The 111254-nt window shown below is 62.3% G+C and carries 116 protein-coding genes and 1 pseudogene (2 of these 117 only partly in view); 59 read left to right on the forward strand and 58 right to left on the reverse strand.

The genetic code is table 11. The features are described from left to right. Window positions 1–541, reverse strand: partial view of a PAS domain-containing sensor histidine kinase gene (locus YH62_RS01410; protein ID WP_046792360.1) — the start only. The gene continues 2078 nt to the left of window position 1, outside the view; the window shows 541 of its 2619 coding nt (coding positions 1–541); it begins with the start codon at window positions 539–541; its stop codon lies beyond the left edge, outside the window. A gap of 232 nt (window positions 542–773) precedes the next feature. Between YH62_RS01410 and YH62_RS01415 the strand changes: the two genes are divergently transcribed. After that, window positions 774–1661: a flagellar biosynthetic protein FliO gene (locus YH62_RS01415; RefSeq protein ID WP_046792361.1), complete on the forward strand. Its 888-nt coding sequence runs from the start codon at window positions 774–776 to the stop codon at window positions 1659–1661. A gap of 94 nt (window positions 1662–1755) precedes the next feature. Here YH62_RS01415 and dksA read toward each other — a convergent pair whose 3' ends face one another. Next, window positions 1756–2175, reverse strand: coding sequence for an RNA polymerase-binding protein DksA (gene dksA, locus YH62_RS01420; protein ID WP_046792362.1), 420 nt, complete (start codon window positions 2173–2175; stop codon window positions 1756–1758). Between the two features lie 268 nt (window positions 2176–2443). Between dksA and YH62_RS01425 the strand changes: the two genes are divergently transcribed. The 4 genes from YH62_RS01425 to YH62_RS01440 all read left to right on the forward strand — a co-directional run bounded on the left by YH62_RS01425 (window position 2444) and on the right by YH62_RS01440 (window position 6243). Then, the gene (locus YH62_RS01425; protein ID WP_046792363.1) at window positions 2444–2953 is read left to right on the forward strand and encodes a histidine phosphatase family protein; all 510 of its coding nucleotides are present in this window, start codon (window positions 2444–2446) and stop codon (window positions 2951–2953) included. Between the two features lie 85 nt (window positions 2954–3038). Continuing rightward, window positions 3039–4508 (forward strand): YcjX family protein, encoded by a 1470-nt coding sequence (locus YH62_RS01430; protein ID WP_046792364.1) that lies wholly within the window; start codon window positions 3039–3041, stop codon window positions 4506–4508. Continuing rightward, entirely contained in the window at window positions 4505–5575 is a 1071-nt protein-coding gene (locus YH62_RS01435) for a TIGR01620 family protein (protein ID WP_046792365.1), read from the forward strand. Before YH62_RS01430 ends, YH62_RS01435 begins: the two co-directional genes overlap by 4 nt. Window positions 5576–5691: 116 nt before the next feature. Beyond that, the gene (locus YH62_RS01440; RefSeq protein WP_046792366.1) at window positions 5692–6243 is read left to right on the forward strand and encodes a hypothetical protein; all 552 of its coding nucleotides are present in this window, start codon (window positions 5692–5694) and stop codon (window positions 6241–6243) included. 16 nt (window positions 6244–6259) lie between these two features. Here YH62_RS01440 and folK read toward each other — a convergent pair whose 3' ends face one another. Genes folK through folP form a run of 3 tightly spaced genes read right to left on the reverse strand, consistent with a single transcriptional unit; the run spans window position 6260 to window position 7999 of the window. Further along, a complete protein-coding gene (gene folK, locus YH62_RS01445) occupies window positions 6260–6787 on the reverse strand; it encodes a 2-amino-4-hydroxy-6-hydroxymethyldihydropteridine diphosphokinase (RefSeq protein ID WP_280950034.1) in 528 nt (175 codons plus the stop codon). Then, window positions 6771–7133, reverse strand: coding sequence for a dihydroneopterin aldolase (folB, locus tag YH62_RS01450; protein ID WP_046792368.1), 363 nt, complete (start codon window positions 7131–7133; stop codon window positions 6771–6773). Before folB ends, folK begins: the two co-directional genes overlap by 17 nt. Beyond that, complete coding sequence (gene folP / locus YH62_RS01455; RefSeq protein WP_046792369.1) at window positions 7130–7999, reverse strand: dihydropteroate synthase; 870 nt, start codon at window positions 7997–7999, stop codon at window positions 7130–7132. Before folP ends, folB begins: the two co-directional genes overlap by 4 nt. A gap of 160 nt (window positions 8000–8159) precedes the next feature. Here folP and YH62_RS01460 point away from each other — a divergent pair, with 160 nt between their 5' ends. After that, window positions 8160–8726, forward strand: a complete 567-nt coding sequence (locus YH62_RS01460) for a DUF922 domain-containing protein (protein ID WP_245282041.1) — start codon at window positions 8160–8162, stop codon at window positions 8724–8726. A gap of 374 nt (window positions 8727–9100) precedes the next feature. On the opposite strand, the gene YH62_RS01465 is transcribed toward YH62_RS01460, so the two are convergent. Together YH62_RS01465 and YH62_RS01470 are read right to left on the reverse strand one after the other, a co-directional pair. Then, a complete protein-coding gene (locus tag YH62_RS01465) occupies window positions 9101–9421 on the reverse strand; it encodes a 2Fe-2S iron-sulfur cluster-binding protein (protein ID WP_046792371.1) in 321 nt (106 codons plus the stop codon). Window positions 9422–9559: 138 nt separating this feature from the next. Then, window positions 9560–9928 (reverse strand): Hpt domain-containing protein, encoded by a 369-nt coding sequence (locus tag YH62_RS01470; RefSeq protein ID WP_046792372.1) that lies wholly within the window; start codon window positions 9926–9928, stop codon window positions 9560–9562. Between the two features lie 471 nt (window positions 9929–10399). Here YH62_RS01470 and YH62_RS01475 point away from each other — a divergent pair, with 471 nt between their 5' ends. Then, window positions 10400–16375 (forward strand): hypothetical protein, encoded by a 5976-nt coding sequence (locus YH62_RS01475; protein WP_046792373.1) that lies wholly within the window; start codon window positions 10400–10402, stop codon window positions 16373–16375. A gap of 123 nt (window positions 16376–16498) precedes the next feature. On the opposite strand, the gene YH62_RS01480 is transcribed toward YH62_RS01475, so the two are convergent. From YH62_RS01480 to YH62_RS01495, 4 genes are read right to left on the reverse strand one after another with little or no spacing between them, the layout of a single operon-like run. After that, window positions 16499–17104, reverse strand: a complete 606-nt coding sequence (locus YH62_RS01480) for an ABC-type transport auxiliary lipoprotein family protein (RefSeq protein ID WP_046792374.1) — start codon at window positions 17102–17104, stop codon at window positions 16499–16501. 24 nt (window positions 17105–17128) lie between these two features. Continuing rightward, a complete protein-coding gene (locus YH62_RS01485) occupies window positions 17129–18499 on the reverse strand; it encodes an MlaD family protein (RefSeq protein ID WP_046792375.1) in 1371 nt (456 codons plus the stop codon). A 9-nt stretch (window positions 18500–18508) separates the two neighbouring features. Next, on the reverse strand, window positions 18509–19330 hold the full coding sequence (locus YH62_RS01490; RefSeq protein WP_046792988.1) for an ABC transporter ATP-binding protein: 822 nt from the start codon (window positions 19328–19330) through the stop codon (window positions 18509–18511). 20 nt (window positions 19331–19350) lie between these two features. Then, window positions 19351–20496, reverse strand: a complete 1146-nt coding sequence (locus YH62_RS01495; RefSeq protein ID WP_046792376.1) for an MlaE family lipid ABC transporter permease subunit — start codon at window positions 20494–20496, stop codon at window positions 19351–19353. A 124-nt stretch (window positions 20497–20620) separates the two neighbouring features. On the opposite strand from YH62_RS01495, the gene dgcA reads away from it, so the two are divergent. Then, window positions 20621–21604 (forward strand): N-acetyl-D-Glu racemase DgcA, encoded by a 984-nt coding sequence (gene dgcA / locus YH62_RS01500; RefSeq protein WP_046792377.1) that lies wholly within the window; start codon window positions 20621–20623, stop codon window positions 21602–21604. Here the strand turns inward: dgcA and YH62_RS01505 are convergent. Together YH62_RS01505 and YH62_RS01510 are read right to left on the reverse strand one after the other, a co-directional pair. Then, window positions 21556–22764, reverse strand: a complete 1209-nt coding sequence (locus YH62_RS01505) for an MFS transporter (protein WP_245282024.1) — start codon at window positions 22762–22764, stop codon at window positions 21556–21558. The genes dgcA and YH62_RS01505 overlap by 49 nt on opposite strands. 82 nt (window positions 22765–22846) lie before the next feature. Beyond that, complete coding sequence (locus YH62_RS01510) at window positions 22847–23659, reverse strand: UDP-2,3-diacylglucosamine diphosphatase (RefSeq protein ID WP_046792379.1); 813 nt, start codon at window positions 23657–23659, stop codon at window positions 22847–22849. A 194-nt stretch (window positions 23660–23853) separates the two neighbouring features. On the opposite strand from YH62_RS01510, the gene YH62_RS01515 reads away from it, so the two are divergent. Together YH62_RS01515 and YH62_RS29040 are read left to right on the forward strand one after the other, a co-directional pair. Next, window positions 23854–26157: an NADP-dependent malic enzyme gene (locus tag YH62_RS01515; RefSeq protein ID WP_046792989.1), complete on the forward strand. Its 2304-nt coding sequence runs from the start codon at window positions 23854–23856 to the stop codon at window positions 26155–26157. 137 nt (window positions 26158–26294) lie between these two features. Next, on the forward strand, window positions 26295–26981 hold the full coding sequence (locus YH62_RS29040; protein WP_052760320.1) for a hypothetical protein: 687 nt from the start codon (window positions 26295–26297) through the stop codon (window positions 26979–26981). Window position 26982: 1 nt separating this feature from the next. On the opposite strand, the gene bluB is transcribed toward YH62_RS29040, so the two are convergent. Genes bluB through YH62_RS01535 form a run of 3 tightly spaced genes read right to left on the reverse strand, consistent with a single transcriptional unit; the run spans window position 26983 to window position 30187 of the window. Next, the gene (gene bluB, locus YH62_RS01525; RefSeq protein ID WP_046792380.1) at window positions 26983–27672 is read right to left on the reverse strand and encodes a 5,6-dimethylbenzimidazole synthase; all 690 of its coding nucleotides are present in this window, start codon (window positions 27670–27672) and stop codon (window positions 26983–26985) included. After that, complete coding sequence (locus YH62_RS01530; protein ID WP_046792381.1) at window positions 27669–28505, reverse strand: TolB family protein; 837 nt, start codon at window positions 28503–28505, stop codon at window positions 27669–27671. The genes bluB and YH62_RS01530 overlap by 4 nt, the downstream gene beginning before the upstream one ends. 8 nt (window positions 28506–28513) lie before the next feature. After that, window positions 28514–30187 carry an NAD+ synthase gene (locus YH62_RS01535; protein ID WP_046792382.1) on the reverse strand — a complete coding sequence of 558 codons (1674 nt, stop codon included), beginning with the start codon at window positions 30185–30187 and terminating at the stop codon, window positions 28514–28516. 239 nt (window positions 30188–30426) lie between these two features. On the opposite strand from YH62_RS01535, the gene YH62_RS01540 reads away from it, so the two are divergent. Together YH62_RS01540 and YH62_RS01545 are read left to right on the forward strand one after the other, a co-directional pair. Next, window positions 30427–30852: a TadE/TadG family type IV pilus assembly protein gene (locus tag YH62_RS01540; protein WP_046792383.1), complete on the forward strand. Its 426-nt coding sequence runs from the start codon at window positions 30427–30429 to the stop codon at window positions 30850–30852. A 1-nt stretch (window position 30853) separates the two neighbouring features. Beyond that, the gene (locus tag YH62_RS01545; protein WP_046792384.1) at window positions 30854–32587 is read left to right on the forward strand and encodes a pilus assembly protein TadG-related protein; all 1734 of its coding nucleotides are present in this window, start codon (window positions 30854–30856) and stop codon (window positions 32585–32587) included. Between the two features lie 78 nt (window positions 32588–32665). Here YH62_RS01545 and YH62_RS01550 read toward each other — a convergent pair whose 3' ends face one another. From YH62_RS01550 to rpiA, 4 genes are all read right to left on the reverse strand, one after another. Then, the gene (locus YH62_RS01550; RefSeq protein ID WP_046792385.1) at window positions 32666–34039 is read right to left on the reverse strand and encodes a 3-deoxy-7-phosphoheptulonate synthase class II; all 1374 of its coding nucleotides are present in this window, start codon (window positions 34037–34039) and stop codon (window positions 32666–32668) included. A gap of 182 nt (window positions 34040–34221) precedes the next feature. After that, window positions 34222–35616, reverse strand: coding sequence for a glutathione-disulfide reductase (gene gor / locus YH62_RS01555; protein ID WP_046792386.1), 1395 nt, complete (start codon window positions 35614–35616; stop codon window positions 34222–34224). Window positions 35617–35729: 113 nt separating this feature from the next. Further along, a complete protein-coding gene (locus tag YH62_RS01560; RefSeq protein WP_046792387.1) occupies window positions 35730–36296 on the reverse strand; it encodes a DUF2059 domain-containing protein in 567 nt (188 codons plus the stop codon). Window positions 36297–36316: 20 nt separating this feature from the next. Beyond that, window positions 36317–37012 (reverse strand): ribose-5-phosphate isomerase RpiA, encoded by a 696-nt coding sequence (rpiA, locus tag YH62_RS01565; protein WP_046792388.1) that lies wholly within the window; start codon window positions 37010–37012, stop codon window positions 36317–36319. Window positions 37013–37163: 151 nt separating this feature from the next. Between rpiA and gph the strand changes: the two genes are divergently transcribed. Together gph and YH62_RS01575 are read left to right on the forward strand one after the other, a co-directional pair. Next, window positions 37164–37913: a phosphoglycolate phosphatase gene (gph, locus tag YH62_RS01570; protein ID WP_046792389.1), complete on the forward strand. Its 750-nt coding sequence runs from the start codon at window positions 37164–37166 to the stop codon at window positions 37911–37913. A gap of 17 nt (window positions 37914–37930) precedes the next feature. Beyond that, on the forward strand, window positions 37931–38446 hold the full coding sequence (locus tag YH62_RS01575) for a GNAT family N-acetyltransferase (protein ID WP_046792390.1): 516 nt from the start codon (window positions 37931–37933) through the stop codon (window positions 38444–38446). 50 nt (window positions 38447–38496) lie between these two features. On the opposite strand, the gene YH62_RS01580 is transcribed toward YH62_RS01575, so the two are convergent. Continuing rightward, on the reverse strand, window positions 38497–40410 hold the full coding sequence (locus YH62_RS01580) for a L,D-transpeptidase family protein (protein WP_046792391.1): 1914 nt from the start codon (window positions 40408–40410) through the stop codon (window positions 38497–38499). A 415-nt stretch (window positions 40411–40825) separates the two neighbouring features. On the opposite strand from YH62_RS01580, the gene fumC reads away from it, so the two are divergent. Next, on the forward strand, window positions 40826–42217 hold the full coding sequence (fumC, locus tag YH62_RS01585) for a class II fumarate hydratase (protein ID WP_046792392.1): 1392 nt from the start codon (window positions 40826–40828) through the stop codon (window positions 42215–42217). Between the two features lie 268 nt (window positions 42218–42485). Further along, the gene (locus YH62_RS01590) at window positions 42486–43556 is read left to right on the forward strand and encodes a GGDEF domain-containing protein (RefSeq protein WP_046792393.1); all 1071 of its coding nucleotides are present in this window, start codon (window positions 42486–42488) and stop codon (window positions 43554–43556) included. Between the two features lie 180 nt (window positions 43557–43736). Here the strand turns inward: YH62_RS01590 and YH62_RS01595 are convergent, their stop codons facing one another. Beyond that, window positions 43737–44093, reverse strand: coding sequence for a DUF1801 domain-containing protein (locus YH62_RS01595; protein WP_046792394.1), 357 nt, complete (start codon window positions 44091–44093; stop codon window positions 43737–43739). Window positions 44094–44339: 246 nt separating this feature from the next. Then, window positions 44340–45263 (reverse strand): LysR family transcriptional regulator, encoded by a 924-nt coding sequence (locus YH62_RS01600; protein ID WP_245282042.1) that lies wholly within the window; start codon window positions 45261–45263, stop codon window positions 44340–44342. 93 nt (window positions 45264–45356) lie between these two features. Here YH62_RS01600 and YH62_RS01605 point away from each other — a divergent pair, with 93 nt between their 5' ends. After that, on the forward strand, window positions 45357–46235 hold the full coding sequence (locus YH62_RS01605; protein WP_046792396.1) for an NmrA family NAD(P)-binding protein: 879 nt from the start codon (window positions 45357–45359) through the stop codon (window positions 46233–46235). Window positions 46236–46244: 9 nt separating this feature from the next. On the opposite strand, the gene YH62_RS01610 is transcribed toward YH62_RS01605, so the two are convergent. Both YH62_RS01610 and YH62_RS01615 read right to left on the reverse strand, forming a co-directional pair. Further along, window positions 46245–46853: a pyridoxamine 5'-phosphate oxidase family protein gene (locus YH62_RS01610; protein ID WP_046792397.1), complete on the reverse strand. Its 609-nt coding sequence runs from the start codon at window positions 46851–46853 to the stop codon at window positions 46245–46247. Between the two features lie 53 nt (window positions 46854–46906). Beyond that, the gene (locus YH62_RS01615; protein WP_046792398.1) at window positions 46907–47830 is read right to left on the reverse strand and encodes an alpha/beta hydrolase; all 924 of its coding nucleotides are present in this window, start codon (window positions 47828–47830) and stop codon (window positions 46907–46909) included. A 48-nt stretch (window positions 47831–47878) separates the two neighbouring features. Between YH62_RS01615 and YH62_RS01620 the strand changes: the two genes are divergently transcribed. Beyond that, the gene (locus YH62_RS01620; protein WP_046792399.1) at window positions 47879–48358 is read left to right on the forward strand and encodes a MarR family transcriptional regulator; all 480 of its coding nucleotides are present in this window, start codon (window positions 47879–47881) and stop codon (window positions 48356–48358) included. A 5-nt stretch (window positions 48359–48363) separates the two neighbouring features. On the opposite strand, the gene YH62_RS01625 is transcribed toward YH62_RS01620, so the two are convergent. Continuing rightward, window positions 48364–48735: a DUF971 domain-containing protein gene (locus tag YH62_RS01625; RefSeq protein ID WP_046792400.1), complete on the reverse strand. Its 372-nt coding sequence runs from the start codon at window positions 48733–48735 to the stop codon at window positions 48364–48366. Window positions 48736–48878: 143 nt separating this feature from the next. On the opposite strand from YH62_RS01625, the gene moaA reads away from it, so the two are divergent. After that, window positions 48879–49928: a GTP 3',8-cyclase MoaA gene (gene moaA, locus YH62_RS01630; protein ID WP_046792401.1), complete on the forward strand. Its 1050-nt coding sequence runs from the start codon at window positions 48879–48881 to the stop codon at window positions 49926–49928. Window positions 49929–49931: 3 nt separating this feature from the next. Here moaA and YH62_RS01635 read toward each other — a convergent pair whose 3' ends face one another. Together YH62_RS01635 and YH62_RS01640 are read right to left on the reverse strand one after the other, a co-directional pair. Next, window positions 49932–50702 carry an SDR family oxidoreductase gene (locus YH62_RS01635; RefSeq protein ID WP_046792402.1) on the reverse strand — a complete coding sequence of 257 codons (771 nt, stop codon included), beginning with the start codon at window positions 50700–50702 and terminating at the stop codon, window positions 49932–49934. 131 nt (window positions 50703–50833) lie between these two features. Beyond that, entirely contained in the window at window positions 50834–53377 is a 2544-nt protein-coding gene (locus YH62_RS01640) for a HAMP domain-containing methyl-accepting chemotaxis protein (RefSeq protein WP_046792403.1), read from the reverse strand. Window positions 53378–53633: 256 nt separating this feature from the next. Between YH62_RS01640 and YH62_RS30695 the strand changes: the two genes are divergently transcribed. Genes YH62_RS30695 through mobB form a run of 4 tightly spaced genes read left to right on the forward strand, consistent with a single transcriptional unit; the run spans window position 53634 to window position 56912 of the window. Then, window positions 53634–54542 carry a DMT family transporter gene (locus YH62_RS30695; protein WP_046792404.1) on the forward strand — a complete coding sequence of 303 codons (909 nt, stop codon included), beginning with the start codon at window positions 53634–53636 and terminating at the stop codon, window positions 54540–54542. Between the two features lie 20 nt (window positions 54543–54562). Continuing rightward, window positions 54563–55789 carry a multidrug effflux MFS transporter gene (locus YH62_RS30700; RefSeq protein ID WP_046792405.1) on the forward strand — a complete coding sequence of 409 codons (1227 nt, stop codon included), beginning with the start codon at window positions 54563–54565 and terminating at the stop codon, window positions 55787–55789. Then, on the forward strand, window positions 55786–56406 hold the full coding sequence (gene mobA, locus YH62_RS01655; protein ID WP_046792406.1) for a molybdenum cofactor guanylyltransferase MobA: 621 nt from the start codon (window positions 55786–55788) through the stop codon (window positions 56404–56406). The genes YH62_RS30700 and mobA overlap by 4 nt, the downstream gene beginning before the upstream one ends. Next, window positions 56403–56912: a molybdopterin-guanine dinucleotide biosynthesis protein B gene (mobB, locus tag YH62_RS01660; RefSeq protein ID WP_046792407.1), complete on the forward strand. Its 510-nt coding sequence runs from the start codon at window positions 56403–56405 to the stop codon at window positions 56910–56912. The genes mobA and mobB overlap by 4 nt, the downstream gene beginning before the upstream one ends. On the opposite strand, the gene YH62_RS29295 is transcribed toward mobB, so the two are convergent. Beyond that, window positions 56884–57057 carry a hypothetical protein gene (locus tag YH62_RS29295; protein ID WP_197082513.1) on the reverse strand — a complete coding sequence of 58 codons (174 nt, stop codon included), beginning with the start codon at window positions 57055–57057 and terminating at the stop codon, window positions 56884–56886. The two genes, mobB and YH62_RS29295, sit on opposite strands and share 29 nt — an antisense overlap. Before the next feature lie 320 nt (window positions 57058–57377). Between YH62_RS29295 and YH62_RS01665 the strand changes: the two genes are divergently transcribed. Further along, window positions 57378–57866, forward strand: coding sequence for a hypothetical protein (locus tag YH62_RS01665; protein WP_046792408.1), 489 nt, complete (start codon window positions 57378–57380; stop codon window positions 57864–57866). Window positions 57867–57979: 113 nt separating this feature from the next. Here the strand turns inward: YH62_RS01665 and YH62_RS01670 are convergent, their stop codons facing one another. After that, window positions 57980–60208 (reverse strand): OmpA family protein, encoded by a 2229-nt coding sequence (locus YH62_RS01670; protein ID WP_046792409.1) that lies wholly within the window; start codon window positions 60206–60208, stop codon window positions 57980–57982. A 316-nt stretch (window positions 60209–60524) separates the two neighbouring features. On the opposite strand from YH62_RS01670, the gene YH62_RS01675 reads away from it, so the two are divergent. From YH62_RS01675 to YH62_RS01690, 4 genes are all read left to right on the forward strand, one after another. Then, a complete protein-coding gene (locus YH62_RS01675) occupies window positions 60525–61310 on the forward strand; it encodes an ABC transporter substrate-binding protein (protein ID WP_046792410.1) in 786 nt (261 codons plus the stop codon). Window positions 61311–61423: 113 nt separating this feature from the next. Next, window positions 61424–62206 (forward strand): ABC transporter permease, encoded by a 783-nt coding sequence (locus YH62_RS01680; protein ID WP_046792411.1) that lies wholly within the window; start codon window positions 61424–61426, stop codon window positions 62204–62206. Then, complete coding sequence (locus YH62_RS01685) at window positions 62203–63033, forward strand: ABC transporter permease (RefSeq protein ID WP_046792412.1); 831 nt, start codon at window positions 62203–62205, stop codon at window positions 63031–63033. Before YH62_RS01680 ends, YH62_RS01685 begins: the two co-directional genes overlap by 4 nt. A gap of 166 nt (window positions 63034–63199) precedes the next feature. Continuing rightward, window positions 63200–63466, forward strand: a complete 267-nt coding sequence (locus YH62_RS01690) for an usg protein (RefSeq protein WP_046792991.1) — start codon at window positions 63200–63202, stop codon at window positions 63464–63466. Window positions 63467–63476: 10 nt separating this feature from the next. On the opposite strand, the gene YH62_RS01695 is transcribed toward YH62_RS01690, so the two are convergent. Next, window positions 63477–64199 carry a DUF2270 domain-containing protein gene (locus tag YH62_RS01695; protein WP_046792413.1) on the reverse strand — a complete coding sequence of 241 codons (723 nt, stop codon included), beginning with the start codon at window positions 64197–64199 and terminating at the stop codon, window positions 63477–63479. 130 nt (window positions 64200–64329) lie between these two features. Here YH62_RS01695 and YH62_RS01700 point away from each other — a divergent pair, with 130 nt between their 5' ends. The 5 genes from YH62_RS01700 (at window position 64330) to YH62_RS01720 (ending at window position 67844) form a co-directional block, all read left to right on the forward strand. Continuing rightward, the gene (locus YH62_RS01700; RefSeq protein ID WP_170986368.1) at window positions 64330–65145 is read left to right on the forward strand and encodes a class I SAM-dependent methyltransferase; all 816 of its coding nucleotides are present in this window, start codon (window positions 64330–64332) and stop codon (window positions 65143–65145) included. A 27-nt stretch (window positions 65146–65172) separates the two neighbouring features. Next, a complete protein-coding gene (locus YH62_RS01705; RefSeq protein WP_046792415.1) occupies window positions 65173–65733 on the forward strand; it encodes a DinB family protein in 561 nt (186 codons plus the stop codon). A 2-nt stretch (window positions 65734–65735) separates the two neighbouring features. After that, on the forward strand, window positions 65736–66146 hold the full coding sequence (locus YH62_RS01710) for a CopD family protein (RefSeq protein WP_046792416.1): 411 nt from the start codon (window positions 65736–65738) through the stop codon (window positions 66144–66146). Between the two features lie 115 nt (window positions 66147–66261). Further along, on the forward strand, window positions 66262–67134 hold the full coding sequence (locus YH62_RS01715) for an NAD(P)-dependent oxidoreductase (protein WP_046792417.1): 873 nt from the start codon (window positions 66262–66264) through the stop codon (window positions 67132–67134). After that, window positions 67131–67844: a DNA alkylation repair protein gene (locus tag YH62_RS01720; protein WP_046792418.1), complete on the forward strand. Its 714-nt coding sequence runs from the start codon at window positions 67131–67133 to the stop codon at window positions 67842–67844. Before YH62_RS01715 ends, YH62_RS01720 begins: the two co-directional genes overlap by 4 nt. A gap of 370 nt (window positions 67845–68214) precedes the next feature. Here YH62_RS01720 and YH62_RS01725 read toward each other — a convergent pair whose 3' ends face one another. The 4 genes from YH62_RS01725 to YH62_RS01740 are packed head-to-tail and all read right to left on the reverse strand — an operon-like array spanning window position 68215 to window position 70275. Further along, window positions 68215–68424, reverse strand: a complete 210-nt coding sequence (locus tag YH62_RS01725; RefSeq protein WP_046792419.1) for a hypothetical protein — start codon at window positions 68422–68424, stop codon at window positions 68215–68217. Between the two features lie 55 nt (window positions 68425–68479). Beyond that, window positions 68480–68968 carry an Lrp/AsnC family transcriptional regulator gene (locus tag YH62_RS01730; RefSeq protein ID WP_046792420.1) on the reverse strand — a complete coding sequence of 163 codons (489 nt, stop codon included), beginning with the start codon at window positions 68966–68968 and terminating at the stop codon, window positions 68480–68482. 36 nt (window positions 68969–69004) lie between these two features. Beyond that, window positions 69005–69682: a uracil-DNA glycosylase family protein gene (locus YH62_RS01735; RefSeq protein ID WP_046792992.1), complete on the reverse strand. Its 678-nt coding sequence runs from the start codon at window positions 69680–69682 to the stop codon at window positions 69005–69007. An 8-nt stretch (window positions 69683–69690) separates the two neighbouring features. Further along, entirely contained in the window at window positions 69691–70275 is a 585-nt protein-coding gene (locus YH62_RS01740) for a thermonuclease family protein (RefSeq protein WP_046792421.1), read from the reverse strand. A gap of 121 nt (window positions 70276–70396) precedes the next feature. On the opposite strand from YH62_RS01740, the gene YH62_RS01745 reads away from it, so the two are divergent. From YH62_RS01745 to YH62_RS01755, 3 genes are read left to right on the forward strand one after another with little or no spacing between them, the layout of a single operon-like run. Next, window positions 70397–71932 carry a HAMP domain-containing sensor histidine kinase gene (locus YH62_RS01745; RefSeq protein WP_046792422.1) on the forward strand — a complete coding sequence of 512 codons (1536 nt, stop codon included), beginning with the start codon at window positions 70397–70399 and terminating at the stop codon, window positions 71930–71932. A gap of 46 nt (window positions 71933–71978) precedes the next feature. Then, a complete protein-coding gene (locus tag YH62_RS01750; protein WP_046792423.1) occupies window positions 71979–72206 on the forward strand; it encodes a hypothetical protein in 228 nt (75 codons plus the stop codon). Beyond that, window positions 72203–72508 carry a type II toxin-antitoxin system RelE/ParE family toxin gene (locus YH62_RS01755; RefSeq protein WP_046792424.1) on the forward strand — a complete coding sequence of 102 codons (306 nt, stop codon included), beginning with the start codon at window positions 72203–72205 and terminating at the stop codon, window positions 72506–72508. The genes YH62_RS01750 and YH62_RS01755 overlap by 4 nt, the downstream gene beginning before the upstream one ends. Window positions 72509–72526: 18 nt before the next feature. Here the strand turns inward: YH62_RS01755 and cobT are convergent, their stop codons facing one another. Next, the gene (gene cobT, locus YH62_RS01760; RefSeq protein ID WP_046792425.1) at window positions 72527–73543 is read right to left on the reverse strand and encodes a nicotinate-nucleotide--dimethylbenzimidazole phosphoribosyltransferase; all 1017 of its coding nucleotides are present in this window, start codon (window positions 73541–73543) and stop codon (window positions 72527–72529) included. 96 nt (window positions 73544–73639) lie between these two features. On the opposite strand from cobT, the gene YH62_RS01765 reads away from it, so the two are divergent. The 4 genes from YH62_RS01765 to YH62_RS01780 all read left to right on the forward strand — a co-directional run bounded on the left by YH62_RS01765 (window position 73640) and on the right by YH62_RS01780 (window position 77143). Then, on the forward strand, window positions 73640–74425 hold the full coding sequence (locus YH62_RS01765) for an adenosylcobinamide-GDP ribazoletransferase (RefSeq protein WP_046792993.1): 786 nt from the start codon (window positions 73640–73642) through the stop codon (window positions 74423–74425). A gap of 19 nt (window positions 74426–74444) precedes the next feature. Continuing rightward, window positions 74445–74678: a DUF1289 domain-containing protein gene (locus tag YH62_RS01770; RefSeq protein WP_046792994.1), complete on the forward strand. Its 234-nt coding sequence runs from the start codon at window positions 74445–74447 to the stop codon at window positions 74676–74678. Further along, on the forward strand, window positions 74675–75376 hold the full coding sequence (locus YH62_RS01775; protein ID WP_046792426.1) for a TIGR02281 family clan AA aspartic protease: 702 nt from the start codon (window positions 74675–74677) through the stop codon (window positions 75374–75376). Before YH62_RS01770 ends, YH62_RS01775 begins: the two co-directional genes overlap by 4 nt. A gap of 156 nt (window positions 75377–75532) precedes the next feature. Continuing rightward, window positions 75533–77143: a lytic polysaccharide monooxygenase gene (locus tag YH62_RS01780; protein WP_046792427.1), complete on the forward strand. Its 1611-nt coding sequence runs from the start codon at window positions 75533–75535 to the stop codon at window positions 77141–77143. Window positions 77144–77211: 68 nt separating this feature from the next. On the opposite strand, the gene YH62_RS01785 is transcribed toward YH62_RS01780, so the two are convergent. The 7 genes from YH62_RS01785 to YH62_RS01815 all read right to left on the reverse strand — a co-directional run bounded on the left by YH62_RS01785 (window position 77212) and on the right by YH62_RS01815 (window position 84629). Next, entirely contained in the window at window positions 77212–77973 is a 762-nt protein-coding gene (locus YH62_RS01785; RefSeq protein ID WP_046792428.1) for an ABC transporter permease, read from the reverse strand. Beyond that, entirely contained in the window at window positions 77970–78896 is a 927-nt protein-coding gene (locus YH62_RS01790; RefSeq protein WP_046792429.1) for an ABC transporter ATP-binding protein, read from the reverse strand. Before YH62_RS01790 ends, YH62_RS01785 begins: the two co-directional genes overlap by 4 nt. 115 nt (window positions 78897–79011) lie before the next feature. Then, a complete protein-coding gene (locus YH62_RS01795) occupies window positions 79012–79833 on the reverse strand; it encodes a sulfite exporter TauE/SafE family protein (RefSeq protein WP_046792430.1) in 822 nt (273 codons plus the stop codon). Between the two features lie 418 nt (window positions 79834–80251). Next, window positions 80252–80590, reverse strand: coding sequence for an MmcQ/YjbR family DNA-binding protein (locus YH62_RS01800; RefSeq protein ID WP_046792431.1), 339 nt, complete (start codon window positions 80588–80590; stop codon window positions 80252–80254). Between the two features lie 9 nt (window positions 80591–80599). Further along, a complete protein-coding gene (locus tag YH62_RS01805) occupies window positions 80600–81967 on the reverse strand; it encodes an extensin family protein (RefSeq protein ID WP_046792432.1) in 1368 nt (455 codons plus the stop codon). Window positions 81968–82164: 197 nt separating this feature from the next. Continuing rightward, entirely contained in the window at window positions 82165–83997 is a 1833-nt protein-coding gene (locus YH62_RS01810; protein WP_046792433.1) for a methyl-accepting chemotaxis protein, read from the reverse strand. 224 nt (window positions 83998–84221) lie between these two features. After that, window positions 84222–84629: a lysozyme inhibitor LprI family protein gene (locus YH62_RS01815; protein WP_046792434.1), complete on the reverse strand. Its 408-nt coding sequence runs from the start codon at window positions 84627–84629 to the stop codon at window positions 84222–84224. Between the two features lie 260 nt (window positions 84630–84889). On the opposite strand from YH62_RS01815, the gene YH62_RS01820 reads away from it, so the two are divergent. The 3 genes from YH62_RS01820 to YH62_RS01830 all read left to right on the forward strand — a co-directional run bounded on the left by YH62_RS01820 (window position 84890) and on the right by YH62_RS01830 (window position 86397). Beyond that, window positions 84890–85276, forward strand: a complete 387-nt coding sequence (locus tag YH62_RS01820; protein ID WP_046792435.1) for an acyl-CoA thioesterase — start codon at window positions 84890–84892, stop codon at window positions 85274–85276. 2 nt (window positions 85277–85278) lie between these two features. After that, window positions 85279–85866 carry a hypothetical protein gene (locus YH62_RS01825; protein ID WP_046792436.1) on the forward strand — a complete coding sequence of 196 codons (588 nt, stop codon included), beginning with the start codon at window positions 85279–85281 and terminating at the stop codon, window positions 85864–85866. A 66-nt stretch (window positions 85867–85932) separates the two neighbouring features. Beyond that, entirely contained in the window at window positions 85933–86397 is a 465-nt protein-coding gene (locus YH62_RS01830; protein WP_046792437.1) for a cupin domain-containing protein, read from the forward strand. Between the two features lie 27 nt (window positions 86398–86424). Here the strand turns inward: YH62_RS01830 and YH62_RS01835 are convergent, their stop codons facing one another. Together YH62_RS01835 and YH62_RS01840 are read right to left on the reverse strand one after the other, a co-directional pair. Then, window positions 86425–86787, reverse strand: coding sequence for a hypothetical protein (locus YH62_RS01835; protein WP_046792438.1), 363 nt, complete (start codon window positions 86785–86787; stop codon window positions 86425–86427). Between the two features lie 175 nt (window positions 86788–86962). Then, window positions 86963–87751, reverse strand: coding sequence for an enoyl-CoA hydratase/isomerase family protein (locus YH62_RS01840; protein WP_046792439.1), 789 nt, complete (start codon window positions 87749–87751; stop codon window positions 86963–86965). 136 nt (window positions 87752–87887) lie between these two features. Between YH62_RS01840 and YH62_RS29300 the strand changes: the two genes are divergently transcribed. Beyond that, window positions 87888–89120 carry a TetR/AcrR family transcriptional regulator gene (locus YH62_RS29300; protein ID WP_082118206.1) on the forward strand — a complete coding sequence of 411 codons (1233 nt, stop codon included), beginning with the start codon at window positions 87888–87890 and terminating at the stop codon, window positions 89118–89120. Window positions 89121–89307: 187 nt separating this feature from the next. Here the strand turns inward: YH62_RS29300 and YH62_RS01850 are convergent, their stop codons facing one another. Then, window positions 89308–90486, reverse strand: a complete 1179-nt coding sequence (locus YH62_RS01850; RefSeq protein ID WP_046792440.1) for a DUF1501 domain-containing protein — start codon at window positions 90484–90486, stop codon at window positions 89308–89310. Between the two features lie 3 nt (window positions 90487–90489). Continuing rightward, window positions 90490–91950, reverse strand: coding sequence for a DUF1800 domain-containing protein (locus YH62_RS01855; protein WP_046792441.1), 1461 nt, complete (start codon window positions 91948–91950; stop codon window positions 90490–90492). A gap of 319 nt (window positions 91951–92269) precedes the next feature. Here YH62_RS01855 and uvrB point away from each other — a divergent pair, with 319 nt between their 5' ends. After that, complete coding sequence (gene uvrB / locus YH62_RS01860) at window positions 92270–95401, forward strand: excinuclease ABC subunit UvrB (protein ID WP_046792442.1); 3132 nt, start codon at window positions 92270–92272, stop codon at window positions 95399–95401. A gap of 396 nt (window positions 95402–95797) precedes the next feature. On the opposite strand, the pseudogene YH62_RS01865 reads toward uvrB, so the two are convergent. Further along, window positions 95798–96850, reverse strand: a pseudogene (locus YH62_RS01865) (type I restriction enzyme HsdR N-terminal domain-containing protein). Window positions 96851–97037: 187 nt separating this feature from the next. Here YH62_RS01865 and YH62_RS01870 point away from each other — a divergent pair. Together YH62_RS01870 and YH62_RS01875 are read left to right on the forward strand one after the other, a co-directional pair. Then, complete coding sequence (locus YH62_RS01870) at window positions 97038–97238, forward strand: hypothetical protein (protein WP_046792443.1); 201 nt, start codon at window positions 97038–97040, stop codon at window positions 97236–97238. 905 nt (window positions 97239–98143) lie between these two features. Next, window positions 98144–98527, forward strand: a complete 384-nt coding sequence (locus tag YH62_RS01875) for a hypothetical protein (protein ID WP_156176914.1) — start codon at window positions 98144–98146, stop codon at window positions 98525–98527. A 91-nt stretch (window positions 98528–98618) separates the two neighbouring features. Here the strand turns inward: YH62_RS01875 and dusA are convergent, their stop codons facing one another. Then, window positions 98619–99680, reverse strand: coding sequence for a tRNA dihydrouridine(20/20a) synthase DusA (gene dusA, locus YH62_RS01880; protein ID WP_082118207.1), 1062 nt, complete (start codon window positions 99678–99680; stop codon window positions 98619–98621). A gap of 118 nt (window positions 99681–99798) precedes the next feature. On the opposite strand from dusA, the gene YH62_RS01885 reads away from it, so the two are divergent. The 5 genes from YH62_RS01885 (at window position 99799) to YH62_RS01900 (ending at window position 102480) form a co-directional block, all read left to right on the forward strand. Next, a complete protein-coding gene (locus YH62_RS01885) occupies window positions 99799–100902 on the forward strand; it encodes a site-specific integrase (RefSeq protein WP_046792445.1) in 1104 nt (367 codons plus the stop codon). Window positions 100903–100975: 73 nt separating this feature from the next. Then, window positions 100976–101197: a helix-turn-helix domain-containing protein gene (locus YH62_RS01890; protein ID WP_052760321.1), complete on the forward strand. Its 222-nt coding sequence runs from the start codon at window positions 100976–100978 to the stop codon at window positions 101195–101197. A gap of 2 nt (window positions 101198–101199) precedes the next feature. Beyond that, window positions 101200–101358, forward strand: a complete 159-nt coding sequence (locus tag YH62_RS29950) for a hypothetical protein (RefSeq protein ID WP_156176915.1) — start codon at window positions 101200–101202, stop codon at window positions 101356–101358. Window positions 101359–101485: 127 nt separating this feature from the next. Next, a complete protein-coding gene (locus YH62_RS01895) occupies window positions 101486–101938 on the forward strand; it encodes a helix-turn-helix domain-containing protein (RefSeq protein ID WP_046792447.1) in 453 nt (150 codons plus the stop codon). Continuing rightward, window positions 101935–102480, forward strand: a complete 546-nt coding sequence (locus YH62_RS01900) for a helix-turn-helix domain-containing protein (protein ID WP_046792448.1) — start codon at window positions 101935–101937, stop codon at window positions 102478–102480. Before YH62_RS01895 ends, YH62_RS01900 begins: the two co-directional genes overlap by 4 nt. Before the next feature lie 51 nt (window positions 102481–102531). Here the strand turns inward: YH62_RS01900 and YH62_RS01905 are convergent, their stop codons facing one another. After that, window positions 102532–103419 carry a hypothetical protein gene (locus YH62_RS01905; RefSeq protein WP_046792449.1) on the reverse strand — a complete coding sequence of 296 codons (888 nt, stop codon included), beginning with the start codon at window positions 103417–103419 and terminating at the stop codon, window positions 102532–102534. A 97-nt stretch (window positions 103420–103516) separates the two neighbouring features. On the opposite strand from YH62_RS01905, the gene YH62_RS29955 reads away from it, so the two are divergent. Then, the gene (locus YH62_RS29955; RefSeq protein WP_156176917.1) at window positions 103517–103690 is read left to right on the forward strand and encodes a hypothetical protein; all 174 of its coding nucleotides are present in this window, start codon (window positions 103517–103519) and stop codon (window positions 103688–103690) included. A gap of 163 nt (window positions 103691–103853) precedes the next feature. On the opposite strand, the gene YH62_RS01910 is transcribed toward YH62_RS29955, so the two are convergent. After that, the gene (locus YH62_RS01910) at window positions 103854–104555 is read right to left on the reverse strand and encodes a hypothetical protein (RefSeq protein ID WP_046792450.1); all 702 of its coding nucleotides are present in this window, start codon (window positions 104553–104555) and stop codon (window positions 103854–103856) included. After that, entirely contained in the window at window positions 104552–105160 is a 609-nt protein-coding gene (locus YH62_RS01915; RefSeq protein ID WP_245282025.1) for an ATP-binding protein, read from the reverse strand. Before YH62_RS01915 ends, YH62_RS01910 begins: the two co-directional genes overlap by 4 nt. Window positions 105161–105438: 278 nt before the next feature. Here YH62_RS01915 and YH62_RS29045 point away from each other — a divergent pair, with 278 nt between their 5' ends. Genes YH62_RS29045 through YH62_RS01935 form a run of 4 tightly spaced genes read left to right on the forward strand, consistent with a single transcriptional unit; the run spans window position 105439 to window position 107560 of the window. After that, window positions 105439–106119 (forward strand): hypothetical protein, encoded by a 681-nt coding sequence (locus YH62_RS29045; protein ID WP_052760322.1) that lies wholly within the window; start codon window positions 105439–105441, stop codon window positions 106117–106119. Beyond that, complete coding sequence (locus tag YH62_RS01925) at window positions 106112–106450, forward strand: hypothetical protein (RefSeq protein ID WP_052760323.1); 339 nt, start codon at window positions 106112–106114, stop codon at window positions 106448–106450. The genes YH62_RS29045 and YH62_RS01925 overlap by 8 nt, the downstream gene beginning before the upstream one ends. 15 nt (window positions 106451–106465) lie before the next feature. Further along, a complete protein-coding gene (locus YH62_RS01930) occupies window positions 106466–107212 on the forward strand; it encodes an SOS response-associated peptidase (RefSeq protein ID WP_046792452.1) in 747 nt (248 codons plus the stop codon). Between the two features lie 21 nt (window positions 107213–107233). After that, the gene (locus YH62_RS01935) at window positions 107234–107560 is read left to right on the forward strand and encodes a hypothetical protein (protein ID WP_046792453.1); all 327 of its coding nucleotides are present in this window, start codon (window positions 107234–107236) and stop codon (window positions 107558–107560) included. Window positions 107561–107874: 314 nt separating this feature from the next. On the opposite strand, the gene YH62_RS30410 is transcribed toward YH62_RS01935, so the two are convergent. Further along, a complete protein-coding gene (locus tag YH62_RS30410; RefSeq protein ID WP_046792454.1) occupies window positions 107875–108111 on the reverse strand; it encodes a hypothetical protein in 237 nt (78 codons plus the stop codon). 171 nt (window positions 108112–108282) lie between these two features. Between YH62_RS30410 and YH62_RS01945 the strand changes: the two genes are divergently transcribed. Continuing rightward, complete coding sequence (locus YH62_RS01945; protein WP_046792455.1) at window positions 108283–108462, forward strand: hypothetical protein; 180 nt, start codon at window positions 108283–108285, stop codon at window positions 108460–108462. Between the two features lie 158 nt (window positions 108463–108620). On the opposite strand, the gene YH62_RS01950 is transcribed toward YH62_RS01945, so the two are convergent. The 5 genes from YH62_RS01950 to YH62_RS01970 all read right to left on the reverse strand — a co-directional run bounded on the left by YH62_RS01950 (window position 108621) and on the right by YH62_RS01970 (window position 110239). Beyond that, the gene (locus YH62_RS01950; RefSeq protein ID WP_046792456.1) at window positions 108621–108926 is read right to left on the reverse strand and encodes a hypothetical protein; all 306 of its coding nucleotides are present in this window, start codon (window positions 108924–108926) and stop codon (window positions 108621–108623) included. Between the two features lie 64 nt (window positions 108927–108990). Next, complete coding sequence (locus tag YH62_RS01955; protein WP_245282026.1) at window positions 108991–109206, reverse strand: anaerobic dehydrogenase; 216 nt, start codon at window positions 109204–109206, stop codon at window positions 108991–108993. 4 nt (window positions 109207–109210) lie between these two features. Further along, entirely contained in the window at window positions 109211–109570 is a 360-nt protein-coding gene (locus tag YH62_RS29965; protein WP_046792458.1) for a hypothetical protein, read from the reverse strand. Next, entirely contained in the window at window positions 109570–110049 is a 480-nt protein-coding gene (locus YH62_RS01965; protein ID WP_046792459.1) for a lysozyme, read from the reverse strand. The genes YH62_RS29965 and YH62_RS01965 overlap by 1 nt, the downstream gene beginning before the upstream one ends. After that, complete coding sequence (locus tag YH62_RS01970) at window positions 110036–110239, reverse strand: hypothetical protein (protein WP_046792460.1); 204 nt, start codon at window positions 110237–110239, stop codon at window positions 110036–110038. The genes YH62_RS01965 and YH62_RS01970 overlap by 14 nt, the downstream gene beginning before the upstream one ends. A gap of 560 nt (window positions 110240–110799) precedes the next feature. Here YH62_RS01970 and YH62_RS01975 point away from each other — a divergent pair. Next, window positions 110800–111254, forward strand: partial view of an acyltransferase gene (locus tag YH62_RS01975; protein ID WP_046792461.1) — the start only. 649 nt of this gene lie beyond the right edge of the window; only the first 455 of its 1104 coding nucleotides appear in the window; it begins with the start codon at window positions 110800–110802; the stop codon falls past the right edge of the window.

Below are 111254 nucleotides of genomic sequence, written 5' to 3' on the forward strand. Positions count from 1 at the left end.
GATACCAATGCGCGCCGGAACCGTTTTCAGTGGCGCGGCCGAGCGGCTTCATCAGCCGGAATTCCTCGTGCCCCTCCCGGCCCTCGCGCAGCGCCGTCGTCAGGCGGTAGAGCGCCTCGGTCGAATCACGCGTCCTGGAAAGCAAGGTCTCCAGCGACTGCACGTTGCTCGCCTTCGTCGCGCCGGTCATCCGGCCATAGGCGGCATTGGCGTAGAGAATGTGACCTTTCGGATCGGTGATCAGGATTCCGTCGGGATGATTGGCCAGAAAGCCGCGCGCCAACTCCTCCGATCGGGATTGCGGCATCACCTCCACCAGGCCGATGAGGGAAGACACCACGAAAAAGATGCCGACCATGGCGAGGATTCCGAGGATGCCGAGCATCACCTCGTTATCCAGCGCATGCTGGAAGAAGACGAAGGCCACCGCCACCCCGATCAGCACGAGAGCGAGCAGCAGGATACGGATGATCGTGCCGCCCCGCGCTCCGCGCTCCACCAGCGGCGCCTCGTAGTTGCCGCCCTGCTGCAACCTCGTCATCTACCCCTCACATTTCGACCGATCGACGAGCGCGGCCATAGAAAACTGCGGAATTCCTCCACGATTCTCTCTTAGCAAGTTGAAGCTGAAGCAAAAAGCTCCGAAGCACAGAAAAGCCGGGATAGTGGTCCACATTGCTCTCGCGCGGCCCGTCCGTGCTTGCCACGAGGTGAAAAAAATCGTCATCTGCCGCGGTAGTAGTCCCCCGGGGCAGTTCGAAGGAGAACCGAAAATGGTCGAAGAACTGATGGGCGCCTATGGCAGCCGCTTCGTGATCGCCATCCTGGGGGTGGCCGTCGGCCTTATCTGCCTGATCGGCGTCCTCTGGTTGCTCAGGGGCCGCAGCGGCCCCTCGCCTTTCGTGCGCGGCGGCAAGAACAGGCAACCCCGCCTGCAGGTGCTCGACGCCGCCGCCGTCGATACGCGCCGCCGGCTGGTGCTCGTGCGCCGCGACGACGTCGAACATCTGATCATGATCGGCGGTCCCACGGATATCGTCATCGAAAGCAGAATCGCACCGGCAGGCCTGCCTCGGACCACGCCCGTCCAGACGGTGCCCGTCCCGGCGGAGGCGCCCGTTGCCGTCAAACCCCGCCCCGTGCCGGAGCCGCGACCCGCGGCATCCGAGCCCCAGCTGACCGCCACGCCTGAGCAACGCCTCGCGGCTGCCGGCCCAACCTCGATGGTCGCCGCACGCGCCGTTGCTCCCGAGCCTGAAACAACCCCTGCCCGGCCGCGACAGGAACCCGTCCTGCAGGCTCCGGACGAAGCGCCGCACCCGGTTTCCCGGCCCGCGCCCGGCGTCAATCAGGCGGAAGATATGCTGGAGGCGGCGCGCGGTCGTGTATTCGGCGGCGCGACCGAGCCTGTTCGCGCCGCACCGCTGCAGGCCATCCAGCCCGAAGCGGGAAAAGTGCTGGGCAGCGACTTCGAACGCATCCTGGAAGAAGAGATGGCCAGCAATCTCGCGGCCCGACAGGCCGCGGCTTCCGGAGAAAATCGAGCGACGCCTCAGCGCAACCCGGCCGTGCCGCCGGTCACCGGCGCGACGCCCGAACCCACGCTCCAGGCCGAAGTCGCGCGCATTTTCGGTGAAATGTCGGTCACGCGCGACAAATGAGCGTGCGGCGCGGCTCCGATGCCGCCCCTATTCCGCGAATGAAAAAGGCACGGTTTCCCGTGCCTTTTTAGTTTGTTTCCGGTCGAGGCGGCGATTACTCGTCGCGATAGACCTTCTCGCGGCGCTCGTGGCGCTCCTGGGCCTCTATCGAAAGCGTGGCGATCGGACGGGCGTCCAGCCGCTTCAACCCGATAGGCTCGCCGGTTTCCTCGCAGTAACCGTAGGTGCCATCATCGATGCGCTGGAGGGCGGCATCGATCTTGGAGATCAGCTTGCGCTGACGATCGCGAGCGCGAAGTTCGATGGCTCTGTCGGTTTCGGAGGAAGCCCTGTCGGCGAGGTCAGGATGATTTGCGCTTTCTTCCGCCAGATGACCCAGCGTTTCGCGCGCTTCTCTCAGGATGTCATTCTTCCAAGCGATCAGCTTCGCCCGGAAATAGGCTCTCTGTTTTGCATTCATGAACTCATCGTCTTCCGAGAGCACATAATTGCTAAGATCGATCTTCTCACTCAACGCGATTCTCCCGAAGAACATCTCTTGGCGCGCTCTATATCCTATTCGGCTATCCACGTTCAAGCCTTACAACTCGAAACAAGAGATAATTTAAAACTGTCACAAAAATGAGCTAAACGATTATTATTTAAGCTTTTATTCCGCACAGACCGAACAGCGGGACCGCACCTCACGCGCTTGTGCTATCGCCGCGGACAGCCTGGATGGCGGTTGACGAACATCCCCTTGCGGGGCTACGCAGTCGTTCAAACGGAGTTGCGGCCCCGGCATGGTCACCATCGATCCTCCACCTTTTCGTATCTATCTTCTGAGGCATGCCAAGTCCGGCTGGGCCAAGCCCGGCGAGCGGGATTTCGACCGCACGCTCGACGATCAGGGCTATGCCGAGGCGGAAATCGTCGCGGATATGGCGGCCGACAGGAATTATCGCCCCGATATCGTCATCTGCTCCACGGCGGTGCGCTGCCGGCAGACGGCCGATGCCATACGGCGGGCGATGGACGAGACATTGGAGATGGTCTTCGTCGACGAACTCTACAACGCGCCGCTCGCCACCTATCTCGCCCTGCTTGGGGCGCAGGAGGAAAAACAGTCCGTCATGCTCATCGGCCACAACCCGACGATCGAGGAAGCGCTGGAAGCGCTGGTGGGGGCCGATCGCATGGTAGCCGCGATCCCGGGCGGCTTCCCGACTGCCGGCCTTGCGGTGATCGATCATAGAGGTGTTACGTCCGGCGCGGAGACCGGCTGGGTCATCGCGGATTTCATCACCGCCTGAAGGTTGCAGCCGCGGCAGCGACGCACTCCTTTGCACGCGCGGCATCGCAGACTATATAAGATCGAAATTCATCCGGGATGACGCCTTGCCGCCTTCTCTCACCAGCTTCACCGACGACGCGCGGATTGCCCTCGACAATCTCGCGGACCGAGCCACCGGCCTTGTAAACCCGACGGTGAGGCTCGGCGTTACCGGCCTTTCCCGCGCCGGAAAGACCGTCTTCATCTCTTCGCTGGTCCACAACCTCCTCAACGGCGGGCGCTTGCCGCTGTTCGAGGCCATGCGCTCCGGGCGCGTTTCGGCGGTCAGGCTGGAGCCCCAGCCCGACGACGCCATTCCCCGCTTCCAATATGAGGACCATATCCAGGCGCTGGTACGCGATCGGGTATGGCCGGATTCGACCCGCGCCATCTCGGAATTGCGCATAACCCTGGATTACGAGAGCGCCAGCGGCTGGAGCCGGATGTTCTCGCGCGGCCGGCTTTCCATCGATATCGTCGATTATCCCGGCGAATGGCTGCTCGACCTGCCCCTCCTCGGGCAGGATTACTCCACCTTCAGCGAGAACACCGTAAATCTCGCTAAAACCGGCATACGCGAGGAATTGTCGCGTGAATGGCTGGCGCTCACGGCCGGCATCGATATGGATACGCCGGTCGACGAAATGACCGCGAGACGCCTGGCCGAGGCGTTCACCGCCTATCTTCGGGCCTGCAAGGCGGACGAGCGCTCGCTCTCCACATTGCCGCCCGGCCGTTTCCTGATGCCCGGCGATCTCGAAGGATCTCCGGCGCTCACCTTCGCCCCTTTGCCGAACATTCCGCAGAGCCGCGCGCCGAAGGGATCGCTGCGCGCCATGATGGAACGGCGTTACGACGCCTATAAGTCGGTCGTGGTGAAGCCCTTCTTCCGTGAGCACTTCGCGCGGCTCGACCGGCAGATCGTACTGGTGGATGCCCTGCAGGCGATCAATCGCGGTACGGAAGCCGTGCAGGATCTGGAGCGTGCGCTCACCGATGTGCTCGCCTGCTTCCGTTCCGGCCACAACAGTTTCATCTCCTCCCTGCTCGGCCGGCGTATCGACAAGGTGCTCGTTGCCGCCACAAAGGCCGATCACCTCCATCACGAGAGCCACGACCGCCTGGAACGGATCGCGGCGCGGATGGTGGATCGGGCGGTCGAGCGCATCGGCATGTCGGGCGCGGATATCGACGTGATGGCGATCGCCTCGGTCCGCGCCACGCGCGAGGCCACCGTGAAGGAAAACGGGCAGCTTCTGCCGGTCATCGTCGGCACACCGATGGCGGGAGAAACGATCAATGGCGAGCGCTTCGACGGCGACAAGAAAACTGCCATATTTCCCGGTGACTTGCCGGAAAATCCTGAAGCATTCTTTCAGCAGATGGAATCCTCGTTGCCCACCCTGCCGGATATCAACGTGATACGGTTCCGCCCGCCCGCGCTGGAAGAGACCGGCGGCGGGCTCAAACTCTCCATTCCACATATCCGGCTCGATCGCGCCATGCAGTTCCTGTTCGGAGACCGCCTCGCATGAGACCGCCCGAAACCGAGAAAGAGCGGCAGAATCGCCGGCCAGCCTCCTTCGCGATCAAGGAAGAGGAGTTCCGTGAACCCGCGCCGCCGCTTCGCCGCGCTCCACGCAGCTTTGCGGGTGACATCATCGTCACGCCCGACGAGGAAGATCCCTTCCTCTCGCCCGCGGAGCTTTCGCCCGAGGCGATCCCGATGGCCGAGCCGCGGCGTCGGAAGTTCTCCTTCGCCAATCTCGCGCTTGCGGCCTTCGGCACCTTCCTGTCGCTCGCGTTCGGGCTTTGGGCGGACCGGGTCGTCCGCGATCTCTTTACGCGGGCCGACTGGCTCGGCTATGCGGCGCTTACCGCGCTCGGGCTTGGGCTGATCGGCCTCCTCGTCGTCGTCGGCAGGGAGATTCTCGGGATCATGCGGCTTTCCGCCGTGCAGACGTTGAAGGCCGAAGCGGAGGAGGCCATTGCGGCTCCGCGGCCGGCGCCGGCCCGTGCCGTCACCGCCAAGCTTGTCAGGGTTCTTTCCCATCGCGCCGAGACCGCCAAGGGCCGCGCAACTCTCGACGCCACCAGCGACGAGATCATCGACGGGCCGCAGCTCATCGAACTGGCGGAACGCGAATTGCTTTCGCCGCTCGACCGAAAAGCCCGCGCCCTCATTCTCGGCTCTTCCAAACGCGTTTCGATCGTGACCGCGGTCAGCCCGCGCGCCATCGTCGATCTCGCCTTCGTGCTTTTCGAGGTGAGCCGGCTCGTCCGGGCCATGGCCGAACTCTATGGCGGCAGGCCCGGCACGCTCGGCCTCCTGCGGCTGATGCGGGATGTGATCGCCCATCTCGCGGTCACCGGCTCGATCGCCGTGGGCGACGGTCTCGCCCAGCAGGTTCTCGGCCAAGGGCTGGCCTCGAAACTTTCGACCCGGCTCGGCGAAGGCGTGATCAACGGGCTGCTGACGGCCAGGATCGGGATCGCCGCCATGGACCTCTGCCGGCCGTTGCCCTTCCGGGCGCTCAAGCGGCCGGGCATCGGCGATTTCATCTCCGATATCGCTGCGGCGGGTACGCGCCGGGAGACCTGATTGCCGCCCGAAGGCTAATAAAGCAGTCCCGAAACTGGACGCAGATACCACTCGTTAACCATTCCGAGCGTAGGTTGCGACGAGTTCAGGTTGCTGCTTTGCCCGAGGAAAGTTCCATGTTTTCGCGCTTCTTTTCGCTGTTTGGCGGGCTGGCCGCCGTGACTTTCGCAGCCTCGTCGGCGCTGGCGCCGGAAGCACTCGCGGCCTCTCGCGATCAAGTCTTCTTCCAATCGGTTTCGGGTATCTGGAAGGGACCGGGCGAGATCGTCGCCGGCAAATACAAGGGCACCAAATTCACTTGCCACCTCACCGGCGAATCCGCTCCGGGCGGCGAGACTGGCATGAAGCTCGACGGCACCTGCCGCGTCGGCGTTTTCAAGCAGCCGATGTCGGCCGTCATCACCCATAACGGCAAGGGTTATCAGGGCAAGTTCCTCGATGGCGCCGAAGGCAAGGGCCTCGACATCATCTCCGGCTCTGTGAGCGGCGACAAGGTCGTGATGGGCATCAATCGGGCCAAGCTGAACGGCGCGATGGTCGCCAGCCTGCGCGGCGACAACAAGATGAACATCACGATTTCGGTGAAGGTCGAGGATCAGATGGTGCCGGTGATCGGCCTCACGCTCGATCGGGACATGGATTCGATCGCCGTCGGCTCGATCCGCTGAAAAGGTGTGGTGGCGCTCAATCGACCCGCCACCAGTCCCCGTTTGGCCGGACCACCCTTATTCCGGCGACATCCGCCTCCGCCAGCCATGCGCCGACGCTCTTTCCCTTGACGTTCAGGTCCGGTGCGATATCGGCAAGCGGCATCAGCACGAAGCTCCGCTCCGTCATCCGCGGATGCGGCAGTTCGAGCTTATCCGTCTTCTGCTCGCGGCTGCCGAAGGTCAGGATGTCGATATCGATGGTACGCGGCCCCCATCTTTCCAGCCGCTCCCTTTTCATGTCCCGCTCGATCGAAAGGCAGGCATCGAGCAGGGCCTCGGGCTCCAGCGAGGTTTCGACCAGCGCGCAGGCATTGAAGAAATCCGCCTGATCGGTCTTTCCCCAGGGAGGCGTCGAGTAGAGCCGGGAAACCGCCAGTACACGGCAATCCTCACGACGGTCGAGCTGCCGCAATGCCCTTGCCATGGCAGCGGGCGGATCGCCGATATTGCCGCCTAGGCCGAGAGACGCGACCTCCAGGCCGCCATTACGGGACGTGCTCAACGCACACCTCCGCATGGTCGAGAATGCCGGGAATGGGTACGCTCGGCTTACGCACGGTTATCGCCGTGCGGCGGATCTGCGGAAAACGCTCGCAGAGCGCCAGCGCGACATCCCTGGCCAGCGCCTCGATGAGCTTGCGCCGCTGGGTGGTCACCACCTTTTCGACGATCTGGAAGGCAGTACCGTAATGGACGGTCCTCGCAACGTCGTCGGTATCGAGCGCCTCGTCCGCGTCGACCTCCATGACGACATCCACGAAAAACCGCTGGCCGAGGAATTCCTCCTGCTCCAATGCGCCGTGCCTTGCGAAGAAGGAACAGTTCTTGAGCGTAATCGTATAGGTCATGCGGTGCCCTCCGTTCCGGTTTCCCTCTCCGCCGCGATCATCGCATCGGCGATCGCAAGAGCGTCCCTGCTTGCCGCGACATTGTGAACGCGGAAGATGGCCGCCCCAGCAAGCCGCAGGATCGCGCTGGTCGCAGCCGTTGCGATATCACGTTCTTCGGCCTGCCCGCGTCCGGTGAGCGACCCGACGAACCGTTTGCGCGACGTGCCGACGAGCAGCGGCAGCCCGAACCGGTGCAATTCATCGAGCCTCGTCATCAGCCGCACATTCTCGCCCACGTCCTTCGCAAACCCGAATCCGGGGTCGAGGACGATCCTCGCCCGCTCAACCCCCGCCGCTTCCGCGATCTTCAGCGACTGTTCGAAGAAGAGTTCCTGGTCGGCGATCACGTCATCGAGCTTTTCCCGTCCCCGCCCGGTATGCATGATGCAGAGCCCTGCCCCGGTCTCTGCCGCCACGCGGGCAAGCTCGGGCTCCCGCTGGAGCCCATGCACGTCGTTGATGATGTGCGCTCCGGCGGCCATCGCAAGCCTTGCTGTTTCGGCCCGATAGGTATCGATGGAGATCAACGCGTCGCTCTCTCCGGCAAGCCTTTCGATCACCGGCAGAACCCGGTCCTGCTCCTCGGCAGCGCTCACATCCGCGGCTCCGGGCCTGGTCGACTCGCCTCCGATATCGAGAATTGCAGCGCCCTGCTCCAGGCATTCGAGGCCGTGCGCCACCGCCGCCTCGACATTCGTGTAGAGCCCGCCGTCCGAAAAGGAATCCGGCGTCACGTTGACGATCGCCATGATATGGCCACGAAGACCGAGTTCGAGACTGCGCCCGCCACCGACCTGCCATAGTGTGTTGCGCGGGGATATCACCTTCCGCCCATCTCTCGGGGAGTAACGCAAATTTTCCAGCCTTTGTGTTGCGCTTGAGTTGGCTATGCCCCAAGCTCGAAACAAGTTCAACGTTGCAGGCCAGAGAATGTTTTTGATGTGCCGTTTCCGCCGGATTGTCGGCGGAGCCCTCTTCCTTTCCATGATTCCGGCCATCACGCATGCCGATCCTCTGATCAACAAGACCTATTCCTATTTCCGGATCGGCGGCCGCACGGCGGAGGACCTGGACAAGGAGCTCGAAAAGCGCGGTCCGGTGACGAGGACGACCGGCCATCGGCATCCCGGTGCGACGGAGATCAAGTTCGGCGGCGAAGTCACCTATGTGGAGCGCGAAGGGCGCTGCGCGGTCGGCGGCGCCAAGATCACCTTGCGCACCCACCTCATCCTTCCCCGCTGGAACAATCGGCGCCGCGCCGAAAAGGATCTCGTGATGATCTGGGACGCGCTCTCGGCCGATATCAAGCGGCACGAGGAGCGTCATGCCGAGATCGCCCGCAACTACGCGCGCACGCTGGAGCGGGACTTGAAGAGGCTGCCGGCCAGCCGAAGCTGCCAGGCATTGGAGAAGCAGGTGGCGGAAACGACGCGCCGCGTTCTGGAGGCGCACGACCGCGATCAGCTCCGCTTCGACCAGGTGGAATCGAAGAATTTCGATGCCCGCATGATGCGGCTTCTGAAGTACCGCATGCAGCAAAACGGCCGCTGATCAAGGCCGCGCCTGCCGCCAAAGCCTCCTTCCCATTTCGGTAAACCACGCCTCCATCACGATTTTTCGGGGGAGTGCGATTTATGGTAATGGCCTAATAAAGGAAATTCGGCTAGAAATTCATACATGATCTTTAGCCGACTGATTCTCCGGAGATCGCGGCAAAGACGAGGCGACCGGTACCTGCCCGTCGTGTGTTGGGCGCTGTGTCGCATGCAGTTTTGAAGTCAGTCCGCGTGTTCTGCCCCTGAGTGCCGTTCTCCTGGCGCGTCCCTAAGCCGCAGGTGTCTCCTCCCTCGCCCGCGGTGATGCGCCCGCCTTGCCTCGCTTGCCGCTCCCAGCGCAGCGAGGCGTTTTTTTGGCTTGCGGAAAGATCAGGCCTGGCGTTCCGGCACGTTGACTACCAGTCCGTCGAGTTCCTGAGTGATCTTGATCTGACAGGAAAGGCGCGAGGTCGGCCTCACTTCGTAGGCGAAGTCCAGCATATCCTCTTCCATGGGCGCCGGCGGGCCGACCTTGTCCGTCCACTCCTCATCCACATAGACGTGACAGGTGGCACAGGCGCAGGCGCCGCCGCATTCGGCCTCGATGCCGGGAACGGAATTGCGGACCGCGTTCTCCATCACGGTGGAGCCGGTCTCTGCTTCGAGTTCGAAGCGCGTACCGTCGAAGGCAACGATGGTGAGTTTCGTCATGATCAGGAAATCCGGTAGGGGTTGGTGGTAGACGGGACTTATCTAAGCGGCGCCGTCTTCCAATAAAACCCCTGGACAGTCAACATTTTCAGGCGACGCCGGCCATCCGGCCGGCGCACGGCGCTGATTGCGTGCCGCTCAGCGGCAGAGCTTGAGAATGAAGTTTTCAGCCTCGACGACGGCGGCGGCGACCGCTGCCTGGAGGGCGGCATCCGACACATACGCTTCCAGCTGCTCGGCGGCTTGAGCCACCCGGAAAGCCCCAACGCCCCTTGCGGCACCCTTTAGCCGATGCGCGGCCGCGACGACGGCCTTCTCATCTCCTACGGACATATCCTGAAGGGCCTTGCGCGCCTGGCGGGCGAACATCTGCAGCACCTCGATTTCGAGAGCCTTGTCACCCATGGTCTGGGTGGCGAGATGAACGAGATCGATCGGCCGGGATTGAGATGGGCAACCGCCCTGCGCATTGTCAGGAGCTTCGAACGCGATACTAACCGCTGCCATGAACTATTTCCCTGCTCTAATTTTCAAAGTGTCCCGTTTTTGCCGGGCAAGGCGGCTATCCCGTCAAATTCCGGCACAATCGCGGCAGGATTCTTCCCATATGGTTAATTTCTGCTAAGCTCCCATAATTTTAGGCCTTTTGCACATTTCTATGGTTTAAATTCTGTTAACAAGCTTCCAGGCCAAAGCCGCCTACGGGGCGTTTTAATTGTACCGTTTGCGCGAATGTGCCACTACAGTACGGTTAGGATGGCGGGGAGAATACTCCTTTTGCCGCGGATGGCAGGCTGGTAAGTTTTCCTTATCATCCGTTTGAAAGAACAGCCGTCTGAAATTGTAAAGTGAAATGGAAATCCCGACATCCGGCGACGGAACGAAGGGTTTCCGGCAGGCAGTATCTTCTGTACGGGACCACTGGGCGGGGGTGCGTACAAGGAACGGCCGGGCGAGTATGTAACGAGGCGTAACCGCATGGCGAAGAATACCAGCAGCGAGTCGATCGACGAGACCGCGTTCCAGGCTCTGGAGGATGCTCTAAAGATCGATTTCAACGACGAGCCGGAATCTCGCCCCAGGCCCTCTCCAAAATCCCCGGGCCAGAAGTCTTCGGCAAAGAGTTCCGCGTCCCACGCCTCGGAGGCCAGAGTGTCAGATACGCCAAGCCAGCGCCCTGCCCCGCAGGCCGAACCGGTCCGCTCCGCATCGCCCGAAGCCGCGCCCCGCGCGCCGGCTTTCGAGCCCGCCAACGACAGCGGTCGGCGCAACCCGGTCACCATGCTTCGCGCGCTCGAAAGCGGCTCGATGCGCTCGTCGCTGCGCAACGCGACACTGATATCGATCCTCTGGGCGGTTGCCGGCCTCGGCCTCGGACAGTTGGTCTATGGAAGCCGCATTTGGCAGCTCGGCTCGATCGCTGAGGTTCTGGCCATTCCGGGCGTCGTCGCCATTCTCGTCGGCATCATCGTGCCGATCCTGCTCTTCTATGCCTTCGCGATCATGATGGCGCGCGCGCAGGATCTGCGCAACGCGGCCCGCTCCATGGCCGAGGTGGCGCTGAGGCTCTCCGAGCCGGAAACCATTGCCAGCGAACGCATCATGACGGTCGGCCAGGCCGTCCGCCGCGAAGTCTCGGCCATGAACGAAGGCATCGAGCGCACGATCGCCCGCGCCGCCGAGCTCGAAACCCTCGTGCACTCCGAAGTGAACGCGCTGGAGCGCAGCTATGCTGACAACGAGCTGCGCATGCGCGGCCTGGTGCATGAGCTCGGCTCGGAACGCGATTCGATCGTCAACCATGCCGAACGCATCCGCTCCTCGATCGTTGGCGCGCATGAGCAGTTGAAGGAAGAGCTTTCGCTTGCAACGGAGGAGATTTCCGTCCGTCTGGCGACCTCCGGCGAGGCTTTCGCCTCGATGATCGATACCCGCGCCGCAGCCCTCATGGAGAAGTCCCATGCGGCCGGCGAGGCCCTGGGCACGCTGCTTTCGGCCAAGGCCGACACTCTGCTGCAGACGCTGAATTCCTCCGGTTTCGCGCTCGCCCACGAATTCGACGAGCGGCTGGAGACCCTGACATCGACGCTTTCCGATCGCGGCCAGGCCCTTCTCGGCGAGTTCGAGACGCGCGCCTCCACGCTCGACGCCAATACCGAGAAGCTGAACGCCGCCCTTGCCGAACGGACACGCCAGCTCAACGAGACGCTGCTTGCCCGCACCCGCGAGATCACCGAGGGCCTGAACGACGGCGAACGCTCCATTACCGGCACGCTCGACGACGTCATCACAACCCTCCACCGCACGCTCGACGAGAAGGGCACCACCTTCCGCAGCAGCCTGCAGAGCGCGGCCGACGACGCGATCATGGATCTCGACCTGCGCACCGGCCTCTTCGAGGAGCGGCTGCAGACGACCGTGGGCCAGCTGAGCACCAGCTTTGACGACGGGCTGGCGCAGTTCACCACCGCCTTCGACCAGCGCGCAGGTTCGCTCGACAGCAAGCTCATGGATAGCCTCGCCCGCATCAATGAGACGGTCGCGGGCGGCTCGGAAGCCATCGAGGGCATTCTGAGCTCCAGCATCGAACGTATCGGTTCGGCGCTTACCGACCAGTCGCTGGCGCTTGCGACGACGCTCGGCACCAGCCAGGAAGTGCTGGACTCCATGCTCGACAGCCGCACGCGCGAGCTTTCCGATGCGCTTGCGGCGCGATCGGAGGAGATCCAGAGCGCGATCGGCTCCACGCATGAGCGGATCAACGCCGTTCTCGGCGAACGCGGTGATGCCCTTCTCGAAGGCTTGGCGAAGAGCCAATCCCGCTTCGAGGAAACGCTGGAGACGCGTTCGGACGCCATCATCGGCTCCGTTTCGGGCGCCCACGACCGCATGGCGGACGTTCTGGACCGGAGCACCGCGGCCCTTTCCCGCACGCTTTCCGACAGCGAGCACCTGCTTGGCGAAAATCTCGGCCGTCGCGTCGAGCAGGTGAGCGAAGCGCTCGCCACCAACGGCGAACGTCTGGCCGAACTCATCGAGCGCAAGGCTTCCGTCGTCGAAAACGCATTGTCCGGCGCTCCGGATCGCCTGGCGAACATTCTCGACGAGCGTGCGGAAACCATCACGCGCACCCTCGCCGAAAGCGAGGAGCGGCTCGGAACCGGCCTCGACCAGCGCGTTTCCGACTTCAATCGCACGATTACGCAAAACAGCGATCGGATTGCCGAAATCTTCGACGACAAGGCGATGGAACTCACCACGTCCTTTGCGCTCAGCGAAGACCGGTTCGCCGGAATGCTCGACGAGAAGGCGGCTTCCCTGCTGAACGCCGCCGCCGATGCCGACAGCCGGCTCGAACAGGCCTTTGCAAGCCGCTCCGAGGCTATCCGCACCGCTTATGCGGAAAACCAGCAGCGGCTCGATCAGTCGCTTGAAAGCCGGACCGCCGATCTCACCCGCGTTCTGGAGACCAATAGCGGGCGCATCGAGGAAACCGTGGGCTCTGCCGCCAGCCGGATCGAAACGGCTCTTGGCGACGGTTCGCGCCGGTTCCAGGAAAGCCTGGCCGACGGGCTGGAAAACATGGAGTTCACGCTCGCCACGTCGCAGGAACTGCTGACGAGCACGCTTTCCGGATCGCACGAGCGCCTGGAAGCAACGCTCGGCCAGGGCAACGAGCGCATGGCCGAGACCGTCGATGCGGCCAACCGGCAGATGTCCGAGACGCTGGGTTCGGGCTACGACCGCATGCGCCAGACGCTCGAAGAGCGCAGCAACATGATCTCCGTCGCGTTGACCGATGCGCAGGAGCAGATCGGCAACATGCTGTCCGACCAGGCGACCTCGATCGGCACGACGGTCGCCGCCAGCGCCGGAATGCTGGAAATGTCGCTGGAAAGCCATCAGGACTCCCTGCGCGCCGCCATCGACGGTGCAGGCGAGGCCCTCGAACAGCGGCTGCGCGAGACCGCCGGCGACATTGCCGGCCGCCTCGGCGAGGCCGCGGGTGAGATCAGCCGTTCGGCGGACGCCTTCTCCAGCCGCATCGAGCAGACGGTCGGCGGCGTTTCCACGGCGCTCGACCAGACGGGCGAGAAGATCGAGACCACTTTCGGAGGTCTCGAAGGCCGTATCCGCGACGAACTCGGCAATGTCACGCAGCTGGTGGACGATGCCGGCCGCAGCCTTGCAAATACGCTCGGCCAGCGGACCAGCGACATCGAACGCATCGGCGGCGAGATCGCCACGCGCATCGACGAAACGCTCACGGCGCGCACCGCCGACATCGAGCGCATCAGCACGCAAGCGAGCGAGCGCATCGCCGAAACCATGGACGGCCGCACCGCGCATATCGAGGAACGCCTGTCCACGATGGACCGGGCGCTCACCATCGGGCTCGACAACGTCACACGCACGATCGAAGGCAAGGCTTCGGGGCTTGCCTCGACGCTGCGCGAAGCCGTCAGCGCCGCCGCTCAAGGAATGGACAGCGAAGCCATGCGCTCGGCGGAACTGCTCGCCCGCGCCGGCTCGGAGTTCACCGAGGAACTCAGCACCCGCAATGCCGAGTTCACGAAGGCGATCGAGGACCGCTCGAGCGAGATCGTCGAGCGCATCTCGGAAACACAGAACCGCCTGGCAGGCCAGGCGGCGACCGTCGCGCAGGCATTCTCCGATGCCGGCAACGCGATCGTCCACAAGGTCGCCGAAGCGGATTCCCTGGTGAAGCGCCAGGTCACCGCAATCTCCGAGGCGCTCGGTGAAGCCGAGCGGACGCTGGAGGCGCGCGGCGGCACCATCCGCAGCACGCTTTCCGAGACCGCCGGCGAGATCAACGCCGCCATGGACTCGGTGGACCGCGCGCTCGCCGCTCGCAGCGATGCGATCCGCTCCTCGCTCGACAGCCGTACCCGCGACCTGAACTCCATGCTCGCCGGCCGCTCGGAAGAGCTGTCGCGACTGATCGACGAAAAGGCGCGTCCAATGATCGAGGGCTTTGCCCAGACCGGCCGCGCCGCGGCCGATCAGATGGCCGCAGCCGCCCAGGCGAGCACGGAACGGCTTGTCGCCGCCGCGGAAGAAAGCACCAACCGCATCCGCAACGAAAACGATGCGCTGGTCGATGCGATCGCGGCACGCACCAACGACACGCTGGCGGCAATCGCGCAGCGCGCCGAAGATGCCGCCGGCACCATCCGCTTCGCCGAACAGGGCCTGTCGACCAGCGTCAACAGCCTCATCGACCGCCTTGCAACCAGCAACGCGGACATCTCGACCGTCGTCCATCAGGCGCTGCAGGACATGCACGCCGCGGCGGATTATGCCGCACAGCAGTTCGTCGGCGTGGACGAGAAGCTCGACTCGACGGCAACGCGCTTCTCGGAAGCGGCGACCCAGGCTGCCGACATGGTCGCCGGCTCCAGTCGCCTCCTGGAAAACAACATCGACCGCCTGTCGAACATTTCCGGCCAGACCCTCAGCCAGGTCGGCGGCATCGTCGCCCGCTTCGACGAGCATTCCAAAGTGCTCGCCCAGGCGTCCGAACTGCTCGGCGCCGCCCAGTCCAACCTCGCCAGCACGCTGGACGAACGCCAGACTGCCCTGCGCACGCTCTCCGTCGGCCTCGTCAAGCGGTCGGAAGAGATCGAGGCAACGATGCGCGGCATGACCACGCTTCTTGAAGGCGCCTTCGAGCGGGCGGAGGATCGCTCCGCGCATGTCGCCACGCGCCTGCGCGAAGACCTTCTCGCCTCCTTTGCCGATATCGGCCGCACGCTTGGCGAAACTCAGCAGCGTGCCGAACTTACGGCGGACGCCATGCGCGAAGCCCTGCACGGGGCAAGCGAGGAGGCCAATCGGGCGCTCGAATCCACCCTCACCGAAGCGGAGCGCCGCTCGCGGGATGTCGCCGAGCGCATGCGGGGCGGCATCACGAGCTCGCTGGACGATATCGACCGCCTGCTCTCCGATGCCGCACAGCGTTCGGACAGCGCCGCCGACAAGCTTCGCGAAACGCTGCGGCAGTCCGTGGAAGAGGCGATCGGCCGCTTTGCCGGCGCGACGGATGAAATCCGCCGCTCCGCCAACGAGATCCGCAGCGAACTGGACACGACCCGTTCGGAACTGAAGCGCGGCGCCTTCGATCTCCCGGAAGAAGCCAAGGAAAGCGCTGCCGCGATGCGCCGCGCCGTGGCCGAGCAGATCAAGGCGCTCCAGGACCTCTCCCAGCTCGTCGGCCGTTCGGCCCAGCAGCTCGAGGTCTCAGAGCCGGCAGCGGCTCGTACGGCTCCCCAGCCGCAGCCTGAGCGCCCTGCTCCCGCGGCATCCACGCAGCCAGCTCCCCGCGCGGAAACCTATTCCAGCGGCCTGAGGGGTACGCTTGGGCTCGAGCGTTCCGCACCGGCCCAGACGCCACCTCAGGCGCCAGCCCAGCCGCGCTCGGAACCGGCGACCCGGCGTGAGGACGGCGGCGGCTGGATCAGCGATCTCCTCCGCGGCGCTTCCCGCGACGACGCCAACCAGGCTGCACGCCAGCAGCCCGCCCGTCCGACAAGCGAAGCAGCCCCCGCCCCGGCGGCAAAGAGCAATGGCGACAACCGCAATCCGCGCCACATGGTGGAATCGCTGAACTCGCTTTCGGTCGACATCGCCCGCGCGATCGATCATGACGCTTCGGTCGATCTGTGGCGCCGCTACCAGCGCGGCGAGCGCGACGTCTTCACCCGTCGCCTCTACACGCTGAAAGGCCAGCAGACCTTCGACGAGATCAAGCGCAAGTATGACCGCGAGCCGGAATTCCGCACTGCCGTCGACCGCTATATAGCCGATTTCGAGAAGCTGCTTGCCGATGTCGCCCGCACCGATCGCGACAAGAGCGTGACGCAGAGCTACCTGACTTCGGATACGGGCAAGGTTTATACCATGCTCGCCCATGCGGCAGGCCGGTTCAGCTAAGCCGCCTCGCAAAGCGGAGCCTGCGAAATAGAAACAAAACGGCCGCCTCTAGGGGCGGCCGTTCTTGTTTGTGAAGGAAGTCAGTTTTGCTGGCGTCCGCCACAATCGGCGACCATCTTGGCCTCACATAGAACGGAGCGCCCAGTCGACGATCTCGGAGCCGACCTTCGCGAAGGCTCTGTCCAGGGCCGAGACGAAATCCCGGTTCTCCGAGCCGGAGACCGGCGCGCTCGCCTTGAAGGTGCTCTGGGCGCGAACGGTGCCGTTACGGTCGTTGAGGATCTTGGCGGAGATTTCCACATTCGCCACGCGCGTACCGTCGGTCGTCACTTCGAAGGTACGGATATCCGTCACCACCTGATAGTCGATCGCCAGTCCCTGCCCCGGCTTGCCCACGCCGCCGAGCCTGCCGGAATTCTCGAATGCCTCGACGAGCTTCGACTGCACCATGCGCGGCAGACGATCGCCCCAGCGGGAATTTGCGAGATACTGGACCTCCGAAGGCGATATGCGCACCACCACCTGCTCGCTGTCCAGCATTTTCAGCGCGGTCGGTTCCGGCACCAAAATCTGCCGGTTGCGGGCGGAAGGTCCGTCCACCGCCGGCGTCAGCGAAAGATCGAACGTGTCGTTGTTCGCCTTAGTGCCGCATCCGCTCAACAATGCCGCAGTCAGCGGCAGCGCGAGCAAAAGCGCATGGCGACGCTCGAAATACCCCGCACCTCTCATGAAATCCTCAATGTTCTTATGAACTTACCGCCGCGTTCTGCCATCATATTCCTTCACCGTCTCGCCGCCGAAGATGAGGCGCTGCGGGTTTTCGTCGAAATTGCTGATCGTGTCGTTGAGCGTGCGAACCGTGCGGCGCGTATCGTCGACCAGCGTCTGGATGTCACGCAATCCGCTCGCGGAGAAGCGCTGCAGATTGTCCGCGATGGGGCCGATGCGGGCGTTCATGTTGTCGGCAACCGTACGGAAGCTCTCGAGCGTGCGCCGCGCTTCGGCAAACAGGGATTGAGAATCACCGCCCGAGACCATGCCGTCGACCTTGGCGAGAATGCCATCGACGCGGCTGGAGGCGTTGTTGAGCTTCTGCGCAAGCTCGGTGAAATCGCCGATCGCCTTGTCGATATCCTCCCGGCGTCCGGCAACGCTTTCCACCACGCCGCGGGCGGAGGCGACGGCGCTGCGGGCGTCCTCCGAGGCTGCCGTGAAATTGTTGATCGCCGTTCCGACATTGTCCGCATTGACGGCAGTAAGCAGCGTATCGGCCCGTCTCAGCACCGTTTGGGCGTCCTGACCCGCCTTTTCGAAGCTCGACGCGGCGTTCTTCACGTTCGCAACCACCTGTCCGAAATCATCCGAAGCATTGGCGACGTTGCGCGTGATCCGATCGGCATTGGAGACGACGGAATTGATCTTTTGCGCATCGACGGCGCGCACGAGCTGCTCTGCGGCCTCAAGCGTCGAATCCAGACGCCCGGAAACACCGTCGATGGTTCTGGAAAGCGTGGAGAGGCTCTCCAGGAACTCGTCGATGCTGTCGGAATTGCGGCTGAGCGCGGAGGTGAAGGTTTCGACGTTGCGGATCGTCTGGGTCAACGGTCCCCTGGCATCGGCCACGAAGCCCTGGATGTCGGAAATCGCCTGATCGGCGCGGTCGAGGATCTTGTCGGCGGTTGCGAGCAGGTTCGTGACGCTCGATTGATCGGCGATCAGAACGGCGGGCTGGCCCGTCTCGATAGACCTCTCGAGAATGTTCTCTTCACCCGTCCTTCCGCCGGAAAGCTCGATATAGGCGGCGCCGGTGAGGCCCTGCACCTCCAGGACCGCCCTGGTCGAGGGGAAGACGGGCGCATCGGCGCGCACTTCGGTGAAGGCAATGGAGAATTGCGGATCTTCCTGGTCGATCGTGAGACTGCGCACGCTGCCGACCGCAATACCGTTGAAGCGCACCGGCGAACCGACGGAGAGACCATTGGCCGATCCGGGAATGCGAATCGCAAGTTCCGCCCTCGGTCCGCCACGGCCGTATTCCGCCATCCAATAGACGAAACCGAACGCGGCAGCCACGACCAGCAGGGTGAAGAAGCCGACAAGGGCGTAGTTGGCTCTGGTTTCCATGCGTTCAGGTCACTTCTCTGTCTCGTCCGCCTCGGGCTTTTCGGAAGTTACGACGGCGCGCGCCCGCTTCCCGCGGAAATAGGATCGAACCCATGGATCGTCGCAGGCGAACATATCCTCAAGCGTCCCCTCAACCAATACCCGTTTCTGTCCGAGCACGGCAATACGGTCGCAGACGGAAAAAAGGCTGTCGAGGTCGTGCGTTACCATATAGACGGTGAGCCCGAGCGTATCTCTCAGCTTGGCGATCAGCATGTCGAACTCCGCCGCCCCGATGGGATCGAGCCCGGAGGTCGGCTCGTCGAGGAAGACGAGATCCGGATCGAGCGCCAGCGCCCGGGCGAGCGCCGCCCGCTTGATCATGCCCCCGGAAAGCTCGGAGGGATATTTGTCGGCGGCATCCGGCGCGAGGCCGACCATTTCGATCTTTAGATAGGCAAGCTCGTCCATCAGCGACTGCGGCAGGTCGAGATATTCCCGCATGGGAAGCTGGATGTTCTCCTTGACGGTCAGCGCCGAAAACAGCGCGCCGTGCTGGAAGAGGACGCCGAGCCGCATATCCAGCGCCATGCGTTCGTCATCGCTGGCCCGCTCGTAATTGCTGCCGAGGATGTGAATGGTCCCGGTGCGATGCGGCAAAAGCCGCAGCACGGTCCGCATCAGCACCGATTTGCCGGTGCCGGAAGCTCCCACGAAGCCGAGAATCTCGCCGCGATAGACGTCGAGGTCGAGGTGATCCAGGACGATGTTGGAACCGAAGCCGACCGTCAGGTCGCGCACGGAAAGCACGACCTGCCTCTCCTCCGCGCTGTTTTCCGGTATCCTCGCCATATCGTTCACGCGCCGCCCCCTCAGAAATCGATCGCCGAGTAGAAGATCGCGAACAGCGCGTCCATCAGGATGACCGCGAAGATCGATTTCACTACCGAGGCGGTGACGTGCTGGCCGAGAGATTCTGCGCTGCCGCCGACCTTCATGCCTTCGACAGCCGCCACGATGCCGATCGCCAGAGCCATGAACGGCGCCTTGATCATGCCCGAAGCGACGGATGAATTGTCGATCGCCTCGTGCAGCCGCGACAGGAAGGTATCGAAGGTGATGCCGGAATAGCTCCATGCAATGATCGCCGCGCCGAAAAGGGCGGCGAAATTCGCCAGTATGGTCAGGAGCGGCAGCACCACCGTCAGCGCCACCAGCCGCGGAAAGACGAGCACGCCCACCGGGTTGAGGCCGATCACGGTCAGCGCGTCGATCTCCTCGCGCATCTTCATCGAGCCGATTTCGGCGGTGATCGCGCTTCCCGAACGGCCGGCGATCATGATCGCCGTCAGAAGCACGCCGATTTCGCGCAATTGCAGGATGCCGACGAGATCGACGACGAATATCTCGGCGCCGAAATAGCGGAGCTGGAACGCACCCTGCTGGGCGATGATCGCGCCGATCAGAAAGGACATCAGGGTAATGATCGGCACCGCGCGAACGCCCATGTGGTCGATCTGATTGACCACCGAAGCCGGCGAGATCCCCGCGCCGCGCCCGAACTTGAGCTGTGCGCCCCGCACGGCCGAACCCAGAATATGCATGGCCGCGTAGAAATCGCTGCCGAGATCGGCGATCAACTTGCCGAGCGGAGCGAACATGCGTTCGAACAGCGTGCCGCCCTCCCTGCCTTTCTTCGGCGGAGCGGGCGCTTTTTCCGGAAGGACCTCGATCAATTCCCTGAAGGCGCTGTTGGGGCTTGCCAGCGCGGTTTCGCGTCCCTGTTCCTGCTTTGCCGTCATCAGCCTGCGGATCAGCCAGGCGCCCGCGGTGTCGATACCCTCCACACCCGAGATGTCGACCTCCAGCGGCCCCTGCCCGCCGGACCGCCCCAGCTTTTCCAGAGTAGGCAAGACTTTCGCGATGCTCTGGTTGCGCCAATCGCCCGTCAGTACATAGCGCTCGCCGCCCTGGACGTTCTCGGCCCTTATCTCGGCGTTGCGGCTTTCGGCTGGCATCAAAGTCACAGGCATCTTTCGCGGTTCGAAACCTCGCCTTCGGCACCGACCGGTTGATCGCGCCAGCGAGACGGGCAATATAGCCGCCTTCACCGGAATTGCCATGTCGGGAACACGCAAAACCATGGGCCGTCACCTCGAAGCCACAATCGAAACCTTTCCGATCGCGGGTCTCTTCACCATCTCGCGCGGCTCCAAGACGCAGGCCGAAGTCGTGACCTGCACGATCCGCCAGGATGGGCTTTCGGGACGCGGCGAATGCGTGCCCTACAAACGCTACGGCGAAAGCATCGAAGGCGTCGTTGCGGATATCCGCGCGGCCGCGGCCGCGATCGAGAATGGCCTCGACAGGCAGGCCCTGCAGAAGATCATGAAGCCGGGCGCGGCCCGCAACGCGGTGGACTGCGCGCTTTGGGATCTCGAAGCCAAGCAAAGCGGCGGGCGCGCAGCGGCGGTTTTCGGCATCGAAAAACCCAAGGCGCGGGGGACAGCGTTCACCCTCTCGCTGGGGGAACCGGAAGCCATGGCGGCCGAAGCGAGGAAGAATGCGGCGCGCCCTCTCCTCAAGGTGAAGATGGGAACCGCCGACGATACGTCCCGCATCCGCGCGGTCCGGGAGGCAGCGCCAGAGGCGGGGATCATTCTCGACGCGAACGAGGGCTGGACGGAGGAGAACCTTGCCCGCCACCTGTCGGTCGCGGAGGAAGCCCGGATATCGCTGATCGAGCAGCCCCTGCCCGCCGGCCGGGATGCAGCGCTTGCCGGCATCAGGCGGGCCGTCCCGGTCTGCGCCGACGAGAGCGTGCATTCCACCGGCGATCTCGCAAACCTCCGCGCGCGCTACGATGCCGTCAACATCAAGCTCGACAAGACGGGCGGCCTAACGGAGGCACTCGCCATGAAAGCGGAAGCGAAACGGCTGGGCTTTTCCGTAATGGTCGGCTGCATGGTCGGCTCCTCGCTTGCCATGGCCCCGGCAGTTCTCCTCGCCCAGGATGCCGATTTTGCCGATCTCGACGGCCCCTTGCTCTTGGCACAGGACCGTCCCGGTGGCTTGCGCTACGAGGGCTCGCTGGTCTTCCCGCCCGTACCTGCGCTCTGGGGCTGAATACGGGCGGCGAGCGCCACGCCAACGAGCCCGATTGCTGCAAAAACCGCCATCAGCATATAGCTCGGCAGTCCGTATTCCCGGTAGATGAGACCGGACAGGAAGGTCGAGAGCGCAAGAAGGGCGCCGTTATAGAAGAAATAGGCCCCTTGCGCGGAGGATGCCTGGTCTTCACCCACCGTCTCCGCCAGCCGATGCTGCACGCCGATATGCACGAAGGCGAAGGTGAAGGCATGGCTGCATTGCAGGGCCAGATAGCCCCAGAAGCCGAGCGGCAGCGGAAACAGCATCCATCGCGCGATCGCGACCGCCGAGCCGAGCCGGATCAGGGTCCAGGGCGAGAAGCGCCGGGCGAGCCATCCGGCCGCGAAGAAGACGAGTATCTCGGCGATCACGCCCGCGCTCCAGAGCATGCCGATCGCCCCGCCGGAAAAGCCGATCTGCTGCCAGTGGATGGCGGAGAAGGCATAGAACATGCCATGGCTTGCCTGAACGGCCGATGTCCCGATCATCAGGGCGTGCAGGTCCATGCGCCGGAGCAAACCATGTCTGCTGCCTGCTTCCGGCAAAGTTCCGGCAGGCCATGCGCGGCCGAGGCGCGGCGCGGCATAGGCCGCGACGATCGTCAGCAGGAAGACGATCGAGAGCGCCGAAGGGACGACCGTTCCGCCCCAGATGCCGATGAGTTCGCCGGCAAGCAGCGTCGATACCACGAATCCGATCGAGCCCCAGACGCGCATGGCGCCATATTGGAAGCCCCAGCGCTGGACGCCGGTGACGGCGATCGATTCGACGATCGGGACGTAAGGCGCGAAGACCGCCGCCTGCAGGCCGAATACGATCAGCACCGGCCAGAAACTCTCCGTCACGAAGAGCGCCAGAGCCGTCAGAAGCGAAAGGGCTCCGGACCACAGAAGCACGTTGGCCCGTTCCGGTATCCGGTCTGCCAGTGCCCCCGCAACGGGAGCGGCGATGACCCGCAGGATCATCGGCGCGGCGAGCACGATGCCGATTTCCACCTCGCTGAAAGCGAGTGATTCCAGCCAGACCGGAAAATAGGGCAATGCGATGCCGTTCACCGCGATCGGCGCGCCATAGGCCAGCGCGCAGCGCAGTTGGAAGTGGCGGGGTGGGATTTCCGCCGGGCGTGCAGTGGTCAAGGGGATAACGGATAGGTTGGAAAGACTATCGCTTCCCTAGCACAGCTCGCCGTCTGCGCCTATGGCCAGAATTTGGGATCGGTCAGGCGGCCTGCACATCCTCGACGGATTGCGGTTTCGTAAGCGTCATGATGTCGGCGCCGGCGCCCATCCGCTGCCAGGAGATCATCTCGAGCGTGCCGTCCCGGTGTTCGGCCACGGCGGTGCAGCTTTCCACCCAATCGCCCGTATTGACGTAGTGGATGCCGTCGATGTCCTGCATCACCGCATGGTGGATGTGCCCGCAAATGACGCCATCGACATTGTTGCGGCGTGCCTCTTCCGCCACGACGTTCTGGAACTCCCCGATGAAATTGACGGCGTGCTTGACCTGAAGCTTGGCCCAGGCGGAGAACGACCAATAGGGCATGCCGAGCTTGCGGCGGATCGCGGCAAGCCAGCCGTTGACGACGATCGCCGCGTCATAGGCCCAGTCGCCGAGATAGGCGAGCAGCCGGGCATTGCGCACCACGACGTCGAATTCGTCGCCATGCAGGACGAGATACTTCTTCCCGTCGGCCATTTCGTGGATCATGCGTTCGGCCACTTCTATGCCGCCGAAATGCATTCCCGGAAAATCGCGCAGGAATTCGTCGTGGTTGCCGGGGATGTAGACGATCCGCGTGCCTTTTCTCGCCTTGCGCAGAAGCTTCTGGACAACGTCGTTGCAGCCCTGGGGCCAGTACCAGTTTCGCTTCAGCCGCCAGCCGTCGACGATGTCGCCGACGAGAACGATGGTTTCGGCTTCGTGGTGACGGAGAAAATCGAGGAGGAGTTCCGTTCGTGCCGCCTTGGAGCCCAGATGCACGTCGGAAATGAACAACGTCCTGAAATGCCTGATCTGTGGACCGTTCACGAAGCTGCCCTTTCGTTGCCCGCTTTCAGTCTCCCAAAATCAGACTCGTGTTTCAGGAAGATGACAACGCGCCGCTTCGCGCCCGGCGGCGCGATTCTGACGCAGGCGCAAATTTGATGCTGTCCACCCCTGCCGATTGATGTAAGGAGGGTTTCTGTTTCGAAGATATGGGTAGCGCAATGGCAGAAGGAACGATGGATTCTCAACAGAAGTCGCAGGGCACGCCGACAAGTGGCGATCTCGATGAACAGGCGCTGTTTTTCCACCGTTACCCACGCCCCGGAAAGCTGGAGATCCAGGCGACCAAGCCGCTCGGCAACCAGCGCGATCTGGCCCTTGCCTATTCGCCGGGTGTCGCAGCACCCTGCCTTGCGATCCGCGACAATCCCGACATGGCGGCGGATTATACTGCCCGCGCCAACCTCGTCGCCGTGATCTCGAACGGCTCGGCGGTGCTCGGTCTCGGCAATATCGGCCCGCTCGCCTCGAAGCCCGTCATGGAGGGCAAGGCGGTGCTCTTCAAGAAGTTCGCGGGCATCGACGTCTTCGATATCGAGATCGACGCGCCGGGGATCGACGCGATGGTCTCGACCGTCTCGGCGCTCGAACCCACTTTCGGCGGCATCAATCTCGAGGATATCAAGGCCCCGGAATGCTTCGAGGTGGAGCGCCGGCTTCGCGAGAAGATGAACATTCCGGTCTTCCACGACGACCAGCACGGAACCGCGATCATCGTCGCCGCAGCCATCCTGAACGGCCTCGAGCTCGCCGGCAAGAACATCGCCGAGGTGAAGATCGTCACCTCTGGCGCCGGCGCGGCCGCGCTTGCCTGTCTCCATCTCCTGGTGTCGCTGGGCGCCAAACCGGAGAACATCTGGGTTCATGACATCGAGGGCCTCGTCTACGAGGGCCGCACCGAGCTCATGGACGAGTGGAAGTCGATCTACGCGCAGAAGAGCGACAAGCGCACGCTCGCCGAAAGCATCGGCGGCGCCGACGTCTTCCTCGGCCTCTCCGCCGCCGGCGTGCTGAAGCCCGAACTGCTTGCCCAGATGGCGGAAAAGCCGCTCATCCTGGCGCTTGCCAACCCCACACCCGAGATCATGCCGGAACTTGCCCGCAAGGCGCGCCCGGACGCAATGATCTGCACCGGCCGTTCGGATTTCCCGAACCAGGTCAACAACGTTCTCTGCTTCCCCTATATCTTCCGCGGCGCGCTCGATTGCGGCGCCCGCACGATCAACGAGGAAATGAAGATGGCGGCGGTCCGGGCGATCGCAGCGCTTGCTCGCGAGGAAGTTTCCGACGTCGCAGCCCGTGCCTATTCGGAAGACACGCCAATCTTCGGGCCGGATTACCTGATCCCCTCGCCCTTCGACCCGCGGCTGATCCTTCGCATCGCGCCGGCCGTCGCAAGAGCGGCCGCCGAAACCGGCGTCGCCTCCCGTCCGATCCAGGACTTCGACGCCTATCTTGATCAGCTCAACCGTTTCGTCTGGCGCTCCGGCTTCGTCATGAAGCCGATCTTCACCGCCGCCAAGGACGCCGAGAAGAAGCGCGTCATCTTCGCCGAAGGCGAGGACGAGCGTGTGCTGCGCGCGGCCCAGGTGCTGCTCGAGGAAAACATCGCCAAGCCGATCCTCATCGGCCGTCCCTCGGTCATCGAGGCGCGCCTCAAGCGTTTCGGCATCCGCATCCGGCCGAATGTCGATTTCGCAGTCGTCAATCCAGAAGACGATCCGCGCTACCGCGAGTATGTCGAGGATTATTTCGCGCTGGTCGGCCGCAACGGCATCAACCCGGAAGCCGCGCGCACCATCGTCCGCACCAATACCACCGTCATCGGCGCGCTCTCCGTGCGGCGCGGCGAGGCCGACGCGCTGATCTGCGGCCTTGAAGGCCGCTACGACCGCCATCTGCGCGACGTGGGCCAGATCATCGGCAAACGGCCGGGCGTCTGTGCCTTCTCCGGCCTCAGCCTAATCATTTCGCAGCGTGGCGCGATCTTCTTCAGCGACACCTTCGTCAACTACAACCCGTCCGCCCGCGAAATCGCGGAGATCACCGTGCTTTCGGCGCAGGAAATCCGCCGCTTCGGCATCACCCCCAAGGCGGCGCTGATCTGCCACTCGAACTTCGGCTCGCGCAATTCCGAAAGTGCAGCCAAGATGCGCGAGGCGCTCGGCATCGTGCGGGAACTGGCGCCCGATCTCGAAGTCGATGGCGAGATGCAGGGCGGCTCGGCGCTTTCCGAAGCGCTTCGCAAGCGCGCCATGCCGAACAGCACACTGACCGGCGAAGCGAACCTCCTCGTCTTCCCCAATCTCGATGCCGCCAATATCACGCTCGGCATCACGCGGGAGATGATGGACGCGCTGCATGTCGGCCCGATCCTGCTCGGGACCGCAATGCCGGCACATATCCTGTCGCAGTCGGTCACCTCGCGCGGCGTCGTCAACATGGCGGCGCTCGCCGTGGTGGAGGCGTCGCAGCCCTAACGCATGTCACGTAAAAGTGTCCTGAAAGGTGAAAGCGGATACGATCTATCCACACGCTTCAGGCACGACTATTATGACATTATCAACCGACCAGTCCGATGATCGAGGCTTGAACTCAAACTTCACCGGATGACGCCATGCAACCTCGCGGGTTCCTGATCGTCCCTCTTCTGGCTATTGCGCTCCTGCCCATCGCGGCCGCGGCGCAGGACCGACCGGATTGCGAAGCGCTTCAGCGCAGGCTCGGCAACAGCCCGCAAGTCATCGGCAACACGGCTGAGGTGCGGTATCACGCGCAGGAACTTAGCCGGCTTAACGCCGATATCCGCGATCTCAGGATCGAAATGCGGCGGGCGGGCTGCGGCGCGGGCAGCATCGTTTCCTTCGGCGGCCCGGACGATATCTGCAGCGACATGCAGGCCGAACTCGGCGCCATGGAAGCCGACCGCCAGGACATCACGATGCGGCGCGACGAGGCACGGTCCTTGGTGCGGCCGTCGGCGGATCCATCCGGGGTTCTCGCGGCATTGCAACGAAACGGCTGTGACGTGACGGAAATTTCCGCCCTGCCGAAGGCTGCCGAACCCGAGCAGTCCGGCAACGCCGCCATCGAACCCTATTCCGGCATCACCAACCTGCGCACCCTTGCCCCCGCGCAGCCCTCCGAGCCGGCCAAGTCTGCCGAGTTGAAGCCGGAGCCGCCGCCGGAGCGCCCCTACGATCGGAACCAGAAGGTGCGCAGCGTCGGGCCGCAATTCTTTCCGGAAGAAAACGATATCGATCTCGCCAACCCGGCCTCACCGGGACCGCAGCCCATGCAGTGATTCAGCGGCCTGGTTCCTGCCAGCGGTCGCGGAAGACCAGGTCTTCCAGCGGCAGCCGTTGCCGCCAGCCCTTGATCGCCAGTTCCGGCTCCGGGTAGAGCCGGTCGACATAGCCGAGACAAAGCCAGGCGACGATCTCGATCCGCTCGGGAATGCCGAGCAGTTCGCGCACGTCCTTGTCGTGGAAAATGCTGACCCAGCCGACGCCCACCCCTTCGGCGCGCGCCGCGAGCCAGAGGTTCTGCACGGCGCAGACCGTGGAATAGACGTCCATGCGCGGATTATGCGTGCGGCCGAGCACCACCGGCCCGGCGCGGTCGGGATCGCAGGTGACGCAGATCGAGAGCGGCGCCTTGCGGATGCCCTCGAGCTTCAGGCTCCTGTAGTGATCCCGCTTCTCCTGGGGAAACATCGCCTCGGCCTCCGCATTGGCGCGCGAGAAGGCAGCCCAGGCCGCCTCGCGCACGGCCGGATCACGGATCAGGATGAAGTTCCACGGCTGCATGAAGCCGACGGAGGGCGCCGAATGCGCAGCACCCAGAAGCCTCGCTACGAGGTCGTCCGGCAGCGTGTCGGGAAGGAACTGGTCGCGCACATCGCGCCGGGTCTCGATCGCCCGGTAGACGGCTTCGCGCTCGGCGGGTTCGAACGCCGCGGCAGCCTCCAACCCGTTATCCTTGTCAGCACTCATGGGATCGGAAAATAACGGACATAGGCGAACCGTTCTCCTTCCGGCGCCCAATTGGGCGAGTTCATCGTTCCCTGCCCGCCGAAGAGATCGAACAGCGTCTCGACATTGCCGCCGTCCATATCCATCAGCCGCACCCTGACTTGTCTGTCGCGCGGATGGTCGAACACGTCGGCGTCGTAGGAGACGAAGACCACCTTGTCACCCTTCGGTGACGGATGCGGAAACCAGTCCCCGTAATCGCTATGGGTGATGCGTTCCACCGCGCCGCCTTGCGCCGGAACGCGCCAGATCTGCATCAGCCCGGTGCGGCTCGAATTGAAATAGATCCACTTCCCGTCAGGCGAATAATCCGGCCCGTCATTGCGGCCCTCGCCGAAGGTCAACCGCTTCTCCTCGCCGCCTTCGATGCCGATCGTATAGATGTCGAAGACCTGATCGCGGATGCCGCAATAGGCGAAGGTCTTCCCATCGGGAGACCAGCCGTGCCAGTAGGACGGCAGGTTGCGCGTCACCAGTTTCGGTTCGCCACCTTCGGCCGGCAGCACGTAGATTGCCGACTTGCCGAATTCCACCTTGTCGGAAATCGCGATCAGGCTGCCATCCGGCGAGATCCCGTGATCGTTGTTGCACTGGCTCGCAAAGCCGGTATCCAGAAGCTTGGGCCCGCTGTCACCATCCGGCGACAGGCGATAGATCAGCCCTTCGCTGTTGAGCATCAAGTAACGCCCGTCCGGCGACCAGTTCGGCGCTTCGAACAACTCGTCCGTCTGCCATACCACGCGGCTCGCGCGCGTGCGGATGTCGAAGATTTCGATCGAACTACGAAGCGCCATCCGTGGTCCTATCGGTCGCGGAAACGGTTGGTGATCGGGTAACGCCGGTCGCGGCCGAAATTCTTCTTGGTGATCTTCACGCCCGGCGCCGATTGGCGGCGCTTGTATTCGGCGAGATAAAGCAGGTGCTCGATGCGGTGCACGGTCGCCACATCGTGCCCGCGCTCCACGATCTCCTCCGTGCTCATTTCCATCTCGACCAGGCACTCCAGGATATCGTCGAGCACCGGATAGGGAGGCAGCGAATCCTGGTCCGTCTGGTTGGGACGCAGCTCAGCGGAAGGCGCCTTGGAGATGATGTTCTTGGGGATCACCTCGCCCGTCGGGCCCAGCGCGCCGGGCGGCAGGTGTTCGTTGCGCCAGGCGGCCAGCGCATAGACCTGCATCTTGTAGAGGTCCTTGATCGGGTTGAAGCCGCCGTTCATGTCGCCATAGAGTGTCGCATAGCCGACCGACATTTCCGACTTGTTGCCCGTCGTCACCACCATGGAGCCGAACTTGTTGGAGATCGCCATCAGGATCGTGCCGCGGGCGCGGCTCTGCAGGTTTTCCTCGGTAATGCCCTCATCCGTACCCTCGAAAAGCTCGGAAAGCGCGGAGGAGAAACCGTCGACCGGCTCGGCGATCGGCACGATGTCGTAGCGGCAGCCGAGCGCCCGCGCGCAATCGGCGGCATCCTTGAACGAATCCTCCGACGTATAGCGGTAGGGCAGCATGACGGTGCGCACCCGCTCCTCGCCCAGTGCATCCACGGCGATTGCCGCGCAGATCGCCGAGTCGATACCGCCCGAGAGGCCCAATACCACGGACTTGAAGCCGTTCTTGTTGACGTAGTCGCGGAAGCCGAGCAGGCAGGCGCGGTAATCCGCCTCTTCCTTTTCCGGGATGCGCGACATCGGTCCGTTCGTGCAGCGCCAGCCCTCGCCATTCCTCTTCCATTCGGTGACGGCGATGGCCGGCTCGAACTGGCTCATCTGGAAGGCGAGCGAATTGTCGGCATTGAGCGCGAAGCTCGCGCCGTCGAACACCAGTTCGTCCTGCCCGCCGACCTGGTTGGCGAAGAGCAGCGGCAGGCCGCTCTCGATCACCTGGCGCAACGCCACCTGATGGCGGACATCCACCTTGCCGCGATAATAGGGCGAGCCGTTCGGGACGATCAGGATCTCGGCGCCGCTTTCGGCCAGCGTCTCGCAGACGCCCATGTCGTTCCAGATTTCCTCGCAGATCGGGATGCCGATCCGGATACCCCTAAAATTGTAGGGTCCGGAAATCGATCCTTCCGTGAAGACCCGCTTCTCGTCGAACTCGCCGTAATTGGGCAGATCGACCTTGTCCCTTATGGCGACGATCTTGCCGCCATCGAGCAGCGCCACCGCATTGTGCCTGCCTTCCTTGCCCTGGCGCGGAAACCCGATCACCACGCCCGGACCGCCATCGGCGGTATCGGCGGCCAGATCCTCCACCGCCTTCAGGCAAGCTTTCAGGAACGCCGGCTTCAGCACCAGATCCTCCGGCGGATAGCCGGAGATGAAGAGTTCGGTGAAGACGATGAGATCCGCCCCTTCACGGGCGGCATCCTTTCGGGCCTCGCGGGCCAACGCCAAATTGCCGGCGACATCGCCGACCGTGGGGTTGAGCTGTGCAACGGCGATACGCAGGGTCTGGCGGTTTTCTTCGGTCATGACAATGATTTAACGTTGGGATCGAATAGCGGCAACGTCGCCGTAGCACATTTTTTCAACATCGTCTCGTCAGCCATCCGCAACTTCATCGGCGGATTCCCGTCTTCGGCACAAGCGTTTTCCACTACTATTGTTTGCATAAATCGAGAATCGCTCAATTTTTACGAAGTTTCATAACCTCCGATTAGCGTCCGCCCTGCACGATCAGCGACATTGCATTTATGAATGGGGTTGGGGCAATGTCGGCACGACTCAAACACCTGTTAGGCTCGAGATCGGGCGCCTCGGCGGTGGAATTCGCCATCATCGCGCCGGTCTTCTTTCTCACGCTCTTTTCGCTGATCGGCTACGGCATCTATCTGAGTGCCGCCCATTCCGTCCAGCAGCTCGCGGCGGACGCCGCCCGCACCGCCATCGCCGGCCTCAATGCCACCGAACGGAAAGAGCTCGTCCGCAACTTTCTCGACACGTCCACGATGAACCACGCCTTCCTGAGGAAGGATCATCTGACGCTGGACGTCGAGGACGATCCGAAAAATCCCAACCAGTTCACCGTCGCCATCGAATACGACGCGGGCGACCTGCCGATCTGGAATCTCTTCAGCTATGCCCTGCCGGATCAGCGTATCCGCAGGTTCTCCACCATGAGGATGGGAGGGATATGACATGCGGGGACTGTGGCATACATCACGTGGGCTGCTGAGGGACACGCGCGGCAATATCGCCATTTCGGCCGCCCTCACCTTTCCGGTCGTCATAGGCGCGCTCGCGCTCGGCATCGACTACGGCAATCTCACGCTTCAGAAGCGCGCCTTGCAGCAGACCGCCGACCTCTCGGCAATCGCCGCCTCCAGCGCCATGAACAAGCCGGAAGAGGCCGTGCTTTCCTATTTCCAGATGAACGGCCAAAATCTCGCCGTCCGCACGGAAACGGGGGCGATGACACCGGAAGGCGAAATTCCCTTCGATCCGGAAAAGATTTTCGAAAGTCGAGACGGCTACGCCATGCTCGTCAAGGGGCGCTACGTGCCCGATCCCGAAAAACCGGTGGATCAGCGCTTCCAGGCGGGTGTCCAGCCCTATGACGCGGTGAAGGTGACGGTCGTGCGCAAGAGCGATCTCTTCTTCGCCGGCAGCTTCGCCACCGCGCCGGAACTGCGGGCGACCGGCACCGCCGCAAGCAACAAGGTGGCTGCCTTTTCAGTCGGCTCGCGGCTTGCAAGCCTCGACGGCGGCATATTGAACGCGCTGCTCGGCAAGCTCCTCGGCACGACGGTGTCGCTGAAGGTCATGGACTACCGGGCGCTCGTGGATACCCAGGTGAACCTGCTCCACGTGCTGGACGCGCTCGCGATCGATCTCGGCCTGACTGCAGGCACCTATTCGGACGTGCTCGCGACCGAAATCACCTATGGCAAGCTGCTCGACGCGCTCGGCAAGACCACCGGCGTTACACCGGCCGTCGATACCGTGCTGAACACGCTTGAAAATGCGCTCGGCAGGACGCAGGTCAAGCTGAAGCTCGAGGAAATCCTGGCGCTCGGTCCGCTCTCGGAAAACCTCGTCGGCCAGGGTGACGGGTTGATGGTCAAGGCGAGCCTGATGGACATCATCTCGGCCGCGGCCGTCGCCGGCAACAATGGCAAGCAGCTCGCCATCGATCTCGGGGCCACCATTCCGGGGCTTGCCTCGATCACGCTGGATCTCGCGATCGGCGAACCGCCCGTCGGCACGCCTCCGACCGCCGTCGGCGAGCCGGGTACCGTCGTCCGCACCGCCCAGACGCGGCTTGCGCTGCGGGTCGCGGTCGATGGGCTTGCGGCGATCGCCGGGCTGAAGGTGGAAGTTCCACTCTATCTGGAAGTCGCCCACGCAGAAGCGCGGCTTGCCGATATCCGCTGCGGTGCCGGATCGCCGGGCACGGTCGATGTCGAAGTGGTTCCGGGGGTCGCTTCCCTCGGCCTAGGCAAGGTCGATCAGACCGCTTTCGAGAATTTCGGCACGAAACCGCGCGTGACGGAGGCAAAAATCCTCTCGTCGCTCCTCATCAACATCACAGGCAAGGCGGATATCGCCGCGGGCAATCTCACGAAGAAGACGCTGACCTTCTCGCCCGCTGACATAGCCGCCGCACGTGTCCAATCCGTACCGACCACCGACACGCTGACAAGCCTCCTCACCTCGGCTATCCGCCGGCTCAAACTCGAAATCCAGGTGGGGCCGCTTGCTCTCGGAACGCCAACGCTCATCCAGAACGCGCTGGCCGATACGCTGGGCCTTTTGACCAAGCCGCTCGACACGGTGCTCTACAACTTGCTTGTTACGCTGGGCGTGCGGATCGGCGAGGCCGACGTGCGGGTCACCGGCGTGAGCTGCCAGCGTCCGGTGCTCGTCCAGTAATCCGGCACGAAGCACGGAAAGCAGAAAGGCCGGCGTTTCCGCCGGCCTTCTTCATGTTTGCTCTTCGAAAACGGCCGATCAGCCGTTCACGACCATGCGCTTCTCGTCGCGGCCGCTCTTCATGCGCTCGGCGAGCAGGAAGGCCAGTTCCAGCGCCTGGTCCGCGTTGAGGCGCGGATCGCAATGGGTGTGGTAGCGATCCTGCAGGTCACCGGCCGTAACGGCACGTGCGCCGCCGGTGCATTCGGTCACGTCCTTGCCGGTCATCTCGACATGGATGCCGCCCGGATGCGTGCCCTCGGCGCGGTGGATCTGGAAGAAGCTTTCCACTTCCGAAAGGATACGCTCGAACGGCCGGGTCTTGTAGTTGTTGAGCGTGATCGTGTTGCCGTGCATCGGATCGCAGGACCAGACGACCTTTTTGCCTTCGCGCTCCACGGCGCGGATCAGCTTCGGAAGGCTGTCGGCGACCTTGTCGTGGCCGAAACGGCAGATCAGCGTCAGGCGGCCCGCTTCGTTTGCCGGGTTCAGCGCGTCGATGAGTTCGATCAGGTTATCGGGCTGCAGCGAGGGGCCGCATTTGAGGCCGATCGGGTTCTTGATGCCGCGGAAATATTCTACATGCGCATGGTCGAGCTGGCGCGTGCGGTCGCCGATCCAGATCATGTGGCCGGATGTGGCGTACCAGTCGCCAGACGTGGAGTCGACGCGGGTCAGCGCTTCCTCGTAGCCCAGAAGCAGCGCCTCGTGGCTGGTGAAGAAGTCCGTCTCGCGCAGGCTCGGCTGGTTTTCCGCGGTGATGCCGATCGCCTTCATGAACTCCATGGTTTCGCTGATGCGGTCGGCAAGCTTGCGGTAGCGCTCGCCCTGCGGGCTGTCCTTCACGAAACCGAGCATCCACTTGTGGACGTTTTCGAGATTGGCATAGCCGCCCATGGCGAAGGCGCGGATCAGGTTGAGCGTCGCGGCCGACTGCCGGTAGGCGTCGAGCTGGCGCTCCGGGTTCGGCGTGCGCGACTCTTGCGTGAAATCGATGCCGTTGATGATGTCGCCGCGATAGGACGGCAGCTCCACCTCGCCCTGCTTCTCGATGTTCGAGGAGCGCGGCTTGGCGAACTGGCCGGCGATGCGCCCGACCTTCACGACCGGAAGCTGCGCGCCATAGGTCAGAACCACGGCCATCTGCAGGAAGGAGCGGAAGAAGTCGCGGATATTGTCCGCGCCATGTTCCGCGAAGCTTTCGGCGCAGTCGCCGCCCTGCAGCAGGAAAGCATTGCCTTCCGCAACGCTTGCGAGCTGCTTCTTCAGACGCCGAGCCTCACCGGCAAAGACGAGCGGCGGAAAGGTCGCAAGCTGTGCTTCCGTTGCAGCCAGCGCGGCCTGATCCGGATATTCCGGGACCTGCTGGATCGGTTTCAGCCGCCATGTGCTCGGGGTCCAGTTTTGTGCCATCTTACTCACCTGTTTGCCGCATCGGCAGATGCCGCCGCGCGCCTTCGATCTCGGGGATGCGGGCTTATAAACCTTAACGAAGCTCTTGCATAGCGGCAGTTACAGCCGGCCGCATGTTGCGACGAACCCACTATTTTTGAGGGGTCCGCCGCATACGGCAAGCTGGAATCCGCCTCTCTCGCTCAGGCGTCCACGCGCTCGCCGTTCACCACCCGGTAGCTCGGCTTGTACATGGTGACGAGTTCTTCGGCAGCCGTCGGATGCACCGCCATGGTGCGGTCGAAATCTTCCTTGGTGAGCCCGGCCTTCAACGGAATGCCCAGAAGCTGCGCCATCTCGCCCGCGTCGTGGCCGAGAACGTGCGCGCCAACCACCTTGCGGCTCTTCGCATCGACCACGAGCTTCATGATCATCTTCTCCGCGCGGCCCGAGAGCGTCGCCTTCATCGGGCGGAATTCGGCGCGGTAGACCTCGATCACGGGATATTTCTTACAGGCGGCTTCTTCCGAAAGCCCGACCGTGCCGATCTCGGGCTGCGAGAAGACGGCCGTCGGGATGAGTTCGTGGTCGGGCGCCGTCGGATTGTCCTTGAAGGCCGTCTCGATGAAGCACATGGCCTCATGGATCGCTACCGGGGTCAGCTGTACCCGGTCGGTGACATCGCCGAGTGCGTAGATATGCGGAATGCTCGTGCGGGAATATTCGTCCACGACGATCGCTCCGCGCTCGTTCACCTCGACGCCGGCTGCCTCCAGTCCGAGTCCTTGCGTGTTCGGATCGCGCCCAAGAGCCAGCATGATCGTATCGACGGCGATCGTCTCGCCGCTGAGGGTGCGGGCGACGAGCCCGCCGGCCGGCGCCTTCGTCACTTCCTCGATGACATCGGTCAGGACGATGCGGATACCCTTTTCCACCATCGCCTTGTGGAGCCCCTGGCGCATATCCTGGTCGAAGCGGACAAGGATCTCCTTGCCGCGATAGATCAGCGTCGTATCCACGCCGAGGCCGTGGAAGATATTGGCGAACTCAACCGCGATGTAGCCGCCGCCTGAAATCAGGATCGAGCGCGGCAGCTCGGGCAGATCGAAGGCCTCGTTGGAGGAAATGCAGAGCTCGTGCCCGGGAAGGGCAGCGTGCGGGTTCGGCGAGCCGCCGGTCGCGATCACGATCTTTTCCGCCGTGACGGTCTTGCCCGTATTTACCAGCCGGATCGTGTGGGCATCCACCAGTTCGGCCCGAGTTTCCAGAACCTCGGCGCCGTTATTCTCCAGTCCCCTGCGGTAGAGGCCTTCGAGACGGGCGATCTCCTTGTCCTTGGCGGCGATCAGCTTCTTCCAGTCGAAGGTGCTCGTTCCCACCTCCCAGCCGAAGCCAACGGCATCCTCGAAATGCTCGCCGAATTGCGAGGCGTAGACGAAGAGTTTCTTCGGCACGCAGCCACGGATGACGCAGGTTCCGCCGAAGCGATATTCTTCCGCGATCGCCACCCTCTTTCCGAGCGACGCCGCGACGCGGCCCGCCCTCACGCCCCCCGATCCGCCACCGATCACAAAGAGGTCGTAATCATAGGCGGCCATGGGGTTCTCCTTCGGCAGGCAATGGAATGTGGCACTCATATAATGATTGCGGCCGGAAAAGGAAAAGCCCGGATCGCTCCGGGCTTCACAAAATCCTTTTGCCGATGCGGCACTTACTGCTGCGGCTGGCCTTCGGCCGGCGGCGCCACGCTTTCGGCGGCCGGAGCCTGAACGGGAGCCGCGTCGATCACGCCGCGGAGCTTTTCGCTGCTCTGGGCGGTCAGGTCGCGGGAAATGCCGTTTGCCCAGATCTCGGCAGACTTCGCGAGTTCGCGGGCAACCAGCGGACCGTTGGTCAAGAGCTTCTTGCCGGCCTCGGTGCCGTAGAAGGCGGTAATGGCCTTGAGCTCGTCGATGGTGAAGGTCTTGGCGTAGGTCGTCGCAGCCTCGCGCTCCAGATCGGAACGGCGGGCGGCGAGACTGATTGCCACCTCGTCGACACCGGCGGAAATCTGCTCCTGGAAGTTCGGCGATGCCTGGATGAACTCGGCCTTCAGCCGCTCGGCGAGGTTCGGCAGGATGGCATCATAGCGATCGGTGGCGTTGATCGCGTCGATCGTTGCGCGCGCAGCCGCAAGATGCTCCTCGGAAATCTCCTGCGCGCTCGCGGGCGCAGCAAAGGCGCCGGCAAGAAGAATCGCAACAGCGGCGGCACGCCCAAAAACCGCAAATCTGACCATGAGTTGATTGCTCCTGTAAATTATTTCGCCTTCAACGTCCGCACTCCCGCCGGACCGGCGATGATCGCAAAGGACGCCATATTGATGAACAACCCGTGTTCAACGACACCGGGAATCGAATTCAGCTCGCCAGAGAGAGCCTCTGCATCAGGAATACGGCCAAAAGATGCGTCGAAAATGAAGTGGCCGCCGTCCGTCGTGAACGGGTCTTCGCCGGCTTTGCGCAGCTTCAGCTCACCCGAAAGACCAAGCCGCGCTGCCGCTTTTTCGATGGCGATGCGGGTGGATGTCTGGCCGAAAGGGTTGATCTCGATCGGCAGCGGAAAGGCGCCGAGCGTATCCACGAGCTTGGTTTCGTCGGCGATGACGATCATGCGGTTCGAAGCCGCCGCGACGATCTTCTCGCGCAGAAGCGCGCCGCCGCCGCCCTTGATGAGGCTGAGACCGCCGTCCACCTCGTCGGCGCCGTCGACTGTCAAATCGAGCTCCGGAAGTTCCTCCAGGGATTTCAGCGGCACGCCGAGTTCAAGGCAGAGCCTCGCAGTACGCTCGGATGTCGGAACGCCCTCCACCCGCAGCCCCTCGGCCACCTTCTCGGCGAGCAGCCGGACGAATTCCTCGGCTGTCGAGCCTGTGCCGATGCCGAGCCGCATGCCGTCCTCGACATAGGCCAGCGCCGCCTCGGCTGCCTTGATCTTCATTTCCCGGGCGTCCATGCGCCAAAAGCTCCCCCGATGTTTCGCCGAACCGCTGTTTACACGCCTCCCCCGCCAAACGAAAGACCCCGATCGCGTGAAAACAGGCATATCCGCCGACGCTGTCAGACGCCTCATCATTTGCATTTGCCGCCGCCATTGCCTAAGTCGGATGTCCAACCTTCCTGCGACCTCACGAGGTGTTCCGGTGAATTCTCCCCTCGTCATCTTCGATCTCGACGGCACGCTGATCGATACCGCGCCCGATCTCATCGACAGCCTGAACCATACGATCGCGGCGGCCGATCTTGCGCCGGTCACCTTCGCGGACCTCACCCATCTCGTCGGCCAGGGAGCGCGCGTGATGATCCGCCGCGCCTTCGAACTCCGAGGCAAGCCGCTCGATGAGAAGGACGTGGAACCGTTGCTCGAGCGTTTCCTCGCCCATTACAAGGCACATATGCCGGGCGAAAGCCGCCCCTATCCCGGTCTCATCCAATGCCTGGATCGTCTTTCGGCCGCCGGCATGACGCTCGCCGTCTGCACCAACAAATCGGAAGAGCTTGCCCTGCCGCTTCTCGAAAAGCTCGGCCTGACGCAGCGTTTCGCCGCGATCACCGGGGGAGACACGTTCCCCGTCCGCAAGCCCGACGCGCGCCACATCCTCGGCACGATCGAGCGCGCCGGCGGCGATCGCGAAAAGAGCGTGATGATCGGCGACAGCATCAACGACATCCTGGCCGCCCGCAACGCCGGCATTCCCTCGATCGCCGTCACCTTCGGCTATTCGGACGTTCCCGTGCACGAACTCGAACCGGACCATGTGATTGACGGCTTCGATGAGCTCACCGCCGACCTGATCGGACGAGCGATCGCCGAGGGCGTCAAACTTCAGCCGATCGTCGATAGCGCGACGGCCTGAGCCCGGCGAGGCCTGCCATGAGGATCGAGCGGGTCGGGCGAATTTCCACAAGCGATATCGCGGATTGCGACTTCTCCTTCGACGTGACCTCCGAGCTGAAGGCGCCCTGGGACCCGTTCCGGGACGTCGAAGATGTCGAGGCTTATGGAAAGACCTATGAATTCCATGAGGATGAAGCGAGGACGGATGAAGACCGCGCCGTGATCGCGGCGATCGACGGCAGCCGGGTCCGTGGCTACGTGATCGTCTCCAGGAGCTGGAATGGCTATGCGGAGATCGATGACATTCAGATCGACCGGCCGCTGCGCGGCACCGGTCTCGGCAGCCTGTTGATGGATCATGCGGTCGAATGGGCGAAGGCTCAGGCCCTGCCCGGCATCCGCCTCGAAACGCAGTCCAACAATGTGGCTGCGTGCCGGTTCTACAAGAGATACGGCTTCGAACTCGGCGGATACGACGAACATCTCTACAGCGCGCTCGGCCAATCCCGCCGGGAGATCGCGCTCTTCTGGTACCTGTTCTTCAAGAAATAAGGGCGGCGCTATCCGCACCGCCCTAATTGTTTTTCAGCTTCGGTCCTGGATCACGCCTGCGGCGTTCTCGCCTTGGTGGTCGCCTCGAAAGCCTTCTCAACCGCCGCATCCCGACCGTAGACATCATCGAAATATTCCACCACGCCGTCCTTGTTCGGCCATGCCGTGAAATAGGCCACGTAGACCGGGATCTTCGCATTCACCTTGGCGGCGACATTCTTGCCGGCCGCGATCCGCGCCGAAACGTCCGCCTCGGTCGTGCCGAGCACCGCGGCCGCCATCTTGCGCGGTTCGGCAAGCCGCACGCAACCATGGCTCAGAGCCCGCATGTCGCGCTGGAAATAGCTCTTTGAGGGCGTGTCATGCATGTAGATCGCATGCGCGTTCGGGAAGAGTATCTTTAGATCGCCGAGCGCATTGTCGCTCGACGGCGGCTGGCGTACCGAAATCCCCCTGGTCGATCCATACCAGTTGACGTTGCGCGAGGAGACCGTGCGGCCGTTGACGGCCACCTCGTAACCCAGCCGGTCGAGATAGGACGGGTCCGAGCGCAGGCGCGGCAGCATCTCATTGACGATGATCGACTGCGGCACGCCCCAATAGGGGTTGAACTCCACCGTCTGGATTTCGTCCTGGAAGAAATAGGTCTGGTTCGCTTTCGAGCCGATGACGACGCGCATCGAGAACTGCTCGGCGCCGTGCTCGTGATAGTTCACCGTATAGGCCGGCTGATTGATGAAGACGTAGCGGTCGCCGAGATTGTCCGGCAACCAGCGGGCCTCTTCCATGGCGACGACGAGCTTGCGGATCTTGTCCTCGGCGGTATGGCCGGTCATGGCGCGCACGGTGGCCGGGCCGATCACGCCGTCCGCCTTCAAACCCGCTTCCTCCTGGAAGGACTTCACGAGATCGACGAGTTCGGGCGTATAGTCGGTCGACTGCTGATAGCCGGCAAAGATCGCGGAATGCTTGCTCTTCAGCGCATCCGAACCGCGATGCTCGATCGCCGCCACCACGTTGGCCATTTCCGGGCTGCTCTTGCCCGGCTTCAGGATCAGGTTTTCCGGCAGCGCGACCGCCGCACTCTCCTTGCTTGCCTCCGCCTTCAGCTTGGCAAGCTCCGCCTTCAACGCATTGAAATGGGCGCTCTGCGGCGCCAGGCTTTCCAGATAGGCGCCGGCATCCGTGCTGTTCTTCACGAAGGGAAGCACGACGGAGAGGTTCACGTCCTTGCGCTTCAGGTCGTGGTAGCCGGAAATCCGGTTCGGATCGATGCGCCCGCGGATCATGTCCTGTGCGAAGGTCAGCACCTTGGCCGACAGGGCAAGCTCGAACTGCATCAGTTGCCGTTCATGCGTCTCGATCCCGGAAACGGCAGGAACATCCGATGCCTCGACGGCTTCGTCGGTCGCGGAAACGGGCTCTATGCTCGCGGTGACCAGCTCGGGCACCGGCAGCACGTAATCGGCCGGATCGAGCCCGTAGTCGCCGGCCTTTTCGAGCGTGGCGAGCACGGCCCTCGCCTTCTCCGTGATGTCGCCATCGGCAACCCAGAGGGTCTTGGCGCCGGATCGGCCGTAATAGGTCTCCAGCGCCTGTGCGACGTCGCTGGCGGCCATCACCTTGGCTTCAGTCAGGAAACGGCTCTCGTCGGTTGCCGTCGCCGCGGCAAAGCCGTCCGTTTTCACGGCGCGCACGGCATCCGTCTTGTAGGTGTAATAGGTTGGCCCGGAGACCTTCGGCAAGGGCTCGGGATCGCGGTCGCGGACGGCGGAGGACGGCTGGCGCCCCGCGACGTTCGGCGCCGGAGCCGGCTCCTCGGCGACCGGTGCGCGCTTTGCCGGCCCACCCCGAATGAGATCGAGAAGCGTCAGGGCATGGGCGGGTGCGATACCTCCGGCAAGCAATGAAATTCCCGACGCGAGCGCAAGCGCGATCGAAGTCCTGTTAAGTCTCTGCTGCAATGTCGTCCCCGTGCCTGATTCCGCGTGACCACGCGGCTTGAAGAAGTATCACGGCATCTAACGAATGCCATGAGGGATGGAAATAAAGCCCGGCTGCGCGGGCCGACTCGGCAGGCCCGAAAAGCGCGCCGGTTCGCAGGCGAAAGGTTAAGAAAATATTCGTTAAATTTTTACTGATGCGATGCCGGCCAAGCCCGGCATTCGTGCAAACCGCGTCGAATTAATTTTGGCTGCGTGGCACAAAAGGCACGCCGTTTGCTTTGAACGCGAGCGATCCACGGCATGGTTCCACTCGGGCGAATCGCCTTTCCTCAACCTAATCGTTTAGAAAATACCCTGCCCTCTTGCGCGCTTCCGCGTAGTTGAATACTGCCTGCGGCAGCAATCCACCTGGACGAAAATAAAGGCAGCGAAGATGGCATCGACCCGCACGGAAACCGATACGTTTGGCCCGATCGAAGTGGCGAGCGACCGTTACTGGGGAGCCCAGGCACAGCGCTCCCTCGGCAATTTCAAGATCGGCTGGGAGAAGCAGCCGCTCTCCGTGGTCCGCGCACTCGGCATCGTCAAGCAGGCTGCAGCCCGCGCCAACATGAACCTCGGCGGACTTGATCCGGCTCTCGGCAAGGCGATCGAGGACGCGGCCCAGGAAGTCATCGACGGCAAGCTCGACGACCACTTCCCGCTCGTCGTCTGGCAGACCGGTTCCGGCACCCAGTCGAACATGAACGCCAACGAGGTCATCTCCAACCGGGCGATCGAAATGCTCGGCGGCACCATGGGCTCGAAGAAGCCGGTGCACCCGAACGACCACGTCAACATGAGCCAGTCGTCGAACGATACCTATCCGACGGCCATGCACATCGCCTGCGCCGAGCAGATCGTTCGCCATCTCATCCCGTCGCTGAAGCATCTGCATGCGGCGCTGGACGCCAAGGCGAAGGCCTTCGCGCACATCATCAAGATCGGCCGCACGCATACCCAGGATGCCACGCCGCTCACGCTCGGCCAGGAATTTTCCGGCTATGCGGCCCAGATCGCCTCCTCGATCAAGCGCATCGAACTCACCCTGCCGGGCCTCTATGAACTCGCCCAGGGCGGTACCGCCGTCGGCACGGGCCTCAATGCGCCGGTCGGCTTTGCCGAAAAGGTCGCCGAGGAGATCGCCAAGATCACCGGCCTCCCCTTCGTCAGCGCGCCGAACAAGTTCGAGGCGCTCGCCGCCCATGACGCGATGGTCTTCGCGCACGGCGCGATCAACGCGGCCGCCGCGGCCTGCTTCAAGATTGCCAACGACATCCGCTTCCTCGGTTCGGGCCCGCGCGCCGGCCTCGGGGAACTGGCGCTTCCGGAAAACGAGCCGGGCTCCTCGATCATGCCGGGCAAGGTCAACCCCACCCAGTCCGAAGCCATGACCCAGGTCTGCGCCCATATCTTCGGCAACCAGGCGGCGATCACTTTCGCCGGCAGCCAGGGCCATTTCGAACTCAACGTCTACAATCCGATGATGGCCTACAATTTCCTGCAGTCGGTGCAGCTCCTCGGCGACGCCGCCGTCTCCTTCACCGACAATTGCGTGGTTGGCATCGAGGCACGCGAAGACAATATCAAGCGCGGCGTGGAAAACTCGCTGATGCTGGTGACCGCGCTCAACACGCGCCTTGGCTATGACGCCTGCGCCAAGATCGCCAAGACAGCCCACAAGAACGGCACGACGCTTCGCGAGGAGGCGGTCGGCGGCGGATACCTCACCAATGAGGAATTCGACCAGTATGTGCGCCCCGAAAACATGATCGGCCCGAAGTAACCGGCCGCTTCACATCCTGCACCACATCCGCTTCATGCTTCGGCGTGAGGCGGATGTACAGCTCTCCTCTACCCATCTCACTGGATGAGCGCGCCTCGCGCATATTGCTGCCACGCAATAGGATAAAGTATAAAGTAATATTAGTAGCCATTGGGCTTCGAACGCGCGGCAAGAAGAAGCTGTGCCAAAGTGAAATTACTTAATTCCTTTTCCAATAGTTTTCATTTAACTTCAGTCAAATAGGGCTGGGTTTATTCGGAGTTCATCGATGACGACGGCGAATGCGCCGAAGGCGCAAACGGCTGACGTTATGAGTCAGATCATCTATGCCGTGCGGTCGATGGGGGTGGCGCCGGTCCCGCGCAACTATCAACTATTCTATGAAGCCTATATCGGATCGCATCCGGACCTGACGCGCGATCTCGCCGCGCTCGGAAACCGCGCCACACAGGAAGAACTCGACAGGCTTGCGCAGATCTATATCGGCGGCGGCCAGACCGATATCGTCGAGCGGGCGCATACGAGATTGCTCACGGAACTCGAAGGGCTGCTGAATGTCCTGCACCAGGAGCAGCGTTCGCTCGAAAGCTATAGCAAGCTGCTGAGCGAGACGGCATTGCGGATCAGCTCCAAGAGCAGTTTTTCGAGCGATATCATCCGCAGCGCCATCGCGCTTTTGAGCGAGGCGACCGGCGACAAGATGGTTCATGGCGAAAAAACCGCCGGGACCGTCGCCCAGAGTTCCCAGGAGATCGATGAGGTCCGCAAGGAACTCGACGAATACAAGCGGATCGCCAATACCGATTCGCTGACGCGGCTCGCCAACCGCCGCGCCTTCGACGAGCGGCTGACGTCGATCTACGACAACGCCGCCATGCTGCCGTTCACGGCCCTCGTGCTCGCCGACATCGACAATTTCAAGAAGATCAACGACAGCTACGGCCACCCGGTCGGAGACAAGATCCTCGCCACCGTCGCCACCGTCATCCGCGCCAATGTCCGCAACGAAGTTTTCGTGGCGCGCACGGGCGGGGAAGAATTCGCCCTCCTCGTCGAAGGCAACACGCCCGACGAGGTGATGGCCATCTGCGAGCGCATCCGCCGGGCCGTGGAAACGCGCATCTTCCGCAATTCCCGCACCGGCGTGAATTACGGACCGATCACCCTATCGCTGGGCTGCACCATGGCATCACAGGCGAACGATCCCGGCGAGCTCTACGCCAATGCCGATACCGCCCTCTATCATGCGAAGAACGCGGGGCGGAACCGCACGAGTTTCTTCGAAGAAGAAATGAAGAGCGAATATGTCGGCAAGAGCTGGCTCATCTACCGGAAATAGACGGCAGATTAGGGTCAGGCCCCATTAATTCCGATAGCATCGAATGACGGCGATGGGCCAAACTGCATCCGAAATGTGATTAGCCAATGCCCGCTTTGGCCGAACGCTTTGGGTCCAAATGACCCTCTTCGAGTTTGCACCAGTTTGTAAAAACAGGTTTTGGGTTGCCAAAGACAGCCGCTAAAATCCCTTTTTGCTGCGCGAACTAATTGCCAATTTTTCAACTAGTTCATCAGTGATAGGCTTACTCACCGAGAACGTAACTCCGGTCTTAGTCGCCTTGAGTTTCAAAGAAGCGATCTCGTCTGCATGGGCAGCAATTGCACCCGGATCAACATATAGACCGCATTGTTTACTGAAGACAGCATAGCCCGCGATAATCGTTTCTTCGATCTGGAAACCGGGCATATCGTACTTCATGATTTCTTCGGCGTCTGGTAGTGCCCGCGATAGCTGTGCACGCAGTTGACCCAACATGGCGCGAAACTGCTCCGGTGCTGCGGCTATATAGGCGTCATGATTATCCTTCTTCGTCATGCCGACAGTATGCCTTTCAGCATGTCCAAAGGCAACAAATTGGGCGCTAAAGCTCTTGATGCGGCTGTGTGTCTCGGCGCTCCTAGGCTCAGGCCCCAAAGGGATTCACAGGCCGGTGCGGGTCTACTGCACCCGCACCTTCTTCTCGGCCATCGCCGCCACCATCATCTTCTGGATTGGCGCTCAATGAGTTCCGAACCGAAAAACGCCGAACCGGCATGAGGAGGCGTGCGGCAGATAGCGGTCTCAACTTCCGACGTCGATCCCCGACGACATATCCGTCGCCGCCGCGACGATGGCGCGTCTCAACCATATGTGTCTGGGTGCGTCCTGCTGGCGCGCATGCCAGGCGAGGCTCATCGTGAAACTCCCAAGATCGAGGGGCGGCGGCAAGGATACCAGACGCCTCATAGTGGCGGCCGCCCGCGCCAGGCTGGACGGCAGGGTCATGATGAGGTCTGAGCGAGCGGCGATCTCTACCGCCGCGAAGAAGTTCGGCACGCGCAGCTTCACCCGCCGCGTTCGCCCCATCCGCGCCAGTACCTCATCGACGGGTGCCGCGCCCACGCCGGTAACGCTCACCACGATATGCTCGAGCGCCAGAAAGCGGTCGAGCGTGAGATTTCCGGCAAGCGCGGGGTGATGCGCCCGCATGAGCGTCACGAGGTTTTCGTCATAGAGGCGGCGCCGGTGGATGCCGGCCGGCGCGTCGTCGATCAGCGCCACCATCGCATCCGCGCCGCCTTGCTCCAGCAGATCGAAACCGTTCGAACCCGGCGCGACGATATCGAGGTCGAGGAACGGCGCCTCGCGGGCGAAGCGGGCGAGCAGATGCGGCGCGAGCGTGGCCGCCTGGAGATCGGGCATGAGCAGCCGTATTCTCCCCGTCGCCGTCGCCGGATCGAACGCATTCGCCTCCAGTATCTCGCCTACGCCTTCCAAGATCCTGCGCAGCGCAGGGCGCACCTCCTCCGCACGGGCGCTGAGAAGGTAACCGCCCGGCCCGTCGACCAGCAGCGCATCCGAAAACAGCGCGCGCAACCGCCCGAGCGCCCGGCTTGCGGCCGGTTGGCTCATGCCGAGCCGATGGGCGGCCCGCGTCACGCTCTTCTCCTCCAGCAGCGCGTCGAGCGCCACCAGCAGGTTGAGATCGATCCCGCGCAAATTCACTTCGTGCATACAGACTATATATCACATGCATTGGACGCATGAAACTCCCGCGCCTACCCTCCCTCCATCGAGCAAACCGAAGGAGGACCAATCATGTATGTCGTACTTGGAGCAAACGGCCGGGCCGGCGGCGAAGCAGCACGCGCCCTCATCGAACGCGGCGAGGCCGTGCGTGTCGTCCTGCGCCGCAGGGAACAGGGTGAAAAATGGGCAGATCTCGGCGCCGAAGTGGCCGTTGCGAGCATCGAGGATGCCGAAGCAATCGCCGATGCGCTGAAGGGCGCGTCGGGAGCCTTCCTCATCAATCCGCCGCCGGTGAGCGGCGATCCCTATACCCGCACGGAAGAACTCGGCACGGCGCTGGCCGTCGCGGCACGGCGGGCGCATCTGCCGAAAGCCGTCGTGCTGTCGTCCATCGGAGCGCAGCATGCCTCCGGCACCGGCGTCATCGCCACGCTCAACCGGTTCGAGGCGCTGCTTGACCGGGTGGCACCCTCAATCGCCTTTATGCGGTCTGGCTATTTCGTCGAGACCTGGGGAGAGATGGCGGAGACCGTCATGTCGGAAAGCGTGCTGCCCACCTTTATCGAACCCTCTCGGAAAATCCCGATGGTGAGCACGATCGATGTCGGGCGCACTGCGATAACCTTGCTGGGCGAAGAGTGGACCGGCAAGCGGGTTGTCGAGCTGACAGGACCGGAAGACTGGAGCGCCGGCGACGTGGTCTCGGCCTTCGCGGAAATTCTCGGCCGCCCGGTAAAGTCAGTGTTTGTTCCGCCGGAGGGCCGCGCCGCACTGCTTGCCGAGGAAGGCGTGCCCGCCGAGGTGGCGGACGCACTTCTCGGCATGTACGAGGGCATCGCCAATGGACTGTTCACACGCCAGAACGACAACGAACACCGGCGCGGCACGACTTCGCTCACGACAGCGATAGAGCGCCTCGTCGCAAAAGCTCACCGAGCCGGCCGCTGAAGCAGCGGCTCACCACATGGTTTTAGCGGCGCGGCCTGCCCATTCCCGGTCATAGGTTTCCTGGTCGAAATCCGCTTTCGCCGCTTTCAGGAGTGTGCCGGGCGTGGGCAGGTCCTTCGGCTCCACGAAATGTTCCGGGTTCCAGAGCTCGGCGCGCATCAGCGCCCGGGCACACTGGAAATAGACCTCGCCGATGGTGATGATGGCGACGCTGCGCGGATGTTTCCCATCCATTTCGAAACTCTGCAGAAGCGCCGGCTCCACCGAGATCACCGCGCTTCCGTTCACCCGCATGGTCGTGGTCGATCCGGGGATCAGGAACATCAGGGCGACGCGCGGATCGCGCACGATGTTGAGGAGCGAATCGATCCGGTTGTTGCCGCGCCAGTCCGGCAGCAGCAGGGTGGCTTCGTCCCTCACCCGCACCGCGCCGCCGAGATCGCCGCGCGGGGAGCAATCGAGCCCTTCCGGGCCGACGGTTGCAAGCCCCACGAAGGGCGAGGCCTCGATCATCTGCCGGTACTCGGGCGTCAGCGTCCGCGTGACCTTGACGAGCGAGGCCTCGGAAGCCCCGTCATAGATTTCCCTGAGCTGCTCGACGGATGTGATGATGGTCATGATGTCCTGCCCGATGAATGCCGGGCAGAGCCTATGCCACGGTTATGTGACGATCAAGCGACACCGCGCCCGGTCCTGTCGATCCGGCCGCATTCCTCCTCCTCCAGGAAGGACCGGATAGCATCTATCACCTCGGGAGAGCTGACGATCCGCCGGTGGCCGAGGCCGTTGGCCCAGAGGAAACGGACCGAAGACAGGCGCTCGTAGCGCCGCGCATGCGCCGCATCCACTTCCTTGTCCTCTTCCGCATGCACCACGAGCAAGGGCATCCCGAGGCTCTTGATGACCGGCACGCCGTCTATGTCGTCCAGCCGGGCGCCGGCGACGGTTTCGGCGTGAGCGATCAATCGCGACTTGACCTGCGCCGACAGACCAACCATTCGCGAGAACCCGTCGAACAGCCATCGGACCTGGCTCGGCGAGCCGATCACCGCCAGCTTGCCGGGAGAGAATGTGCCGGCATTCCGCATCACCCCGCCGGCCGCGAGCACGAGGCTCGCCCCGCCGAAAGAGTGCCCGACCGCCGCATCGAAGGGCCCGAAGCGCTTTTCGGCCTCTGCGATGGTGTCGACGGCAAGCCGTATGTGCAGCATTCGCCCACTCGATCCGCCATGGCCGGGAAAATCCAGAACCACGACCTCCGCCCCGCCTTCCGCAAGGCCGGCCGCGAGCGCCGAGATATAGGCGGCATTGGAGCCCCAGCCATGCACCACGAGATAGCGCGGGCGACCCGGCGCGCCCTCCCCGTTGAACCGGTAAGCCATGACGGTCTTGCGCCCGACCGGGAACGGCATCTGCTCAGCGCCGGCGAGCCGCAGGCGCCCCTCCTCCTCGGTCGCTCGGGCCTTTTCGCTCTTCGGCCTGCGCGAGGGCGTCAGGCAAAAGAGCCTGAAGGCAAGCCGGCCGGCGGCTGCGGGCGAGATCTTGCCGATAGAGGCGAAACCCAGACTGATGACCTTGGTGGCAAAGGATGGCATAGTGAGATGATCCGATAAATGTTCAATACTGAACAATAAAGTACAAGCATGAACAAAAATCAATCCCTCCCTTGGGATCATCCGCGTTTTCGAAGCTGGGTTGCCGTGGCCCGCGCCTGCCAGCTCATGCAGACCGTGCTGACCCGCGAGCTTGCCGAACTCGACATCAAGCCGCCGCATCTCGACATTCTCGTCAATCTCTATCGCTTCGAAGGCATTTCGCAGCAGGAGCTGGCCCGCAGGCTTCTGGTCGGCCGCTCCAACATGAGCATGACGCTGCCGCAGATGGAAAAGCGCGGGCTCATCGAGCGCCGCGGCGACAGCCGCGACAAGCGCATCCTGCGGCTCTTTCTCACCGCCGAGGGGCGGCGGATAGCCGCTCAGGCGATGGCGATCCAGACCTCGCTCATCGAGCGCACGCTGTCCTCGACGCCGATCGAGCAATGCACGGCTCTCGCCGAATCGATGGAGAAGATCATCGTCGCGCTACAGGCGGAAACCGCCGACGAGACGGCCGAGCCCGCGTGAGCGCTTCAGCGGGGCCGCCGCGAATCGCGGGTGAGCCCCTTCTCCGCGAGTTCCCGCTCGTATTCGGCAAAGAGTTCCGCGCCCCGTTCGCCAAGTTCGCGCAGATAAGGCCAGGTATAGATGCCGCTGTCATGCATGTCGTCGAAGCCGATCCGCACCGCGTAATTGCCTGCCGGCGTCACGGTCACGATCGCGACATCGCGCTTGCCGGGCACAGTCACCTTCTGGCCGGGTCCGTGCCCCTGCACCTCCGCCGAGGGGGAAAGCACGCGCAGCATCTCCGCTGCGAGCGAAAAGGCCTTTCCGTCACTGAAGGTTATGTTCAGGTTGCGCCGATCCTTCGATATGCGCAGTTCCGTCGGCCAGATTTCGCTCATCGCAATCGATCCGTTGTAAGTCGCTGCCTGGAGGATTATGAAGTTGATTGATCCATCGCAAGTGATTTTGATCGCCGATCGATTATCCCGCACTTGACGGTGAGACCGACAGCGCCCACGTTCGATGGATCAGGAGATAACGCGTGAACAGTTTTGCAGGATCGCTCGACAGGGCAGCACCGCTGGTTGCCGACAAGGCGCCGATGATCGACCCGTTCGGCCGCGCGGTCACGTATCTGCGCGTATCCGTCACCGACCGCTGCGATTTCCGCTGCACCTATTGCATGGCCGAGCACATGTCCTTCCTGCCCAAGAAGGACCTGTTGACGCTCGAAGAGCTGAACCGGCTCTGTTCCGCCTTCATCGCCAAGGGCGTGCGCAAGCTGCGCCTGACGGGCGGCGAACCCCTGGTGCGCAAGAACATCATGTTTCTCGTGCGCGAACTCGGCAGGCATGTGCAGTCCGGCGCGCTGGACGAGCTGACGCTGACCACGAACGGTTCGCAGCTCGCCCGCTATGCCGACGAGCTTTATGATTGCGGCGTGCGCCGCATCAACGTCTCGCTCGACACGCTCGACCCTCAGAAATTCAAGGAAATCACCCGCTGGGGAGATTTCCACAAGGTCATGGAAGGCATCGATGCCGCCCAGAAAGCCGGCCTGAAGATCAAGCTCAACGCCGTGGCGCTCAAGGATTTCAACGAGCACGAAATCCCCGAAATGCTGCGCTTCGCGCATGGCCGCGGCATGGATATGACGGTCATCGAGACCATGCCCATGGGCGAGATCGAGGAGGACCGCACCGATTGGTATCTGCCGCTCTCCAAGCTGCGGGCCGATCTCGAGGAGCGGTTCACGCTTGTCGATATCCCCTATAAAACCGGGGGGCCGGCGCGCTATGTCGAGGTGAAGGAAACCGGCGGACGTCTCGGTTTCATCACGCCGATGACCCATAATTTCTGCGAGAGCTGCAACCGCGTGCGGCTTACCTGCACCGGCACGCTCTACATGTGCCTCGGCCAGAACGACGCGGCCGATCTCTGCACGCCGCTGCGCGCCTCCGAGAGCGACGACTATCTCATGGCCGCGATCGACGAGGCGATCTCGCGCAAGCCCAAGGGCCACGATTTCATCATCGACCGCAAGCACAAGAAACCCGCCGTCGCCCGCCACATGAGCGTCACGGGCGGTTGAGGCTCACGTCCGGCTGATCGAGACGCCGCCGTCGGCCAGCATGGCCGAGCCGGTCACGAAACTCGCCATGTCCGATGCCAGGAAGCACGCCGCTTTGGCGATCTCCTCCGGCTGCGCCACCCGTTTCAGCGCATGCAGGCCGTTGATGAAGGCAACCGTCTCCGGAAGCGCCCCCGGGAAATTGATGGGGTTGGCCTGCGTATCCACGCCGCCCGGCAGCAGCGCGTTGACCCGGATGTTCTGCGTCCCGAGTTCGGCCGCAAGCACCTGCACCAGGCCGATCAGCCCCGCCTTGGCCGCCGCATAGGGGCCCATGCCCGGCATTCCGGCCGAATATCCGACGAAGGTGGAGGTGAATATCATCGAGCCGCCTCCCCGCTTCATCATGGCCGGCGCCTGATGCTTTGCCGCCAGGAACCCGCTCGTCAGGTTGAGATCGATGTTCTCGCGCCAGTCGGCAAGCGAGGTCTCGCTGATCGACCCGTAGCTCGAGGTGCCGCCGGCATTGTTGAAGGCGATGTCGAGGCCTCCGAAACGCTCCACCGCCGTCGCAACGAGCCGCGCGTGCAGCGCCTCGTCGCGGATGTCGCCCGCCACCGCGGCGGCTTCGCCGCCTGCCGCGGAAATCTCCCCGACGAGGCCATCGAGCTCGGCCTGTCTCCGCGCGGTGACGACCACGCAGGCGCCCTCGGCCGCGAAGAGCTTGGCTGCCGCCCGGCCGATTCCGGCGCTTGCACCGCTGATGATGGCGACCTTGTCCTTGAATAGCGTCATGTCTGTGATCTCCTGTTCTGCGGGATACCGTTCCCGCCCTGGAGATCACAAACTCAGCCCTTCGAAGCCACCCGTTTCCTGCCGGAAACGAAAAAGCCGGGGTGATGCCCCGCCTGCCGTCGATTCAGCACTCAGGCCGCGTCGTAGCGGCGTGCCTGCGCATGGGTCACGGATCGCGGCTCGCCCGTCCTGAACCGCTCGATCTTTTCGGAAAGCGTCTCCACGCGCTGCCTGAGGCCATGGATTTCGGCATTGTTCTCCTCCACCATGGCCGCATTGCGCTGCGTGATCAGTTCCACCTCCTGCACCGCGCTCGTCACCTCCTTGATGCCGGTCGCCTGCTCTCCCGTCGCAGACGAAATGGAGGCGACCAGTTTGCGGATATCGGTCACATGCGAGATGATCCGGTTCAGCGCTCCGCCGGTCTCCTCCACCAGGTTCACGCCATTGCTGACCTGCGAGGAACTCACGGAAATGAGCTGCTTGATCTCGCGGGCGGCACCGGCGCAGCGTTGGGCGAGCTCGCGCACTTCCTGCGCAACGACCGCGAAACCGCGTCCCGCCTCGCCGGCGCGCGCGGCCTCCACGCCGGCATTTAGCGCCAGCAGATTGGTCTGGAAGGCGATCTCGTCGATCACGCCGATGATCGTGGCGATCCGGTTGGAGGAACGGCTGATCTCGCCCATGGCGTCGACGGCGCGCGCCACCACCTCGCCGGAGCGCACGGCGAACTCTTCCGCCTCGTTGACCGAAACCGAGGTCTGCTTGGCGCTTTCGGCCGTCGATCGGACGATATCGCTCAAATGGCGCAGCGCCCGCGAGCTTTGCTCGAGCGCCGCCGCCTGCTGCTCTGTGCGGCGGGCAAGGTCGTCGGCGGAAGCCGCGAGATTGCCCGTACCGCCGTCGATCTCCTCGGTCGTGAAGCGCACATCGGCAAGCGTCGCGCGCAGGGCTTCGACGGCCTGGTTATAGGTGCGCGCCATCTCCACGAAATCGGCAGGCAGGTTCTCGTCCATGCCCTGCTCCAGATCGCCGTCGGCAAGCTTGCCCAACACTTCGGAAAGCGCCGTCAACGCCTGCCGCTGCTCGGCGGCGATGCGGGCGCGTTCGGCAGCGCGGCGCTCGGCCTCAGCCGCCGAGAGTTCACGGGATGCCGCGGCCTCCTGTTCCAGCCGCACGTTTTCGAGCGCCGCATCCCGGAAGACCGTGACGGAGCGCACCATGTCGCCGATCTCGTCGCGGCGTTCGCGGCCCTCTATCTTCACTTCGAGGTCGCCGTCGGCAAGCCGCTTCATCACTTCCGTCACGCGCTTCAACGGACCGCGCAGGGTTTCCACCAGCATCAGCCCGCCGGCGATCGCGAGCAGCGTGCCCACCACCATGGCGATGACCGAAAGCCTCGCAGAACGCTCGCTATCCTCCTTGCCGACCTCCTGGGCCTGGGCGACGAAATTCTTCAGCCCCGCCATGCCCGCGGTCAGCGCTTCCGTGGCCGCGCCGCGCGCCTGGCGCCATTCCCCGGCGATCCGCAGCGTGTCGGCAGATTTCTCATCCACCGCCTTCAGCAGCGGCTCCAGCTTGGGCGCGAAGTCGCGCATGGCGGCGTTGCGCGGATTGAGTTCAGAGACCTTGGCGCTGGAAGTCCTCAGTGCTGCGATATCCGCAAGCACGGTACCGCGCGCCTCCTCCGTCAGATGCGAGGAAAACCGCTCCGCGTGCAGCCGCATCGCATCGATGACCGTGAGCGAGGTGTCGATCTCCTCTAGGAGATCGCGAAGTGTGGCGACATCGTCCTCCAGGTCCACGAAACGCTCGGCTGCGTCGCCGGATTTCTTCGACACTTCCGCCTGAAGTTCGCCTTGCCATTTCATGAAACCGCTTGCGCCCACCCGCAGGGTTTGGCTTTTGGTGGCCGGCTCCATGTTCTCTTCTGCGGTCGCTTTCATCTTCTCCGCCGCCTGACGGATCGGTTCCATGGCCGCCTTGCCCCTCGGCGAGAGCATGGGTTCGATGGCCGCGAATTCCTTGAGAAGCGTTCCGCCGTAGAGTGTGGCGGCCTTGGCCGTGGCTTCGTCGGTTTCGGCCTTGCGCACCGCATCGCGCAGGTTTTCGATCCGGTGCGCAATGGATTTATAGGCAAAGGCTTCGAACAGCATTGCCTTCGCAAACCGCTCCTTGCCGTCGAACTGCCGGCGGACCGTGTCGATCTGCTGGTCGACGGCGGTCGCCAGCGTGCGGATCTCGTCGAATGCCACTTCCATCTCCCGCGCATTCTGGTCGCGCCGTTCCTTGACCGCCCACAGCGCATCCGCACGCTCGCGCATCTGCGGCGCAAGCGCCTTCACCGGCGCCACCCGCTCGCGGTCGCCCGCCGTCGCCAGCAGGCCCTCCAGCGCCGCCACCCCTTCTTGCTGGCGGTCGATGCCCGCTCTCAACGCCGTAAGCGTGGCCTCGTCCGGCTTGTCGGTGAAATCCTGGAGAGCGGCCTGGAGTTCTTCGAAATCGCCGATGTTCTCGATCGTCGCGCGCGTGACCGTCATATGGCCGTTCAGCATGCTGGACGTGTAGTAGCCGGCAAGGCCGACACCGGCGATCAGGAGGATGAGCGGCACGACGAAGAGAAGAACCTTGGTGACGATCCTTCGGCTCTGGAGCAGGCGATCGATGAAGGACATGATACCCCCGGCTGGAATATCTGCCGGTTTCGCTGGCGGCATTCGCGAAACGGCGCAGATGCGATTCCAGCCTCATGCGGGAACAAGGAAGCGCTAGGTTGCGCAATTTCCATTGAACAAGCGTTAATCCGGCTCACAACCAAGCGATTTCGTCTCCTTCGGCTGGTTCCCGAGGCGTACCGCCATGGCCGCAACGGTACTGGCAGCCGTTCGACCCATGTTCTAGAACAACGCAGCGGTTGTAAGGGAATCGGAAATGGCCCTCTCGGAAAATGCGCGCGGCGCGCTGTTCATGTCCATCGCCATGGCAGCGTTCACCTGCAACGATGCCCTCGTGAAATCCGTCACGGCCGAGCTCAGCATTGCCCAGATCATGGCGGTGCGCGGCATCATGACGATGATGCTCGTCTATGCCGCCGCGCGCACCGTCAGCACGCTCGGGTCATGGCGGGTCATGCTGCATCCGCTGGTTCTTCTGCGCGGCACATTCGAGATCGGCGCCACACTGACCTTTCTCTCCGCGCTCGCCAGCATCGAATTCGCCAATGCCTCCTCGATCCTGCAGTCCCTGCCGCTCGCCGTCACGCTGGGTGCTGCGCTCTTCTTCGGAGAGCCGGTCGGCTGGCGGCGCTGGACCGCGATCGCGGTCGGCTTCCTGGGTGTCCTTCTGATCCTGAAGCCGGGACCGGAAGGTTTTTCGCCCGGTTCGCTCTACGCCGTGGGCGCTGTCTTCTTCACCGCCGCCCGCGATCTCACCACACGCCGCATGAGTGCGGATATACCCACCCTTTCCGTGACGCTCTTTACCACGCTCGCCAACACGATCATCGGCACGCTGCTGATCTGGCCGATGGGCGGTTGGCAGCCGTTGAGCGCCGGTACCTTCACTTCTCTGTTGATCGCTTCGGTCGCCGTGTTCGTCGGCTACCAATCGGTCATCATGTCCATGCGCGGCGGCGAAATCTCCTTCGTCGCGCCCTTCCGCTATACGAGCCTCGTCTGGGCGCTCATCATCGGTATCCTGTTCTTCGGCGAAGCTCCGGACCTCTTCATGCTGCTCGGGGCCGCGACCGTCATAGGCTCCGGCCTTTACACCTTCTATCGGGAGGCGAAACGCCGTACCGTCACCGCCGCAGAGGCCAGTCCAGTCAGCCCGTCGGCCTGACGGTCCAAGAGGAGCAATACGTGCAGCAGCAGAGCCGCTTTCTCGACAGAACGACACCGCCGCATATCGCAACGCTCGTCCTCGTCTGCGGGCTCGCCGCCCTCTGCATGAACATCTTCCTGCCGTCGCTTCCCGCCATGGCGGAGCACTTCTCGACCGACTACGCGATCATGCAGTTCGCGGTCTCCGGATATCTCGCGGGCACCGCCGTCCTGCAACTGGCGATCGGCCCGCTTTCCGATCTCTTCGGGCGACGCCCGGTGCTGATCGCCGGCATCGTCATCCTTCTGATCGGCACGCTTGTCTGTGCATTCGCCCCGAACGTAACCGTTTTCATGGTCGGCCGCCTGCTGCAGACCACCATCGTCTCCGCCTTCGTCCTGGCGCGCGCCGTCGTCCGCGACATGGTGCCGATGGAGGAAGCCGCCTCGATGATCGGCTACGTCACCATGGGAATGTCGCTGGTGCCGATGGTGGGGCCCACGATCGGTGGCGTGCTCAACGATCTCTTCGGCTGGCAGGCAAGCTTTGCCGTGCTCTTCATCCTCGGTCTTGCGGTCCTTGCGCTCGTCTTCGCCGATCTCGGTGAGACCAACCGCGCCCGCGCCGGCAGCTTCGCCGAGCAGTTCGGCGCATGGCCCGACCTCCTTCGGTCGCGCCGTTTCTGGGGCTATGTGGCGACCTCCACCTTCTCCTCCGGCATCTTCTACGCGTTCCTGGGCGGCGCGCCCTTCGTCGGCAGCGTGGTCCTCAACATGACGCCGGCCATGCTTGGCCTGAACTTCTTCCTTTTCGCCGCGGGCTTCATGGCCGGCAATTTTCTCTCGGGCCGCTATGCGCGGCGTATCGGCATCACCCGCATGATGCTCGGCGGCAATGTCCTCGGCATCATCGGCATTGCGCTCACGCTCCTGCTCACGCTGTCCTTCCCCGGATCGCCGCTCGCCTTCTTCGGCCCGTTCTTCCTGGTGGGCGTCGGCAACGGGCTGACGCTGCCGAGCGCGAATGCGGGCATGGTAAGCGTGCGTCCGCACATGGCGGGCGCCGCCCCCGGCCTCGGCGGCGCGATCACCGTCGGCGGCGGAGCCCTGCTGGCGATCGTCGCGGGCGCGATCCTCAGCGAAGAAGCAGGCGCAATCCCGCTTCTCGTGCTGATGGGCATTTCCGCCCTGCTTGCCATCCTTTCGAGTGAATTCGTGCGCCAGATCGATCTCAAGGAAGGCTTTTCCACTTCGGAGGCCCGATGAGCAAGCGACCGCCGGCTCTCATCCTCGCGGGCGGGAAGTCGTCCCGCATGGGCCGCGACAAGGCATTCCTCGAACTCGGCGGCGAGACGATGCTCGAGCGCATCCTCCGCCGGCTGAAGCCTCAAGTCTCGGAAATAGCGCTCAACGCCCCGGCACTCCTCTCCGACCCAAAGGGGCTCCAACTGGTGCCGGACATCATCCCCGGACAGATGGGGCCGCTTGCCGGAATTCTCTCCGGCCTGCGCGATCTCGAAGCCCGCAGGTCGAAAGCCTCCCATCTTCTGGTCGTCCCATCGGACAGTCCCTTCTTTCCGGAGAACCTGTCCGCCCGGCTCGAGGCGGGCGTCGATCATCAGCAAACCATCGTGGTCGCAAGTTCCGGCGGCCAGGTGCATCCGGTCTTCGGGTTCTGGCCGGTGGCACTGGCCGATGATCTGCAGGCATGGCTTTCCAACCCGGAAAACCGGCGCATCAAGGCCTATCTCTCCCGTCACCGGGTGGTGACTGTCGATTTCGACCCCGTCGAAACGAGCCGCGGGCCGCTCGACCCGTTCTTCAACATCAACACGCCGGAAGAGCTTGCCGAAGCGCGGGCCTTCCTGGAGGCACTGGCATGACCGCCCCTCGTATCTTCGGCATCGCCGGCTGGAAGAATTCCGGAAAGACCGGGCTCGCCGTACGGCTGGTGGAGGAATTCACCCGCCGCGGCTATGCGATCTCGACCATTAAGCACGCCCATCATGATTTCGACATCGACAAGGTGGGTGCCGATTCCTACCGGCATCGTCAGGCCGGCGCTCATGAGGTGGCGATCGTTTCCGGCACGCGTTACGCCATCATGCACGAGCTGCGCGGCGCACCCGAACCGACTTTCCATGAGATCCTTGCCCGCCTCGCGCCATGCGATCTCGTGCTCATCGAGGGCTACAAGCGCGAACCGGTGCCGAAGATAGAGGCACGGCGGCTGGAATCGGCCCGCCGCGATCCGCTCGCCCCCACCGATCCGCATATCGTCGCCATCGCCGCCGATCATCCGGTCGAGGACACCGATCTTCCCGTCTTCGATCTCAACGATACCGCCGTAATCGCCGATTTCATCGCGAAGGTGACCGGCCTGCCCTGAAGTTGAGGGACTTCACCCGCGCCACCGGGAACAGGCGCAGGCTCGTATAGTAAACGGCATAGGCGACGAAGGTTGCAATCAGCACCAGCCACGCCATGCCTATGGCGAAATCCCGGGTCATCGGCGGGACGAGGCTGCCCTGCATCAATTCATTGATTTATTTATAAAATAAGGACTGCGCGCTGCAGCAATAGCCACTTTTGGTTGTGATCTGTAATTTTACACTTATCACGAGCATTGGCGAATGCTATATGTTTTCCCGGTTGCCGATTTGGCCCTGTGCATTGGCAGCCACGCAATTTTGCACCCCACTATGGCCATATCAACGAGGGCAACTGCATACAGAGAGCATCATAAACCATCGGCAATTCAGGGGAGAGAATGAACTATCACGGCAAGACAATACGGTCGGGGGAGAAGCCCCTTATGTGCCGATAATCAAAGCTAGCTGCGAGGAGCTCTATCATGATAAATAAAGATGTAATCGTGCGATGGGAAAGCGGCCAGGGCGAAGCGTCCGGCGAACTCAATGCGATGGTAAACGGCGAGGCGTTCAACGCCACTACTCTGATTGGGTTCCACATATCCGACGCCGAGAACAAAGGGCGATTTGCCATTGGAAAATGGCCCGTTCCCCTTACAGGGCGCGAACAACAAAAAAATGCCTTCATTCAAATAGTGATTAACGAAGACCTCGAGCTTGGCAACTATGAGGTGCCTTCGAAAGACGTATCAATCACATACGGGCTGCTCAGCACGTATGACGATGGGTCTGCGGTGGGAAGTTACTACGATACGCAGAGTGGCACTCTTCAATTTGAATATAACCATGTTGCGGACGAGGTAAAAGGCGTTTTTAGCTTCGTGGCAACGGACGAAGCCGAGCCGGGTCAAGCAACTAATTTCGATATCACGGGCACATTTAGCAATAAGCTCTTGGGAAAGAAAGCCTGACAAGGAACCTCGCTATGGCGGGCTCGTTCTGGCAAGCTGAAATAAGCCCCGCACCAGAAAAAAGCCGCCGGGCATTGCCCGGCGGCTTTCGTTGTTGAGGATACGATCCCACCTTACCGGTTCGAGGCGACCGGCTTCACCAGCGGGGTGATACGGCGGATGGTGACGCGGCGGTTTTCCTGTTCCGGCCCTTCGGTGCGGATCTTCAGGTAGCGCTCGCCATAGCCCTGCGTCGCGAGGTTTTCCGGCGGAATGCCGAAAGCTTCCGTCAGCACCGTGGCGACCGATTCCGCGCGCCGGTCGGAGAGAACCAGATTGCTCTCGTCCGAGCCGACCGCATCCGTGTGGCCTTCGATGAGGAAGGTCTCGCCCGGATTGCCCTCTAGCACCCGGTTCATCGCTTCGGCGACCTGCCGCAGCGAGCTTGCCTGGTTCATCGGGATTTCCGCGCTGCCCGTGGCGAAGGTGATCGTATCGAGATCGATACGGCGCACCTTGTCGCGAATGCGGGCAGAATAGCGGACCTCGTCGAGCGAGTAGACGCGCTCCACGCGCTCGACCGGCGGCTGTTCCAGGAACTCGTAGTAATCCCGGTCCGGCTCGCTTGACGTGTCGATGATGTAATCGTCGAGCGGCACGGTCAGCCGCATCGGCGGCAGATCGAGGCCCGGATCGCGCCAGACATAGTCGGGACGATCCTCCATCATCTCCGGTGCATAATAGAGCACGTATTCCTCGCCATCGACGATCCGCGAGCGCTGGACGATCTCGCCATAGCGGTTGCGGATGGTGACGATCTGCACGCCGCCATCGCGATCGATCACCTCGCGGACACGGCCGCCGCGCAGGCGCTCGTATTCCGGCTCGTAGCCTTCTCGATAGAAGCGCCGGCTGTCGTCGTGGCGCACGAAGGTGCGGTTGTCGATCGAGATGATGACGCGGCCGTCGTCCCGATCACGATCCGTGCCGCGATCACGGTCCTGCACATCGCGATATTCCCAGCCGCGCTGCCGCTCGAACTCCGGACGGCGGTCGAGCCGCTCGCCCTGTTCTTCGGTCACGGCGCGGATTTCGATCTGCGGACGATCTCCGCCGCGGAAAGCCTGGGCCTCCTCATCGGATTTCGGCGGCTCGACGGGCGCGGCCTCCTGAACAGGCTGCTGCTGATCGGGAGCAGCGGGCTGCCCCCCGGCCTGTCCGCCAGGTTGGCCATCGCCACGGCGAGGCCGTTCACGCGCACCTTGCGGGGCGCCTTCCTTGGCGCTGTCGAGCACCGCCGCGCCGTTTTCGACCGGCAGCACGACCGGCTGATCCGCAGGCGCGGATGCAGGGTCCTCGGCGATCTGGCGGGCGCGTTCCACCTCTTCGGGCGTGGTCGGCGGCTGAGGCTGGGCTTGCTGCTGGCCCTCGGCGCCGGGAACGGCCGGGGCTACGGCACCATCCTGCGGCTGGCCGCCTTCGGCCGGTGCGCCGCCCGGTTCGGCCGGCGCTGTTCCGGGCTCGACGGAAGGAGCCTGCCCACCCTCCGGAGCAGTTTGCTGTTCGGGAGCCTGCTCGGACGGCTGGGTCGGCGTCTGTTCATCGGACGGGCTCGGGGCCCGCTGGCCATCCTGCCCGGTTTCAGGCCTTGTTTCCGGCCTTGCTTCGGGCTGGCGATCCTGTCGCTCTCCTTCAGCCGGGGCCTGAGGCTGCTCAGCCGGGGCTTCGCGGCTTTCCGGCTGCCGTTCGCCCTCGGGTGCGCGTTCGGTTTCGGGGGCCTGTCCAGGGGCCTGCTGACGCTCGGGCTCCCGTTGCTCGGCAGGGGCTTCTTCGCGCTGCCGCTGTTCAGGTGCGGCCTCACCTTCCGCGGGACGCTCCCGTTCGGGCGCGGCTTCCCGCTGCCGTTCGCGTTCACGCCTGGATTCCGGCGCCTGCTGACGCTCCGGTTCCGCCTGCGGAGCCTCCTCGCGGCGCGGCTGTTCTTCGCGCGGCTCGGCCTGCGGCGCCTCCTGGCGTTCGGGCCGGGCCTCCGGCTCGGGCGCTCTCTGTTCTACCTCGGGCGGCGCTTCCCGCTGCGGCTCCGGAGCCGGCTCCGGCCGCTCTTCCTGCGGGCGCTCCTGCCGCTGGGGTTCCTCCTGAGGGCTTTCCTGCTGCGGCTCTTCCCGCCGCTTCCGCCGGCCCTCGCCCTCCTCTCCCTCTTCGGCGCCCGGCGGCAGAATGCGCTGCTGCACCTCGATGACGGCGGGCGCCTCGCGGACCTGTGCATCGGGCACGGACGGCATTGCGCCGGCAGGCTGGATCATCAGCGGCAGCGAGACAAAAGGCATCGCAACGCTGCTGAAAAGTCTGAATTTTTTCGACATCGACATTTCCTCTTCTCGGGTGTCGTCCCTTCTTTCGCCCGCGCTCTTCTTGATCTTCTGACCGGCGGACTTGGTGGCGGCTCAACTGCGTGGAACCGGAAAATGTTCCGTGAAACACTGGGAGCGCCGGGCTGAACCTCTCCTGAACGCGCCATTCATCTCGAGCCCATGGGAATGGCGGACGTGAACGTAAAATGCCGTTGCAATTTCGGCCGCAGCGGTATCTAAAAGTCTCGGCGGGACCATTCGTGGACCTGCTTTCCGACGCGGCAAAAAAGATCAATGGCCGCGCGGTCCGCCAACAGAGAGGATCATCATGCGTATCTCCACACGTTTCTTTGCAGCCGCCTCGATTGCCGCGCTCTCGCTGTTCGCCGGCTCGGCTATGGCACAGGAAAAGCTCGTCATCGGCACCGAAGGCGCCTATCCTCCCTTCAACAATCTCGAAGCCGACGGCACGCTGACCGGCTTCGACATCGACATCGCCAAGGCGCTCTGTGAGGAAATGAAGGTCACCTGCGAATTCGTGACCAATGACTGGGACGGCATCATTCCGGCGCTCCAGTCGAAGAAGTTCGACGCCATCGTCGCTTCCATGTCGATCACGCCGGAGCGCAAGGAACAGGTCGACTTCTCCAAGAAGTACTACAACACCCCGCCGGCAATCGCCGTGCCGAAGGATTCCGAGATCACCGCTGCAACCCCAGAGGCGCTTGCCGGCAAGTCGATGGGCGCGCAGGGCTCCACGACCCATTCCAACTACGCCGAAAAGCACATGCCGGATTCCGACCTGAAGCTTTATCCGACGGCTGACGAATACAAGCTCGACCTCCAGAACGGCCGCATCGATGCCGTCATCGACGATGTGGTCGTACTGTCGGAATGGGTGAAGTCCGATGCCGGCGCGTGCTGCAAGATCCTCGGCACCCTGCCGGTTGACGTCGAGATCAACGGCGAAGGCGCAGGCATTGCCGTGCGCAAGGGCGAAACCGCGCTTGCCGACCGCCTCAGCACGGCGATCGCGGGCATCCGCGCTAACGGCAAGTATAAGGAAATCAACGACAAATACTTCGACTTCGACGTTTACGGCAACGACGACTGATCACGTATCTGTCAGGTTATCGGTCGGCGGAAGGCTTGCCCTTCCGCCGATTTCCCTTTTAATGAGACCGAATCTAAAGCGGCAGTCATAAAGCCGCAGGGGAAAATCAGCTTATGAGCGGATTCTTTTCCGCCCTCACAACAGCGCTCGATCCGCTCTGTGGCCCTGTCGGCATCTTTTCGCTGCTCGGTTCCGATACCCTCGTCGCCTGCGGCGATACCGGCTGGGGTGACGAGATCGCCTTCGGCGTCAAGGTCACCATCACGCTCGCTCTCGCGACGCTGCCGGTCGGGCTCGTCATCGGCTTCCTGATCGCGCTTGCGGCGCAATCGGAGGAGAAGCTGCTGAGGCTTGCCGCAGGCATCTATACGACGATCTTCCGCGGCCTGCCGGAACTGCTCACCCTCTTCATCGTCTATTACGGGCTGCAGATCCTCATCCAGTCGGTGCTCGCCTCCTTCGGCATCGAGCAGCGGATCGAGATCAACGCCTTTTTCGCCGGCATGGCAGCGCTCGCCGTCGTCTTCTCCTCCTATTCGTCGGAGGTGCTGCTTTCGGCCTTCCGCGCGATCCCGAGGGGCCAGTACGAGGCCGGCGATGCGCTGGGCCTGCGCCGCTCGCGCACCATGGTTCTCGTCATCCTGCCGCAGCTGATCCGCATCGCCCTTCCCGGACTTGGAAACCTCTGGATGATCCTGCTCAAGGATACATCCTACGTCTCCATTATCGGCCTGGCCGATATCCTGCGCCAGACCGGCATTGCCGCGCGCGTCAGCAAGGAGGCCTTCTTCTTCTACACGCTCGCCTGCCTGCTCTACCTCGCGCTGGCGCTCATCTCCTCGGTCGGCCTCGGCTTCGTCGAACGCTGGACGCGCAAGTCGGGGGCTCGCAGATGACTTATGCGAAGGAACTCATCGCGCCCCGCCCGGCGCCGAAGGTCGAACGGCGCCCGCTGACCGCGGCCAGAATTGTCGGCATGGCGATCCTGGCGCTCTGGGTGCTGCTCGCCATCGCACTCGTCGGAATGGTCATCGACGGCTGGGACCAGCAGAAATTCCTGCGTTACGGCCCGCGCTACCTTTCCGGTCTCTGGACCACGATCTCGCTGGTGGGGCTCGCCATAATTCTCGGCGCCGTTCTGTCCCTGCCGATCGCGTTTGCGCGAATGTCGAAGAACCGCGTCGCCAATGCCATCGCCTACGGCTATGTCTATGTCTTTCGCAGCACGCCGCTGCTGGCACAGCTCTTCCTCGTCTATTACGGGCTCGGCAGTTTCCGGCCCCAGCTCGAAGCGGTCGGCCTCTGGTGGTTCTTTCGCGAGGCCTGGTATTGCGGCCTCTTTTCCCTCACCCTCAACACGGCCGCCTATCAGGCGGAAATCCTGCGCGGCGCGATCGAAAGCGTGCCACATGGCCAGCATGAGGGAGCGGCGGCACTCGGTCTGCAGAAATGGGTCGCCTTCCGCAAGATCATCCTGCCGCAGGCGCTCATCGTGGCGCTCCGCCCTTACGGCAACGAGATCATCCTGATGATCAAGGGCTCGGCGGTGGTTGCCATCGTCACGGTGTACGACCTGATGGGCGAGACGCGCTACGCCTTTTCCCGCACCTTCGACTACCAGGCCTATCTCTGGGCGGCGATCTTCTATCTCGCCATCGTGGAGACGCTGCGGCACATCTGGGCTGCGCTCGAAAACCGGCTGACGCGCCATCTGAAGCGCTAGAAAAGGCTTGGTAGCACTCGATTATGAATGCTGCCAAGCCTTTGAAATTTTTATTGAAATACCTTCACTTCGGCCAATTGTAAAGCCTGGGTTAACCGTGGCATGCTTCCCTATGGAGGCGGCGCGAGGAAACGCCGTTCTCCAGGACGATAAATGGGAACTGGCCATGAAGTCTGAAATGGAAATGATGCTGAAAGGCTACGGCCTCACCACCGCCCAGATCTTCTACCACCTGCCGGATCATCCGATCCTGCTGCAGACCTATGTCTGGCAGGATTACGATCTCGCCCCGGATTTCCCCGAGATGAAGGAATTCCTGAAATTCTGGCAGGAGACGCTGGACGGACCGCTCCATTCGGTGCGCTATGTCCACCGCCGGCTCATCGCAGCAGGCGAATGGCGCGCATTGAAAGGCGAGTTCATCCTCCACTGAGGATGTGGCGCTATACGTGTACCTCGCCGTGGGCTAGCTCGCCCTCACCCCGCCCGCGATGCAGCGAGGCGATCAGTATGGCGGCGTAGAAGACGGCCACGAAGGTCATCACGCCCCAGCCGGGCACGGGCCCGAGCGTCGCGTTGTTGACCGCCTCCGCCCATGAGAAGACCACGTCCGCCCTCGTCTCGTCGGGCAACAGCTTGGGCGTCGAGATTTTCAGCGCCCAGGCCATCAGCAGGATGAAATACATCCAGCAGTAATTGCGCCTTATGCGGCGGAAGAGCGCCTCCTGATAGCTTATCAGGAAGTGCGGGTCTCTGAGGCTTGAAGCGATCGAGGCCGCCCAGTCCGGTTTCAGGTCCGCCTGCGGATTGAGGGCCTGGGCGAAATAATGGCGCTCCAGCTTGCGCACCCGCGCCCGGTAGACGTCGAAGAAGCGGTAGCGCCGCGCCTCGATCAGCAGCAGCACGGAGATCAGCAGCATGCCGAACAGTATCACCCCGTGATGCGATGTCGGCGTCGAGAGCGAGACCGAAAGCAGCGCCGCGACCATGGTGATCGCCCAGTTGGAGGTGCGGTCGATGCGGTCGCGCCAGCTCGTCATCCGGCCCATCTCCCCGCGATAGTAATGGATGATCATATTGGCCTTTTCGGCCGAGGTGATGGGTAGCGAAGGCGCGCGCCTTTCGACATTCTGCTCAAGAACACTGGGCTTTTGATCGCCCGCCATGGCCGTTCTCCGGATCGCATGCGACGCCCCCTGCCCGGATACTTCCTCAACGATTGGCGGCGCGCCGTGTTCCGTCATGGACAAATGCAGGCCATCGGCTTAAAGCCCGGCGAACACTGGAGACATGCCCATGAGCAAGATCGACGAAGAAGCACTGGCCGAGGCCTATAACCGGGCGCTGGCGCTCGAAAAGGCCGGCGACATCGACGCCGCCGTGAAGGCCTATGAGGACGTGCTGGCGATCGATCCGGAGGATCATGGCGGCGCGGCAGTCCGCATCGCCGCCCTCGGCCGCGGCGAGACCCCGCCCAAGGCGCCGGATGCCTATGTCGAGACCCTCTTCGACCAGCATGCGGAAAGCTTCGAGGACATACTCGTCGATCAGCTCGGCTATGCGGTTCCGGTCATGGTGCGCCAGCGCCTGCAGGAACTGAAGCTCGGCCCCTTCAAGCGCATGCTCGATCTCGGTTGCGGCACCGGGCTCACCGGCGGCACGCTGCGTGACATGGCGGACGACATCACCGGCATCGACATTTCCGAAAACATGGTCGAGATCGCCCACGAGAAGGATCTCTACGAAACGCTCTACGTGGCGGAAGTCGAGGATTTCCTGGAGGACAACGACGACGAGCCCTTCGACCTCGTCACCGCGACGGACGTGCTGCCCTATCTCGGCGCGCTGGAGCCGCTCTTCTTCGGCGCGGCGGAAAACATGGTGCCGGGCGGCATCTTCGTCTTTTCCTCCGAAACGCTGCCCAAGGAAACGTCCGGCGAGCGCTCCTATGTCGTCGGGCCTCACCAGCGCTTTCTTCATTCGGAAGCCTATATCCGCTCCCGGCTTACCGATACGGGGTTCGAAATCCTCGAAATCTCCGAGATCAATGTCCGAATGCAGGACGGCAACCCAAGCCCCGGCCATCTGGTCATCGCGCGATTGAAGGGCTAAATCTTCCTCCCTGACGGAGGATTCGGGATGACTGCCCAGCACTATTTCCGGGCCCAGGCCTATAACAATGCCTGGGCCAATCATCGGCTTCTCAAGGCCTGCGCCAAGCTGTCGCCGGCCGAGCTCGAAGCTCCGCGCGTGAGCTTCTTTCCCTCGATCATCCATACGCTCAACCACATCCTGACGGTCGACTGGCTCTATATCAGCGCACTGGAAGGCGATTGCATCGGCTCGGCCGCCTTCGAGCCGGAAATCCCGTTTCACCTTCTTGCCGATCTCGAGCGGGAGCAGCGCGCCGCCGACCGGCGCCTCATCGACCACTGTCGCCAGCTCGATTCCGAGAGCCTGAAACAGGAAGTCCTCATTCCGCGCGAGACCCATGTTCAGGTCGAGACGGCGGATCGGGTGCTGCTGCATCTCTTCCAGCATCAGATCCACCACCGCGGCCAGGTCCATTCCATGCTTTCCGGCACGTCCGTCAAGCCGCCGCAGCTCGACGAATTCTTTCCCGCCGATCCCGCCGAGCAGGCCTTGCGCCGACAGGATTTCGCCGAACTCGGTTTCACCGAAGCCCTCATCTGGAGCTGACGATGACTTATTTCCTCATCAAGTCCCTGCATCTCATTTCGAATTTCCTGCTGATCGGCGGCATGCTGGTCAATGCCTTCGTCATCGGCATGGTGCCGCCGGCGATCCGCTCCGGCGTCATCCCGGCGCTGCGCCGCTACGACCGCACGGTGACCACGGCGGCTCTCGGCGGCGCCTGGGTCTTCGGCCTCATCCTCGCCTTCACCTATGGTTTCTACACCTCCGGCTGGTTCGGCCTGAAGTTCCTGATCGTCATCATGCTCTCGGCTCTGCACGGCATGCAGGGCGGCTGGCTGCGGCGCATGGAGGCCGACCCGAAGCTCGATCCGCCCGGTTTCGTGCGCGCCGGCATGCCGATCGTCCTCGTCTCGGTGGTCGTGATCGTATTCCTGGCCGTCGTCAAGCCGTTCTGAGGCCCTCTTTCCACACGACAAGGAACCTAACCGGACCTAACTCGCCGAGCCCCGCTTTCCGATTATGCCGGTTTGTTCTAATCCTCGAATATCGAACGAACGACGGAGGATCAGCATGGCAAATGTGGCATTCATCGGCCTCGGCGTAATGGGTTTCCCGATGGCCGGGCATTTGAGGGAAAAAGGCGGCCACGAGCTCACCGTCTACAACCGCACCGCCGCCAAGGCCGAAGCCTGGGCGAAGAAATACGGCGGCAAAACCGCGGCCACGCCCGCGGAAGCTGCGCGGGATGCCGAATTCGTCTTCACCTGCGTTGGCAATGACGACGACCTGCGCTCCGTCACCACCGGTCCGGACGGCGCGCTTTCCGGCATGAAGGGCGGCGCAGTCCTCATCGACAACACCACCGCCAGCGCCGAAGTCGCACGGGAACTCTACGAGGCCACCAAGGCGAAAGGCGTGGAGTTCATCGACGCGCCGGTCTCCGGCGGACAAGCGGGCGCTGAAAACGGCGTGCTCACCGTCATGTGCGGCGGCGATGAGGCCGTCTTCGAAAAGGCGAAGCCGGTGATCTCCGCCTATGCCCGCATGGTCGGGCTCATGGGGCCTGCGGGCGCCGGCCAGCTCACCAAGATGATCAACCAGATCTGCATCGCCGGCCTCGTGCAGGGTCTTGCCGAAGGTATCCATTTCGGCAAGCGCGCCGGCCTCGATATCGAAAAGGTCGTGGAAGTCATCTCCAAGGGTGCCGCCGGCTCCTGGCAGATGGAGAACCGCCACAAGACCATGAACGAAGGCAAATACGACTTCGGCTTTGCCGTCGACTGGATGCGCAAGGATCTCGACATCGTCTTGGCCGAGGCTCGCCGCAACGGCGCCAAGCTGCCGGTAACGGCGCTGGTCGATCAGTTCTACGGCGACGTGCAGGCGCTCGGCGGCAATCGCTGGGACACGTCCTCCCTGCTCGCCCGGCTGGAGAAGAAGTGATCGGTCCCTCCTCGGACACGCCGGAAATCGTCGCGCATCTCGAAGCGCTGCGCTCCGAGGAGAACGTCCGCGGCATGGCGCGTTTCGGCATCGCGACCGAAACGGCGCTCGGCATTTCCAATCCGCAATTGCAGAAGATCGCGCGTCTCATCAAGCGCGATCATCGCCGCGCGCTCGATCTTTGGCGCACCGGCATCCGCGAGGCGCGCATGCTGGCGCTCTATACCGCCGATCCGGCGGCGCTGACGCGGGACGAGGCCAAAGCGCTCGCGGAAGACTTCGGCTCCTGGGAAGTCGTCGATACGGCCGCCGATCTCTTCGTAAAAGCGCCGTTCTGGCAGGAGCTCATAGTCGAACTCGCGGCGGATTCCCGCGAATTCGTGCGCCGCACCGCCTTTGCGGTGATCGCCTCCGCGGCTGTCCACCGGCACAAGAAAACGGACGAAGCCCTGCTGTCCTTCCTGCCGCTGATAGAAGCTCATGCAACAGACCCGCGCAATTTCGTGCGCAAGGCGGTCAACTGGGCGCTCCGCAATATCGGCAAGCGCAACCGCGCCTGCCATGGCCCCGCGCTCGCAGTTTCGGAAAGGCTCGCCGCCTCGACGGACAAGACCGCCCGCTGGATCGGCAAGGATGCGGTCAGGGAACTTTCCAGCGAAAAGATTCTGGAGCGGTTGAAGCTAAAAAATAGAGCGAGCAACGCTCTTTAGCGCCTGAATTTCCCATTTAACTCCGACGATTTAAAGCTGCAGTCAACAGCAGCCGTGATTCTATAGGAAAATTCAGATTCCGCATTTAACCCCCTCCTTGGCAAGGCAAGCTCCCACCAACTCTTCAGCAGCGACTATCGGAGTCGCGGAGTGTATTTTTAGGGGCCCGCTATGAGGAAAGACGTGTGCTTAATTGCTCTGAGGTTTCTCGCATCGTCTGCAGCAACGCTCTTAAATCGCAGCGCGTTTATCAAAACTCCAGGCGGACTTGAAATCCAAGCACCAACCGCGAGCGGGGTCGTTTTGATACTAAAAGAACTAGAAACAACTCAATCTATGAGCCGGTCGATAATCAATTATCCTGAAAAGGTTACCCAGCGGCGTGCACGCCGGGTTTAACCAAGAAACAGTGCGAATGGGCCACTTTCTCGCCATTGGCCCGTTCTTCCTTGAGCCCATCGCCTACCTCAGGATCGACATAGTAGGAAGAGACGCCCTGTTTCCGCGCTTCAGCGCTTTCATGGGTGCCGATATCCGCTATGACTTCCTTCTTCGACCGAATTATCTCTAGCATTCGCATGAACACCTCTTCTCGGAAGCAGTATAGCGGATAGCTGGAGGAAATCCACGCCCGCCTATTCCTCGCCGGATTTCTGGTTGTCGAGCAGCATATAGTCGAGCGGCAATTCCGTCGTGTACTTGATCTGCTCCATGGCGAACACGGAGGAAACGTCGCGGATTTCGATCCTGGCGATCAGCCGCTTGTAGAAGGCGTCATAGGCGGCGATATCCGGCACCACCACGCGCAGCAGATAATCCACGTCGCCGCTCATGCGGTAGAATTCTACCACTTCCGGGAAATCCACCACCACTTCGGAAAAGCGCTTCAGCCATTCGATCGAGTGGCTCGCGGTGCGGATCGAGACGAAGACCGTGACCTTGGTATTGACCTTGACGGGATCGAGCAGCGCCACGCGGCGGCGGATCACGCCGTCCTCCTCCATCTTCTGGATGCGCCGCCAGCAAGGCGTGGTCGAGAGCCCGACCTTCTTCGCAAGGTCGGCGACGGCGAGCGTGGAATCTTCCTGCAGAATGCGCAGGATCTTACGGTCAAGACGGTCCATTCAAAGTTCCCTCGAAATGATTTTCCTCTATATAGCCTATTTGGCGGAGGTTAACCGAAAATTGTTTCCCCGAATGAGACTTTCCACATGCTGCTGCAGTACAGGCAGCACCTCTTCCTCGAACCATGGATTGCGCTTCAACCAGCCGGTGTTGCGCCAGCTCGGATGCGGCAGCGGCAGCACGCGCGGCTCCTGATTGGCGAAGAAATATTCGCGCCAGTTCCGCACCGTCTCGGTCATACCCTTCTTGCGGCGCGGTCCGAGATGCCAGGCCTGCGCATACTGGCCGATCGCCAGCACCAGCTCGACCTGCGGCATGGCGGCCAGCGCCCGCGCCCGCCACAGCGGCGCGCATTCCTTGCGCGGCGGCAGATCGGAGCCCTTGTCGTCGTAACCGGGAAAGCAGAAGCCCATCGGCACGATGGCGAAGAGGTCCGGATCGTAGAACTCCTCGCGCGTTATGCCCATCCACGCGCGCAGGCGGTTGCCGGAGGCATCGTTGAAGGGGAGCCCGCTCTCATGCACCTTGAGGCCCGGTGCCTGCCCCGCGATCAGCACGCGCGCCGTTTTCGAAAGAACAGAGACGGGGCGCGGCTCATGCGGCAGGCGATCCGCCTCGCCCCGGCGGGGCATATCGCGACAGATGCGACAGGCCGCGATTTCTTTACGTAGCAGCGCGACCTGCTTTTCCGCTTCCTTCACCAATCCCTGCATCTTATCGGTCATTCTGCGAACATTCCGCCGAGCCAACCTCTCAATCGCGCCCACAAATCCCCGAAAGCGTCTCCGTCATCCGGTTCCTCCATCATGCCGCGCATCCGGCGCCATTGGCGCGGGCGGTCGAATTCACCTGCCCAGATCCCCGTCTCCTCGCGCTGCGCGGCGTCCTCCTCGTCGATATAATCACTGCCCGAGGCCACCGCCATTCCCATGCGGACCAGCCTTGCATTGATGTCGGTATCGCCCGCCTGGCAGCGCACGAGAATGCGTTGATACTGATCGCGCGCAAAACCGTAACACTCGGCGGAAGCGGCGGAAATGAGGCCGGCGAGCGCCCGTCTCGCCTCCCTGCCGCAGTTCCAGGAGCCCTTGGGCGATCCGCAAACCTGGTCGAATTCCGGCGCGTCGAGGCCCTCCAGCCGCAGCCGCTCCACCCCGGCGGAAAGCGTGTCGCGGTCAAGCGCGCGATAGGGTCCGGGTATCGGAGGATCGGTGTTCCGGTCGAGCTTGGCGACGATCAGCAGGGCCAGCACGACAAAGCAGATGAACAGGAGACCGTCCCGAAGGGTCCGGAAAATTCGCGTCACGATCCTGCCTCATATGGAAACAGAAGCTTCAGAAAAATGGCAAACAAATCCTTGCCTAGCAGTATCTTCTTAAGATTTCACCGCTAATCTCCCGCCATCCGGAACTCAACTTCCTGTGGCAATGAGTAGCGGCGTCAGTACCTCGACCGACAAGATCATCGTTGACCGATCGCGCGGCCACCGCAACAAGGCCGTCTCGAAAGCCGTCCGCGCGACCCGCGAACGCCTCCAGTCGAGCGCCAACGGCAACCAGGCCTTCGACCGCGACATGCTGGCAATGCATGTCAGGGCCATTCTCCAGGGAGCGCTCATCATGCCGCTCCTGGTGGCGCTCGTCACGGGCATCGGCATCTATATAAGTCCCGGCACGGACCTCATCGGATGGGCCCTGCTCGTTCTCTGCATCCATGCGCTCCACGTGCTGCTCGCGCGCCGGGCAAGCCGCAAGGAGCTTGGCGCAAACGACACGCCCAAATGGCGGATGCGGTTCCTGCTGGCGCAGGTGGTGATCGGCTGCGGCTGGGCGGTGTTCGCGCTTAGGGATTGCAGCGCCTGCGGCGGAGACGGCTTCTACTTCTACAAGGGCGCGGTGCTGCTCGTCGCCATCTCCATCATGGCCATGGGCGGCTTCATGCTGCGCCAGGGCGTCCTCTTCGGCTTCCTGCCGGTGATTGCGGCGCTTATGGTGCAGGCTGCATTTTCCCGCAATCCGCTCGATATCGGCATGACCGCGATCTGTGCGACGGCGGGCGTCTTCTTCCACTACATCGCCGATCGTCTTTACCGGAACAGCCTGACGCTGATGTCCTACCAGTCGGAAAAGGACAATCTCATCGCGGAGCTGGAAGTCGCCAAGTCGATGTCCGACGAGGCCCGCCGGCGCGCCGAGGAGGCCAATCTGGCCAAGTCCCGCTTCCTGGCCTCCATGTCGCATGAGCTGCGCACGCCGCTCAACGCCATTCTCGGCTTTTCCGAGGTCATGAACTCGGAGGTCCTGGGGCCACTCGCAAACCCCACCTACAAGGAATATGCCGGCGACATCCATCGCTCCGGCCAGCATCTCCTGAACCTCATCAACGAGATCCTCGATCTCTCGCGCATCGAGGCGGGGCGCTACGATCTCAGCGAAGAGGCGCTGTCGCTTCTGGAAATCGCCGAGGACTGCATCGGCATGGTCCAGCTTCGCGCGCGCGGCAAGGACATCACCATTCACGCGCAGTTCGAGCCGCAGCTTCCGCAGGTATGGGTGGACGAAAAGGCCATGCGGCAGGTCCTTCTCAATCTCCTGTCGAACGCGGTGAAGTTTACCTCCCAGGGCGGCGAGATCACCGTCAAGGTCGGCTGGACCGCGGGCGGCGGACAATACGTCTCGATCAGGGATAATGGCCCCGGCATTCCGGAGGAGGAAATCCCGGTCGTGCTCTCGGCTTTCGGCCAGGGGTCGATCGCCATCAAGAGCGCCGAACAGGGCACCGGCCTCGGCCTGCCGATCGTGCAGGCGATCCTCGCCAAGCATGACGGCCATTTCGTCCTGCGCTCCAAGCTCCGGGAAGGCACCGAAGCCATCGCCATCCTGCCTCCCACCCGCGTGCTGCAGACGCTGCCCGCCGTCAGCGACGCACCTGCGATCGAACGCCGCCGCAAGAGCTTCGCGTAAGTCCGGCTCACTTCCCTACAAAGCGCGTTTCGGGCATACTGAGCGCATGACCAAATTGCTCGACAAGGCCATCGAGGCAGCCAAGGCCCTGCCGCCGGAAATGCAGGATGACATCGCCCGCGTTGTCCTTACGCTCGCGGGCAATGACGAACCTGTCTATGAGCTCACTCCCGAGGAAGAGGCATCCTTTGCCAAATCCCGTGCTCAAGCCGCCCGCCGCGAGTTCGCGACTGAAGAGCAAGTTGAAGCTGTGTGGACGAAATACCGCTCGTGAAAATTCGCTACACGCCGGAGGCCCTGATCGAGCTTGATGACGTACTCGCCGGGATTGCGGAACATTCCCCGCAAGGTGCCGGCCGCATCAGCAATCGGATAGAAGCCGTCGTCAAGCTTCTATCCGAACATCCATATAGCGGTCAGCCGGCAAGCTCGAAACCGATGCGCAGAATAGTCGCGTCACCATATCCCTACATAATCTTCTACGAACCGGGTGACGGCGAAGTCGTCATTATCGGGATAAGGCATGCTGCTAGGGATCCTTCCTCGATGCCGGATACTCAAACTCGCCTCGACTGAATTGACGCATCCGCCTGCTCACCCCTTGTTGCTCACGCCAGCCTGTTCGAACGTCGCCATGCCCGAATGGCAGGCGGCGGCGGCCTTGACGATGCCGGCCGCGAGTGCTGCGCCCGTCCCCTCGCCGAGCCGCATGCCGAGCGCCAGAAGCGGCGTCTTGCCGAGTTTCTCGATGGCGTGCAGATGGCCCGGCTCCCCGGAGACATGGCCGATCAGGCAGTGGTCGATGGCAGCCGGGTTGGCGGCCTTCAGGATCGAGGCCGCCGCCGTCACCACATAGCCGTCGAGCAGGACGGGGATCTTCTCCATGCGCGCCGCGAGGATGGCGCCGGCGATCGCCGCGATCTCACGGCCGCCCAAGCGCCGCAGCACCTCCAGCGGGTCGGAAAGGTGGTCCTTGTGGAACTCCACCGCCGCCTTCACCGCCGCGATCTTGCGCTCCAGAAGCTCGCCGTGCGAGCCGGTGCCCGGCCCCACCCAGTCCTCCGCCTCGCCGCCGTAAAGCGCTAGGTTGATCGCCGCCGCGACCGTCGTATTGCCGATCCCCATCTCGCCGATGCAGAGAAGATCGGTGCCGCCGGCGATCGCCTCCATGCCGAAGGCCATGGTCGCCGCGCAGTCGCGCTCGGAAAGCGCCGCCTCGCTGGTAATGTCGCCAGTCGGATAGTCGAGCGCCAGGTCGAAGATCTTCAGGCCGAGATCATGGGTCACGCAGATCTGGTTGATCGCCGCTCCGCCGGCCGCGAAATTCTCCACCATCTGCTGGGTCACCGAGGACGGATAGGGCGTGATGCCGTGCTTCGTCACGCCGTGATTGCCCGCGAAGATCGCCACCAGCGGCCGGGTGACGGCCGGCGACCTGCCGCTCCAGGCGGCAAGCCAATAGGCGATCTCTTCCAGCCGGCCGAGCGAACCCGGCGGCTTGGTGAGTTGACCGTCCCTCTCGCGCGCCGCCACCAGCGCCCGCGCATCCGGGCCCGGCAGGTTCTGGATCAGGTGACGGAAATCATCGAAAGGCAGGCCGCTCACGCTCATTCAAATGTCTCTCTCGGCTTGGCCGGGCAGCTTGTGTTTGCCGGCAAATCAGGATTTTGTTGCGTCGTTCATAATCGGGCAAGCACGGAGGGACAACTGCCAAACGCGACGGATTTCATCGATGACCTCGCCCGTTCGGTCGGCTTCCTCAGCCGCCTGCCCGTGCCGGACCGCTTTTTCCAGGGCCATGACGGTTCGATGGCGCGGGCCGTGCGCGCCTTTCCCGCGGCCGGTCTCCTGCTGGGGCTGGGTCCGGCGCTTGTCCTGTACCTGCTGCTGCGCTCGGACGCCGATCCGCTGCTGGCCGCGCTGATCGCGCTTGGCCTCATGACGCTCCTGACCGGCGCACTGCACGAGGATGGGCTTGCCGATGCCGCCGACGGGCTCGGCGGCGGACGTGATGCGGAGCACGCGCTGACGATCATGAAGGATAGCCGCACCGGCAGCTATGGCGTGGTGGCGCTCATCCTCTCCTTCGGATTGCGCGCCGCAGCGCTCGCCTCGCTCGGCCGGAGCGAGGAAGCGTGCGCCGGCGCTCTGGCGCTGCTTGCCGCCGCCGCCCTCAGCCGCGCCGTCATGGTTGGCCATTGGAGCGCCTTGCCCTCTGCCCGCGCCGCAGGCGTTGCCGCGTCCGCCGGAATGCCTGACGTATCCATCCGCAATGTCGCGCTCGCCATCGGCGCTGCCCTCGCCATCGTCGTTCTGCTGCCCGCTTTCGGCTTTTCCGAAATTCTCACCGCCCTGGTCGTCGCCGGCCTCGCCGGTTTCGGCTTCACCCGTTTCGTCGCCCGCAAGCTCGGCGGCCATACCGGCGATACGATCGGCGCGACGCAGCAGATCGCCGAGATCGCGACGCTTGCAGCCCTTGCTCTTGCGGCATGAAACCACGATATATTTCAACATGATTTCGCCCTGCATCCTCGTCTGCTCCATCGATGACAAGACCGGCTACTGCTTCGGCTGCGGCCGCACGCGCGACGAGATCGCAAGCTGGATGGATTACACGGATGAGAAGCGGCGCGAACTCATGGCGCTGCTTCCGGCACGGCTCGAAACCGTGGAACGGCGGCCGCGCCGCGAAACGCGCCGCCGACGGCTAGCCCGAGGGCTGACAAAGGAGCGCGACAGCGTATGAACGGTCTGACCTTCGTCCTTCTGGTGCTCGGCATCGGGCTTGCCTTCCTCGTCTTCAACCATGACAGCGGCCAGACGCTCGGCCTTTCCAACGACGAGTTCGGCCGCTTCATCTATCTGCTGCCGATCGCCGGCCTTCTCGGCGCGGGCATTCTCGCCGGCCGCCGCGGGGGCTTGAGCCAGTCTCTCCGCTATATCGCCATCTGGCTCCTGATCATCCTGGCGCTCGTCGCCGCCTATCTCTATCGCGACGACGCCCGCGGCTTTGCGGCGCGCATGTATGCCGGGCTCGTGCCGGGCAGCGCCGTGGTCGTCACCAGCGAGGGCGGCAACGAGGTCATCATCCACAAGACCATGGGCGGGCATTTCCAGGCGAATGTATCGGTGGATGGCGAAACGCTTCCCATGCTGGTGGATACCGGCGCCAGCGCCGTCGTACTCACCTATGAGGACGCCGCCCGCATCGGCCTCCATCCCGACGACCTTCGCTACACCTTGACCGTCCTGACCGCGAACGGAAGGGCAAGCGCGGCACCTGTCAATATCGACGAAATCGCGATCGGCCCGATCGTCCGCCGCAACGTCCGGGCCATGGTTGCGGAAGATGGCCGGCTGGACCAGAGCCTCCTCGGCATGACCTTCCTCGCCACGCTCGGCTCGCTGCAGATGCAGACGGACGAGCTGAGATTGCGGGATTAACCGGACTTCGCCGATACGCTCACTCAGCGGTTGCAGGGGGTGGTTTTGGCTCCCAAATTTCCATTTTTAATTGCATTTCTTAATCAACAATCGTAAAGATTGCATCGCCGTATTATTCGTCAGTATTTTCCGCTACGGCAAACAGGAGATGCGATCATGAAATGGATGAACGGTCTTATGACCGCCGGGCTCATTGTGCTCGGCGGGCAGCAAACAATCACGCCTGCATTTGCCCATGGCGCGCTAGAATTTCCGCCGGCCCGCCAGAAATGGTGCTTCCTGCAGAACGACTGGGGTGGCGACAATCTTCCCGCCAACGAAGCCTGCCGCAAAATGAAAGTAATTGGCGGGGAATACCCTTTCACGCAATGGCATGAATATGCACATCACACGAAACCGCCTGGCGATCTCGATACGGTGAAAAAGGAGATTGCCGACGGTCAACTTTGCTCCGGCACCGTGGGTACGACGCGCAAGGCGGCCCCTCATAAGGGTTATCCAATTGCAGACCAGGGTTATCCAATTGCAGACCGCTATCGCAATCGCAATTCCAATCGCAAAGACGGCGTCAACGAACCGTCAAACGCATGGCATGTAACGGACATTATTACGAAAAATGGAAACTTCGAGCTTGTTTTTGATGGCTCCCCGGCTCCCCATCGGCCCAGCTATTGGCAAGTCTTTCTGACCAAACCTGGCTATGATTTCAGTCAGCGCCTGAAGTGGGATGATCTCGACCTCATCACGGAAGTCGGCGACACCCCCTATGATGAAGAGAGCAAGCGTTTCAAGTTTGATGTGACGGTGCCGGACGGACGGACAGGAAAGGCTATTCTTTACGTGCGATGGCAGCGCTACGGCGACACCTGGTTCGAAAGCGAGGGGTTTTATAGCTGCGCGGATATCAATCTGATAGCCGAGGATTCTGAACCTCCTTCATTTGACAAAGGCTATTTCATTTCTCGGGGTCTCGATCCGCAACCGGGCGAGCGCCTCCGCTTCCGGCTTTTCAGTGCACCGCTGTACAGCGAAAAAGTCGATGTCTATCTAGATATTACCGCCGCCAACCAGAAACCAAGCATATGGGCAAAACAGCTCGCCGATAAACTCAACCAGGGCTACGGAAGCCAGCTTCGCGTCGGTATCAGGCAAGGTGACGCGATCGAGTACAACGATCAGCTTCCCTATGAGAACAAGGTCTATGTGGCAAGCGAGGAGGACAGTTTTGCAATCTCCATCGAAGATGGAAACAGCAACCTGCCTCCACTTGCCGATGCCGGTCAGGATACGGCTGTGGTCGGCCCGACGACAATCACCCTGAACGGCACGGGCTCCAGCGATCCTGATGGAGACCCTCTGGCATATCATTGGCACCTGCATAATACCCTGGAGGGTGTTGTCATCGACAACCCGAACGCCGCTACGACAGCCGTGACGATCCCGTCGGTCACCGAGAGAAAAGAGCTGATCTTCATGCTGCGGGTGACGGATGACAAGGGTGCTGCAAGCACGGATACGGTGACAGTAACCGTGAACCCGTCCAACGGCGGCGGCTATAACTACGTCTGGCCGGATGGTATCGAGAACTATGAGTGGGGCAAAACGGTGGTTCTCGGCGTCGACGGCAATCTGTGGAAGTGCAAGCCGTTCCCGCAGGGGGCCTGGTGCAAGCAAAATGTGCCCGCCTATACTCCTGGTGGCCCGGACATGGCGCCCAATCCTGAGCAGCAACCTTGGGAGCGATATACGCCGCCAGCACGCCGTTGAAGCTGCCCGATAACTGAGTTGTCGTACGAAACAGGCAAGCGCTCATACATGAGCGCTTGCCATCATTTCTAGCTCCTCAGCCTATATCCCGTCCGGAATATCCAGCCGAGCACCGAGAGGCAGATCAGCAGGAAGAGCCCGATCATGCCGAGGCTGACGAGCGGATTGACGTCGGCGATCTCGTAGAAGCTCCAGCGGAAGCCGCTGACGAGATAGAGAACCGGATTGAAGTGGCTCACCGCCTGCCAGAATGGCGGCAGCATGTCGATCGAATAGAAGCTGCCTCCGAGGAAGGTCAGCGGCGGCACGACCAGCATCGGCACGATGTTGAGTTGCTCGAAATTCTTCGCCCATATGCCGATGATGAAGCCGAACAGGCTGAAAGTGATCGCCGTCAGCACCAGGAAGAGCGCCATCATGAACGGATGGGCGATCGAGATGTCGACGAAGAAGGAGGCGGTCGCCAGAATGATCAATCCGATGATCAGCCCCTTGGTGGCTGCCGCCCCCACGTAGCCGATCAAGATTTCGGTCATCGCGACCGGTGCGGAGAGTATCTCGTAGATCGTGCCGGTGAATTTCGGAAAATAGATGCCGATCGAACCGTTGCCGACGCATTGCGTCAGCAAAGTCAGCATGATCAGTCCCGGCGTTATGAAGGAACCGTAGGAAACGCCCTCAATCGCCTGGATTCGCGAACCGATCGCCGTTCCGAACACGATAAAATAGAGCGATGTGGTGATGACCGGCGACACCACGCTCTGCAGGAGCGTGCGGCGCATGCGGGCCATCTCGAAGGCATAGATCGATTTGATAGCCTCGAAATTCATGCCTTTTCTCCCACCAGCGAAACGAAGATATCCTCGAGCGAGCTCTGCCGGGTCGAGAGATCGCGGAAATGGATGTTTTCCGCCGAGAGCATCGAAAGCAAGGAAGCGATGCTGACCTCGCCTTCCTCCTCCTGATATTCGTGGATCAGCGCGGTGCCGTCGTCCGAAAGCGCCAGGTTATAGGGGGTGAGGCTGTCAGGCAGCGCAGGCAGCGGCTCGGAAAGTTCGAGGCGAAGCTGCTTGCGCCCGAGCTTGCGCATCAGCGTGGTCTTGTTCTCCACCAGAAGCAGCTCGCCGCCGTTGATGACGCCCACCCGATCGGCGATTTCCTCCGCCTCCTCGATGTAGTGCGTCGTCAGGATGATGGTGACGCCGGTTGCCCGGAGCTTTTCCACCACCTGCCACATCTCGCGCCTCAACGTCACATCCACGCCGGCGGTCGGCTCATCCAGAAAGAGTATCTTCGGCTCGTGGGACAGCGCCTTGGCGATCAGCACGCGCCGCTTCATGCCGCCGGAAAGCTCGCGCAGCATGTTGTCGCGCTTGTTCCACAGCGAGAGTTCCTTGAGGATGCTTTCGATCAGCGCCGGATCGGGCTTCTTGCCGTAGACGCCGCGCGAAAAGTTCACCGTGTTCCAGACGGTTTCGAACTGGTCGGTCGTCAGTTCCTGCGGCACGAGGCCGATCAGCGCTCGCGTCTTGCGAAAATCGCGCACCACGTCGTGCCCGCCGACCAGCACCTTGCCCGAGGTGGGGTTCACCAGGCCGCAGATAATGGAGATCAGGGTCGTCTTGCCGGCGCCGTTCGGCCCGAGCAGCGCCAGGATCTCGCCCTCGCGGATATCGAGGCTCACCCCATTGAGTGCCTGAAAGCCGTTGCCATAGGTCTTGGCGAGATTCTGGACGGAAACGATGGTTGCCATGAGGACGGTTCTTTGTGGAATCGATTTGCGGAATTCGCGGCCAATATAGGCACGGCAAGTTTCGAAACCATCCCCAAGAGAAGAATATTGCGTTCGCTTTTAGTGACCAATCCGGTCAGAAAACGGTCGTCAGGAAGAACTGGAACGAAACGAAGACGAGGAAGAAGCCGAATCCCATTTCGAGCTGCCGCTTCGTCATCGCATGCGCCAGCCGCGCGCCATAGGGCGCCACATAGAGCGTGATCGGGATCAGCAGCAGCACGGCGAGCCAGTTGATGTAGCCGGTCGAGAACGGCGGCAGGCCAGGCACGCCCCAGCCGGCCCAGACATAGCCCGCCAGTCCCGGCAGCGAAATGAGCACGCCGACGCCCGAAGACGTCGCGACCGCCTGATGGATCGAGCGGCCGTAGAGGGTCATGAACGTGTTGTTGAGCACCCCGCCGCCGATGCCCATCAGCCCGGAGAGAATACCGATCCCGGTGCCGACGAGGAACTTCACCGGATTTCCCGGCAGGTCGCTGCCGAGGTGCCAGGTGGAGCGGTTGAAGATCATCCGCAGCGCCAGAGCCAGCGCGATCGCCGCGAAGATCAGCCTCAGCGCCACGCTGGATGCCTCCGCCGCTATTCCCGCGGCGATCAGCGTGCCGAGCGGCACGGCGATCACCCAGCCCTTCAGCAGTTCGATATCCACCGCGCCCTTTTGCCTGTGCGCCATGAAGGAGCGTATCGAGGTCGGCACGATGATGGCGAGCGAGGTGCCGAGCGCGAGATGCATGCGCACTTCCTCCGGCACGCCCAGAAGCCCGAAGACATGATAGAAGACGGGAACCAGGATTGCGCCGCCGCCGATCCCGAAAAGCCCGGCGAGCAGGCCCGCCACCACGCCTGCAGCCGCCAGCGCCAGAGCGAACATGATCACTTCGGTCATCGGCGGCATGAAGTCACTCCGGCGGGATGCGGACAAGGGAAAGAACGGCGCAGTTTTCAACTGCCCAGATTACTGACGAAGGGGCGGGAACGTCTCTTTCGTCATCCTCGGACTTGTCCCGAGGATGACGTTGCGTATGCCGGGAGGTTTGCCAACAAACCGGGACTCTCCCACAACCGCTGTCATTTTTCCGTGACGTTCTTACAGCATTGTTCCCGCGTGGCAAGCAACGGTCGTGCTCCCACGCCGCACGCACCCCTCACATGCGCGACCGTGATGACCAAGTTGTTGGCGTTTTCTCATTTCCGCTTGCCAGGCAAATATTGACCATAAGTGCTGAGCTCACGTCTTCGGAAGCAACGACCTCCCCGCGCGTCCCCGCTTCCGCCCCTTAGCCGGCCCCTCGTGCCGGCTTTTTCTTTTCATGCTACCGCGTTCTTCGGCTTCCGCTTTTCGGCTTCGGCAGCGCGTGCCGCCATGCCGTTTCGAGGGCGGCCGCAAGCTCCCCCTCTTCCAATTCTGAAAGAATTGCCGTGGTCCAACCTTGCCGCCCCCAGGCATTCGGCACGGGCGAGAAAGCCTCGGGCGCGGTCAGGCATTTGAGTTCCTGCTCATCCGGCGTGAACTTGAAATTGGCGGTCAATTCGTCCGGAGCGAGCGTCACGTAGATCCGCACGACGCGGAAGGCGGCGCGGTCGAAATGCGGCGTCTCGGCGGTCCCTTCCAGCGATAGGGCCAGTTTACGCAGGGTCGCCGCAGTCGCCATCGCCGCTCCTCAATCGCAGTATCGACGCCCCGCCTTGCGCGAGCGCAGGTCGAAATGGAAGTGGTTCCAGTGCTCGGCATTGCTGCCCGGTCCGAGAACCGTGTTGAAATACTTGCAGCTGTCGTTGCGCACCGCCTTCAGCAGGCCCTTTTCGCGGAAGGCAAACAAGCCCTTCTTGCGCACGTCGATCCGCTTGCCGTTCTTCAGCACGAACTTGCCCACATCGATCGCGTTCCCGCGGGCGTGCTCCGACATCGGATTATACCTCTGGCGGCTGTTGTTCATGCGCCGGCAAGAGTAACCGCCCATGGATTCGATGGTCTTCACGCCGGAAAGGTAGCGGTAGCGCGAGGATGGGGCGAGCTCGTGTTTCACCCATTTGGCGAAGGCGAGCGTCGTCTGGCAGTTGAGCTTGGTGGCGGGCTTCAGGTCGATGCCGCCCGAAAAGCCGCTCACCAGAACCGGGAAGTCGATGCCGCAGCTCGGGCCGTTCGAAATCCGCGGAATATCCCGGAATTCGACGCCGATGCGCCTAAGCTCGGCGCGGCAGCTCACTTCGGAAGCCGGCATGACCTCGCGCACCCTCGGGCGCTCGGGCTCGGCGGCCGGGTTTTCCGGCCGCATCAGCATCGCCACTTCCTGCTGCGGCTCTGCCGGCGCGCGGCTCGGCGGGACGACGGGCGATTGGTCTCCCCAGACCATGGGCTGACCGGAAGGCGCGCCCTGCAAGCCCGCCCCCTGGCGCTTCGGCGGCACCACCACGACGTCGTCGGAGATCGGTTGCGCGGTTGCGGGCGCTCGCGGCCGTCCCTGCCCCACCGCCACCGGATTGTCGGTGCCGATGCCGTCCACAACCGGCTGATCGCTGTTGCCTTCCGCGATCATGCTATCCTGTTCCTCGGCCAGGCCCACGACCTCGCTGTCGGCCGCGTTCTCCTCGAAGCCGAACTGGGCGTCCATGTTGACGCCCTCGTCCGGGATGCTCATCGGCCCGCTCGCCGCCACCGAAGTTTGCGCCATCGCCTCGTCGCTGTCGATCTTCGGCAGGCGTCCGGCTGTCGCCGGCGGCGGAGCCGGCTGCTGGAGCGGAGCGGATTGAACGCTGGAGGGCGGCGCGGCGGAATAGCCGCCGGCCGGACCGGGCGTGTCGAGATAGTCGATGGCGCCGCTCGTCTGGGAAACGGGCGCCGGCGGCACATGATAGGCCTGGTGGGACATCGGCTCGCGCGGCGGCATTCCCCTCGGGGAGATCGCGCCCACGCGGGTCGCGCCGTCAATCGGCGCTGGCGGCACCAGCCCCTCGGCGGAACAGGCAGCCAGCATCGTCGAGATCAGCAGCGAGGCAATCGCCCGCCGGACAGGGGAAGCATACGCCATACCAGTTGCCACTCTTGTTCCGCATTCGGACGTCTGAACGGAACGTTAGCCATGGCGGGTAAAGGAAGCCTTGAGAAAACAAGACTTTTTCATGGCCCATGCGCCATTTTCCCGCCCTTTCCGCGCCATTTTCCCGAAAAGAAACAGCCCGCCGGCGAGCCTGTCGCCGGCGGGCTGTCGAAATTTGCGGGTCGGGATCAGGCGGCGCGGGCGCGCGAGCCTGCCTCATGGGTCGCGGTGCCTCGGGCGCCGCCGAGCTTGAAGGCCGAAAGCAGGCTTTGCAGGTAAAGGCTCCGTTCGGCGAGCGTCTGGCTCGCCGCCGTGGTTTCCTCCACCATCGCCGCGTTCTGCTGGGTCATCTGGTCCATCTGGTTGACGGATGTGTTGATCTCCTGCAGCCCGGTCGCCTGCTCGCGCGCGGCGGTGGCGATCGTCTCCACATGCGCGTTCACCCGCTCCACCAGTTCGGCGATCTCGACCAGCGCCTCGCCCGTAGAGCGCACGAGCGTCACGCCGCCATTCACCTCGCGGGCGGAATTGCCGATCAGCGCCTTGATCTCCTTGGCGGCATTGGCCGAGCGCTGGGCAAGCTCGCGCACTTCCTGGGCGACCACCGCAAAACCACGGCCGGCCTCGCCGGCGCGCGCGGCCTCCACGCCTGCGTTCAGCGCCAGAAGGTTGGTCTGGAAGGCGATCTCGTCGATCACCGAGATGATCTGGCTGATGCGGTTGGAGGAGTCCTCTATGCGCCCCATGGCCTCGATCGCGTCGCGGACGATCTCGCCCGAACGGCCGGCGCTCTCCTTGGTGTTGCCCACCATGCCGCGCGCCTCATGCGCCCGTTCGGAAGCGGTGCGCACGGTGGCGGTGATCTCGTCCAGCGCCGCGGCCGTCTCCTCGAGCGCGGCTGCCTGCTGCTCGGTCCGGCGGGAAAGATTGCCCGTCGCCTCGCTGATGTCGGCCGCACTTTCGCGCACCACATGGCCCGTCTCGGCGATTGCGGCGATCGCGTCATGCAGCGCGCCGACAGCCGTGTTGAAGTCTTCCCGCAGCTTTTCGTATTCCGGGCCGATATCGCCGAGCGAGACGGAAAGATCGCCGCCCGCAAGGCTTTCGAGCGCGCGGCCGAGCTCGTTCATGGCGCGCGTCTGCCGCTCACCAGCGGCCGTCAGCGTCCGCTCGTTTCCGGCGCGTTCGGCGGCGATCGCCCGCTGCTGCTGGCTCTCGCGGGCCTGCAGCGCGGCGCGTTCCTCGACGCTGTCGCGCAGCACCACCAGCGCCCGGGCCATCTCGCCGATCTCGTTTCTCTGGTCGGTGCAGGGAACCGTCACGCCCGCCTCCCCGCCGGCGATCGCCTGTAGCACGCCCTTCACCTTGCCGATCGGCCCGGTGACGCTGCGCACCACCACATAGGCGCCGGCAAGCAGAACCAGCATTCCGATGCCGCAGATCGAGGCGAAGCGCATGGCGTCGCGCCAGAACATGGCATGCAGGTCGTCCACGTAGACGCCGGTGCCGACGATCCAGCCCCAGGGCTCGAAACCGGCGACATGCGAGAATTTCTCCACCGGCTCCTCGGCGCCCGGCTTCGGCCAATAGTAATCGACGAAACCCTTGCCCTCGGCCTTCACGGTTTTCACGAATTCCACGAACAGGAACTTGCCGTTCGGGTCCTTGTCGTCGGAAAGGTCGCCGCCGTTCATTTCCGGCTTGATCGGATGCATGACCATTGTCGGGGCCATGTCGTTGATCCAGAAATAGCCCGTGCCGTTGCCGTAGCGCATGGTGGCGACGATATCCTTGGCGGCGGCCTGGGCATCCTCCCGGCTCATGGCGCCGGAGGCTTCGAGCTTGTGGTATTTGGCAAGCACCGTCAGCGCGGCATCGTTCATCTGCGCCAGCCCCGCCTTTCGCTCCACTTCGGAGGAACGGTAGCTCTGGAATAGGCTGAAGGCCATCGCCCCGCACAATATGGCGAGCGAAAGCAGTACAAGGCAGCATAGCCGCCAGGAAATGGTAAGACGCTGCATGGAATTCCCCCTCCCTTGCAAATTACCGCAAATTCTAATGGAGGAACCTTACCAGGTCATGAAAGCGGCTCCGTCCGCGGCCGGAGGAATAGAGCAAGGGAATGGAGCAAGGGAATGGAGCAAGGGGAATGAAGCCGCGAACAAGCGCATCCGCTCGCGTGAACGCTGCCGCGCTCGGCAAGAGTGATACGCTCACGCTGCCGCTATTTCAGCTCGGTCAAGTATCAATTTGCCGCTGGAACCGGGCAGCTCATGTCGCCCTCCGGGCATTTCAGATAATATTGGAAGCTTTCGATGCGGACCTTGGTCAGGTTGTCGAGGCACATGCTGGAAATCAGCGGATAGGCGGTGCCGCCGGCGACTGGGGAGCTTGAGAAATTGCATTCGGCGTCGCGGAACGCGACCCAGGCCTTCTGAGCCGATACCAGCAGTTTTTTGGTATCGGCATCGTCTTTCAGGCGCCCCTCGATTTCCCGATAGAGCTTGTTCAGCTCGGCATCCGATTTCTCATATGCCTTCCCGGCGCAGATATTCATGTCCGTTTGATTGGTCAGATCGCCGCAATTTTGCTCCGCAAAGGCAAAAGTCGAGGTCGCCAAAACCATGGCGGTCGTCAGCAGTGAAACTCTCATCGGCCTTCCTCTCCTTCAAATGAACTCAACTGCAGGGCGATCAACCGCGCCTACTCCCATGTTACAGGTAATTTTCCGGGTTACGATCAAAGTTATCGAATTCTAATGTAAGCGTTAACAACCCATCGCTGTTCTACCCCAGAGCGGCACACCGGGCGCGAGCAGCCTCCACGCGGCCACAACGCTCTGGATCAAAACCGCCGACGCAGGCTAGTCTCTCCCTGGCCGGAATCGTCGGCTTTCATTTGCAGGAGTACAGGATGACCGAGACCAAGCCCACCGGCGAACTCACCTTGCGCACGCTCGCAATGCCCGCCGATGCCAATGCCGCGGGCGATATCTTCGGTGGCTGGGTCATGGCGCAGATGGACCTTGCAAGCGGCATCCGCGCCGCCGAGCGCGCCCGCGGTCGCGTGGTGACCGCCGCCGTCAAGGAGATGGCTTTCCAGCTTCCGGTCAAGATCGGCGATACGCTGAACGTCTATACCGAGATCACCCGTGTCGGCCGCTCGTCGATCACCCTCCAGGTGGAGGCCTGGGCGCATCGCGCCCGCTACCGCATTCTCGAAAAGGTGACCGCCGCCACATTCGTCATGGTCGCGCTCGACGAAGACGGCCGGCCGGTGCCCGTGCCACCGGAGGAATAGTCATGGACCCGATCCCCGCCGCGGAAACATTCCCCCATATCCGCATCGTCATGGGCATGGTGGTCAGCCTCAGCATCGCGCGCCTGCTGAACGGCCTTGCCGGCATCGTGCAGCATCCGAAGGAAGCGCGGCTCTACCTCACCCATCTCGGCTGGGTCGCCTTCATGATGCTGTTCCTGGTGCATTTCTGGTGGTGGGAATACCGGCTGCACGAAGCCCCGGTCATCGGCTTCGGGGCCTTCCTGTTCCTGATCCTGTTCTGCTCGCTCTTCTTCTTCCTCTGCGCCCTGCTCTTCCCCACCTCCATGAAGGATTACGACGGCTACGAGCACTATTTCTTCTCCCGGAGGAAATGGTTTTTCGGCCTCTTCGCCGGCCTCTTGGCAACCGATATTCTGGATACGATCCTGAAAGGACGGAGCTATTTCGCCTCGCTCGGCTGGGAATATCCGCTGCGCACCGGGCTCTACATCGTGCTCGCCCTGATCGCCGCCTATACCGCCAGCCGGCGCTATCACGCCGCCTTCGTCGTCTTCGCGCTCGCCTACCAATTCTACTGGATCTGGCGGATCTACGATATTTTGACGTGAGGCCGAGGAACGGCTGAACGCCCTGCGGAATTAAGGTTATCCGACATTCGAACAGGGGTAGTCGCAATGAGCAGCATGGAAGGACAGGAGTTCGTTCTGGCCGGCGTCACCATGAAGCTCCTGCTGTCCGGCGAACAGACTAACGGCCAGTTCTGCCTCCTCGAAAATACGAGCTGCGGAAACACGAAGACGCCCATCCACGTCCACGCGGGAGACGATGAAACCGTCTATATCATCGAGGGCGAACTGACCGCCGTGGTCGACGGCAAGGCACGCCGTTTGACCGCCGGGCAAAGCCTTTTCCTCGAGCGCGGGGTGCCGCATCAACTGATGAACACGAGCGGCCGGCCGGCACGCTATATCCTCATCGATACGCCGGCGCTTTTCGATAAATTCCTGAAGGAAGCCGGCCGCGAATTGCGGCAGGGCGAAACGGCCGGGCCGCCGACGCCCGAGGAGATCGACCGCCTTCAGAAGGCTTCCTTGAAGTACGGCATCACCCTGCTGCCCGGCTGGCCCGCTCAAGGTTGACTAAAAAGGCCATCAGGCTGCGGCTCCTCAACCAACCGAGCCGCCTCCTAGAATAGGCATCGATCCCAATCCCAGTATGTCATTGACCAGCGCTACCCCGATCCCGACGGCGACGACGGAGAGCCCGATCAGGAACAGCCGTCTCGCGCGGTCGTATTTGGCGGCGATCAGCGAGTCCCGCGCCAGAAGATCGGCAAAGACCTTGACCTGCAGGGCAATCCCTATCGTCAGCAACAACATCGGCACGATATCGATCCTGCTCCAGTCGTTCGGATTGGAAACCCAGCGGCTGATGAAGCTCAAGGAAAAGCCGAGGATAATGCCGGCAGCCGTCAGCGAGCCGTTGCGGAATGTCGCGTCGATCCTCTCCTCTGGACCGGGCTCGGTCATGACACTTCTCCGGGTGTTCCCTATCCAAAGAAAGGCAGAAATTCCCGGAATCAGCAAGGGCAGCGCTCACCGCGCATCATGGAGCCATTACGCGCAGCCTTTCGCGCAAAGGCCATGATCCGACGGCTGCAACGATCCGACTAACTCCGAGAATTGATGTCAGCACCGGATCGAGTTACTTCCCGGAGAACTGGATTTTCGGGATCGGCTCATGTTTCCGTACAGCCGCGACTGCAATGGCCATTCCCTCTGCCCCGTCTTTGGTGTCGAGGATGCCAGCGCCGAGCTGGGTGGAGATGATGTCGGCAGCCGAGACGCCACCGGTAGCCCAAGTGCGGATGAGCGTACGCGCCTTGCCGTAAGAGAGGGTCGGCCCTGTCGCGAGATGCTGCACGAGTTCGTCGGAGACTTGCTCCAACTTGCCGTCGGGCACTAAATGGGTTGCGATACCCAGATCGACTGCGACCTTTCCGAAAATTGGCTCCGAAAGCAGAACGAAGCGCGTGGCGAGTGTTTTGCCGACGCGATCGGCGAGCCGCTGCACCCCGCCTGCCATGGGAAGGCCGCCGACCGATACTTCGGGGAGGACGAGTACCGCCGACTCCGCCACGACGAGGAAATCGAACGCCAGGAGCAGTTCAAAGCCACCGCCCAGGGCCATCCCTGCTACCGAAGCAACCGTGGGGACGGGCAGTTCCTCGATGAGACGGATCGAAGCCAGGATGTCGGCTGCAAACGCTTCGAGAAATTTCGAGCCCTTGTCCCCGATGGTACCCAGATCGTCTGCCACGGCAAAGTTGCCGGACGCGGACGCCAAGTGAAGGACGCGGATGTCGCTTGCATATGCCTGGCGAACGGCGGCCCGCAGCGACGAGGGAAAGTCGGACCCTGGCTCGCTGTCCGCATCACCGAGCAAGATCAGCTTGCCCACCGCACCGTGTTGCTCGAAGCGGAACGAACTCATGTCTTACCTCCTAATTTACTGACTGATCTAGCCAGGCAGGCCTAACGCCTGCTACAAAACGGCTGGTGTCTCACGCCGCGATTGGCGGATGACCAAGCCTGTTATGTTACGTACGTTACAAAATGGAAGACTGTCAATGGCTCGTCCTCGCGCGTTCGAAGAAAGTGAAGTGCTCGATCGCGCAGCGGACGTATTCGGTCGCCGGGGCTACGACGGCTCGACCATGGCGGAACTGACGGCCGCAATGGGCTTGAACTCTCCCAGCATCTACGCGGCTTTCGGAAGCAAGCGCGGGCTTTTCGACGCCGTTCTCAGGCGCTGTAGCGCTCGCGAGGACGAGCACTGGGAGTGGGCGCTCACAGCCCCCACGGCCGAAGAAGTCGTCAAGCGCTTGCTGACGACCTCGCCAGCGCAGGAGTCTAGCCGCATACTCGTTCATGCGGGCTTGGCGATGAGCAGTGAGAATGCCGACATTCCCGCTGCCCTGCTTCATCGCCGCCAATCGGCAGAACTGAAACTGCAAGACCGGTTCGAAGAGGCGAAACGGAGTGGCGAACTCCCTGTGGACGCTGATGCCTCAGGGCTGGCGAGCTATGTGACGTCGGTTCTCGGCGGCCTCGCCATGAAAGCCGCCGGCGGCGCGCCGCACGACGACTTGCGGGAGAGTGCCGAACAGGCGATGGCGGCCTGGCGGGCGATCAGCGACGTTGCGGCCGCCGCGAGCGCTTCAACGAAGGGGGCGGCACCGGCAGGCGAGCTAGGCCGCGATCCGCGAAGGTTCAATGCTGACACGGCACTTGATGCTGCCATGAAGGTCTTTTGGACCAAGGGTTTCGCGGGCGCATCGTTGAATGATCTCACTGAGGCTATGGGAATCACTCGACCCAGTCTCTACGCCGCATTCGGCAACAAAGAAGCATTGTTTTTCAAGGCCCTCGACCTCTATCAGGCACTTCGTAAAGACTACCTGACTGAAGCGCTCCAAGCTCCGACGGCACGAGGCGTTTTCGAAGCGCTGCTCAGGGGAGCGCTACGCGATCAACAGGCAGAGGGGCAACCGCGCGGCTGCCTCATGGTTCTTAACGCAATGCAAGGCGGTGATGAGGCGCAGCCCATTCGCAACGAAGTCCTCAGGCGCCAGGCCATCGGGCGCGACTTGCTCGCGGCCCGGTTTGAGCGGGCCAAACGCGACGGCGACCTGTTGCCGACCGTCAATGTCGAAGGTCTCGTGCGTTTTGTCCAAAGTCTGATGCACGGCATCCTCATGCAGGGAGGGGCCGGCGCAAGCCAACGGGAGCTTGAGGCGCTGGTTGAGAGCAGCTTGACCATGTGGACCGCATCCGCCGAATTACCGATCAGTAAAGATTAGGTTCAGCCAATCTGTCGAGATCTTTACCGATCGGTATCTTGTCCTTCTTTATCGGGGACTTGCAGGGATTGGAGTAGCCATCGTGGAGGCCACACACTCGCTGCGCTCACGATTTCCGTGAACCAAAGATGCGCGCAGCGACTGAACGGGTTCGTTCAACATCCTCGTCCGGCCTAACGGGTGCCCCCTACCCCCTCAGATAAATCGAGGCGCGGTCGAAGGCGAGGCCCGGGAAGACCTTGCCGGTCAGGTCCTCCGGCGTGACGCCGAACTGGCGGAACAGCATGGCGGCGGCCACTTCGCGCACGTCGCCGGTCGGCATCAGGTCGCGGCCGTCCAGCAGCTTGTCCTCGGCAAGGCCCGGCCACTGGCCCAGCACCTTGCCGCCCGGGAACCCGCCGCCGGCGATGATCGCCAGCCCGCCGGTGCCGTGGTCCGTGCCGCCGCTGCCGTTCTCGCGCGCCGTGCGGCCGAACTCGGTCAATGCCAGAACCACGGTCTGGCTCCAGGCTTCGGGCCCAAGCGTTTCCTTCAGCGTCGTGATCGCCGTCGCCAGATCACCGGCGGCGCGGGCGAACTGCGCCTTCTGGCCCGCATGCGTATCCCAGCCGTTGATGGAGAAGCTGGCGATCCGGTATTCGTTTTTCAGCATACCGCCGGCAAGCCGGGCGATATCCGCGACCTTGGCGCGCGCCCTGCCCCCGGAATTGAGGATATCGGCGGCGGCATCGGCATTCCTCGCCTCCGCAAGCGCGCGGGAAAAGGCTTCGTCCCCCGCATAGAGCTGTTCCAGGAAGGCGATCTCGTCGTCTGCAAGCGTGAAATCGGATTGCGCCGACCAGGAGTCGGCGGCGTTCGGGCCTGAGAGGATCAGTTCCATCGAGGTGCTGACGTCGATCGCCTTGCGCGCTTCCGAACGCGGGATCACCCCGATGGCGCGGTTCAGCCAGCCGCTGCGCTCGCCCTTGCCGTTGCCGCCGGTTTCCAGCATGTCCTGGCCGTCGAAATGGCTGCGCTGGTTGCGATAGGGCGTGGAGACCGCATGGGCGAAGGAAAGCTCGCGCGTCTGCCAGAGCGGCATCAGCGCCGAGGCGACGGGGTTGAGGCCGAAGAATCCGTCGAGATCGAGGAGCCCGGCATCGGGCGTCAGGCCGAGCTTCGGCCGCAGCGCCGCAAAGGCGGGATCGGCATAGGGCTGCACGAAATCGAGCCCGTCCATCGCGCCGCGGAGCACGATGGTCACGAAGCGGCGCTCTCCCGGCATGGCGGCGAAGGTCACCGGCGTCAGGACGGGGGCGGCGGCGGCGCAGCAGGCGCCGGCCAGAAAGCCGCGCCGGGACAGCAGGAATTTCTTGCTATCGGCCATTGGTCATCTCCTGTTGAACTCGGGCGAGGCGAACACCATGGTCAGCCCGTGCGCCCTGCTGGGCGCCTGTTCCACCAGCCGGATCGTATCCTCGCGCGCCGCATCGGCGAGCGCTGCCCGCAAGAGATCGGCCGGCTGCGCGCTGCGGCCGAGCGTTTCGGCCGCCATCCGCGCCCAGGCGATCCGCTCGCTCACCTGGCTCGGAGAGACCCAGGTGGCCGTATCGTCGGGAAAGCCCGCCGGGCTCGGCGGCTGCCAGACTGGCTGGCCCATGCGCCGGAGCGCGCCGATGGTCAAGGTACGCGCCAGCGACCGGCCCCGCTTGGCCTCGCCCTCGTCGGCCTGCGCCGCCATCGCGCCATCCTCTTCCTCGTCCTCTTCCGCTTCGGCCTCGCGCAGAAGCTCGGAGAAATCCTTGTCCGGCACGCCGAGCGCCCGGATGCCCGAGACGATGAATTCGAAGGGCTGCTTCACCTTGCGGCCCTCCTCCGTCCAGGCGCGGGGATGATCCAGCATGGCCCGGTAGACGTTCGTCAGGTTGCCGTCGCTCTCCGTCCACGCAGCAACCATGGGCTCGATCACTTCGGCCGGCGGATCGTCGGCGATGAAATGCGCCACCAGCTTGCGGCAGATGTGGCGCGCCGTCTGCGGATTGGCGGCGAGATCGTCGAGCATGGCGAGATGATCGTTCTCCGGCTGGCCTTCCTCGCCATAGGTCTTGCCGAGCAGCTTGATGGCGCCCGGTTCGGCGAGCCGGCGGCGATAGGTGACCTCCAGCGTGCGCGTGTCCACCGTCAGCCCGGTCAGGATCAGCGCGGCGGCGCGCACGTCGGCCTGCCCGTAGCCGCCGTCGGCGCCGAGCGTGTGCAGTTCCAGCAGCTCGCGGCCGAGATTCTCGTTCAATCCCCGTTCCGTCTTCTGGCCCACCGGCGATTCCGGGCCGACGGAGCGGTTCTGGTCGAGATAGATCAGCATGGCCGGATGCAGCACGGCCGCATGCAGAAGATCGCGGAAGCTTCCGCCCACGTTCGGGCGGATCGCCTCCACCTCGTGCAGCGGCACGACCATCCGCATCAGGAAGGATTTCGCGGCGCTGGTGGCGAAATGTCCGGCCCAGAAGGCGGCCAGCCTCTCATAGAAGCCATAGGGGGAATCGACCGTCTGGGCGATCCGCGCCATCGCGTCGCGCTGGTAGATCTGCTGGGCCTCGCGCTGCGTCTCGCGGCGCAGGTCGGGATTGGGCTTGCCCCCTTGAGCGGCCTTCGCCTCGGCCGCCCGCACCGACAGGATCTTGCCTATCGTCTCGCGCCGGCCGGTTAAGCCTTCCCGCGGAAAACGCGGCTTTTCGGCCAGGCCCTGGCGCACCTGCTTCATGAGGTCGTCAGGACCCGCTACCGGGTCTTCGCCGGCGCGGAGGCCGTAGCCGTAGCGGATCGCCGCCATGGTCGGGACGGTAAGCCCCATCGATGTCACCTGTCTATTTTTATTGCCAGAGAATACGAGTTCGCGGAGGGTTAAGGATTGCGGAGGAATGTGGCAGAAGCCTTGGCTAAATGTGGCTATTTTGCGGCATCAAGCAATTGTAACCGACCGTAACAAATCGAAAGGCGAAAATTGGGCGGGGAAGCGCTTTTGCAAATTTCCCGCCTTGGCCGCACTACACCGGAGCCATGGCGCGGCGCAACTGCGGCCCCCCGTCAAACCGCAATTTCGTTTCCCTTTTGTACCTGTTTTGTGACCTCACCCTCTTCCCTTTCCCCGCGACTATCTCCATATTTGCGGCATGGCCAGATCTCCGAAGAAATCCCCAGCCTCGAACGGTTTCGAGGAAGCCCCGCAATCGTCGTTTGAAGGCGCTCCCCTGTCCGGATCGGTATCCGACTGGGTGAAGCAGCTCGAGGCCGAAGCGGAAGCCTCATCGGTCGAGACGCAGCGCGAAATCGCGTCGAAGGCGGGCAAGCACCGCAAGAAGATCGAGATCGAGGCGCGCGAGGAAGCCATCAAGCAGGCGGCCAAGGACGCGGCGAAGTCCAAGCCTAAAACGGCAAAGAACACCACCGCCTCCAAGACCGCCCGCGGCGTGTCGATCGGCGCTTCCTCCGACCCGAAGACCCGCGCCGCCGCCGGCCTGAACCCGGTCGCCGGCATGGATGTGTCGCTGGAGGATGCCGGCAGCCTTGCCACCGGTTCGGTCACTGCCACGGTCGAGGCGCTGTCGGCGCTGATCGAATCGGGCAATCCGCTGTTCAAGGATGGCAAGCTGTGGACGCCGCACCGACCGCATCGTCCGGAAAAGTCGGAAGGCGGCGTCACCATCCGCATGGCCTCCGATTACCAGCCGGCCGGCGACCAGCCGACCGCCATCCGCGACCTCGTCGAGGGCATCAACAACAACGAACGTAGCCAGGTCCTGCTCGGCGTCACCGGCTCGGGCAAGACCTTCACCATGGCCAAGGTGATCGAGGCGACCCAGCGCCCGGCGGTCATCCTCGCGCCCAACAAGACGCTCGCCGCCCAGCTCTATTCGGAGTTCAAGAACTTCTTCCCCGACAATGCGGTGGAATATTTCGTTTCCTATTACGACTATTACCAGCCGGAAGCCTATGTGCCGCGCTCCGATACCTTCATCGAGAAGGAATCGTCGATCAACGAGCAGATCGACCGGATGCGCCATTCCGCCACCCGCTCGCTGCTGGAGCGCGACGACTGCATCATCGTCGCCTCGGTCTCCTGCATCTACGGTATCGGCTCGGTCGAGACCTATACGGCCATGACCTTCCAGATGTCGGTCGGCGACCGGCTGGACCAGCGCCAGCTGCTGGCCGATCTCGTGGCCCAGCAATACAAGCGCCGCGACATGGATTTCACCCGCGGCTCGTTCCGAGTCCGCGGCGATACGATCGAAATCTTCCCGGCCCACCTGGAAGACGCGGCCTGGCGCATTTCCATGTTCGGCGACGAGATCGACGCGATCACCGAGTTCGACCCGCTGACCGGCCAGAAGACCGGCGACCTGAAATCGGTCAAGATCTACGCCAACTCGCACTACGTGACGCCGCGCCCCACCCTCAACGGCGCCATCAAATCGATCAAGGAAGAGCTCAAGCACCGGCTCGCCGAACTGGAAAAGGGCGGCCGCCTCCTGGAAGCGCAGCGGCTCGAACAGCGCACCCGCTACGATATCGAAATGCTCGAGGCGACCGGCTCCTGTGCCGGCATCGAGAACTATTCGCGCTATCTCACCGGCCGCAATCCCGGCGAACCGCCGCCCACCCTGTTCGAATACATCCCCGACAACGCCCTGCTGTTCATCGACGAAAGCCACGTCTCCGTCAGCCAGATCGGCGGCATGTACCGGGGCGATTTTCGCAGAAAAGCGACGCTTGCCGAATACGGTTTCCGCCTGCCCTCCTGCATGGACAACCGCCCGCTGCGCTTCGAGGAATGGGATGCCATGCGGCCGCTCACCATCGCCGTTTCGGCCACCCCCGGCAATTGGGAGATGGAACAGGCTGGCGGCGTCTTCGCCGAACAGGTGATCCGCCCGACCGGCCTCATCGACCCGCCCGTCGAGGTCCGCTCCGCCCGCTCCCAGGTGGACGACGTGCTCGGCGAGATCCGCGAGACCGCCGCCAAGGGTTATCGCACGCTCTGCACCGTGCTCACCAAGCGCATGGCGGAAGACCTCACCGAATACCTGCACGAACAGGGCATTCGCGTCCGCTACATGCACTCGGACATCGACACGCTGGAGCGCATCGAGATCATCCGCGACCTCCGCCTCGGCGCCTTCGATTGCCTCGTCGGCATCAACCTCCTGCGCGAGGGCCTCGACATTCCCGAATGCGGCTTCGTCGCCATCCTCGATGCCGACAAGGAAGGTTTCCTCCGCTCCGAAACCTCGCTCATCCAGACGATCGGCCGCGCAGCGCGTAACGTCGACGGCAAGGTCATTCTCTATGCCGACAACATCACCGGCTCGATGCAGCGCGCCATGGACGAGACCGCGCGCCGCCGCGAGAAGCAGATGGAATACAACATCGCCAACGGCATCACGCCGGAATCGGTAAAGGCCCGCATTTCCGACATCCTCGACAGCGTCTACGAGCGCGACCATGTCCGCGCCGACATTTCCGGCGTCTCGGGCAAGGGCTTTGCCGATGGCGGCCACCTGGTCGGCAACAACCTGCAGACCCATCTCAACGCGCTGGAAAAATCCATGCGCGACGCCGCCGCCGATCTCGATTTCGAAAAGGCCGCCCGCCTGCGCGACGAGATCAAGCGCCTCAAGGCCGCCGAACTGGCGGTCATGGACGACCCGATTGCCAAGCAAGAGGCGGCGAGTGCCGAAGGCACGAGGGGGAGCCGAAAAAATGAGGAGGCGCGCGCTGTCGAGGGCAGCAACAAGAAGAGCAAGGGTGCCGCGGGCTCAGCCAACTCCCTCCCCCTTGTGGGGAGGGTTGGGGAGGGGAAAGCCACGATCGAGACCCCTCCCGGTCCTTCGGACCACCCTCCCCACAAGGGGGAGGGTTTGGGAGCCCGCGGCTCCCTCTTCGCCAAACCCTCTTTGGACGACATGGGCCGCGACATCGCCGAACCCGCCCGCCCGTCCTCGGGCTCGACCCGGGGATCACTCTTCCGCAAGAACACGCTGGACGAAATGACCGTCGGCCGCACGGAAAAGCCGGTCACCGGCAAAATACCGCCGAAGCCGGTTGGCACGACGGGCTCCCTCCCCCCTGTAGGGAGGGTTGGGGAGGAGTCCAGCGACTCCTCCTCGGACCTGACCCGAGAACCCAGCGACGACCCTCGCCCCATCGCCCGCGGCAAGATCGGCGCGGGCTCCTACGAAGACCCCGGCGAGCAGAAGCGCAAGGGCCGGACGAAGGGCAAGACAGGACGGCCGGGGCGGTAGTAGTAGCGCCCTTGACTGGGGGACAAGGGGCCTCTCTCCTCTTGGAGGCCACCCGATGACGGCGGCGTCATCCTCGGGCTTGACCCGAGGATCTACTGACGATTCCCGCCTCGTTCATCGCCCGCGGCAAGATCGGCGCGGGGTCCTACGAAGACGCCGGCGAGAAGCGCAAGGGGCGGACGAAGGGCAAGACGGGAAGACCGGGGCGGTAGTCACAAGCCCCCTCTTCACAAGCCGCAGGTTACCCCCTCACCCCGCCTCCGCTTCGCTCGGCGACCCTCTCCCCATGGGGAGAGGAGAATCGAGAGCGTCGCGGCGCACTCCTATCTTCTCCCCTCGGGGAGAAGGTGGTCCGAAGGACCGGATGAGGGGGGGTAGATAAGACCTAACGATATATTATTCGGCGTACTTCTTCGCCGTCAAACGAAGTCGGTCGCTATACTCGTAAATTTGGTCAAGACTGTCGACGATCAATCGCTCTTCAGTCTCGCCGTCGAACAGTCCAATGTATTTCACCGATCTGTTGAACCAAAGACGAGCTAACGGCTTGCGATTGTTATTATCGATTAGAATTCCGCAATACGATTTCTGATCTCTCATCACCACCCGTTTTGGACTAATGGTATCGCGAACGATCGCTTTCACGATCATGTATCCTTCACGCTCCTCTTCCGAGGTGACAACCTCCGGCTCCTCTTCAACAGGTTCGTCGATTTGCTCGATAACCTGCTCTGTATCGGCCAGCGCACTGGAAAGGCGGCTTTTAACCGTATCCATGACAACTTCGCGGAATGCAGTTCGCACTACACCGGTAAACATCTCCCGCGCCTGAGAAGTCATTCTTCCCTCATAGACACCGGACGATACCATCCTTACGAACTCCTCGGATGGCTCCTCAATAAGTTTGGCAATGATCTGCTTTACTCCGGAGGTATATTTTAGACGTTCGGCGGTGGCCAAAATTGCCGTTACGTCAAACGATCCCTTTTCGAACTTTTTAAGCTCGGAAAGAATACCCGAATTAAAATCGGTAACATCGAAAACGAAGAAAGGCCTCGTATCGAGTTTGTTGGGCGCCTCAAGATCGGTGTAGAAATTAAAAGTTCGGCCGTTCGTCAATATCGCAAACTTAGCAGAGGTAACGCTGAATTATCTATAAAGTTGATCTAGATGCTTCTTATCAAGCGCGACCGAAATAGGTTTGCACTCTATTAAAATACGAATTTCATTTTGAATATTAATTGCGTAATCTACCTTTTCTCCTTTTTTCCCAACCGCATCCGCCGTAAATTCAGGAACCACTTCGGTGGGATCAAAAACATCATATCCCAACGCCCGTAGAAATGGGAGAACAACCGCGGTTTTGACAGCCTCCTCCGTTGCCATCGTACTGGAATGTGATTTCACGCGTTCAGCAATCGCGCGCAGGCTTTCTTCAATATTGCTCATGATTCCCTTACCCGTTATTGGAGCAAGTTGTCTTAACCCACACCCATCGTCAAGAGTTTCACGCGCCTCCCTCCTGCGGAATACACCTACACAGAGGCGCAGTACAATCTGACTCCCCACCCCCGCTAACTCTCCATCAACCCACCCTCCGCTATATCTCCGCCACGCATCGCGAAAGGAGAGACGGATGGCGCTGATCGGCTTCAAGAACACTCACAATCAGGATGTCTTCATCAATCCCGCGCAGGTGCTCTATGTCACGCCCTTCGAGGAGGGCGTCTCGATCGTCGCCATGGCCATTACCAGCACGGGCGGCAAGCCGCATGCCCTCTATGTCCGCGGCAGCGCCGAACTCGTCCAGCAGAAGCTGAGCGTCGCGCTGCGCTGATGCATGTCGCGCAAAGGCATGCCGCGGTTTTGCGATAACGACATGCATAAAACAGAGGCTTGAAGCGCGGGACGGATCTTGAGGATTGCGACGCGCTCTAGCCGTTCCAGCGCCCAGAACCGGCTTTCGGCCCTCAACGCCCAGCCCTTCACATTCGACCAGCCTTCCGCCCGCCCTGCCCAAAGCGGGGACGATCCCGCGCGGTCTCGCCTTTCCAATCAGGCACTTGCGGGAAATTTCATCCTCTTTCATCCCCGCTCACCGAACCCGTGCCTACAATTGCCCCGTTCCGTCACGGATACACCGGGAGGCGTCCCGGCGAGGCGGAACCGGCGCGGGTCATGAGGGTGGGACGCAAAACCTCATGATCCGGGTTCGCGGAAAATGGTCTCCCTCCGGCGACACGGGGGAAGCGAGGGGATTTCGGACCGATCTTCTTGCTTCTGATGCCCGAAAGAGCGCGCCGGGCGTGCCTGTGCGGCACACATGGTGGCGGCAGTGAATGGGTGGCGCGGGTGGTCCGTCCGGAAACGGCAAATCCCTCGCCTTAATTTCCCTTGCGCGGCCACGGCAGAGAGATCGAAGTCGCGGGCATAAACCGCCGAACGGGGCGCTGAGAGGTGTCACCTAAACTAAAACTTACGAGGCAGCTTTCAGCGCCCCGTCCGAACCTCGTCTTCGGGTTAAGCCCGAGGATCACCCGAGGAGAGTTCACACCACGGCGAGAGATCGCGCGTGAGCGATGGCGTATGCCGGTGCGGCACTTTCCCACCTCCCCCTTGAGGGGGGAGGTCGCGCGGGACGCGCGGGTGGGGGTGAAAACCGGATCGCCTAGCCCTGTCACCCCACCCCGGAGCTTTGCTCCGACCCTCCCCCTCAAGGGGAGGGTGAACCCGGAGCCCCCCATGCCAGAACCAACACCCCTCCCCGTCAATACCCGCCTGATGTCGCGCTGCGCCGAGATGCTCGCCCTGCCGCATGCGGTCTGCCGGCGCCGCCAGTGCCACCGGAAAAACGCATGCTACTGGCATTTCAGGAAGAGCGGCGAGCCCTGCTGCCTGCGCAACCTCACCGGCCCGCAGCGCGCCGCCTTCGATGCAATCTACGCGGAGGCGATTGCCGTGCTGCGCCAGGTCCGCGCCTCGCAGCTGCCGGATTTCGCCCCGCCCGATCCGGAACGCCGCGCCCTGCAGGATGCGGCGATCGAGCTCGTCCGCGCAGAACTGCCGGCGGAGTACCGCCCGAGTTTCGAGGAATGGCGGCGGAGGCGGGAGACGGGCCATCCTTGATAAGGCAGCGACCGGCCCCTCGCTTTCGCTCCGGGCGTTCGTCGCTGCAATCGATTCACTGGATCGATTGCTCCGCTGCGCGGACCGCTCCTCACCCCGCGAGCTTCGTCTCAACAGCCTTCGGGTCGGAGCCGAGGTCCACCGCGGCGAAGGCGGCTTCGATCACCTCCGGCCCCGCTCCCGGCCTGGTCGCCTCGGCGGAAAGGATCTGACGGAAGCGGCGCACGCCGGCAAAGCCCTGGAACAGGCCCACCATGTGGCGCGTCACGTGGTTCAGCCGCCCGCCGGACGCCATCACGCCTTCCGCATAGGCCATCATCGTGTCGCGGAGCGCCAGCCAGTCGATGTCGTCGGGGGTTCGAGTCGCTCTCCCGCTACCATTCATCATGTCGTCCACGCCCGCCAGCAGTCCGGCATTCTGGTAGGCGGCGCGGCCGAGCATCACCCCGTCCATATGGGCGAGGTGTGCGGCCGCCTGGTCCAGATCGGCGATGCCGCCGTTGATGCCGAGGAAGACGGATGGGTTCTCGCGCTTCATGCGGTGGACGAGGTCGTAGTCGAGCGGCGGGATTTCGCGGTTCTCCTTCGGCGAAAGCCCCTGCAGCCAGGCCTTGCGGGCATGCACCCAGACCGCGTCGGCGCCGGCGGCGATCATCCGGGCGAGGAAATCCGGCAGCACCGTTTCCGGCTCCTGGTCGTCGACGCCGATGCGGCATTTCACCGTCACCGGCACGCTCGCGACCCGCCGCATCGCCGTCACGCAATCGGCCACCAGTTGCGGCTCGCGCATCAGGCAGGCGCCGAATGTGCCGCTCTGCACCCGGTCGGAGGGGCAGCCGACATTGAGGTTGATCTCGTCATAGCCGTAGTCGCCGGCGATCCGCACCGCCTCGGCGAGCTTTGCCGGGTCCGATCCGCCGAGCTGGAGGGCCACCGGATGCTCCTCCGGCGAGAAGGACAGGAGCCGGTCGCGCGGGCCGTGGATGATCGCATCCGCCACGATCATCTCGGTATAGAGCAGCGCACGCTTCGTCAGCTGCCGGTGAAGAAACCTGCAGTGCCTGTCCGTCCAGTCGATCATCGGGGCCACGGCGAAAATCTTTGAATTAGTCTGCAACGCTTTGCTATACGAATTCAATGCCTTACGTTCCATTCTTGTCAATTCTTGTCATTCTGTTTCCGTGCTACTGGTACGACTTTTTCAGCCTGTTGCATCCATTTTCAGGGTGAAGTACAACATGTCGTACTAGAAAAACGGAAGTTGTACCGCCATGGGCACCATCACCGCGAGGAAGCGTAAAGACGGCAGCACGGGTTTTACCGCGCAGATCGTGCGAAAGAAAGGCGGCGCGATCGTCTGGCGAGAGGCAAAAACGTTCGACACGAAGCGGGAAGCCAATTCGTGGATGGTCTTCCGTGAAGACGAACTTGATAAACCTGGGGCACTGGATCGCGTGACCGCCGGGCGCACCACACTTGCCGACGCGATCGACCTCTACGTGAAGGAGAGGAAAGAAATTGGCCGGACGAAGGCGCAGTGCCTTCGCTCCATCAAGAAGTACAAGATTGCGTCTATGGACTGCAGTGCGATCAAGTCGAGCGATATTGCAGCTTTCGCCCGTGAATTGCTTGCCGGAGGTAGGAAGCCGCAAACAGTCGGCAACTACGTCTCACACCTATCCGCAGTCTTCAAGGACGCGAGGGTCCTATGGGATATCCCGCTCGACTACCAGGCGATGCGAGATGCGCAGGCGGCACTAACCCGGCAGGAGACAATATCGAAGTCTGCAAAGCGGGACCGCCGCCCTTCCCTCTCTGAACTCGATCTCTTGATGCAGTACTTCGTTGAGCGCCAGGCCCGCGCTCCGCAATCGGCGCCGATGCATAAGATTATTGCCTTCGCCCTCTTCAGTACTCGTCGGCAGGAGGAAGTTACCACTCTTAAGTGGGCGGACTTGGATGAGCAGCATAGCCGCATCTTGGTTCGCGACATGAAGCACCCAGGGCAGAAGAAGGGGAATGATGTTTGGGTTGAGCTTCCGCCTGAGGCACTGGCAATCATCAAGTCAATGCCGCGCAAAAATCCGGAAATATTCCCCTACACGACAGATGCCATCGGCGCGGCCTTCACGCGCGCGTGCCAGTTCCTTGGTATCAATACCGAACAGATGCCCGACGAGGACCGGCTACATTTCCATGACCTCCGGCACGAAGGAGTGTCGCGCCTTTTCGAGATGGGGCGCACCATTCCGCTCGCCGCCTCCGTCTCTGGCCACCGATCGTGGGCCAGTCTCAAGCGATACACGGACATCCGTCAGACCGGTGATAAATATGAAAATTGGAAATGGCTGCCTGTCGTGACTGACACAGTTTGACAAACGCCAATGTAACCGCCCTCCTCTTCCAAGTCGTTGTTGCTGACATCAACTGAAAGAAGGAGAAAAAATAATGACTGAGAAGATGACAACAGACCAAGCAGCCGCATACATCTGCAAGTCGGCAAGCTGGCTCCATAAATCCCGAATGACGGGAACCGGCCCGGTTTACCTCAAGATCGGCGGCGCCGTCCGCTATCTCGTTTCCGATCTCGACGCTTGGCTAGCTGGCACTCGCCGCACCGGTGTCTATGCTCACTGCAACGATAATGAACGTGCGAGGTCGGTGGCGTGAAGATGGTCAACTACAAGCAGCAGAAGACGGTGGAGATCATCGAGGACGCCATCCGCTTCGCCGAAGCGTTCAAGGAAGAACGTCGGGCTGCTGCGGAACGTATCGCCTATCTTCAAATTCGATGTGACTTGCACCCGCCGCGCGTTCCTCCCTCCCCTTGACCGCTCCATTTCGCGTTATTAGGTTCTATCTGCGGCCTCACCATCCGCGACCACCACAGAGGAGACATGCAAAGCTGCCGCCGGCACGATGCCGGCCGGCGATGGTCGCCTATGGTAGTGGTGGAATATGGATCAATCTCGACAGCAGAAAGCCGCTCAAATTTACGCCAGGTCGGCGCTGCCGCTAGACCCAGAAAAGGGCTGGCAACGTGAAGATGTCCAGGTCGCCTTCGTGGCCGGCATGGAAGACCGCGGTATCGCACGACTCCTCAGCCTGCCTGAGGTCGCGGAGATTCTAGCGGTATCCGCCTCGGTCATTCGCGATCTGGTGAAGTATGGTGAGCTCGCCTACGTTCACGCCGGGAGAGGCACCGAGCGAAAACATCTGACCTTCAGTGTCGCCGAGATAGAAGGCTTCATCAAGCGGCACACCGAGCGCCAGCACTACGTCCTCGGCGCTAAGACCCTTCGCCACGGAACACGCAAGCGGGCGCACGAACTCGCAGTCGAGCGAGCCACCACAGGCAACAAAGATTGGTTCGCAAGGACTCGAGCCGAGTTGAAGGCAAAGAAGAAATGACCGCGGTCCTCGACAAGATCTACACCGCCGATGAGGCCGCTGAGCGTCTTCGGCTTACGAACCGCGCTGTTATCAAGATCGCTCGCCAGTACGGCTTATGTTCGCGGCGAGGCCGGAACTACCTCTTCTCCGAGGCTGATCTGTTGGAACTTTGGGAGGTAATGCGCGAGAAGGCGACGGAGCCTCGGCGGCCCACGGTCAAGGCTGCACCCGCTAGAGACTTCTTCAAAGATAATTTCTGGCACTTTAGTCCGTCTGTATCCGTAGATCGGCGCGAGATGGAGGTTCTCCGTTCGTTGAATAGTCAAAAGGTGCCTCACAGCCACAAGCAGATCGAGCGAGCCGGTCCACGCACAATAGAGTTTTTTCTAAAACAAGGCTTCGTGATGGAAGTCGACCGTGACGAAGATGGAGACTCGATCGTTGCCATCACAGATAAAGGGCGCGAGCAAATCGCAGTTGTCGACAGATGGATCGATCACCGCGTCAAGCATGGAAAAAGCGCAGGTACCTGGGCAAGGCACCTAAAGCTGAAGAAATGACCTATTTAATTGGTCAACGCCAGCGGAAGGTAGCGAGAGCCGCACTGACATTCAAAAGTCAACAAGATCATCGATAAAGACGTCGCGCCGGCTTTCCTCTTCCATTTTCGCAATATGTCGATCTAGCTCGTTCACCCGCCTGTTGAACAAGTCTGCGAGCCCCTTGAGATAGTCTCGAGTAATTCCCACGATACGGCCATTCTGATCTCGGCCATTTCGGTGAACACACGCATGACGGATTTTGGTAGCCTCTATTGCTTTGTCGCGGGCGCTCTTGTCCGAAGGGAGAAAGTGGAGGTCAATTGCCGCTCTGAGCATTCCATTGACATGTTCAAAGCGATGGAATTGTGTTCTTCGAAGCTTTGCAACCACCAACTCACGAACGAAATTAGGATTTTCGGCTACTGAAACTAAGGAGACTTGCTCACTCTTAAGGTCTGGGTGCCACCTGATGATTGATTTCAGCACCGCGTCTTTTTGGTGAGCGAGGCCAACGACAGCATCTGATAAATAGGCCTCCAGGATCGAGAATAGTTGAACTAGAAGCATCCTGTTTCTTCCGGACGTTTCAGAAGCCTCGCCGAGCTCATTCAATAGCTTTCTCCATTCGGAAATCGCATCGGTGTAGTTGCTGTAAGGATGTGCCTCCGGTTCAAGCTCCTCCAGCCATTCATCTTCTCGGTAGTCATGATGCGTTATCTCAACGATCGTATTCGGATCGCCAGAGATATGGCCACTCCAGTGCAGCAAATGCGCCGTGACGGTGACATCGCTGCTCTGCCCGCAACTTTCACACTCAACCTCAAGCACAGTAGAAACTTCGACATTTTCGCCGTCTGCCGACAAGTTGGGATGCGGCAGATTGACCGTCCATGCCTCGCATGGGTCTCCGCAGACAGGACACCTATAAAGAAGCTGAAACTCTTCTTTGATTTCCATTCTTGCCCCCCCAAAGAGTTTTCGCCCGTTTTCTTCTTAAGTACTCGTCAGGCCATTGAGAAGCCGCTTTCAAAGGGCGAACAGAGTTTGGTGCCAGATGGCGGTCGAGATACCGCTGCAGGAGCTGATTGAGGATGCGGTGAAGGCGGGATGGGAGGAGACGGAGGTCATCACCGCCGTCATCGAGGTCGCTGACAGCCTCATGCTCGCCGCCGGTTCGAATGCAGAGCTGGAGGCGCTGCTGCATGCGCTGAAGCGGAAGCTAGAATGATGGGGGCTGCTTTGCCCCAGAAGCGGTCCTTCTAAAGCATGCAAACCCGAAAGTGGCCATTCGCGTACCCAAGAAATTCTGATCGATGATATCGGTACAACCTCAGACAAAATGCGTCAAAACCCGCTGTAGGTCTGTCTCATCAGCTTCAAGCCTGCTTACGTCACCCGTCTCGTCCAAGCTTTAGGTTATACAATTCCGTCTGTGTGGATGAGATAAGGTCCTGAGACGGCGTCCATCCGAAGGCGTCAAAGAACTCAGCTATCATGGAAAGAGAGATGTCCTTTGGATCTCCAAGCAATAGGTCTGATGTCCGTATGGACCTCTCAACCGTAATGCTTTCCGCACTGGTGACCATTGGAGACAGGAAATCCAACCGCATTGGGTCCTCAACCCAGAGTCTTCGCCCCCGTGAGTTACCCAGTACGACATGAATTGTCGCACCTTCTTTGTACAATCCTGCCGCTCGTAGACGGTGGGCAAATTCGGTGACTTCAGTAACCGTGTACATGAAGCTGCCAACCGCAAGGACTGGCCCTTTCGGCACATTGCCCTCCTTACTAAGGCCCTCACGGAGGGCCTTGTAGTGCAGGAACTGCCCGCTTTTATACATACGCCAGAATTCGACATGGTGGTACCAATCACACCAGTCTTGGGCATATTCCGCATGGTGTTCGTACCCGCCATGCTTGTCGTTCCGTGCCGCAATGTGAGGGTAGTCCCAACCGCGTAGCGATACGCTTGCGTTTTTTACCACCTCGCGTGCGGTCACGACCGTTAAGGACTCAGGGATCACGGTCGGGCGGATCACCACACGGACGAAACCGGCAGCCTTTATCTTTTCCAGTAGGCCAACGCGCATCATAAGCCGCCAAGCTCCTTGTCGAAAATCTCCGCCATCTTGGCAGCTAGAGCGGATGGGCCGGGGGGCGCGGCAGCTTCAACGGCCTTGGCCTCCAGGCCCAAATTTTGAAAGTGCCGCATCGTCTGGATTGCTGCGCGTTCGATGATATCGCGCATGTCGTTTGCATCGCTGACACGGGCACTCTTGGGTCGTCCGGTTTTGCTGCGGTAATAGAGTGCTCCGGCTTGCAACTCGTTTCTGGCGCCGCCATCTTTCGCGCAGATTACGGGTGTTTTTTCAAATGGCGCGACAGTGATTACTACAAAATACAGTCCAGACGCGTCGGGTACTTTATCAACCGAAAAGGAGACGTGCGGGTCGGCGAAAACGCCTACTCTGTCCATCATGGTGTCGGGGATGAAGCTATCAAGTTGCTCTGGGGTCATCCCCTGTCGCTCTAAGGTCTCGTCTTCAATCCCTATCACGATTCGCCCACCATCCTGGACGTTCGCCATAGCAAGGATGTCTTTGATTAGCCCCACTTCCCAACCCATCGCGCCTTTGAACTCAAGGCTGTCGCTCTCCTGCGCACCCTGTATCAGTTCCTCGAGTTCTTCAGTGGTCACTTCCTGGCAGCCCCGCAAGCAGATAGCTGAACTGTTGCTCGAAAAGGTCTGTCGGCGCAAGAGGACATTCGGTCATCAAACGAGCAGTTCGCCATCATCACGGATGGGTACCGGGCGCTTGGTCATGCCTGATGTTACATCAGCGAGTTCTTAATAACATTCATCATTGACTCATCGCATCGAATGAGAACATAATCAGAACATCGGAGCCGCAATGCGGCGGCGCTCCCTATGAAAAATACAAAAGAAGAACGCGCGAAAAGCGCGAAGGAGAAGTCGTGTCCGAAGCCGAGAGGCCTAGAAAACTGGTTTCGCTGAGAGACGTGCCGGAGGAGATAATCGAGATTGCCTGCACGCAATGCGACTTTCGGCAGGAGATGTCAAAGGCTGAACTTCTTAAGACCTGCTCGCCTGATGTGCTGCTTGAAGTCCTCGTCATGACCGCAACGAAGGACTGCGATCATCGACGCGCCTATGGGAACCAGCCGCCGTGTGGCGTCTATACGGATCAGGTGCGCAGCGCCGAGGCGGCTATTCTGCAGAGAAGGGAGAGCGAGCGAAGGGAAAGAGAGGAAGCAGCCCGCCGACGCGCGGAAGAGGAAGGCCGCCTGGGCGAGCGTGTGAAGAACGCCGCAATTCGGGTCAGCGACTACAATGGTTGGATGGGCTGGCAGAAAATCCCAGAAGGATCGAAGCCTCGATACCGCTGGCAACATAGCTGGGCGGAAGAAGAGCCGGAGGATTTCATCGGCCTCGACGGCACCCAGCCGATCGGCAGGGTCTTCCAGCTTGAGGCGGCGGCCACCAGCAAGGATATCTGGTTCTGGATTTTGTACGGCGTCGAAGGGTGTCGTCGGAAGCGCCCAGGAAAGGGCAGCGGTTGGGAGGGTTCGCGGCTAGACGCCATGTGCCGGGTCGAGCAGCTCTATGAAGAAATGAACAGCAAACGATATGCCTAGCGTCGAATACAAGGGCTTTGCCCATCCCGCACGGGAAGCCCAGATACCCAGACTGACCGATGCGCATATGCTGGGCCAGTATGTGAAGATCACCTGCCGCTGGTGCAAGATCACGAGGACGTACCGCCCGTTGGACATTCTGAAGCTCGTGGGCGATGTTCATGTCCTGAAGCTCCAGCACCGGTTCCGATGCGAGAAGTGCGACCGGAAGAACTACATGGAGGTGGAGTTCAAGAGCGTGATGGGTAGCGAGATCGTCGGCATGCAGATCCGCGAGCTCGTGGAAATCAGGATGGTGAAAAAGCCGATCTGGCGCGACAGGAAGCTTTAAGGGGAGAAGAGCGGAATGTGCAATCTCTACAACGTCTCGACCAACCAGGAAGCCATTCGGAGGTTGACGAAGTCATTCGACCACCTGGGCAACCTGCAGCCGTCTCTGGACGTCTACCCGGACCAGATGGCGCCGATCGTCAGGAACAACGGCGGCGAGCGCGAAGCGACATGGGTGAGATGGGGAATGCCGAGCTCGCAAAAGGCGCTCATGGACGCGGCGAGCAAAAGGGCCGGCAAGCTGCGGGCCAAGGGCAAGGACGTGGATTTCAACGAGCTGCTGAAGATGGAGCCCGACCGCGGCACGACGAACATCCGCCGCGTCGATAGCAAGCATTGGCGCCGGTGGCTCGGAGAGGGAAACCGCTGCGTGGTCCCGTTCACCCGATTTGCCGAACCCGATCCGGCCAGTGCCGGCGGTGGCCGCATTCCGAACGCATGGTTTGCCGGCGACGAGAGCGAGCCGCTGATGTTCTTCGCCGGGATATGGGTGAAGGATTGGGAATGCGTCCGCAAGGTCAAGGACGGACTGATCACGTGCGATCTGTTCGGCTTTCTGACGACGGACCCGAATGGCGTCGTCGGTCCTATTCACCAAAAGGCAATGCCGGTGATCCTTCGGAACGAGGATGAGATCGAGACCTGGCTGTCAGCGCCCTGGGAAGAGGCGGGAAAGCTACAAAGGCCCCTGCCCGATGATGACCTGGTTCTGCTGCCGAAACGCGAGGAAGAGGCACCGGAGCCGCAAGGCTTGCTGCTGTAGCCGTCCACAAGGAGAAGCGCGATGCAGATCGACATCGAGACTGCGGAACGACAAACCAGAGAAACAAAAATCCGCTATCGTCGCCTCATGGAGCGGCTCTCGACCATGAAGCGGCCGGACCGCGAAGTAGATGTAGAGATGGCGGCGTTGATCGGCCGCAAGAAGGTGGAGCAGCGCGAGGATGGCGAATGGTACGCGGACGGGAAAGTCATTCCCCGCTACACGGCCTTTCGCGAAGCTGCTCTTGCCTTGTGGTGGGAGTGCTTCCCCGCCGATTGGGATGAACCGCCGGACGATGCCGACGCCATAGAAATCTGTTGGTGGAACGCCCAGGAAACCGAATACTAAACGCAGGAGACCAGCAGCATGGCCGACGAAGGACGCACAAGCCAACCGGAATCATCGGTTCACGTAAACCATTATTGCTGCATTGAAGGATGTGGGGAGTGGGGAGGCTTTGGCTTCGCCAGGACCAGGGCGGAGCCGGTCACATGGTGGTGCTATGAGCACTATCCGCAATGGGATGAGATCAAGAGAAACGCTCGGGCATCCACCCGCTAGCGCAGATGGAAATGGAAGCGGCAGGCTACCGCTCCCCTCTCCTGATGATCCGGTCAATCTTCCGCTGATCGGCCGGCGTGGCACCACGAGCCCCTCAGAGGTCAGTCCCCACCACCCGCCGCAGCCCCGATACACTTTTCGGCGCCGAAGTCCCACAAGCCGTGAGGACAAACGTCGAAATCACCACGAGCCCGATCCGAAGCGTCACCTGCTTCATTGTTCTGCCTTTCGATGGATAGACGAGCCTCGTCATCGGCCTGTTTCCAGGACCAGCCACCGATGAATACGAGGATGAGGAGGATACCGAAGGCACCAAGAATGCGGGGCGTAGAAGTCATCACGCCCTCAGCTTCCGATAGATGCCATAGAGGGTCAAAACAACAATTATCACGGCGATGGCAATCCGGGTAAGATAAGGAGCGAGAGCCCGACCTCACGCGAATGATGCGGTCGCCCCACCCCGGAAACCTCCAGAAGCTTGAATTGTTAGGGGTAAGAGGAGGTGCGCTATGGGATTAAACAGCTCCCAATATTGGATGCAGTATCTCGCCCTCAGGGACGGCAAGTCCGCCGGCTTTCCGCTTCACAAGGAACTGGAGCAGGAGGGCGGAACGAGTTCTAAACCTCTCGAAATCCCCTCTTCTAAGGAAGGGAACGAAGAGAAGGATGCCCCGACAGAACTGCATTAGGTGAGTCGGCTATTTCCTAAATCCGGCATTTTGCCGGCACTAATCATTGTTGGAGGCGGAGCCGCCGGCATGCCCTGTCCCGTTTGCAATGACCAGAAGGAGCCCGACGCGTCGCGCGTGTTTCGGTCGGTGATTAAGGTGGCGGGGAAGAGGGTGAGTTAGCCCCTGGTCGTCCGCCTCGGTGCGTTCTCGTAGAGACGATCAAGCCGTTCGTGGACGCCGTCGATACGGTTTCCGACACTCTCGATGGCTCTAAGCAGTTGCGTGGTCTGTTCGGCTTGGCTGGCCTTGGTTGCGAACGTTTCGGCAGCATGCAACTTATGAGCCGCAAGGTCTTGCGCCACCTTCTCCGTGTCCTTGCGGTTCGCCGTGAGCTTGCCGTCGAGGTACTTCCAGACACCGAAGATCGAGCCGAATACGGTGATGAAGAAACCGACGACGTACATCAGTTCGGCGCCCGTCATGCGAACGCCCCCATGCCAATCGCGAGGCTGAACAGGTGCCAGCGCAACGCTGCTTTGAATTTGGTCACTTGCCGCCCTCCCCGCGAAGCGCGTTGTCTCGATCGATGATGAAATCCCGGAGCGCCAGATGCCGGCGGTAGCAGGCCAGCAGCGCCTCACGGTCGGTTATCCAGAGGTCTTCGGCCTGCTCCTGCGTCAGCGGCTCGGTGCCAAGGTCAGCGGGCCGTGCGCACGCCTTGAGAAGCGCGCTGTCCGGCCTCGCAATCTGCGGCGGTTTCACCGGGCTAACGGACTTTGTTGATGCGCTGCACGCTGCCAGAGCCAAGGGCAGCGCGGCCAGCATCAGGATCTTGCTGAGCTTCACGCCGCAGTTCCTTTCTCAGTTTGGTGATTTCGTCTTCTTTGGCGGCGAGATCGGCCAGCGCGTCGGCTTCCCGCTTCTTCGCGGCGTTGTTCGCGATGGCCTGCCGACGCTGCTCATTGGCATCGGCCTCAGCCGCCGCGGCGCGCTCCCGGTCATAGACGGCGGTGGCTGCGGCATAGCCACGGTCGTAAACCGTGTCGTAGGCCCACCACGCGGCCAGGAGAACGAGGGAGCCCGCCAGCGCGTAGCGAGCTGCCTTGGTGGCTAGGAGGGAGAGCATCACGAGACACCCTGCAGGCAGACCTTGAGTTCGGCCGCGCGCCGATTCACGAGACCCTTGACCACCTTGCCGCCGGCACGGTTGAACCGGGTCCAGGCGTGGCAGCTTTCCTTGATCTTGCCTTCGCGGGCCAGCCTTGCCGCCGTGGAACTGCAGGCCGCACCAACGCCGACGTTATAGGCTACCGAGATGGAGGCAGCCTTCCAGCCTGCCGGCTTCTGGTCGAAACCGGAGATGCACTGGGTCAGCGGCCGGTAATAGTCGTTTACGACGCGCACCAGCAGCTTGTCCTCGCATTCCTTCTTGGTGAAGGTCATGCCGGGGCGAATGCCCTTGGTCTCGCCGTAGCATGCCGTCCACACACCGACGATGTCAGGATAGGAGCGAAGCTCCAGGCCTTCCCACGGCTTGATGAGGGCGGAGATGGATAGCAAAACGGCGGCCGTTGCGCCGCCGATTGCCTTCTTATTTATGGTCATTGGTAACTCCTTGGGAGAGAAGTCTTGCGCCCCACGCAGCCGCCAGCAGCGCGATGGTCACCCACCACGGGAGGAAGTCAGCGAAATACGGGACGACGTTGAGAACTAGGTCGGCGATCGCCGCCGCCTCGATAAGGCGAAGCGACCAGGCGCGCTTGGCTATGCCGCGCCAGTCAGGGAGGAGGTGCATGATTCTCGCGATGTTGAAGGAACGTTGAAGAGGATGCGATGTTTGGACGCCATCGCACCACACTTCACTCCTATGGTGCGCCGCTGCGAGCCCCCGCCCCCGAAGCATTAAGGTCGCAGCACAGAGGCCTGGTGGAGTGGAACCCGCCAGGCCTCTTTCATGTTCAGCTACGTCAAATGACCAATTTGTCGGGCACCCTTGGTGGCACTAGAATTTGGTTGCTGCGGCAATCCCACACCTGCTTGCGGTGGAGAGAGGTCCGCGCGTTCCCAACCAGCCTCGCGCGGGCCTCTCACCCGAGAGCAAGCGGGAACAGAACCTGTGCCGAAATGTTCGGGCAGGTCGCGGCTAAGCTGCCATTGACCTCCCCGCGACCGTAGGACCGGCAGGAGCGCGAACTGCCGGTCCTATGCTTGCCTTAATCGCCCAGGCGCAAAAATCAGCAGCTTGTGGTGCCGGTGCAAAGTATTACTGGACCTAGATCGGTGGCCTATGCGCCGACCGAGATTTGGTATATCCGGATCAATGTTGCATAAACTCGGTTGGCCCAGAAGACAGTAATGGACGCTCGCGCTATTCCCGCCTCAGAGAGGTCGCATCAAGCGGTCCCGCAAAGTAGACAAATATACTCTCTGGACCACCTACGTTTCTTTGCTGCGAGCTTGGTTTTCGCACATCATTTTAGCTTTAGCGTAGTGCCAAGCCAGTCACATGGGTGGATGCAATACATCGCTGAATCGTGGCTTCGATGGGGATCCAACGGAGTTTCACTATTTATCGTGCTCTCTGGTTTCATTTTTGTAACCATTTGCCACGGCAAAGAAATCATTTACCACAAGTTCATCATCAATCGGGTCCTGAGAATATTCCCGCTTCTGACCGTGGTAATGCTGTTGCTCCTGACGACAGCCAGGGCCTCATGGTCACCACTAGATCTGCTTCGTTTCATCCTCCTCCAGATGAACACAGGCAATGCCGTAACGGGTTGGGGGAATGAGTTTCTACCCTTTGGGAT

Origin of the sequence: Rhizobium sp. LC145 (assembly GCF_001005825.1) — a bacterium.
GTDB lineage: Bacteria > Pseudomonadota > Alphaproteobacteria > Rhizobiales > Rhizobiaceae > Neorhizobium.

Coding starts and splice junctions, on each gene's coding strand:
- mobB (WP_046792407.1), top strand. CDS start 56,403: ATGACCGCCCCTCGTATCTTCGGCATCGCCGGCTGGAAGAATTCCGGA.
- YH62_RS01530 (WP_046792381.1), bottom strand. CDS start 28,505: ATGGCGCTTCGTAGTTCGATCGAAATCTTCGACATCCGCACGCGCGCG.
- YH62_RS01705 (WP_046792415.1), top strand. CDS start 65,173: ATGACTGCCCAGCACTATTTCCGGGCCCAGGCCTATAACAATGCCTGG.
- YH62_RS01665 (WP_046792408.1), top strand. CDS start 57,378: ATGATAAATAAAGATGTAATCGTGCGATGGGAAAGCGGCCAGGGCGAA.
- dgcA (WP_046792377.1), top strand. CDS start 20,621: ATGGGCCGTCACCTCGAAGCCACAATCGAAACCTTTCCGATCGCGGGT.
- YH62_RS01620 (WP_046792399.1), top strand. CDS start 47,879: ATGAACAAAAATCAATCCCTCCCTTGGGATCATCCGCGTTTTCGAAGC.
- YH62_RS01605 (WP_046792396.1), top strand. CDS start 45,357: ATGTATGTCGTACTTGGAGCAAACGGCCGGGCCGGCGGCGAAGCAGCA.
- YH62_RS01750 (WP_046792423.1), top strand. CDS start 71,979: ATGACCAAATTGCTCGACAAGGCCATCGAGGCAGCCAAGGCCCTGCCG.
- YH62_RS01850 (WP_046792440.1), bottom strand. CDS start 90,486: ATGGCCGATAGCAAGAAATTCCTGCTGTCCCGGCGCGGCTTTCTGGCC.
- YH62_RS01770 (WP_046792994.1), top strand. CDS start 74,445: ATGATTTCGCCCTGCATCCTCGTCTGCTCCATCGATGACAAGACCGGC.
- YH62_RS01460 (WP_245282041.1), top strand. CDS start 8,160: ATGATTCCGGCCATCACGCATGCCGATCCTCTGATCAACAAGACCTAT.
- YH62_RS01465 (WP_046792371.1), bottom strand. CDS start 9,421: ATGACGAAACTCACCATCGTTGCCTTCGACGGTACGCGCTTCGAACTC.
- YH62_RS01970 (WP_046792460.1), bottom strand. CDS start 110,239: ATGCACCTCCTCCCTGACTGGCGCGGCATAGCCAAGCGCGCCTGGTCG.
- YH62_RS01925 (WP_052760323.1), top strand. CDS start 106,112: ATGCCTAGCGTCGAATACAAGGGCTTTGCCCATCCCGCACGGGAAGCC.
- YH62_RS01840 (WP_046792439.1), bottom strand. CDS start 87,751: ATGAGTTCGTTCCGCTTCGAGCAACACGGTGCGGTGGGCAAGCTGATC.
- YH62_RS01895 (WP_046792447.1), top strand. CDS start 101,486: ATGGATCAATCTCGACAGCAGAAAGCCGCTCAAATTTACGCCAGGTCG.
- uvrB (WP_046792442.1), top strand. CDS start 92,270: ATGGCCAGATCTCCGAAGAAATCCCCAGCCTCGAACGGTTTCGAGGAA.
- YH62_RS29300 (WP_082118206.1), top strand. CDS start 87,888: ATGGCTCGTCCTCGCGCGTTCGAAGAAAGTGAAGTGCTCGATCGCGCA.
- YH62_RS01690 (WP_046792991.1), top strand. CDS start 63,200: ATGAAGTCTGAAATGGAAATGATGCTGAAAGGCTACGGCCTCACCACC.
- YH62_RS01900 (WP_046792448.1), top strand. CDS start 101,935: ATGACCGCGGTCCTCGACAAGATCTACACCGCCGATGAGGCCGCTGAG.
- fumC (WP_046792392.1), top strand. CDS start 40,826: ATGGCATCGACCCGCACGGAAACCGATACGTTTGGCCCGATCGAAGTG.
- YH62_RS01810 (WP_046792433.1), bottom strand. CDS start 83,997: ATGCAGCGTCTTACCATTTCCTGGCGGCTATGCTGCCTTGTACTGCTT.
- YH62_RS01475 (WP_046792373.1), top strand. CDS start 10,400: ATGGCGAAGAATACCAGCAGCGAGTCGATCGACGAGACCGCGTTCCAG.
- YH62_RS01835 (WP_046792438.1), bottom strand. CDS start 86,787: ATGACCGAGCCCGGTCCAGAGGAGAGGATCGACGCGACATTCCGCAAC.
- YH62_RS01965 (WP_046792459.1), bottom strand. CDS start 110,049: ATGACCATAAATAAGAAGGCAATCGGCGGCGCAACGGCCGCCGTTTTG.
- YH62_RS01625 (WP_046792400.1), bottom strand. CDS start 48,735: ATGAGCGAAATCTGGCCGACGGAACTGCGCATATCGAAGGATCGGCGC.
- YH62_RS29295 (WP_197082513.1), bottom strand. CDS start 57,057: ATGCAGGGCAGCCTCGTCCCGCCGATGACCCGGGATTTCGCCATAGGC.
- YH62_RS01595 (WP_046792394.1), bottom strand. CDS start 44,093: ATGACGAAGAAGGATAATCATGACGCCTATATAGCCGCAGCACCGGAG.
- cobT (WP_046792425.1), bottom strand. CDS start 73,543: ATGAGCGTGAGCGGCCTGCCTTTCGATGATTTCCGTCACCTGATCCAG.
- YH62_RS01695 (WP_046792413.1), bottom strand. CDS start 64,199: ATGGCGGGCGATCAAAAGCCCAGTGTTCTTGAGCAGAATGTCGAAAGG.
- YH62_RS29965 (WP_046792458.1), bottom strand. CDS start 109,570: ATGCTCTCCCTCCTAGCCACCAAGGCAGCTCGCTACGCGCTGGCGGGC.
- YH62_RS01715 (WP_046792417.1), top strand. CDS start 66,262: ATGGCAAATGTGGCATTCATCGGCCTCGGCGTAATGGGTTTCCCGATG.
- YH62_RS01950 (WP_046792456.1), bottom strand. CDS start 108,926: ATGACGGGCGCCGAACTGATGTACGTCGTCGGTTTCTTCATCACCGTA.
- YH62_RS01730 (WP_046792420.1), bottom strand. CDS start 68,968: ATGGACCGTCTTGACCGTAAGATCCTGCGCATTCTGCAGGAAGATTCC.
- YH62_RS01575 (WP_046792390.1), top strand. CDS start 37,931: ATGAGGATCGAGCGGGTCGGGCGAATTTCCACAAGCGATATCGCGGAT.
- folB (WP_046792368.1), bottom strand. CDS start 7,133: ATGACCTATACGATTACGCTCAAGAACTGTTCCTTCTTCGCAAGGCAC.
- YH62_RS01885 (WP_046792445.1), top strand. CDS start 99,799: ATGGGCACCATCACCGCGAGGAAGCGTAAAGACGGCAGCACGGGTTTT.
- YH62_RS01440 (WP_046792366.1), top strand. CDS start 5,692: ATGTTTTCGCGCTTCTTTTCGCTGTTTGGCGGGCTGGCCGCCGTGACT.
- YH62_RS01480 (WP_046792374.1), bottom strand. CDS start 17,104: ATGAGAGGTGCGGGGTATTTCGAGCGTCGCCATGCGCTTTTGCTCGCG.
- YH62_RS01855 (WP_046792441.1), bottom strand. CDS start 91,950: ATGGGGCTTACCGTCCCGACCATGGCGGCGATCCGCTACGGCTACGGC.
- YH62_RS01615 (WP_046792398.1), bottom strand. CDS start 47,830: ATGCCATCCTTTGCCACCAAGGTCATCAGTCTGGGTTTCGCCTCTATC.
- YH62_RS01795 (WP_046792430.1), bottom strand. CDS start 79,833: ATGCCGCCGATGACCGAAGTGATCATGTTCGCTCTGGCGCTGGCGGCT.
- YH62_RS01560 (WP_046792387.1), bottom strand. CDS start 36,296: ATGGTCAGATTTGCGGTTTTTGGGCGTGCCGCCGCTGTTGCGATTCTT.
- YH62_RS01815 (WP_046792434.1), bottom strand. CDS start 84,629: ATGAGAGTTTCACTGCTGACGACCGCCATGGTTTTGGCGACCTCGACT.
- YH62_RS30695 (WP_046792404.1), top strand. CDS start 53,634: ATGGCCCTCTCGGAAAATGCGCGCGGCGCGCTGTTCATGTCCATCGCC.
- YH62_RS01435 (WP_046792365.1), top strand. CDS start 4,505: ATGAGACCGCCCGAAACCGAGAAAGAGCGGCAGAATCGCCGGCCAGCC.
- YH62_RS01470 (WP_046792372.1), bottom strand. CDS start 9,928: ATGGCAGCGGTTAGTATCGCGTTCGAAGCTCCTGACAATGCGCAGGGC.
- YH62_RS01945 (WP_046792455.1), top strand. CDS start 108,283: ATGGGATTAAACAGCTCCCAATATTGGATGCAGTATCTCGCCCTCAGG.
- YH62_RS01545 (WP_046792384.1), top strand. CDS start 30,854: ATGCGGGGACTGTGGCATACATCACGTGGGCTGCTGAGGGACACGCGC.
- YH62_RS01775 (WP_046792426.1), top strand. CDS start 74,675: ATGAACGGTCTGACCTTCGTCCTTCTGGTGCTCGGCATCGGGCTTGCC.
- YH62_RS01640 (WP_046792403.1), bottom strand. CDS start 53,377: ATGTCCTTCATCGATCGCCTGCTCCAGAGCCGAAGGATCGTCACCAAG.
- dusA (WP_082118207.1), bottom strand. CDS start 99,680: ATGGAACGTAAGGCATTGAATTCGTATAGCAAAGCGTTGCAGACTAAT.
- YH62_RS01930 (WP_046792452.1), top strand. CDS start 106,466: ATGTGCAATCTCTACAACGTCTCGACCAACCAGGAAGCCATTCGGAGG.
- YH62_RS01790 (WP_046792429.1), bottom strand. CDS start 78,896: ATGGCAACCATCGTTTCCGTCCAGAATCTCGCCAAGACCTATGGCAAC.
- YH62_RS01875 (WP_156176914.1), top strand. CDS start 98,144: ATGCCAGAACCAACACCCCTCCCCGTCAATACCCGCCTGATGTCGCGC.
- YH62_RS29040 (WP_052760320.1), top strand. CDS start 26,295: ATGCAACCTCGCGGGTTCCTGATCGTCCCTCTTCTGGCTATTGCGCTC.
- YH62_RS01905 (WP_046792449.1), bottom strand. CDS start 103,419: ATGGAAATCAAAGAAGAGTTTCAGCTTCTTTATAGGTGTCCTGTCTGC.
- YH62_RS01515 (WP_046792989.1), top strand. CDS start 23,854: ATGGATTCTCAACAGAAGTCGCAGGGCACGCCGACAAGTGGCGATCTC.
- YH62_RS01735 (WP_046792992.1), bottom strand. CDS start 69,682: ATGCAGGGATTGGTGAAGGAAGCGGAAAAGCAGGTCGCGCTGCTACGT.
- YH62_RS01670 (WP_046792409.1), bottom strand. CDS start 60,208: ATGTCGAAAAAATTCAGACTTTTCAGCAGCGTTGCGATGCCTTTTGTC.
- rpiA (WP_046792388.1), bottom strand. CDS start 37,012: ATGGACGCCCGGGAAATGAAGATCAAGGCAGCCGAGGCGGCGCTGGCC.
- YH62_RS01890 (WP_052760321.1), top strand. CDS start 100,976: ATGACTGAGAAGATGACAACAGACCAAGCAGCCGCATACATCTGCAAG.
- YH62_RS01495 (WP_046792376.1), bottom strand. CDS start 20,496: ATGCCAGCCGAAAGCCGCAACGCCGAGATAAGGGCCGAGAACGTCCAG.
- YH62_RS01425 (WP_046792363.1), top strand. CDS start 2,444: ATGGTCACCATCGATCCTCCACCTTTTCGTATCTATCTTCTGAGGCAT.
- YH62_RS01820 (WP_046792435.1), top strand. CDS start 84,890: ATGACCGAGACCAAGCCCACCGGCGAACTCACCTTGCGCACGCTCGCA.
- YH62_RS01485 (WP_046792375.1), bottom strand. CDS start 18,499: ATGGAAACCAGAGCCAACTACGCCCTTGTCGGCTTCTTCACCCTGCTG.
- YH62_RS29955 (WP_156176917.1), top strand. CDS start 103,517: ATGGCGGTCGAGATACCGCTGCAGGAGCTGATTGAGGATGCGGTGAAG.
- YH62_RS01800 (WP_046792431.1), bottom strand. CDS start 80,590: ATGGCGACTGCGGCGACCCTGCGTAAACTGGCCCTATCGCTGGAAGGG.
- YH62_RS01780 (WP_046792427.1), top strand. CDS start 75,533: ATGAAATGGATGAACGGTCTTATGACCGCCGGGCTCATTGTGCTCGGC.
- YH62_RS01685 (WP_046792412.1), top strand. CDS start 62,203: ATGACTTATGCGAAGGAACTCATCGCGCCCCGCCCGGCGCCGAAGGTC.
- YH62_RS01710 (WP_046792416.1), top strand. CDS start 65,736: ATGACTTATTTCCTCATCAAGTCCCTGCATCTCATTTCGAATTTCCTG.
- mobA (WP_046792406.1), top strand. CDS start 55,786: ATGAGCAAGCGACCGCCGGCTCTCATCCTCGCGGGCGGGAAGTCGTCC.
- YH62_RS01910 (WP_046792450.1), bottom strand. CDS start 104,555: ATGATGCGCGTTGGCCTACTGGAAAAGATAAAGGCTGCCGGTTTCGTC.
- YH62_RS01675 (WP_046792410.1), top strand. CDS start 60,525: ATGCGTATCTCCACACGTTTCTTTGCAGCCGCCTCGATTGCCGCGCTC.
- bluB (WP_046792380.1), bottom strand. CDS start 27,672: ATGAGTGCTGACAAGGATAACGGGTTGGAGGCTGCCGCGGCGTTCGAA.
- YH62_RS01550 (WP_046792385.1), bottom strand. CDS start 34,039: ATGGCACAAAACTGGACCCCGAGCACATGGCGGCTGAAACCGATCCAG.
- YH62_RS01935 (WP_046792453.1), top strand. CDS start 107,234: ATGCAGATCGACATCGAGACTGCGGAACGACAAACCAGAGAAACAAAA.
- YH62_RS01590 (WP_046792393.1), top strand. CDS start 42,486: ATGACGACGGCGAATGCGCCGAAGGCGCAAACGGCTGACGTTATGAGT.
- YH62_RS01870 (WP_046792443.1), top strand. CDS start 97,038: ATGGCGCTGATCGGCTTCAAGAACACTCACAATCAGGATGTCTTCATC.
- YH62_RS30410 (WP_046792454.1), bottom strand. CDS start 108,111: ATGACTTCTACGCCCCGCATTCTTGGTGCCTTCGGTATCCTCCTCATC.
- YH62_RS01725 (WP_046792419.1), bottom strand. CDS start 68,424: ATGCGAATGCTAGAGATAATTCGGTCGAAGAAGGAAGTCATAGCGGAT.
- YH62_RS01805 (WP_046792432.1), bottom strand. CDS start 81,967: ATGGCGTATGCTTCCCCTGTCCGGCGGGCGATTGCCTCGCTGCTGATC.
- YH62_RS01745 (WP_046792422.1), top strand. CDS start 70,397: ATGAGTAGCGGCGTCAGTACCTCGACCGACAAGATCATCGTTGACCGA.
- YH62_RS01785 (WP_046792428.1), bottom strand. CDS start 77,973: ATGAATTTCGAGGCTATCAAATCGATCTATGCCTTCGAGATGGCCCGC.
- gor (WP_046792386.1), bottom strand. CDS start 35,616: ATGGCCGCCTATGATTACGACCTCTTTGTGATCGGTGGCGGATCGGGG.
- YH62_RS01700 (WP_170986368.1), top strand. CDS start 64,330: ATGAGCAAGATCGACGAAGAAGCACTGGCCGAGGCCTATAACCGGGCG.
- YH62_RS01415 (WP_046792361.1), top strand. CDS start 774: ATGGTCGAAGAACTGATGGGCGCCTATGGCAGCCGCTTCGTGATCGCC.
- YH62_RS01635 (WP_046792402.1), bottom strand. CDS start 50,702: ATGACGCTATTCAAGGACAAGGTCGCCATCATCAGCGGTGCAAGCGCC.
- YH62_RS01825 (WP_046792436.1), top strand. CDS start 85,279: ATGGACCCGATCCCCGCCGCGGAAACATTCCCCCATATCCGCATCGTC.
- YH62_RS01830 (WP_046792437.1), top strand. CDS start 85,933: ATGAGCAGCATGGAAGGACAGGAGTTCGTTCTGGCCGGCGTCACCATG.
- YH62_RS01535 (WP_046792382.1), bottom strand. CDS start 30,187: ATGACCGAAGAAAACCGCCAGACCCTGCGTATCGCCGTTGCACAGCTC.
- YH62_RS29950 (WP_156176915.1), top strand. CDS start 101,200: ATGGTCAACTACAAGCAGCAGAAGACGGTGGAGATCATCGAGGACGCC.
- YH62_RS01610 (WP_046792397.1), bottom strand. CDS start 46,853: ATGACCATCATCACATCCGTCGAGCAGCTCAGGGAAATCTATGACGGG.
- YH62_RS01490 (WP_046792988.1), bottom strand. CDS start 19,330: ATGGCGAGGATACCGGAAAACAGCGCGGAGGAGAGGCAGGTCGTGCTT.
- gph (WP_046792389.1), top strand. CDS start 37,164: ATGTCCAACCTTCCTGCGACCTCACGAGGTGTTCCGGTGAATTCTCCC.
- YH62_RS01540 (WP_046792383.1), top strand. CDS start 30,427: ATGTCGGCACGACTCAAACACCTGTTAGGCTCGAGATCGGGCGCCTCG.
- YH62_RS01680 (WP_046792411.1), top strand. CDS start 61,424: ATGAGCGGATTCTTTTCCGCCCTCACAACAGCGCTCGATCCGCTCTGT.